At 59.5% G+C, this 115,343-nt stretch carries 89 protein-coding genes and 2 pseudogenes; 57 read left to right on the forward strand and 34 right to left on the reverse strand.

The window, feature by feature from the left end; genetic code table 11:
• Nucleotides 1-53: 53 nt before the first annotated feature.
• From J3D54_RS04805 to J3D54_RS04815, 3 genes are all read left to right on the forward strand, one after another.
• Nucleotides 54-1,136, forward strand: a complete 1,083-nt coding sequence (locus tag J3D54_RS04805) for a BMP family ABC transporter substrate-binding protein (protein ID WP_253416904.1) — start codon at nucleotides 54-56, stop codon at nucleotides 1,134-1,136.
• A 155-nt stretch (nucleotides 1,137-1,291) separates the two neighbouring features.
• Nucleotides 1,292-2,257, forward strand: coding sequence for a 2-oxoglutarate and iron-dependent oxygenase domain-containing protein (locus tag J3D54_RS04810; protein WP_253416905.1), 966 nt, complete (start codon nucleotides 1,292-1,294; stop codon nucleotides 2,255-2,257).
• An 81-nt stretch (nucleotides 2,258-2,338) separates the two neighbouring features.
• Nucleotides 2,339-3,292: an adenosine deaminase gene (locus J3D54_RS04815; RefSeq protein WP_253416906.1), complete on the forward strand. Its 954-nt coding sequence runs from the start codon at nucleotides 2,339-2,341 to the stop codon at nucleotides 3,290-3,292.
• A gap of 99 nt (nucleotides 3,293-3,391) precedes the next feature.
• Here J3D54_RS04815 and J3D54_RS04820 read toward each other — a convergent pair whose 3' ends face one another.
• The 3 genes from J3D54_RS04820 to J3D54_RS04830 all read right to left on the reverse strand — a co-directional run bounded on the left by J3D54_RS04820 (nucleotide 3,392) and on the right by J3D54_RS04830 (nucleotide 6,892).
• Nucleotides 3,392-4,774 carry an MFS transporter gene (locus J3D54_RS04820; protein ID WP_253416907.1) on the reverse strand — a complete coding sequence of 461 codons (1,383 nt, stop codon included), beginning with the start codon at nucleotides 4,772-4,774 and terminating at the stop codon, nucleotides 3,392-3,394.
• A gap of 137 nt (nucleotides 4,775-4,911) precedes the next feature.
• Nucleotides 4,912-5,646: a helix-turn-helix transcriptional regulator gene (locus tag J3D54_RS04825; protein ID WP_253416908.1), complete on the reverse strand. Its 735-nt coding sequence runs from the start codon at nucleotides 5,644-5,646 to the stop codon at nucleotides 4,912-4,914.
• A 316-nt stretch (nucleotides 5,647-5,962) separates the two neighbouring features.
• Nucleotides 5,963-6,892 carry a LysR family transcriptional regulator gene (locus tag J3D54_RS04830; protein WP_253416909.1) on the reverse strand — a complete coding sequence of 310 codons (930 nt, stop codon included), beginning with the start codon at nucleotides 6,890-6,892 and terminating at the stop codon, nucleotides 5,963-5,965.
• 120 nt (nucleotides 6,893-7,012) lie between these two features.
• Between J3D54_RS04830 and J3D54_RS04835 the strand changes: the two genes are divergently transcribed.
• Complete coding sequence (locus tag J3D54_RS04835) at nucleotides 7,013-8,026, forward strand: zinc-binding alcohol dehydrogenase family protein (protein ID WP_253416910.1); 1,014 nt, start codon at nucleotides 7,013-7,015, stop codon at nucleotides 8,024-8,026.
• 199 nt (nucleotides 8,027-8,225) lie between these two features.
• On the forward strand, nucleotides 8,226-8,396 hold the full coding sequence (locus J3D54_RS04840; RefSeq protein WP_181150629.1) for a hypothetical protein: 171 nt from the start codon (nucleotides 8,226-8,228) through the stop codon (nucleotides 8,394-8,396).
• An 8-nt stretch (nucleotides 8,397-8,404) separates the two neighbouring features.
• On the opposite strand, the gene J3D54_RS04845 is transcribed toward J3D54_RS04840, so the two are convergent.
• Entirely contained in the window at nucleotides 8,405-9,601 is a 1,197-nt protein-coding gene (locus J3D54_RS04845) for a multidrug effflux MFS transporter (RefSeq protein WP_253416911.1), read from the reverse strand.
• Nucleotides 9,602-9,707: 106 nt separating this feature from the next.
• Entirely contained in the window at nucleotides 9,708-9,905 is a 198-nt protein-coding gene (locus J3D54_RS04850; protein ID WP_253416912.1) for a heavy-metal-associated domain-containing protein, read from the reverse strand.
• A gap of 161 nt (nucleotides 9,906-10,066) precedes the next feature.
• On the opposite strand from J3D54_RS04850, the gene J3D54_RS04855 reads away from it, so the two are divergent.
• The 3 genes from J3D54_RS04855 to cueR all read left to right on the forward strand — a co-directional run bounded on the left by J3D54_RS04855 (nucleotide 10,067) and on the right by cueR (nucleotide 13,348).
• A complete protein-coding gene (locus tag J3D54_RS04855; RefSeq protein WP_253416913.1) occupies nucleotides 10,067-10,450 on the forward strand; it encodes a hypothetical protein in 384 nt (127 codons plus the stop codon).
• Between the two features lie 94 nt (nucleotides 10,451-10,544).
• On the forward strand, nucleotides 10,545-12,938 hold the full coding sequence (locus J3D54_RS04860) for a heavy metal translocating P-type ATPase (protein ID WP_253416914.1): 2,394 nt from the start codon (nucleotides 10,545-10,547) through the stop codon (nucleotides 12,936-12,938).
• The gene (cueR, locus tag J3D54_RS04865; RefSeq protein WP_007907120.1) at nucleotides 12,935-13,348 is read left to right on the forward strand and encodes a Cu(I)-responsive transcriptional regulator; all 414 of its coding nucleotides are present in this window, start codon (nucleotides 12,935-12,937) and stop codon (nucleotides 13,346-13,348) included. The genes J3D54_RS04860 and cueR overlap by 4 nt, the downstream gene beginning before the upstream one ends.
• On the opposite strand, the gene J3D54_RS04870 is transcribed toward cueR, so the two are convergent.
• Complete coding sequence (locus tag J3D54_RS04870) at nucleotides 13,302-14,525, reverse strand: MFS transporter (protein WP_253416915.1); 1,224 nt, start codon at nucleotides 14,523-14,525, stop codon at nucleotides 13,302-13,304. The genes cueR and J3D54_RS04870 overlap by 47 nt on opposite strands.
• Before the next feature lie 214 nt (nucleotides 14,526-14,739).
• Nucleotides 14,740-15,633, reverse strand: coding sequence for a PA4780 family RIO1-like protein kinase (locus J3D54_RS04875; protein ID WP_014336406.1), 894 nt, complete (start codon nucleotides 15,631-15,633; stop codon nucleotides 14,740-14,742).
• Nucleotides 15,634-16,075: 442 nt separating this feature from the next.
• Between J3D54_RS04875 and J3D54_RS04880 the strand changes: the two genes are divergently transcribed.
• On the forward strand, nucleotides 16,076-18,022 hold the full coding sequence (locus J3D54_RS04880; RefSeq protein ID WP_253416916.1) for a methyl-accepting chemotaxis protein: 1,947 nt from the start codon (nucleotides 16,076-16,078) through the stop codon (nucleotides 18,020-18,022).
• A gap of 114 nt (nucleotides 18,023-18,136) precedes the next feature.
• Here J3D54_RS04880 and J3D54_RS04885 read toward each other — a convergent pair whose 3' ends face one another.
• A complete protein-coding gene (locus J3D54_RS04885; protein WP_253416917.1) occupies nucleotides 18,137-18,928 on the reverse strand; it encodes a helix-turn-helix transcriptional regulator in 792 nt (263 codons plus the stop codon).
• A gap of 84 nt (nucleotides 18,929-19,012) precedes the next feature.
• Between J3D54_RS04885 and J3D54_RS04890 the strand changes: the two genes are divergently transcribed.
• On the forward strand, nucleotides 19,013-20,041 hold the full coding sequence (locus J3D54_RS04890; RefSeq protein WP_253416918.1) for a bile acid:sodium symporter family protein: 1,029 nt from the start codon (nucleotides 19,013-19,015) through the stop codon (nucleotides 20,039-20,041).
• Here J3D54_RS04890 and J3D54_RS04895 read toward each other — a convergent pair whose 3' ends face one another.
• Entirely contained in the window at nucleotides 20,042-21,319 is a 1,278-nt protein-coding gene (locus J3D54_RS04895) for an acetyl-CoA C-acetyltransferase (RefSeq protein ID WP_253416919.1), read from the reverse strand.
• 192 nt (nucleotides 21,320-21,511) lie between these two features.
• On the opposite strand from J3D54_RS04895, the gene J3D54_RS04900 reads away from it, so the two are divergent.
• Both J3D54_RS04900 and J3D54_RS04905 read left to right on the forward strand, forming a co-directional pair.
• A complete protein-coding gene (locus J3D54_RS04900; RefSeq protein WP_253416920.1) occupies nucleotides 21,512-22,864 on the forward strand; it encodes a 3-oxoacyl-ACP reductase in 1,353 nt (450 codons plus the stop codon).
• Nucleotides 22,865-22,866: 2 nt separating this feature from the next.
• Complete coding sequence (locus tag J3D54_RS04905; protein WP_253416921.1) at nucleotides 22,867-23,721, forward strand: MaoC/PaaZ C-terminal domain-containing protein; 855 nt, start codon at nucleotides 22,867-22,869, stop codon at nucleotides 23,719-23,721.
• Between the two features lie 159 nt (nucleotides 23,722-23,880).
• Here the strand turns inward: J3D54_RS04905 and J3D54_RS04910 are convergent, their stop codons facing one another.
• Together J3D54_RS04910 and J3D54_RS04915 are read right to left on the reverse strand one after the other, a co-directional pair.
• The gene (locus J3D54_RS04910) at nucleotides 23,881-24,291 is read right to left on the reverse strand and encodes a response regulator (protein WP_253416922.1); all 411 of its coding nucleotides are present in this window, start codon (nucleotides 24,289-24,291) and stop codon (nucleotides 23,881-23,883) included.
• 85 nt (nucleotides 24,292-24,376) lie between these two features.
• Nucleotides 24,377-24,574 carry a Flp family type IVb pilin gene (locus J3D54_RS04915; RefSeq protein WP_253416923.1) on the reverse strand — a complete coding sequence of 66 codons (198 nt, stop codon included), beginning with the start codon at nucleotides 24,572-24,574 and terminating at the stop codon, nucleotides 24,377-24,379.
• A gap of 326 nt (nucleotides 24,575-24,900) precedes the next feature.
• Between J3D54_RS04915 and cpaB the strand changes: the two genes are divergently transcribed.
• The 5 genes from cpaB to J3D54_RS04940 all read left to right on the forward strand — a co-directional run bounded on the left by cpaB (nucleotide 24,901) and on the right by J3D54_RS04940 (nucleotide 30,183).
• Nucleotides 24,901-25,833 (forward strand): Flp pilus assembly protein CpaB, encoded by a 933-nt coding sequence (cpaB, locus tag J3D54_RS04920; protein ID WP_253416924.1) that lies wholly within the window; start codon nucleotides 24,901-24,903, stop codon nucleotides 25,831-25,833.
• Nucleotides 25,834-25,918: 85 nt separating this feature from the next.
• Nucleotides 25,919-27,124, forward strand: coding sequence for a pilus assembly protein (locus J3D54_RS04925; RefSeq protein WP_253416925.1), 1,206 nt, complete (start codon nucleotides 25,919-25,921; stop codon nucleotides 27,122-27,124).
• On the forward strand, nucleotides 27,121-28,401 hold the full coding sequence (locus tag J3D54_RS04930; RefSeq protein WP_253416926.1) for a CpaF family protein: 1,281 nt from the start codon (nucleotides 27,121-27,123) through the stop codon (nucleotides 28,399-28,401). The genes J3D54_RS04925 and J3D54_RS04930 overlap by 4 nt, the downstream gene beginning before the upstream one ends.
• A gap of 10 nt (nucleotides 28,402-28,411) precedes the next feature.
• Nucleotides 28,412-29,296: a type II secretion system F family protein gene (locus J3D54_RS04935; protein ID WP_253416927.1), complete on the forward strand. Its 885-nt coding sequence runs from the start codon at nucleotides 28,412-28,414 to the stop codon at nucleotides 29,294-29,296.
• Nucleotides 29,293-30,183: a type II secretion system F family protein gene (locus J3D54_RS04940; RefSeq protein WP_253416928.1), complete on the forward strand. Its 891-nt coding sequence runs from the start codon at nucleotides 29,293-29,295 to the stop codon at nucleotides 30,181-30,183. Before J3D54_RS04935 ends, J3D54_RS04940 begins: the two co-directional genes overlap by 4 nt.
• A gap of 159 nt (nucleotides 30,184-30,342) precedes the next feature.
• Here the strand turns inward: J3D54_RS04940 and J3D54_RS04945 are convergent, their stop codons facing one another.
• The 3 genes from J3D54_RS04945 to J3D54_RS04955 all read right to left on the reverse strand — a co-directional run bounded on the left by J3D54_RS04945 (nucleotide 30,343) and on the right by J3D54_RS04955 (nucleotide 32,866).
• Nucleotides 30,343-30,717 (reverse strand): DUF6124 family protein, encoded by a 375-nt coding sequence (locus J3D54_RS04945; protein WP_253416929.1) that lies wholly within the window; start codon nucleotides 30,715-30,717, stop codon nucleotides 30,343-30,345.
• Nucleotides 30,718-31,482: 765 nt separating this feature from the next.
• On the reverse strand, nucleotides 31,483-32,274 hold the full coding sequence (locus J3D54_RS04950) for a response regulator (protein WP_367399605.1): 792 nt from the start codon (nucleotides 32,272-32,274) through the stop codon (nucleotides 31,483-31,485).
• A gap of 121 nt (nucleotides 32,275-32,395) precedes the next feature.
• Nucleotides 32,396-32,866, reverse strand: coding sequence for a prepilin peptidase (locus J3D54_RS04955; protein ID WP_253416931.1), 471 nt, complete (start codon nucleotides 32,864-32,866; stop codon nucleotides 32,396-32,398).
• Nucleotides 32,867-32,941: 75 nt separating this feature from the next.
• Here J3D54_RS04955 and J3D54_RS04960 point away from each other — a divergent pair, with 75 nt between their 5' ends.
• Together J3D54_RS04960 and J3D54_RS04965 are read left to right on the forward strand one after the other, a co-directional pair.
• Nucleotides 32,942-33,382 (forward strand): TadE/TadG family type IV pilus assembly protein, encoded by a 441-nt coding sequence (locus tag J3D54_RS04960; RefSeq protein ID WP_253416932.1) that lies wholly within the window; start codon nucleotides 32,942-32,944, stop codon nucleotides 33,380-33,382.
• A complete protein-coding gene (locus J3D54_RS04965; RefSeq protein WP_253416933.1) occupies nucleotides 33,379-36,147 on the forward strand; it encodes an ATP-binding protein in 2,769 nt (922 codons plus the stop codon). The genes J3D54_RS04960 and J3D54_RS04965 overlap by 4 nt, the downstream gene beginning before the upstream one ends.
• Here J3D54_RS04965 and J3D54_RS04970 read toward each other — a convergent pair.
• The 5 genes from J3D54_RS04970 to J3D54_RS04990 all read right to left on the reverse strand — a co-directional run bounded on the left by J3D54_RS04970 (nucleotide 36,117) and on the right by J3D54_RS04990 (nucleotide 40,723).
• Nucleotides 36,117-38,099: a pilus assembly protein TadG-related protein gene (locus J3D54_RS04970; protein WP_253416934.1), complete on the reverse strand. Its 1,983-nt coding sequence runs from the start codon at nucleotides 38,097-38,099 to the stop codon at nucleotides 36,117-36,119. The two genes, J3D54_RS04965 and J3D54_RS04970, sit on opposite strands and share 31 nt — an antisense overlap.
• Nucleotides 38,100-38,418: 319 nt before the next feature.
• On the reverse strand, nucleotides 38,419-38,976 hold the full coding sequence (locus tag J3D54_RS04975; RefSeq protein WP_007937238.1) for a DUF4136 domain-containing protein: 558 nt from the start codon (nucleotides 38,974-38,976) through the stop codon (nucleotides 38,419-38,421).
• A 53-nt stretch (nucleotides 38,977-39,029) separates the two neighbouring features.
• On the reverse strand, nucleotides 39,030-39,659 hold the full coding sequence (locus J3D54_RS04980) for a DUF4136 domain-containing protein (RefSeq protein ID WP_253416935.1): 630 nt from the start codon (nucleotides 39,657-39,659) through the stop codon (nucleotides 39,030-39,032).
• A 12-nt stretch (nucleotides 39,660-39,671) separates the two neighbouring features.
• Complete coding sequence (locus tag J3D54_RS04985) at nucleotides 39,672-40,421, reverse strand: methyltransferase domain-containing protein (RefSeq protein ID WP_253416936.1); 750 nt, start codon at nucleotides 40,419-40,421, stop codon at nucleotides 39,672-39,674.
• Complete coding sequence (locus tag J3D54_RS04990) at nucleotides 40,421-40,723, reverse strand: MazG-like family protein (RefSeq protein WP_253416937.1); 303 nt, start codon at nucleotides 40,721-40,723, stop codon at nucleotides 40,421-40,423. Before J3D54_RS04990 ends, J3D54_RS04985 begins: the two co-directional genes overlap by 1 nt.
• Nucleotides 40,724-41,071: 348 nt before the next feature.
• Here J3D54_RS04990 and J3D54_RS04995 point away from each other — a divergent pair, with 348 nt between their 5' ends.
• Both J3D54_RS04995 and J3D54_RS05000 read left to right on the forward strand, forming a co-directional pair.
• Nucleotides 41,072-41,365, forward strand: a complete 294-nt coding sequence (locus tag J3D54_RS04995; RefSeq protein ID WP_253426498.1) for a hypothetical protein — start codon at nucleotides 41,072-41,074, stop codon at nucleotides 41,363-41,365.
• Nucleotides 41,366-41,466: 101 nt separating this feature from the next.
• Entirely contained in the window at nucleotides 41,467-42,807 is a 1,341-nt protein-coding gene (locus J3D54_RS05000) for an MATE family efflux transporter (protein ID WP_253416938.1), read from the forward strand.
• Between the two features lie 25 nt (nucleotides 42,808-42,832).
• Here J3D54_RS05000 and J3D54_RS05005 read toward each other — a convergent pair whose 3' ends face one another.
• From J3D54_RS05005 to J3D54_RS05030, 6 genes are all read right to left on the reverse strand, one after another.
• Complete coding sequence (locus tag J3D54_RS05005; RefSeq protein ID WP_253416939.1) at nucleotides 42,833-43,630, reverse strand: DUF4123 domain-containing protein; 798 nt, start codon at nucleotides 43,628-43,630, stop codon at nucleotides 42,833-42,835.
• Nucleotides 43,627-44,949, reverse strand: a complete 1,323-nt coding sequence (locus J3D54_RS05010; RefSeq protein WP_253416940.1) for a contractile injection system protein, VgrG/Pvc8 family — start codon at nucleotides 44,947-44,949, stop codon at nucleotides 43,627-43,629. The genes J3D54_RS05005 and J3D54_RS05010 overlap by 4 nt, the downstream gene beginning before the upstream one ends.
• Before the next feature lie 233 nt (nucleotides 44,950-45,182).
• The gene (speA, locus tag J3D54_RS05015; RefSeq protein WP_253416941.1) at nucleotides 45,183-47,096 is read right to left on the reverse strand and encodes an arginine decarboxylase; all 1,914 of its coding nucleotides are present in this window, start codon (nucleotides 47,094-47,096) and stop codon (nucleotides 45,183-45,185) included.
• Between the two features lie 220 nt (nucleotides 47,097-47,316).
• The gene (locus tag J3D54_RS05020; RefSeq protein ID WP_007914613.1) at nucleotides 47,317-47,688 is read right to left on the reverse strand and encodes a translation initiation factor Sui1; all 372 of its coding nucleotides are present in this window, start codon (nucleotides 47,686-47,688) and stop codon (nucleotides 47,317-47,319) included.
• A gap of 175 nt (nucleotides 47,689-47,863) precedes the next feature.
• Nucleotides 47,864-48,421 carry an NUDIX hydrolase gene (locus tag J3D54_RS05025; RefSeq protein ID WP_253416942.1) on the reverse strand — a complete coding sequence of 186 codons (558 nt, stop codon included), beginning with the start codon at nucleotides 48,419-48,421 and terminating at the stop codon, nucleotides 47,864-47,866.
• Nucleotides 48,422-48,424: 3 nt separating this feature from the next.
• Complete coding sequence (locus J3D54_RS05030) at nucleotides 48,425-49,492, reverse strand: DUF2333 family protein (protein ID WP_253416943.1); 1,068 nt, start codon at nucleotides 49,490-49,492, stop codon at nucleotides 48,425-48,427.
• Nucleotides 49,493-49,780: 288 nt separating this feature from the next.
• On the opposite strand from J3D54_RS05030, the gene gcbA reads away from it, so the two are divergent.
• The 20 genes from gcbA to J3D54_RS05130 all read left to right on the forward strand — a co-directional run bounded on the left by gcbA (nucleotide 49,781) and on the right by J3D54_RS05130 (nucleotide 78,259).
• Nucleotides 49,781-51,451: a diguanylate cyclase GcbA gene (gene gcbA, locus J3D54_RS05035; protein ID WP_253416944.1), complete on the forward strand. Its 1,671-nt coding sequence runs from the start codon at nucleotides 49,781-49,783 to the stop codon at nucleotides 51,449-51,451.
• A 51-nt stretch (nucleotides 51,452-51,502) separates the two neighbouring features.
• On the forward strand, nucleotides 51,503-53,449 hold the full coding sequence (locus J3D54_RS05040; protein ID WP_253416945.1) for a methyl-accepting chemotaxis protein: 1,947 nt from the start codon (nucleotides 51,503-51,505) through the stop codon (nucleotides 53,447-53,449).
• Nucleotides 53,450-53,645: 196 nt separating this feature from the next.
• Nucleotides 53,646-53,984 carry a polymorphic toxin type 44 domain-containing protein gene (locus J3D54_RS05045; RefSeq protein ID WP_086944042.1) on the forward strand — a complete coding sequence of 113 codons (339 nt, stop codon included), beginning with the start codon at nucleotides 53,646-53,648 and terminating at the stop codon, nucleotides 53,982-53,984.
• Nucleotides 53,962-54,426 (forward strand): hypothetical protein, encoded by a 465-nt coding sequence (locus J3D54_RS05050; protein WP_086944043.1) that lies wholly within the window; start codon nucleotides 53,962-53,964, stop codon nucleotides 54,424-54,426. Before J3D54_RS05045 ends, J3D54_RS05050 begins: the two co-directional genes overlap by 23 nt.
• Before the next feature lie 200 nt (nucleotides 54,427-54,626).
• Nucleotides 54,627-56,390 carry a protein-disulfide reductase DsbD gene (locus tag J3D54_RS05055; protein WP_253416946.1) on the forward strand — a complete coding sequence of 588 codons (1,764 nt, stop codon included), beginning with the start codon at nucleotides 54,627-54,629 and terminating at the stop codon, nucleotides 56,388-56,390.
• Nucleotides 56,391-56,522: 132 nt separating this feature from the next.
• The gene (aroQ, locus tag J3D54_RS05060) at nucleotides 56,523-56,975 is read left to right on the forward strand and encodes a type II 3-dehydroquinate dehydratase (protein WP_007937215.1); all 453 of its coding nucleotides are present in this window, start codon (nucleotides 56,523-56,525) and stop codon (nucleotides 56,973-56,975) included.
• 48 nt (nucleotides 56,976-57,023) lie between these two features.
• Nucleotides 57,024-57,479: an acetyl-CoA carboxylase biotin carboxyl carrier protein gene (gene accB, locus J3D54_RS05065; protein WP_253416947.1), complete on the forward strand. Its 456-nt coding sequence runs from the start codon at nucleotides 57,024-57,026 to the stop codon at nucleotides 57,477-57,479.
• Nucleotides 57,480-57,496: 17 nt separating this feature from the next.
• Nucleotides 57,497-58,855 (forward strand): acetyl-CoA carboxylase biotin carboxylase subunit, encoded by a 1,359-nt coding sequence (gene accC / locus J3D54_RS05070; protein ID WP_018928422.1) that lies wholly within the window; start codon nucleotides 57,497-57,499, stop codon nucleotides 58,853-58,855.
• A gap of 230 nt (nucleotides 58,856-59,085) precedes the next feature.
• Nucleotides 59,086-61,716: a class I SAM-dependent DNA methyltransferase gene (locus J3D54_RS05075; protein ID WP_253416948.1), complete on the forward strand. Its 2,631-nt coding sequence runs from the start codon at nucleotides 59,086-59,088 to the stop codon at nucleotides 61,714-61,716.
• Nucleotides 61,709-62,956 carry a restriction endonuclease subunit S gene (locus J3D54_RS05080; RefSeq protein WP_253416949.1) on the forward strand — a complete coding sequence of 416 codons (1,248 nt, stop codon included), beginning with the start codon at nucleotides 61,709-61,711 and terminating at the stop codon, nucleotides 62,954-62,956. The genes J3D54_RS05075 and J3D54_RS05080 overlap by 8 nt, the downstream gene beginning before the upstream one ends.
• Nucleotides 62,949-64,508 carry a Fic family protein gene (locus J3D54_RS05085; RefSeq protein ID WP_253416950.1) on the forward strand — a complete coding sequence of 520 codons (1,560 nt, stop codon included), beginning with the start codon at nucleotides 62,949-62,951 and terminating at the stop codon, nucleotides 64,506-64,508. The genes J3D54_RS05080 and J3D54_RS05085 overlap by 8 nt, the downstream gene beginning before the upstream one ends.
• On the forward strand, nucleotides 64,505-67,768 hold the full coding sequence (locus J3D54_RS05090; protein WP_253416951.1) for a type I restriction endonuclease subunit R: 3,264 nt from the start codon (nucleotides 64,505-64,507) through the stop codon (nucleotides 67,766-67,768). The genes J3D54_RS05085 and J3D54_RS05090 overlap by 4 nt, the downstream gene beginning before the upstream one ends.
• On the forward strand, nucleotides 67,769-68,476 hold the full coding sequence (locus J3D54_RS05095; RefSeq protein WP_253416952.1) for a M48 family metallopeptidase: 708 nt from the start codon (nucleotides 67,769-67,771) through the stop codon (nucleotides 68,474-68,476).
• 105 nt (nucleotides 68,477-68,581) lie between these two features.
• Complete coding sequence (prmA, locus tag J3D54_RS05100) at nucleotides 68,582-69,460, forward strand: 50S ribosomal protein L11 methyltransferase (RefSeq protein WP_253416953.1); 879 nt, start codon at nucleotides 68,582-68,584, stop codon at nucleotides 69,458-69,460.
• Nucleotides 69,461-69,490: 30 nt separating this feature from the next.
• On the forward strand, nucleotides 69,491-70,729 hold the full coding sequence (locus J3D54_RS05105; protein ID WP_253416954.1) for a DUF3426 domain-containing protein: 1,239 nt from the start codon (nucleotides 69,491-69,493) through the stop codon (nucleotides 70,727-70,729).
• Between the two features lie 185 nt (nucleotides 70,730-70,914).
• The gene (gene dusB, locus J3D54_RS05110; protein WP_253416955.1) at nucleotides 70,915-71,925 is read left to right on the forward strand and encodes a tRNA dihydrouridine synthase DusB; all 1,011 of its coding nucleotides are present in this window, start codon (nucleotides 70,915-70,917) and stop codon (nucleotides 71,923-71,925) included.
• Nucleotides 71,922-72,242, forward strand: coding sequence for a DNA-binding transcriptional regulator Fis (fis, locus tag J3D54_RS05115; RefSeq protein ID WP_007907419.1), 321 nt, complete (start codon nucleotides 71,922-71,924; stop codon nucleotides 72,240-72,242). The genes dusB and fis overlap by 4 nt, the downstream gene beginning before the upstream one ends.
• A gap of 81 nt (nucleotides 72,243-72,323) precedes the next feature.
• Complete coding sequence (gene purH, locus J3D54_RS05120) at nucleotides 72,324-73,931, forward strand: bifunctional phosphoribosylaminoimidazolecarboxamide formyltransferase/IMP cyclohydrolase (RefSeq protein ID WP_253416956.1); 1,608 nt, start codon at nucleotides 72,324-72,326, stop codon at nucleotides 73,929-73,931.
• Between the two features lie 155 nt (nucleotides 73,932-74,086).
• Nucleotides 74,087-75,382: a phosphoribosylamine--glycine ligase gene (gene purD, locus J3D54_RS05125; RefSeq protein WP_253416957.1), complete on the forward strand. Its 1,296-nt coding sequence runs from the start codon at nucleotides 74,087-74,089 to the stop codon at nucleotides 75,380-75,382.
• A gap of 99 nt (nucleotides 75,383-75,481) precedes the next feature.
• On the forward strand, nucleotides 75,482-78,259 hold the full coding sequence (locus J3D54_RS05130; RefSeq protein ID WP_253416958.1) for a hybrid sensor histidine kinase/response regulator: 2,778 nt from the start codon (nucleotides 75,482-75,484) through the stop codon (nucleotides 78,257-78,259).
• Here J3D54_RS05130 and J3D54_RS05135 read toward each other — a convergent pair.
• Together J3D54_RS05135 and J3D54_RS05140 are read right to left on the reverse strand one after the other, a co-directional pair.
• Complete coding sequence (locus J3D54_RS05135; RefSeq protein ID WP_253416959.1) at nucleotides 78,247-78,984, reverse strand: hypothetical protein; 738 nt, start codon at nucleotides 78,982-78,984, stop codon at nucleotides 78,247-78,249. The two genes, J3D54_RS05130 and J3D54_RS05135, sit on opposite strands and share 13 nt — an antisense overlap.
• A gap of 58 nt (nucleotides 78,985-79,042) precedes the next feature.
• On the reverse strand, nucleotides 79,043-79,828 hold the full coding sequence (locus tag J3D54_RS05140) for a hypothetical protein (RefSeq protein WP_253416960.1): 786 nt from the start codon (nucleotides 79,826-79,828) through the stop codon (nucleotides 79,043-79,045).
• Between the two features lie 252 nt (nucleotides 79,829-80,080).
• Between J3D54_RS05140 and J3D54_RS05145 the strand changes: the two genes are divergently transcribed.
• Nucleotides 80,081-80,677: a MarC family protein gene (locus J3D54_RS05145; RefSeq protein WP_007937197.1), complete on the forward strand. Its 597-nt coding sequence runs from the start codon at nucleotides 80,081-80,083 to the stop codon at nucleotides 80,675-80,677.
• Nucleotides 80,678-80,691: 14 nt separating this feature from the next.
• On the opposite strand, the gene J3D54_RS05150 is transcribed toward J3D54_RS05145, so the two are convergent.
• The 7 genes from J3D54_RS05150 to J3D54_RS05180 form a co-directional block, all read right to left on the reverse strand.
• Nucleotides 80,692-87,615: a TcdA/TcdB pore-forming domain-containing protein gene (locus J3D54_RS05150; protein ID WP_253426500.1), complete on the reverse strand. Its 6,924-nt coding sequence runs from the start codon at nucleotides 87,613-87,615 to the stop codon at nucleotides 80,692-80,694.
• A gap of 295 nt (nucleotides 87,616-87,910) precedes the next feature.
• Nucleotides 87,911-95,011 (reverse strand): TcdA/TcdB pore-forming domain-containing protein, encoded by a 7,101-nt coding sequence (locus J3D54_RS05155; RefSeq protein ID WP_253416961.1) that lies wholly within the window; start codon nucleotides 95,009-95,011, stop codon nucleotides 87,911-87,913.
• Between the two features lie 478 nt (nucleotides 95,012-95,489).
• Nucleotides 95,490-97,193 carry a precorrin-3B C(17)-methyltransferase gene (cobJ, locus tag J3D54_RS05160; protein ID WP_253416962.1) on the reverse strand — a complete coding sequence of 568 codons (1,704 nt, stop codon included), beginning with the start codon at nucleotides 97,191-97,193 and terminating at the stop codon, nucleotides 95,490-95,492.
• Nucleotides 97,193-97,924 carry a precorrin-2 C(20)-methyltransferase gene (locus J3D54_RS05165; RefSeq protein WP_253426502.1) on the reverse strand — a complete coding sequence of 244 codons (732 nt, stop codon included), beginning with the start codon at nucleotides 97,922-97,924 and terminating at the stop codon, nucleotides 97,193-97,195. The genes cobJ and J3D54_RS05165 overlap by 1 nt, the downstream gene beginning before the upstream one ends.
• The gene (locus J3D54_RS05170; protein ID WP_253416963.1) at nucleotides 97,924-98,550 is read right to left on the reverse strand and encodes a precorrin-8X methylmutase; all 627 of its coding nucleotides are present in this window, start codon (nucleotides 98,548-98,550) and stop codon (nucleotides 97,924-97,926) included. The genes J3D54_RS05165 and J3D54_RS05170 overlap by 1 nt, the downstream gene beginning before the upstream one ends.
• A complete protein-coding gene (gene cobG / locus J3D54_RS05175; RefSeq protein ID WP_253416964.1) occupies nucleotides 98,543-99,850 on the reverse strand; it encodes a precorrin-3B synthase in 1,308 nt (435 codons plus the stop codon). Before cobG ends, J3D54_RS05170 begins: the two co-directional genes overlap by 8 nt.
• Nucleotides 99,851-100,006: 156 nt before the next feature.
• Nucleotides 100,007-100,660: a hypothetical protein gene (locus J3D54_RS05180; protein WP_253416965.1), complete on the reverse strand. Its 654-nt coding sequence runs from the start codon at nucleotides 100,658-100,660 to the stop codon at nucleotides 100,007-100,009.
• A 249-nt stretch (nucleotides 100,661-100,909) separates the two neighbouring features.
• Here J3D54_RS05180 and cbiE point away from each other — a divergent pair, with 249 nt between their 5' ends.
• The 15 genes and pseudogenes from cbiE to urtA all read left to right on the forward strand — a co-directional run bounded on the left by cbiE (nucleotide 100,910) and on the right by urtA (nucleotide 115,198).
• On the forward strand, nucleotides 100,910-102,121 hold the full coding sequence (gene cbiE / locus J3D54_RS05185; protein WP_253416966.1) for a precorrin-6y C5,15-methyltransferase (decarboxylating) subunit CbiE: 1,212 nt from the start codon (nucleotides 100,910-100,912) through the stop codon (nucleotides 102,119-102,121).
• Entirely contained in the window at nucleotides 102,114-103,211 is a 1,098-nt protein-coding gene (locus J3D54_RS05190; RefSeq protein ID WP_253416967.1) for a cobalt-precorrin-5B (C(1))-methyltransferase, read from the forward strand. Before cbiE ends, J3D54_RS05190 begins: the two co-directional genes overlap by 8 nt.
• The gene (locus J3D54_RS05195; protein WP_253416968.1) at nucleotides 103,208-103,936 is read left to right on the forward strand and encodes a cobalt-precorrin-6A reductase; all 729 of its coding nucleotides are present in this window, start codon (nucleotides 103,208-103,210) and stop codon (nucleotides 103,934-103,936) included. The genes J3D54_RS05190 and J3D54_RS05195 overlap by 4 nt, the downstream gene beginning before the upstream one ends.
• A gap of 139 nt (nucleotides 103,937-104,075) precedes the next feature.
• Nucleotides 104,076-104,240 (forward strand): annotated as a pseudogene (locus J3D54_RS05200) (type II toxin-antitoxin system RelE/ParE family toxin); the annotation flags it as partial.
• A 3-nt stretch (nucleotides 104,241-104,243) separates the two neighbouring features.
• The gene (locus J3D54_RS05205; RefSeq protein ID WP_253416969.1) at nucleotides 104,244-104,534 is read left to right on the forward strand and encodes an addiction module antidote protein; all 291 of its coding nucleotides are present in this window, start codon (nucleotides 104,244-104,246) and stop codon (nucleotides 104,532-104,534) included.
• A 99-nt stretch (nucleotides 104,535-104,633) separates the two neighbouring features.
• Complete coding sequence (locus J3D54_RS05210) at nucleotides 104,634-105,032, forward strand: DUF2946 domain-containing protein (protein WP_253416970.1); 399 nt, start codon at nucleotides 104,634-104,636, stop codon at nucleotides 105,030-105,032.
• A gap of 48 nt (nucleotides 105,033-105,080) precedes the next feature.
• Nucleotides 105,081-105,560, forward strand: coding sequence for a copper chaperone PCu(A)C (locus J3D54_RS05215; RefSeq protein ID WP_253416971.1), 480 nt, complete (start codon nucleotides 105,081-105,083; stop codon nucleotides 105,558-105,560).
• Between the two features lie 21 nt (nucleotides 105,561-105,581).
• Nucleotides 105,582-106,049, forward strand: a complete 468-nt coding sequence (locus J3D54_RS05220; RefSeq protein WP_253416972.1) for a DUF2946 domain-containing protein — start codon at nucleotides 105,582-105,584, stop codon at nucleotides 106,047-106,049.
• Nucleotides 106,050-106,133: 84 nt separating this feature from the next.
• Entirely contained in the window at nucleotides 106,134-108,251 is a 2,118-nt protein-coding gene (locus J3D54_RS05225; protein WP_253416973.1) for a TonB-dependent copper receptor, read from the forward strand.
• A gap of 125 nt (nucleotides 108,252-108,376) precedes the next feature.
• Nucleotides 108,377-109,756 carry a PepSY domain-containing protein gene (locus tag J3D54_RS05230; RefSeq protein WP_253416974.1) on the forward strand — a complete coding sequence of 460 codons (1,380 nt, stop codon included), beginning with the start codon at nucleotides 108,377-108,379 and terminating at the stop codon, nucleotides 109,754-109,756.
• 231 nt (nucleotides 109,757-109,987) lie between these two features.
• Nucleotides 109,988-110,776 (forward strand): ABC transporter ATP-binding protein, encoded by a 789-nt coding sequence (locus tag J3D54_RS05235; protein ID WP_253416975.1) that lies wholly within the window; start codon nucleotides 109,988-109,990, stop codon nucleotides 110,774-110,776.
• On the forward strand, nucleotides 110,773-111,720 hold the full coding sequence (locus tag J3D54_RS05240) for an ABC transporter substrate-binding protein (protein WP_253416976.1): 948 nt from the start codon (nucleotides 110,773-110,775) through the stop codon (nucleotides 111,718-111,720). Before J3D54_RS05235 ends, J3D54_RS05240 begins: the two co-directional genes overlap by 4 nt.
• The gene (locus tag J3D54_RS05245; protein ID WP_253416977.1) at nucleotides 111,717-112,727 is read left to right on the forward strand and encodes an iron ABC transporter permease; all 1,011 of its coding nucleotides are present in this window, start codon (nucleotides 111,717-111,719) and stop codon (nucleotides 112,725-112,727) included. The genes J3D54_RS05240 and J3D54_RS05245 overlap by 4 nt, the downstream gene beginning before the upstream one ends.
• Before the next feature lie 409 nt (nucleotides 112,728-113,136).
• Nucleotides 113,137-113,510 (forward strand): annotated as a pseudogene (locus tag J3D54_RS05250) (DUF6124 family protein).
• A 422-nt stretch (nucleotides 113,511-113,932) separates the two neighbouring features.
• A complete protein-coding gene (gene urtA / locus J3D54_RS05255; protein ID WP_253416978.1) occupies nucleotides 113,933-115,198 on the forward strand; it encodes an urea ABC transporter substrate-binding protein in 1,266 nt (421 codons plus the stop codon).
• The last annotated feature ends 145 nt before the right edge of the window (nucleotides 115,199-115,343 follow it).

The following is a 115,343-nucleotide window of genomic DNA, read 5'->3' on the forward strand; positions in this document are numbered from 1 at the left end:
CAGCAATTTGCATTAACCCTGGCACACCTCACAACAAAATGGAGTTCCCGTTCATGCATAAACGTCCGCTGAAGCAGCTACTTTGCGCTGTCGCCGCAGCCATCGGTCTGAGCGCCAGCTTGACCGCCAGCGCTGCCGCCCCGCTGAAGGTCGGCTTCGTTTACATCGGCCCGATCGGTGACCACGGCTGGACGTATCAGCATGAACAGGGACGCAAGGCACTGGCGGAGAAGTTCGGTGACCAGATCACCACCAACTACGTAGAGAACGTCGCCGAAGGCGCCGATGCCGAGCGGGTAATCCGCAACATGGCCAAGGACCAGTACGACCTGATCTTCACCACGTCTTTCGGCTACATGAACCCGACCCTGAAAGTCGCCAAACAATTTCCCAAGGTGACCTTCGAACACGCCACCGGCTACAAGCAGGACAAGAACCTCGGCACTTACCTGGCGCGCACTTACGAGGGCCGCTACGTCGGTGGTTTCCTCGCGGCGAAGATGACCAAGACCAAGAAAATCGGCTATGTCGCCTCGTTCCCTATCCCGGAAGTGATCCGCGACATCAACGCCATCCAATTGGCCCTGAACAAATACAACCCAGGCACCGAGATCAAAGTGGTGTGGGTCAACTCCTGGTTCGACCCAGGTAAAGAAGCCGACGCCGCCAACGCGCTGATCGATCAGGGCGTAGACGTGGTGTTCCAGCACACCGACAGCCCGGCACCGATCCAGGCCGCCGAACGTCGCGGCGTGTATGCCGTCGGCTATGCGTCAGACATGGCGCACTTCGGGCCAAAAGCGGTGCTGACGTCTATCGTCAACGACTGGGGCCCGCACTACATTCAGGCGACTCAAAGCGTGCTCGACCATACATGGAGATCCCAGGATTACTGGGGCGGTTTGCAGGAAGGCACGGTTGAGCTGCCGATCAGCGATCTGGTGCCGGCCGCGGTGAAAACCGAAGCCGAGCAGATCATCGCCGACATCAAGAGCGGTGCGCTGCATCCGTTCACCGGACCGATCAAGGACCAGGCAGGCGTGGAGAAAATCCCGGCGGGCATGAGCGCGACCAACGCGCAACTGGCGTCGATGAACTACTACGTGGAAGGCATGAAGGCCGAGATGCCGAAGTGACTTAGGCCGACACAAAACCCTGTGGGAGCGGGCTTGCCCGCGATGAGGCCAGCACATTCAGCATCACTGTTGACTGTCAGTTCGCTATCGCGGGCAAGCCCGCTCCCACAAGGTTCTCCCGTGTTTTCCAGTCTGCGTACTCTTCAGGAAATCCCATGAACAGCCTTCCCATCATCGACATCGCCCCCCTCTACAGCGATGACGCTCAAGCCTGGCAATCAGTCGCCACAGACATCGACCGCGCCTGTCGCGAATGGGGCTTTTTCTATATCAAGGGCCACCCGATCGACCCGTCGCGCATTGAAGCCGTGCTCGACCATGCCCAACGCTTCTTCGCCCTGCCCAACGCCGAAAAACTCACCATCGACATCACCCAGACCCGCCACCACCGCGGCTATGGCGCCATCGCCACCGAACAACTCGACCCGAGCAAACCCAGCGACCTGAAAGAAACCTTCGACATGGGCCTGCACCTGCCCGTCGATCACCCCGAGGTGCTGGCGAAAAAACCCTTGCGCGGGCCCAACCGTCATCCGTCGATGCCCGGTTGGGAAGCGCTGATGGAGCAACACTACGTCGACATGCAAGCACTCGCCCAAACCCTGCTGCGGGCCATGACCCTGGCATTGGGCATCGAGCGTGACTTCTTTGATAGCCGCTTCAAAGAACCGGTCAGCGTGCTGCGGATGATTCATTACCCGCCGCGCCATACGGCCAGCGCCTTCGATCAGCAAGGCGCCGGCGCCCATACCGATTACGGCTGCATCACCCTGCTCTACCAGGACGCCGCTGGCGGTTTGCAAGTGCGCAACGTAAAAGGCGAATGGATTGATGCACCGCCGATTGAAGGCACGTTCGTGGTCAACCTCGGCGACATGATGGCGCGCTGGAGTAACGACCGTTACCTGTCAACGCCGCATCGGGTGATCAGCCCGCTGGAGGTGGATCGGTACTCGATGCCGTTCTTTGCCGAACCGCATCCCGACACCGCCATTGAATGCCTGCCCGGCTGTCAGGACGAACAGCATCCGGCGAAGTATCCGCCCACCACCTGCGCCGAATTCCTGCTCTCGCGCTTTGCTGATACTTATGCCTATCGACGGGAACAGGAAGCCGTGTAATGAACCGGCTGGTCAGGTTTTACTCATTGTTTCTGCGGGCATCTGTAGAATGCCCTCATTGCACCTGATGAGATTTCAAAAATGTACGACTGGCTGAACGCTCTGCCCAAGGCAGAATTGCACTTGCACCTGGAAGGTTCGCTGGAGCCTGAGCTGCTGTTCGCCCTGGCCGAACGCAACAAGATCGCCCTGCCGTGGAGCGACGTCGATACCCTGCGCAAGGCTTACGCCTTCAACAACCTGCAAGAGTTTCTCGACTTGTATTACCAGGGCGCCGATGTGCTGCGCACCTCCCAGGATTTCTACGACCTGACCTGGGCCTACCTGTTGCGCTGCAAGGCACAGAACGTGATTCACACCGAACCGTTCTTCGACCCGCAAACCCACACCGACCGTGGCATCCCGTTCGAAGTGGTGCTCAACGGCATCGCCGCCGCGTTGAAGGATGGCGAACAGCAACTGGGGATCACCAGCGGTTTGATCCTCAGCTTCCTGCGCCACTTGAGCGAAGACCAAGCGCAGAAAACCCTCGACCAGGCGCTGCCATTCCGCAATGCGTTTGTCGCCGTAGGCTTGGACAGTTCGGAGATGGGCCACCCGCCGAGCAAGTTCCAGCGCGTGTTTGACCGTGCCCGCCACGAAGGCTTCCTGACCGTCGCCCACGCCGGTGAAGAAGGCCCGCCCGAGTACATCTGGGAAGCCCTCGACCTGCTGAAAATCCAGCGTATCGACCACGGCGTGCGCGCCATCGAAGACGAGCGCTTGATGCAGCGGATCATCGACGAGCAGATCCCGCTGACGGTGTGCCCGTTGTCGAACACCAAGCTCTGCGTGTTCGATCACATGTCCCAGCACAACATCCTCGACATGCTCGAGCGCGGAGTGAAGGTCACGGTGAACTCCGATGACCCGGCGTACTTCGGTGGCTATGTCACCGAGAACTTCCACGCGCTGTACACCGATCTGGGCATGACCCAGGATCAGGCCAAGCGTTTGGCGCAGAACAGCCTGGATGCCAGATTGGTCAAACCTTAAAAGCTACCGAATAACCTGTGGGAGCGGGCTTGCCCGCGATAGCGGACTGTCAGGCAGTTGGCCTCATCGCGGGCAAGCCCGCTCCCACAGAGACTGTGTTCAGCCGACGATCTCTACTTCGCTCAATTCTTCCAATGTCTTGCCCCGGGTCTCCATCCCGAACATCCACACCACCCCCGCCGCAATCGCAAAGCACATCGCCCCCAGCGCAAACACCCCGCCCTGCCCCGTCATCGGGAACACCAGCCCGGTCACCATTGGCCCGAGCAGCGACCCCACGCGGCCGATGGCCGAAGCGAACCCCGAGCCCGTGGCCCGTGCCAACGTCGGGTACAACTCCGGGGTGTAGGTGTAGAGCACCGCCCACATGCCGAACAGGAAGAACTGCATCAGCAGCCCCGAGGCTATCAATAGGCTGACGTTGCCGCCGAACACTGCGCTCTGGCCATAAAGAAACGCCATCACCCCGCCGCCGAGCATGGTCACGACGCACACCGGCTTACGCCCCCAACGCTCCACCAGCCAGGCGGCCATGAGGAAACCGGGAATCCCGCCGAGGGAAATCAGCACCGTGTAATACACCGACTGGGTCACGGCGAAGCCCGACTGTTGCAGCAGCGCACTGAGCCAGGACGTCAGGCCATAGAAACCCAGCAAGGCGAAGAACCACACGCTCCAGATCATCATCGTGCGCTGGCGATACTGTGCCGACCAGATTTCCCGCAGCGCGGAGAAGAAGTTGCCCGGTTGACTCGCCACCCGTGGCAGGCGAATCGGCTCTGGCAGATCCGAACGGCCCAATGACGCCCGAACCCGTTCTTCGATGCGGCGCAAAACCGTGTCCGCCACATCATGATGCCCGGCCTGTTCCAGCCAGCGCGGCGACTCGGGAATGAAAAAACGAATCGCCAGGACGAACACCGCCGGCACCGCCAACACCAGAAAAATGTCGCGCCAGCCAATCACCGGCAACAGGAAGTACGACAGCACCCCGGCCGCCACAAAACCGAGCGGCCAAAAACCGTCCATCAACGCGATGTAACGCCCACGCCGCTTGGCCGGAATCAGCTCCGACAGCATCGACTGCGCAATCGGAAACTCCATGCCCATGCCGATTCCCAAAAGGATTCGGAACAGCGTCAGCGTTTCAACGTTCTGCGCCGTGGAGCACAGATAGCTGGCGATGCCCCACAACACAATGCTCCACTGGAACACCGGCTTGCGCCCGAAGCGGTCGGCCAGCATGCCGGACAGCGAGGCGCCCACCACCATGCCGAAGAAACTCGAACTGGCCAGCAACCCGGCCTGCGCCGTGCTCAGGCCGAACTCGGTTTTGATCGAACCGAGCAGGAAGGTCATCATCGCCAGGTCCATGGAGTCAAAGAAAAACGCCAGGGCAATGATGATGAAAATGATGCGGTGATAACCACTGATGGGCAGCCGTTCCAGTCGTTCCGCCGCGCTGAAGCTTCGTGTTTCCATGCCACATTCCCCCAATCCGAAAGTCCCCGGATCGAGTGTGCGTGATAGTGGCTGGGGGTTATTGCTGGATGCGACCTGCCCAGAGCTCTGAACGACGCCTGAAGCCCAGAATCCCGGACGTCGCCCCCCCAATGGCTCTAAAGCGCCATTTCCAGCTCGGTTTCCTTGGCGAAACGATGGATTTCACGTTGCCCCGTGGCCGTGATCTGCAAGGCTCGCGAATCGCTGGGCAGGCTCAACCAACCGGACTGCATGAACAGTTGCAACAAGGCCGCGCCCAAAGAACCGCCCATGTGCGGGCGTCTTTCGCTCCAGTCCGGGCACGCGCAGGCGACTCTGCCGTTGCGATGGGCCAGCGCCTGGATAAACACACCGCGAGCGGCCAATTGCATGGAACCCTTGTGAGTGATCATGACCCGCTGATCAAGCTGCTCGATCCAGCCGGCATCCAGCAGACGCTGGTAAAGATCGGCGGCCAGGGTGCCTCCCAGATGGTCGTCGCAGAGTCGGGCCCGCAACAGTGACGAAGGCGCCGTCTGAGGTTTGGCAATAGGGCTCGTGCGTTTGAACACCTCTGGAATGTCCCGAGGCGCGCTGGCCAGGGTAGCACTGGCCAGGGCTTCTATCGCGGCGCCGACTTCGGGCGCGGCAAGCCGGAAAAACCGTTTGCGCCCGCGGGTTTCGACTTTCAACAGACCGCCGGTGGACAAGCGCCCCAAATGCGCACTGGCCGAAGACGGCGACAGGCCCGCCAGCAACGCCAGCTCCTCGGTATGCCGCGCCGAGCCGTCCATCAAGGCCCACATCATTGCGCTGCGCTTTGGGTCAGCCAGCAACGTGGCGATCTGGCTGATGCAAGGTGCATGTTCCATGTATTCACTCCCTGTTGAATCGTTTCGTCTACTGCTCAGAGACATCTTGACCAGTAATGTGTCTTCGGCCAAGACGCGAAAACCGCCATAAGCCGGGCAAAGCCACCCACTCACCCAAGCCATTGCTTCGCGGGTGCAACGAAGGTCCGGTGATGACCGTAGGGTCTGACCGACTCGAACGTGGACTCGCCATTGCGAGATCGACGGTGCGTACATGAGGCGGGCGCTAGTATAAGCGGGTTAACCGCCGGTTCCTGCCCTCGGGAATCCATTGGTGGTGATAGTTCCTGACAGAAATTTCGCTATTTGCCTGCGACTAATGATCGACACCCGATATCCTCGGAAATTGACTGCTTATCCGAGCGCATCGGCTGGCAAGCATTTCCCGCAAAAGGTTCACCGGCTTACTCAATTGTGCGCGATGGGCGCACAGCAAATTCAGCGGTGCGCGCTCACAGAGCAGCTCCGGCATCAGCACTTTCAAGCGGCCGGCGAGCACATCGGCGGCGACATCGAGCCAGGACTTGTACGCAATCCCCGCTCCCGCCACGGCCCACAGCCGCACCACATCGGCATCATCACTGAAACGATCGCCACTGACGGTCAGGCTCACTTCGCGTTTACCGTCGTGAAAACTCCAGTGATCGTGGACCCGACTGCCAAGCATGAACAACAGGCAATTGTGCTGCGCCAGTTGTTCCAGATGCTGCGGTTCGCCATGCCGGGCCAGATAGCTCGGCGCCGCACAGAGCACGCGGCGGTTCTGCGCTGCGATGGGCAGTGCTACCAGGCTCGAGTCTTCCGGCTCGCCGTAACGCAGGGCGATGTCCACCGGTTGACGGAACAGATCGGCAATGCGGTCGCCCAGCAGCAACCGTACCGTTAGCTTCGGATGCTCACGCTGAAACTCGTCGAGCCATGGCAACAACAGGTTGCGACCGAAATCCGAAGGCGCCGACAGCTGCAAAACCCCGCTGACCTGATCCTGCCCGCTGGCCAGCAAGCGGCGGCCTTCATCGAGATTGCTCAAGGCGGCCCGGGCGTATTCCAGAAAGCCCTCGCCTTCAGCCGTCAGGCGCAGGCTGCGGGTAGAGCGGGTGAGCAAGCGCGCGCCGAGTTGCTGTTCGATGCGCTTCAACGCGGCACTGGCCACTGCCGCCGACATATCCATCACCCGCGCCGCCGCCGACAAACTGCCCAGGTCCGCTGCCCGAACGAACACCTGCAAGTCATCGAAACGCAACATCCTCAGCCCCGATTATCAAAAAAATATTGAAAGAGACTGCTCTTTTAGCCGGTTTTATCTTGCAGAGAAATCACTAATCATCGGTGCCATCAAAATCATCCCTCTCTCAGGCCCCTATATATGAAAGCCATTGCCTACTACGCCTCCCTGCCGATCAGCGATGAAAAGGCCCTGCAAGACATCGAACTGCCAGAACCGGTCGCCGGCCCGCGCGACCTGTTGGTGGAGGTCAAAGCCATTTCGGTCAACCCGGTGGACACCAAAGTCCGCCAGAACGTCCAGCCTGAAGGTGGCGCGGCCAAAGTGCTGGGCTGGGACGTGGCCGGTGTGGTCAAGGCTGTTGGTAGCGAAGTGACGCTGTTCAAGGCCGGCGACAAGGTGTTCTACGCCGGCTCCATCGCCCGTGCCGGCGGCAACAGCGAGCGGCATGTGGTGGATGAGCGCATCGTCGGCCATATGCCGAAAACCCTCGGTTTCGCCGAAGCCGCCGCGCTGCCGCTGACTGCCATTACCGCGTGGGAACTGTTGTTTGAACGCCTGCAAGTGCGCGAAGGCAAAACCGATGAAGGCCAGAGTCTGCTGATTGTCGGTGCCGCTGGCGGTGTGGGCTCGATCCTCACGCAGCTGGCCAGCCAGCTCACCGGGTTGAAAGTCATCGGCACCGCGTCCCGTGCCCAAACCCAGAGTTGGGTGCGTGACCTGGGCGCTGATCTGGTGATCGATCACAGCCAGCCGCTGAGTGAAGCCCTCAAACGTGCCGGGGTCGAGCAGGTGACCCACGTCGCCAGCCTGACCCAGACCGACCAACACCTGGATCAATTGGTAGAGGCGTTGGCGCCGCAAGGCAAACTGGCGCTGATCGATGACCCGAAGGCGCTGGACGTGACCAAGCTCAAGCGCAAGAGCCTGTCGCTGCACTGGGAATTCATGTACACCCGCTCGCTGTTTGAAACCGCCGACATGATCGAGCAGCACAAACTGCTCAACCGCGTCGCCGGGCTGATCGATGCGGGCACGCTGAAAACCACGGTCGGCGAGCACTTCGGCACCATCAACGCAGCCAACCTGCGTCGTGCCCATGAACTGCTGGAGAGCGGCAAGTCCAAGGGCAAGATTGTGCTTGAAGGGTTCTGACCGGGACACGGCAAAATCAAAAGATCGCAGGCGTCGCCAGCGCCTGCGCGTCCGTGGGCGCCGGCGATCTTTTGCCGTCAGTCAGAGAGTTGACCTCCGTCATAATTTCGATCTTATTCAGGTCTACAATCGAAAACTCTGCGAATAGTCTTTTACGTGATGTCTTATACGAGACGTCTTTTACGAGAGGAGCTGCGCAATGAAGATCCTGATAAAAGAACTGGCAACATCCCGCTGGCAGGTTCGCCTGGATCAACACGCTGTGACGTTCCGCAGTGAAGCCGAAGCCTTGGCCTTCACTAAAACGCTTGAAGCGCGCTTGCACGCGCCCCATCAGATTCCCGATCGTCAGCAGCGCGCTGTTGGCTGAGTCCGTGCTCAGGCCTGGGCTTGCGTCAGCGCCCGGGCATTCTGCAAACGCCGGGTGAGCATCGCTACGCTCACGACAATAATTGCGCATAGGCTGATGACCATGGCCATCGGCATGGCACTGCCGTCGTGCAAAACACCTACCAATGCTGCGGCCCCGGCGGCGACGCTAAATTGCAGGCAACCGAGCATCGCCGAGGCGCTGCCCGCTCGTGCGCCCTGTCCGCTCATCGCACAGGCTGAGGCGTTGGGCACGATACAACCCAGGCTGGCGATGCAGACAAAAAGTGGAATCAGCAGCGGCCACAAGTGCGCAGTGTGCAGCGAGCTGACCGCCAACAGGGCCAAACCGCCCGCCAGGTAGAGCCAGACGGTACGCGCCAGTAAGAAGGCCGGACCGCGCCTTGCCAGCAACCGGGCATTGACCTGGGCCACCAGAATGAACCCCGCCGCGTTAATCCCGAACAGCCAGCCGAAATGCTCTGCCGGCACGCCATAAAGTTTGATGAAGACGAATGGCGAACCCGCGATGTAGGCAAACATACCGGCGATGGCAACGCCACCGGTCAGGGCGTGGCCGAGGAATATCGGGTCTGCCAGCAACCGACCGTACTGGCGTAGCGCGCCCGACAACGGTTGGCGCGGTACATGGGCCGGCAGACTTTCCGGCAGCCCGAGAGCCACGGCCACCCCGGCCAATGCACTGAAACCGGTCAGCGCGAGAAAGATCGACTGCCAACCCGACGTGTTGACCAACAACCCGCCCAGCATCGGCGCAAGAATTGGCGCCAGGCCCATCACCAGCATCAGTTGCGAAAAGACCTTCGCCGAACCTACCGCATCGCATTTATCGCTGACCACCGCCCGGGCGATCACCATGCCCGCGCATCCGCCCAGCGCCTGGACGAAACGTGCGCCAATCAGCCACTCCAGACTCGGCGCATAAGTACAGGCCAATGACGCAGCAGTGAACAAGCCGACACCGGTCAGCAAGGGAATCCGTCGCCCAAAGCGATCCGCCACGGGTCCGTATGCCAGTTGGCCGATGGACAGCCCGAGAAAATAGGCCGCCAGGGTCAGTTGAACGTGTTTTTCGTCGGTGCCAAAAGCGAGCGCCATTGCCGGGAATGCCGGCAGGTAGAAATCGATCGCCAGCGGACCGAAAGCGCTCAAGGCGCCGAGAATCAGGATTGTGCGGAGGTTCATCAGGCGTCCAGGTTGGGCAGACAGGTTAGCCATGGATCGGCAGGCCAACAGTCTAGCCGGGCGCGGACGCCTTGAACATTCCGTTAGGTCACTAACTATTAAAAACTCAGGCCAATTTGACCCCATAACCCTCTTCGCTGATCGCTGCGATCACCTGATCGGCTGTCAGCGCACTTTCAACGCCGACTTCTTTTGCCGCCAGATCGATACGCACATTCGCCGCGGGATCCTTGGCTCGCAGCGCCTGAGTGATGGCCTTGACGCAATGACCGCAGGACATACCTTCAACGTTGAACACTTGCATGGGACATCTCCTTTAGTGAAGCCCTTATATGAGGGTTGCGCGCAGTCTCGAGCTTGCCACCATGGCAAGGTCAAGTTCTGAAACAAGCTGCCGGGCTGGCAATCGGCGTCGCGCTCGGCCAAGCTGCGCCCATCAATGACTCGACATCAGGAGATTCAGCCATGCGCTGGTCAGCTCTCAGCCTGTTTGGCTTCCTCAGCCTCTTTGCCGCGACACCTTCGGCTCAAGCCGCCGGGGAGGACTACGGCGTGCTGATCATTTCCCGCGAGCGCCTGGAAGTGTCGACTTCCTGCGAGATCGGCGTGTACATCCAGGATCAGTTGGCCGGGCGGCTGTTCCAGGAACAGAGCACCTCGTTCAACCTGCCGCCGGGCAATGTGTCCCTGCGCCTGAAACTGCTGCCAGGCCAGGCGCCGGGCTGCAACCCGGGCATGCTCGCGCCGGGGTCGCAGGACATCAAACTCAAGGCTGGAGATGTGTTGAAGTACCGGCTTGCGATGACGCAGGAAGGGATGTACCTCAAGCCTGCGGCTTTGGAATACTGAGTCGGCTGCGATCTTTTGATCTGAGACATGGCACTTGACCTTGCCAGCATGGCAAGGTTGATCCTGTAGGCAATTTCTACAGGGAGCGTGACCGATGTCCGAATCCACCACTTTCGATCTGCCGATCGCCGGCATGACCTGCGCCAGTTGTGCCGGGCGTGTCGAGCGTGCCTTGAGCAAAGTCATCGGCGCCACGGCCGTCAGCGTCAACCTGGCCACCGAACAGGCCCGTGTGCAAGCGCCCAGTGACAGCCTGCCGGCCTTGATGGACGCCGTGCAGCGGGCCGGTTACAGCGTGCCGCAGCAGACCCTCGAATTGAGCATCGACGGCATGACCTGCGCGTCTTGCGTCGGCCGCGTCGAACGGGCATTGACCAAAGTACCGGGGGTGAAGAGTGTCAGCGTCAATCTGGCCAACGAACGGGCGCACCTTGAGCTGCTCGGCCAGGTCGATCCGCAAACCTTGATCGGCGCCGTGACCAAGGCCGGTTATTCCGCCCGCGTCTGGGAAGTCGAACACCCGCAAACCGATAATCAGCAACAACGCCTGCAGCGCGAACGCTGGGCCTTGCTGGCGGCCATTGCCCTCGCCTTGCCGCTGGTGCTGCCGATGCTGCTGCAACCTTTCGGTGTGCACTGGATGCTCCCGGCGTGGGTGCAGTTCGCGCTGGCAACGCCGGTGCAATTCGTCTTCGGCGCCCGTTTCTATGTCGCTGCGTGGAAAGCCGTGCGCGCCGGTGCCGGTAATATGGATTTGCTGGTGGCTCTGGGCACCAGCGCCGGCTACGGCTTGAGCATTTACGAATGGGCCACCGCTGCCGGGCGCATGCCGCACCTGTATTTCGAAGCCTCGGCGGTGGTGATTGCCTTGGTGTTGCTGGGCAAATACCTGGAAAGCCGCGCCAAGCGCCAGACCGCCAGCGCCATCCGCGCCCTCGAAGCCTTGCGTCCGGAGCGAGCCATTCAAGTGATCGACGGCCGCGAGCAGGAGGTTGCGATCAGCGCTTTGCGCCTCAACGATCTGGTCATGGTCAAACCCGGTGAGCGCTTCCCGGTGGACGGCGAAGTGGTGGAAGGCCAGAGCCACGCCGATGAAGCGTTGATCAGCGGTGAAAGCCTGCCGGTGCCCAAAGCTCCGGGCGACAAGGTCACCGGCGGTGCGATCAATGGCGAAGGTCGGTTGCTGGTGCGGACCGTGGCCCTCGGCGCAGAAACCGTGCTGGCGCGGATCATCCGCCTGGTCGAAGACGCGCAGGCAGCGAAAGCGCCGATCCAGAAACTGGTGGATAAAGTCAGCCAGGTGTTCGTGCCGGTGGTGCTGCTGATCGCGCTGGCGACCCTGATCGGCTGGTGGCTATATGGCTCGCCGCTGGAAACCGCATTGATCAACGCCGTCGCGGTGCTGGTGATCGCCTGTCCTTGTGCGCTCGGGTTGGCCACACCGACGGCAATCATGGCGGGCACCGGTGTGGCGGCGCACCACGGGATTCTGATCAAGGACGCCGAAGCCCTGGAGCACGCCCACGAAGTCAGCGCCGTGGTGTTCGACAAGACGGGCACACTGACCTCGGGCACGCCGCGCATCGCGCATTTGAGTGCCATCGAGGGTGACGAAGGCGCCTTGCTGCAAATGGCCGGCGCGCTGCAACGTGGCAGTGAGCACCCGCTGGCCAAGGCTGTATTGGATGCCTGCGTTGAACGCGGTTTGACCGTGGCCGATGTCAGCGACAGTCAATCGCTGACCGGGCGCGGCATCGCCGGCAGCCTCGATGGTCGGCGATTGGCCCTGGGCAATCGGCGTTTGCTGGAAGAAAGTGGCTTGAATGCCGGGCCATTGGCCGACTGTGCAAGCGCCTGGGAAACCGAAGGCCGGACGCTGTCCTGGCTGATCGAACAAAACCCTGAGCCTCGGGTGCTGGGTCTGTTCGCTTTCGGTGACACGCTCAAACCCGGCGCCTTGCAAGCGGTGCAACGCTTAAGCGCACGCAACATCAGCAGCCACCTGCTGACCGGCGATAACCGTGGCAGCGCCAACGTGGTCGCCAACGCGCTGGGCATCAAGGATGTGCACGCCGAAGTCCTGCCGGCGGACAAAGCCGCCACCGTCGCCGCCCTGAAAAAAACCGGTGTGGTGGCGATGGTCGGCGACGGCATCAACGACGCCCCGGCCCTGGCCGCTGCTGACATCGGCATCGCCATGGGCGGCGGCACCGATGTTGCCATGCACGCTGCCGGCATCACTCTGATGCGCGGTGACCCACGGCTGGTGCCGGCGGCACTGGAGATCAGCCGCAAGACCTACGCAAAGATTCGGCAGAACCTGTTCTGGGCCTTCGTCTATAACCTGATCGGCCTGCCACTGGCGGCGTTCGGCTTCCTCAACCCGGTGCTGGCCGGCGCCGCCATGGCGCTGTCGAGCGTCAGCGTGGTGAGCAATGCGTTACTGTTGAAAACCTGGAAACCCAAAGACCCGGAGGACAACCGATGAACATTGGCCAAGCGGCTCGCCAGAGCGGTCTGAGCGCGAAGATGATCCGTTATTACGAATCCATCGGCCTGCTCAAGGCGGCCCATCGCACCGACAGTGGCTACCGGGTCTATGGTGACGACGACCTGCACACCCTGGCGTTCATCAAGCGTTCTCGGGATTTGGGATTTTCACTGGAAGAGGTCGGCAAACTGCTGACCCTCTGGCAGGACCGCCAGCGCGCCAGTGCCGATGTGAAGGCCCTGGCCCGTCAGCACATCGACGAGCTGAATCAGAAGATTCGCGAACTTGGTCAGTTGCGCGACACCCTGCAAGACCTTGTAGAACACTGCCACGGCGACCACCGCCCGGACTGCCCAATCCTCAAGGAGCTGGCCTCGGGCTGCTGCGCCGAACCCGCTCACTCTTGAGCGCCAGCCCCTTCACCACCAGCAACAAGGTGAGGGGGATGCCGTGGAACAACAGCACCACCGCGCCGGGCGTCCACCAGGAATAAAACGGCGCGGCGATCAACATACCGACGCCGAACCCGGTCATTTGCAGCAGCGTCAGAAAGCTGAAAATCGGCAAACGCAGGCTGTCCGGTTCACGTTGCAGACGCGACATCAGGCCGACTTCCGAGAACCCGTCGCCCAAGCCTGCGGGCAACGAAAACAGCAGCAAACCGTACAGGGTCTGCTGCTGAAACGTCAGGATGAAGCCGCAGGACATCAGCAACACGCCAAAGAAAAATCGCCGCTCAAGGTGCGCGTTGTCCGTGCCTTTCAGGCGACTGGCGATTCGCGCACCGATGAACTTGCCGCAGGCCCACACCGCCAGCATCAGGCCCAGGGTGGTGCTGGCCGACTCGGGTGTGAGCAGTTTTGAAATGATCGGAAGACCGACGTTGTGCGCGGCGCTGCCCAAGGTGTCGGCCATGGCGACGGCCAACATCGCCGCCAGTACCGGCGCCGTGCGCAAACCCTGGCGCAGGGCCTGCCATTCGCCCTGTTTGTGAAGAGGTTCATCACCGCTGGGGGCCGGTCCGCAAAACCGCAGTGGCACAATCAGCAGCGCCGCCAGCAGGTACGTGACCACGTTCAGCGCAAATACTGTTTCAAAGCCAAACCCCGCCACCAACAGCCCCGACACCAGACTCCCGCTGACCATCGCCGCAGACGACGCCGAGGTTATCCAGGCGTTGGTCTTGAGTAATTGCGCCTCTTCGATCAGGTGCGGCAATTGGCTGTTGAGGCCGATGGCAAACATCGAATTACCCAACCCCAGGCCGAACGCGATCAGCGGTAACAGCAGCGCTTGCTGGGCCACTGGCAGCATCAACAGCAGACCCAGCAAACCGGCGCGCAGCAGATCGAAGGCAATCAGCGGCAGGCGCCCGGCCCAGCGGCGATAGAACCGGGTGCCGATCAGGCTGGCCAGGATCCCCCCGGTGACACGGCTGGCGAGGAAGATACCGACACTCATGGCGCTATTGCTGAGCAGGTAGACGTAGGTAGCCAGGGCGACCATGTTGAGGAAAGCGCCGAAGTCCGAAATCAGCCGGGCGGCGATGATCAGTTGGGCATTGCGGGTGAATGGCGTGTTCACAATCAATCCTTGAATGTGGGGAGTGTGGCCGTTGTGGATTGTCTGGTCTGACCCCATCGCGGGCAAGCCACGCTCCCACAGGTCAGGTGTCGATCATGGAATCAGGGGGCGACACAAAACCTGTGGGAGCGGGCTTGCCCGCGATGCAGACAACGTGGTCCCGAAAAAAACATCGACAAAAAACCCGGCCAAAGCCGGGTTTTGGGTCAACCGGTCACTGCATCCACGGTGGAGGCGGTTCTTCGGTTTTGCCCGGTGGCGCATCGTCTGCCGCCCGAACTGCCTGGCGACGCTCTTCGTCGAGACGGGCCGCCTCGATCTCGCGCATGATCCCGCCCACGTCCGCCAGCTCTTCCGGCTCGTCGAACTCGCCAGTCAACACACTGGCCGGGTGCAAGGTGCCGGCTTCGTACAACGCCCACATTTCCTTGGCGTACTTGGTGCGTTTCAACTCCGGTGCAAAGCGACCGAAGTACGACGCCATGTTGCCCACGTCCCGTTCCAGCATGCTGAACGCGTGGTTGTTGCCCGCCGCATCCACTGCTTGCGGCAGGTCGATGATGACCGGGCCGGTCGGTGTCAGCAGCACGTTGAACTCGGACAGGTCACCGTGCACCAGACCGGTACACAACATCAGCACGATTTGCGAGATCAGATACGCGTGATATTCGCGTGCCTGGTCCGGCTCCAGCACCACATCGTTCAGGCGCGGCGCGGCATCGCCGTACTCGTCGGCTACCAGCTCCATCAGCAGCACGCCTTCGAGGAAGTCATACGGCTTGGGCACCCGCACGCCCGCGCTGGCCAGACGGAACAGCGCCGCCACTTCAGCGTTCTGCCAGGCGTCTTCGGTTTCCTTGCGGCCAAACTTGGAGCCCTTGGCCATCGCGCGAGCCTGCCGGCTGTTGCGCACCTTGCGGCCTTCCTGATACTCGGCCGCCTGACGAAAACTGCGTTTGTTCGCCTCCTTGTAGACCTTGGCACAACGCAGCTCGTTGCCGCAGCGCACCACATAAACAGCTGCTTCTTTACCACTCATGAGTGGGCGCAGCACCTCGTCGACCAGACCGTCCTCGATCAGGGGTTCAATGCGTTTTGGAGTCTTCATCAGCTTTTATTGTGGGTCCTTTATTACCAAACACGCGAAAGTCATTCGTTATACGGCAATCCTCTCATTCGCGGGAGGGGTTGCCGACCTATGAACGTTCCCATGAACATCAAGAAGCACACAATGTGCCGGATTAATCAGGCAAAACTCATCGACCGCCCCGATCATAGCTGAGCGAGAACCACTTGTTGACGACGGAGTGCCAAGGTATTTGCGACAGAATCTAACCTCGATCCCTGGCGTTCGCAGGATTTTTCTCAAAAGACCTCAATTTCCCCGCGCCTCAGCCGAAGCCATTAGAGAGAAAAGGAATTGTCTGACAATCGCCTCGACAACCATCAAGAAGGCGCGCTCAAGGATCGGGGCATATCAAACGTTTCGGCTGCCAATAATCCGCGAGTCATCAGTACTGCGTGGGCCTACAAGAAAAACTGGAGCGCGGATGAACATCAAACAGAAGTTGACCTGGGCGTTTGCAATCATCGCCTGCTTGCCCGTGGTGCTGGTCGCCACCCTCGTTGTGCTGAACTTGCGCAGCGATGCCAAGGACAATTTTGTCGACGGCAGTGGCCGCGAGATTCGTCAGGTCAGCAATGCCATGCAACTGTTCTTTGATGGCATCAGCCAGAACGTTGACTACCTGGCGACCCAACCGCTGATCAAGAACTCCGACGACAGCCTCAAAACCTACATGAGCGCCAACGCCGAGAGCATTCCCCAAGGCGAGATGGACAAGAAGGTCTTCGCCCTTCTCCAGGACCTGGGCAACACTCACCCAGCCTACGCTTATGCGATTCTCGGGACGGCGGCGGGCGGTTACGTGTCCTGGCCGGACGATGCGAAGCTGAGCAATTACGACCCGCGCCAGCGCCCGTGGTACAAGGCGGCCCAGGCCAAGCCAGGCAAGCCGTTTCGCACCGAGGCCTATTATTGGGCTCAGGATGACGCGACCTACGTCAGCACCGTGCGCACCATCGATAACAAACTCGGCAGCAATGGCGGCGTGGTCAGCATCGACGTAACGCTCAAGCAGCTCACCGAAATCGTCAAACAGATCAAACTCGGCGAAACCGGCTACCTGATGCTGGTGGAAAACACCGGCACGGTGCTGGTCGATCCGAAGCAACCGGAACACAACTTCAAAGCCCTGAGCAGCCTCGGTGACGGCTACGCGCAACTCGGCAAGGCCGGCAAAGGGCTGGTAGAGGTTGAGCTCAATGGCGAGCGCTACATGGCCAACGTCTGGCCGTCGGAGCAACTGGGCTGGACCTTTATCGGCCTGATCAAGCAGACCGACGTGATGAGTGCGGCCACTCAACTGACCTGGCTGATCGCGATCATCGCGGCAGTACTGGCGGTGTTCTTCGCCATCGTCGGCGCCAGTTTCGCCAGCCTGATCGTGCGGCCGATCCGCAGCGTGGCCAGCGGCCTGGAAGGCATCGCCCAGGGTGAAGGCGACCTGACCAAGAACCTGCACATCCGTGGCAACGACGAAACCGCGCAACTGGCCAACTGGTTCAACCAGTTTCTGGCGGCGATCCGCAATCTGATTCAAAACATCGGCGGCGCCGCGACCAGGATCCTCGCCACCTCCAAGAGCTCGACCCAGGTGTCCAGCGACATGGCCGAAGCCGCCGGGCGTCAGCGTGAAGCGGTGGACATGGTGTCCACGGCGTTCCACGAAATGGTCGCCACCGCCAACGAAGTCGCGCGCTCTTGCAGCCAGGCCGCCGAGTCGGCCGACAGCGGTCAGCGCCAGGCGCGTGAAGGTCAGCAGCAGATTGATGCCGCGGTGAGCAGTGTCGATCGCTTGAGCCAGGAAATCGAACAATCGGCGCAATCGATGCAACAGCTTGAGCGCGATAGCAACGACATTCAGTCGATCCTCGGGACCATTCGCTCTATCGCCGAACAGACCAACCTGCTGGCGCTGAACGCCGCCATCGAAGCAGCCCGGGCCGGTGAACAGGGTCGTGGCTTTGCGGTGGTAGCGGATGAAGTTCGCGCCCTGGCCAAACGAACTGCCGATTCCACGGCGGAAATCGACGGCCTGCTGGGCAACTTGGCCAAGCGCACCAGCCAGGTGACGCAGCAGATGCATGCGAGCCTGGAGGTGTCTCAGCAATCGGTGACCCGCATCGGTGAAGCACGCAGCAGCTTTGGGCAGATCCGTGAGTCGGTGGATGTGATTCGCGACATGAACACGCAGATCGCCACGGCGGCTGAAGAACAGCATCAGGTGGCGGAAGACATCAACCGGCATATCAGCCAGATTCATGGCGATGCGCAGTTGGTGGCGGAACTGGCGAACTCGGCGCGGCTGGACTCTCAGAGCCTGGCGGGATTGTCGAATGAGCTGGATGGGTTGGTTCGCCGCTTCAGAACCTGACCAGATACCGGTGGCCGCTACGCGGCCAATCGCGGGCAAGCCCGCTCCCACAGGGTTTGCGTTGTCCTTGTGGGAGCGGCGGTGCGGCGATCCGACTTGCTCGCGATGGGGCCGTTATTGCCTGAACAACTCCCCCGGGGTAAACCCGAACAACCCCTTGAACGCCGCAATAAACGCCGACGTCGAGTCATACCCGCAAGACAGCGCGGCATTGGTCACGCTGTCCCCCTCCTCCAGCAAACTCAACGACGACAACAACCGCATGCGCTGCCGCCAACCGCGAAAGCTCAACCCGGTCTCGCGCTGAAACAGCCGCATCAGGGTTTTCTCCGACATGCCCAAACGCTCGGCCCATTCCTGCAACGTCACCGTGCACTCGGGACTTTCGATCAGTTCGTTGCACAAACCCAGCAATCGCTCATGCCGGGGCAACGGCAAGGAAAACCCCACCTCCGGCAGACTCGCCAACTGATCGAGCAGCACGCCCACCAATCGCGCCTCCTGACTGTCGCCCTGTGGATACTCCACCGGCAACTGGCAAAAGCGCTTGATCAGCTCCCGGGCCAATGGCGTAACTTCCAGTACCCGGCAACGCCCGTCCGCCCATTGGCAGTCCTCGCGGCGCACATACAGGCTGCGCATTTCGGCACGCATCGAGGTCACGACCTGATGTTCGAGATCCGCCGGAATCCAGATGCCCCACTGCGGCGGCGCAAAGAAACTGCCCTCGGCGGTGTGCACGCCGAGAACACCGCTGATGGCGTAGGAAAACTGCACCCAATCGTGACGATGAGGCGGCGTCCACGAACCGGCGTTCAGGCTTTCCGCCCGCGCATACAACGGACGCGGCAACGCCGTCAGCGTCGGGATGGTCCGCTCGAGGGAACGTTGTCCGTTAGTCGGCATTGATTGGCCTTATGTCGCAAGACGGCTGACAGGGCCGACGTTAGGCTAAGTCTTCAATTCTTACAAATGTATTCGGTGCCGGTCATGCATGCCTTCAAACACCTCAAACACGTGGTCACCGACTGGTTCTTGTGCGGCATGCTGATCGCCACGCTGCTGGCGTATTTTTTCCCGACGTTTGGCGCCACCGGCGGCGGAATGCACGCTGAGTATGTGATCAACATCGGTGTGTTCCTGGTGTTCTTCCTGCACGGGGTCAACCTTTCCAGCGAGCAGATCCGCCACGGGCTGAAAAACTGGAAGCTGCACGTGATGGTTCAAACCTTCACCTTTGCGGTGTTTCCGTTGATCTGGCTACTGAGCGACAAACTGCTGGGCTCACACATCCCATCGTTGCTGATGCTCGGTTTCCTCTACCTCTGCGCCCTGCCCTCGACCATTTCCTCATCCGTGGCCCTCACCGGTAGCGCGGGCGGCAACGTACCGGCGGCGATTCTCAACGCGAGCCTGTCCAGCGTATTGGGGATTTTCCTGACACCGTTGCTGGTGAGTTTTGTGGTCGGCAGCGGCGCTGGTGGCATCGACCTGGGTTCAACCCTGCTCGATCTGTGCGCCATGCTGTTGTTGCCGCTGGTGCTCGGGCAATTGCTGCGGCCGTGGCTGGGCAAGTTTTTCGCCCGGCACAAGCGCTACACCAACATCGCCGACAAACTGGTGATCCTGCTGCTGGTGTACTCGGCGTTCTGTAACTCGATGGTCTCGGGGATGTGGCAGCAACAGGGCAACAGCGTGATTCTCACGGCGTTGATTGGCAGTGCGATTCTGCTGGCGATCATTCTGTGGATGACCACCCGCACCGCCCGCGCGCTGAAGCTCAGCCCCGCCGATGAGATTGCCGCGGTGTTCTGCGCCAGCAAGAAGTCCCTGGCGGCCGGGGCGCCGATGGCGGCGTTGATCTTCGGCGCCAACCCAGGCCTTGGGTTGATCCTGCTGCCGATCATGATCTACCACCCGTTACAGTTGATCGTGTGCTCGGTGATGGCCGAGGGTTACGCCAACCGCAACCGGCAACTGGCCGCCCAGCAAAACGCGGCAGTGCTTAGCCCTCAATAATCAACGCTCGATAATCGCCGTCACGCCCTGACCGCCAGCGGCGCAGATCGAAATCAACCCTCGGCCCTTGCCCGCCGCATCCAGCAGCTTTGCCAGGTTGGCGACGATGCGCGCACCGGTGGCGGCAAACGGATGTCCGACGGCCAGTGAACTGCCTTTGACGTTGAGGCGACTGCGGTCGATGGAACCCAGCGCCGCGTCGAGGCCGAGGCGGGTTTTGCAGTACTCCGGATCTTCCCAGGCCTTCAACGTGCACAGCACCTGCGCGGCAAACGCTTCGTGGATTTCGTAGTAATCGAAGTCCTGCAAGGTCAAGCCGTTGCGCGCCAGCAATCGCGGCACCGCATACACCGGCGCCATCAGCAGCCCTTCGGCACCGTTGACGAAATCCACCGCCGCCGCCTCGCCATCGCGCCAATAGGCAAGCACCGGCAAACCGCGCGCCTTCGCCCACTCCTCACTGCCCAGCAGCACCACCGACGCACCATCGGTGAGTGGCGTGGAATTGCCTGCTGTCAGGGTGCCCTTGGCACTTTTCTCGAAGGCCGGTTTCAGTGAGGCAAGTTTTTCCTGGGTCAGCTCCGGGCGCAGGTTGTTGTCGCGGGTCAGGCCGAGGTACGGCGTCATCAGATCGTTGTGCCAGCCTTCGGCGTAGGACGCCGCCAGTTTCTGATGGCTTTCGAGGGTCAGTCGATCCTGCTCGTCACGCGGGATGCCCCAGGTCTGGGCCATTAACTCACAGTGTTCGCCCATTGAGCGGCCGGTGCGCGGCTCGCCGATGCTTGGAAAGTCAGGGATCAGGTGTCGGGGACGCAGTTGCAGGAAGGTTTTCAGTTTGTCGGCGGTGCTTTTGGCGCGGTTGGCTTGCAAGAGGATCTTGCGCAGGCTTTCGTTGACCCCGATCGGCACGTCCGAGGCCGTGTCGACGCCGCCGGCAATGCCACATTCGATTTGCCCCAGGGCGATTTTGTTCGCCACCAACAACGTCGCCTCCAGCCCCGTGCCGCAGGCTTGCTGGATGTCGTAGGCCGGCGTCGTCGGCGACAACCGCGAGCCCAATACGCATTCGCGGGTCAGGCCGTAATCGCGCAAATACTTGAGCAACGCCCCCGCCGCCACTTCGCCCATGCGCACACCGTGCAGGTTATAGCGCTCGATCAAGCCTTCCAGCGCTGCGGTGAACATCGCCTGGTTACTGGCAGTGGCGTACGGCCCGTTGGACCGGGCAAAGGGGATACGGTTACCACCGATAATCGCGACGCGGCGCAGCTGAGTCATGAAAAAAGCTCCTTCTGATAGTCAATGGTGAACACACATCCCTGTGGGAGCGGGCTGCAATTCCTGAAAGACCTGCTAAACCCAAGCTCAAACCTACCTGCAATGTTCAAGCGTAGGCCTTATCTCGCGGATCGAACGACTAATTGCCATTCATGGTCCACACTTTTAACCCCGGCTTCTGGAGCGTGATTCATGTCTGACCGCTATATCGACTTCGCCAATTCGTCCATCGGCCATCGTGTGGTCGGTGCCCTGGGTCTGCCGTCGCCGGTACGGCTGGAACGCTGGCAAGCAGGCCGACTGCGGCCTGTCGAGGGGGCGCTGTTGATTGGCGGTGGCCCGCTGACAGAAAAAGTCAGCACCCTCGCCAACCGCCTGACCGACACCATTTACAGCTACGGCACCGACCCGACCCTGGCCACCGCGTGGATTCCCGGCCACGGCCAGAAACTCAAAGCCGTGGTGTTCGACGCCAGTGACCTGGTGCAGGTCGATCAGCTGAAACAGCTGCGCGAATTCTTCCAGCCATTGATGAAAAACCTCGATCACCATGCGCACCTGGTGATTCTTGGTCGGGCGCCGGAGACGTTGAGCGACCCGTTCGCCGCCAGCACCCAACGTGCGCTGGAAGGCTTCAGCCGTTCGCTGGCCAAGGAACTGCGCAGCGGCGGCACCTTGCAGCTGATCTATGTCGGCGAAGGGGCTGAAGATCAACTGGAAGGCCCGCTGCGGTTTTTCCTCTCGCCCAAAAGTGCCTTCATTTCCGGACAAGTCATACGCTTGAAGGCCTGTGCGACGCAGGTGATGGACTGGACTCGCCCGTTGTCAGGACGCAAGGCATTGGTAACGGGAGCGGCCCGCGGCATCGGCGCCTCGATTGCCGAAACCCTGGCCCGGGACGGCGCCGAGGTGATCCTGCTCGACGTGGCGCCGGCCAAAACCGATCTCGACGCCCTGGCCGCGCGCCTCGGCGGACGCAGCATCACCCTGGACATCTGCGCCGAAGACGCTGCCACGCAACTGATCGAACACTTGCCGGACGGCGTCGATATCGTGGTGCACAACGCGGGCATCACCCGGGATAAAACCCTGGCCAACATGACCCCGGAATTCTGGGACGCGGTGCTGGCAGTCAACCTCAACGCGCCGCAAGTGCTGACCAAGGCACTGCTCGACAGCGGCACCTTGCGCGACAACGGCCGAGTGATTCTGCTGGCGTCCATCAGCGGCATCGCCGGCAATCGCGGGCAAACCAATTATGCCGCGAGCAAGGCCGGGCTGATCGGCCTGGCCCAGGCCTGGGCGCCGTTGCTGGCTGAACGCGGCATCAGCATCAACGCGGTGGCACCTGGGTTTATCGAAACCCAGATGACCGCGCACCTGCCCTTCGGCGTGCGTGAAGCCGGGCGGCGCTTGAGTTCGTTGGGCCAGGGCGGCCTGCCGCAAGACGTCGCCGAAGCCGTGGCCTGGATGGCACAACCGGGCACCGGAGCGTTTACCGGGCAAGCGCTGCGCGTGTGCGGGCAAAGCGTGTTGGGAGCCTGACCATGACCACCGACTGGCACACACTCAATAGCGAACCGGGCCTGCAAACGCTGTATTTGAGAGCGGCGACGCGACGCAAAATCACCGGCACCGCACTGCCTGAGCTGGGTTATCACTGTTGGGTCAATGTCGATCCGAAACGCCTGGAGGCTTATCGCAAAGTGTGTGGCTTCGCCGACAACGGGCTGCTGCCACCGACGTATCCACACATCCTGGCGTTTGCCTTGCAGATGCAGCTGCTCACCGCCAAGGCGTTTCCCTTCCCGCTGCTGGGGCTGATTCACTTGAGCAACCGCATCCGAGTCATGCGCCCCATGGGCGGCGTGAGCCGCGTGCGGGTCAGCGTGAAGGTGCAGAACCTGCAACCCCATGCCAAGGGCGCCACCTTCGAGTTAGTGACGACGCTCGATGACCAGTTGGGGCTGCTGTGGGAAGCGGAAAGCCAGATGCTCTGTCGCGGGGTCAAACTGGCAGGTGAGCCCGTCGAAGATGCCTTTGCACCAAGACTGTCGCTGACCGAGGTGGCCCACTGGAAAGCGCCGGCGGACATTGGCCGCCGGTACGCCAAAGTGTCTGGAGACTACAACCCGATTCACCTGAGTGCGATCAGCGCCAGACTCTTCGGTTTTCCCAGCGCCATCGCCCATGGCCTGTGGAACAAGGCGCGCACGCTGGCAGCCCTGAGCGATCATTTACCGACGGCAAACGTCGAGATTGCGGTGCAGTTCAGAAAACCGGTGCGCTTGCCCAGCGAGGTGACGCTGATGTCCAGCGCGGCAGGGTCCAGTGGGGATTTCCAGTTGTTGGGTGCCGGGGAGATCGAGCATATGGTGGGGCAGTGGCGGCCGGTTGCCTGATTGTTCGACATTGCGTTTTGTGGCGAGGGGGCTTGCCCCCGTTGGGCTGCGCAGCGGCCCTGAAGCCTGAGTATGCGGTGTGTCAGACAATGCGCTTGGCGGCTGCTGCGCACCCGAACGGGGGCAAGCCCCCTCGCCACAGTTCAGCGCGATACACGCTCAGGAACCCACCAAATCCCGAGGCTGCGGAAACAAATTATTCAACGTCTCCAACAACCGCACGTGATAAATCGGCTTGCGAAACAGATCCAGCACCTGCAACCGCAACATGTCACTCACATCCTCCATATCCGCATGCCCCGACGTCACAATCACCGGCAAATGCTGACGAGCCGTGTGCTCACGCAGACGCTTGATCAACGACATGCCACTCTCCTCCGGCATCCGCAGGTCAGTAATTACCAGCGCAATATCAGGATGACGAGTCAAATGATGCAGGGCGAGCTTGACCGACGTTGCCGTAAAACACGTAAAACCCTCGCCCTCCAGCAACTCCGCCAGTTCCAGTAACGCATCCTCCTCATCATCGACCAGAAGAAGCTGTTGCCGAGGGAGCGCTGGAGCGTTCATGGGGTAACACCTGCAATGGACTAAGCCTTGACGTTAGAAGCCCTTTGCAGGATTGGCAAATGACTGCCCATTGCCAGTCTTCAAATCAAAGCGCGGCTGAAATTGTGTTGAACATTGCGGTGACCGCCGTGGAGATGGGTGACACAAACGTTGCCAGCACCACGGCCACCATGCCTGCAATGATCGCGTACTCAATACCCGAAGCGCCTTCGGTATCTTTGGCAAGGTCTTTGTAAAACGCGATGTGGGATTTGATCTTCTGAACCGTTTTAGAGAAGGACATGACGCGTCTCCTGAATGACAGCGGATGTTGCACGACCGCAACATGATTCCCATATGCCAGCATCAGCATTGTCGGCAAACCCATGACCAGCAACTGTAAGAACGCATTAATACTTAAGCAGTAACCGGTTCATCAACGTCACAAAACAGTACTTTGGGCATCAGCCCGTTACTTTTGTCAGATATTTACCGCCCAGTGATGGCATTTTGCTTTACCTGCGCTACCGTCAAATAGCGAAATAGTCCCACGCTCATAACTGCCTGATTGCGAAGTCATCTCGTTAGAGCTCTTGGGGGCGTTACGCGCAGGAAAGGGGGAGTGCCTTCATGAACAGCCGCGTCACTCTGTGCCTGGCCGGGCTGTTTCTGGCAGGCGCGATCATTGCCGGTTACTGGGGGCTGGCGCTGAGTCGTCAACCGGCTCCCGAGCCTGTCGCGCAAACCGGCACATCAACGCCCTCGATACTGGCTTCGGTGGACGACCCGACCCGCCAACCGGTGGTGGTGCTGCTGCGTGATATCGCGCCGTTCGAGCAGATCACCGCCGCCGACGTGACCCTGGAAAAACTGCGTACCGCGCCGGCCGGCAGCCTGACCCGTCTCGATCAAGCCATTGGCCGTACACCCTGGCGCGCGCTCACCGCCGGCAGCTGGCTCAATGACCAAAGTTTCGAAGCCGGCGGTACGCTGGCGCTGATGATCCGCGCCGATGAACGCGCCCTCGCCGTGGCGGCGGATGATGTGATCAATGTCGGCGGCCAGCTGAGCCCCGGCGATTATGTCGATGTGCTGCTGTTTCTGCGCATGGACACCAACAACCTCCAACAGTCAGCCCAGGTCGTGGTCCCGGCGTTGCGCGTACTCGGGGTCGGCGAGCAGTTGGGGCTGATGAACGATGGCAAGCCTGCCAACCCGGCACTCAGCCATGAAGAGAAACTCAAGCAGGAACAACTGCGCACCAGCGCCCGCACCGTGTTGCTCGCCGTCCCTGAATCCCTCTTGAGCCGCCTGATGCTCGCGGCGCAGGTCGGGGTTTTGCGCCTGGCCGTGCGCAGCGCCGAGGAACAACGCCTGAGCCAATACTGGGCCGGCCAACGCGACTCATCGGCGAGCCTGGCCAACGCCAACCGCGAGCTGGTGCAGTTCAGTCAACTGGCCCTGGCCGGCACACCACAATCCCCCGCCCCCAGAGGCGCAGCACCGCGCAAGCCGAGCGTGGAAGTCATTCGCGGCAATGCCGTCACCCAACAAACGCCCTGAATCGAGCGAGGACGCCCATGCGCAGATGTTTCACGCAGCACTTCCTCGAAAACGGCCACGTCGATAAACACGGCGGATTATCGCAATGAGCCAGAGCCAGAACCTGAGTCAGACCTTCCTCGCGATCACGCGCAACAACACCGACTTCGAGTGGCTGCAAGGGGCGCTCGCCCCTTTGGGCCGAGTGATCAGCGCCGGTGGCGGCAACCTCGACGAGCTCTTGACGCTGGTGGACGTGACCTTCGCCAGCCTGGTGTTCGTGGGCCTGGACCATGAGCATGTGGTGGCCCAGAGCGCGTTGATCGAGGGAGCCCTGGAAGCCAAACCGATGCTGGCGATCGTGGCCCTGGGCGATGGCATGGACAACCAACTGGTGCTCAATGCCATGCGCGCCGGAGCGCGGGATTTTGTCTCTTACGGCTCGCGGTCCAGTGAAGTCGCCGGCCTGGTGCGACGTCTGAGTAAACGCCTGCCGACCGTGGCACCGAACACACAACAGATTCCACAAGGTGGCCTGACCGTACTTTACGGCGCACAGAACAATGCCGACGGCGCGTTGCTCGCCAACCACCTGGCGCATGTGGTGCAAAAGAGCGGCCAGCAAACGCTGTTACTGGATCTGGGACTGCCCCGTGGCGACAGCCTGGCGCTGCTGGGACTGGAGAGTTCGTTTCATTTCGGCGATGCCTTGCGCCACCTCAGGCGCCTCGACGCAACGCTGATCGACAGCGCCTTCACCACCTGCGACGCCGGGCTGCGGATCCTCGCCTACGCCAGCAACGATGAACCGCTCGAACAGACCAGCGCCGCCGAGCTGTACATGCTGCTCAGTGCCTTGCGCCAACATTTCCAGCACATCGTGGTGAACCTCACCGGCCAGTCGGACAGTGAAGCATTGCGCACCTTCGTCAGCCATTGCGACAAGTTGCTGTGGTACACCGATCAGAACGTACTCGACTGCCGACGCAACCTTGAAGTGCTCAGCCGCTGGCGCGAAAAAGGCCTGAAGCTCGACCACGCCAGATTGCTGGTGGACCGCTACCTGCGCAGCGCCGCGCCGGACTCCGACACCTTGGGCAAAAGCTTCGGCATGGAGGTGATCGCGGTGTTTGCCTACAGCCCGGAAGTACGGCTCAACGCCAAGAATCAGGGGCTGAGCCTGTTCGAACTGGCCCCACGCGAAGGCCTGACCCAAAGCCTGCGCGCCCTCGGTGAACGGCTGGCCAAGCGCTCCGAAGGCCTGGATAAACCCAAGGCTGGCTGGTTCAACCGGTTGAGGGGCGTGCAGTGAGCGGGGAAAAACTCTTCGGCGCCCCCTCGCACGGGCCGATCGGCAATACCGACCACGAAGGCCTGAAACTGGTGCTGCACCGCTACATCATCGACGCCATCGAAGAGTCCGGAAAAAACCTGCTGGAAGGGTCGCAGCCCATGCTGTCGCAGTTCGTCACCGACAAAGTCGCCGAATACATCGCCCGTCTGCACCTGGCGATTTCCCGGTATGAGATGGAACGGTTGGCGGAAGAAATCGTCGACGAACTCACCGGCTTCGGTCCGCTGGAAGTGCTGCTGCGCGACTCAGCGGTGACCGAGATATTGGTCAACGGCCCGCACCGGGTGTTCGTCGAACGCGAGGGAGTGTTGCACCTCAGTGACCTGCGGTTCATCGACGACCACCATGTCGAGCGGGTCATGCAACGGATTCTCGCGCCCCTGGGCCGACGGCTCGACGAGTCTTCGCCGATGGTCGATGCGCGCCTGCCCGATGGCAGCCGGGTCAACGCGATCATTCCACCGATTGCCCTCGACGGCCCGTGCCTGTCGATTCGAAAATTCCGCAAGGACATGCTCAAAAGCACCGACCTGATGGCGATGCAAACCATCGACCAGGCGATCTTCGAGTTCATTCAGGAGGCCGTGGGCAAGCGTTGCAATATCCTGGTCAGCGGCGGTACCGGCACCGGCAAGACCACACTGCTGAACATTCTCAGCCAATTGATCGCCCCTCACGAACGGCTGGTCACCATCGAAGACGTCGCCGAACTGCAACTCGGCCATCCTCACGTGGTACGCCTGGAAACCCGGCCGCCGAATGCCGAAGGCCATGGCGAAGTGAAGGCCAGCGACCTGATTCGCAACGCGCTGCGGATGCGCCCGGACCGGATCATCCTCGGCGAGATTCGCGGCGTCGAAGTGGTCGACGTACTCACGGCAATGAACACCGGGCACGATGGCTCCATGAGCACCGTGCACGCCAACAATGCCCAGGATGCGCTGTTGCGTCTGGAGACGCTGGTGGGCCTGACCGGACGGCTCATTGCCGAACGCACCCTGCGGCAAATGATTTGCGCGGCGCTGGACGTGGTGATCCAACTGACTCGCTTGCCCGATGGCCGCCGTTGCGTCAGCGAAGTGGTGGAGGTCGTCGGTATTCGTGATGACGTCTACGTGACCAACACCCTGTTCCGCTTCGACCGACACACCGGCCGCGGTTTTCTGCGCGAGGCAGTCAACCCCGCCGGCGACAAACTGCGTCGCGAGTCGGCGCTCTCTCCCTTGGCGTATTGAGGGTCACGGCATGCTCAAACCGGCGCTGCTCATCCTGCTTTGCCTGACGCTGTTGGGGGTGTCGATCCGTTTGTTCTACAACAGTCTGCGCCAGGCCGGCATCGACCGAACCCTCGGCCGCCTGACCCAGGGGCAACCGCAACTGACCGTGGCGAAATCATCCTGGTCGGGCCTGGAGCGGGCCTTTCTACGTGCCGGCCTCGGGCGCCCCACCGAGCGTATCGGGTCGTGGCTGCTGCTCTGGGCCTTGGGCGTTTTGCTGGGCTTTGCCCTTGCGGGCTGGTTCGGTTTTTTGATGTTGTTGCTGGCGCCACCCCTGGCTCTGCGGCTGTACATCAGTTGGCGCTATCAGCGCCGGCTCAAGCGCATGATCGAACAACTGCCGACGCTGCTCGATCACACCGTGCGCAGCCTGAAGTCCGGACGCACCCTGGCCGATGCAGTGCTGGGCGCCATCAACGCCGCCGAAGCGCCACTGAAAGACGCCATGGGTCGGGTTCAGCGCAACGTGCACTTGGGCGTCAGCCTGCCGGACGCCGTCTCGGACCTCGCCGAGCTGTATGAGAAAGATGAGTTTCGCCTGTTCGCGCTGGGTCTGAAGGTCAATCACCGCTACGGCGGCAATGCCAGTGAGCTGTTTGAGAACCTGATCAAAATGATCCGCGAACGAGACCAGGCGGCGCGCCAACTGCGCGCCATGACCGGCGAAACCCGCGTCACGGCCGTGGTGCTGGGGCTGATGCCAGTGGGGCTTGCCGGCTATTTTTTGGTGTCCAATCCGAAATACCTGCTGGCCATGTGGAACAGCGGCTCGGGACAAATGATGCTGGCGACCGCGTTCGGTTTACAGGTCGTGGGCTGCCTGGCGCTGTGGCGCATGTTGCGAAGCGTATGAAAATAGCCCTGCTGATGAGCGCACTGCTGTTTCTGGCGGCCACGCTGTTGCTGCTCATCGGCCTGCTGGACCAGCACCGGCGTGCGCGCCAGGTGGCCCAACGGCTGGACGGCAAACCGCCAAGCGACCCTCGCGTCAGTCACTGGCTCCACATGCTGGGCGACAGCCGCATCGGTCAGCGTTCGATCCAACTGGACAACGAAACCCAAACGCTGCTCAACCGCCTCGGCTGGCGTAGCGCCCGACAACGCTCGCTGTTCGCAGCCTGCCAGATCGGCACGCCGGTACTTGCGTTGGCCCTGAGCCTGTTGATCCAAGGCCTGTTCTTCCCGCAGGTGACCAACCACTGGATCACCCCGACCTTCGCCACCGCCCTCGGCTACCTGCTGCCCAAACGCTTGCTGGCCGCCGCCGCGCAGCAGCGGCAAAAACAATTGGCGATCGAGATATCGACCTTCATTCCACTGCTGCGCATCCTGTTCGAATCCGGCATGGCGGTGGAACAATCACTGCGAGTGTTGAGCGTCGAAGGCAAACAACTGCTACCGTCCCTGACCCACGAACTGCGCCTGATACTGGCGCGGGTCGACTCCGGCCTGGAACTGGGCGAAGAACTGAACAAGGCCACCCAATTGCTCGCGGTGGACGAATTCACCGACACCTGCGTGATCCTTCAACAGTTGATCCACCAGGGCGGCGGCGCGATGAAATCATTGCTGGCGCTCAAGCTGCTGCTCGATGACCGACGCCTGACTCGCTTGCAGGAATACATCTCCAAGATGTCCGCCAAAATGTCCGTGGTGATGATGTTGTTCCTCTTCCCGGCATTGCTGATCGTGCTGGCCGGACCGAGCTTCACCGCTCTGGCGCGGGCTTTTGGTTCTTGAAAGACTGACGATCCTGTAGGAGCGAGCCTGTGGCGAGGGGGCTTGCCCCCGTTGGGCTGCGAAGCTGCCCCAAAATCTCTGGTGGTCCAAAGATCTTGTGAGTGCTACGCACTCAAACGGGGGCAAGCCCCCTCGCCACAGGTCGCTCCTACAAGGGGGTTAGCAGTGTGGCGCGGGTTTTGGTACGTCGACGTTATCCAGCACCCGATTCACCGCCAGCTCGGCCAGCATGATCACCTGCTGAATCGCCAGGAGCGTATGCCGCTGCGGAGCGTCGACATAGGCGGCGATGTCGCTGGTCATGACGCTGGCCGAGGCCAGTGATTCGCAGACATGGGCCAGCAGGCTTTCGTTGTCCATGTCCGGGGCGACCTGAAACATCCTGCTTGGTTTGCGGCCTTCGGGTTGTTTGGGTGGTGGCTTGAGGTAGTGGTCGAGCGCGCGTTCGGCGGCTTCGTTGAGTTTTTTGGAATCGGGGGATTCGTAGGGGGAAACGTCGTCGGTTTCAGGGGGATTCGGTGTGGCTTTGAACATAGTGAAATCTCTCGGTTTATGAAATGGAGCCACTTCCAATTGCCGCGACGCAATTTGGAGGTGGCAGCTGTACGCGGGTTCGCGGACCGAGAACCGAGAACTCGGCATACCCGAGGGTATCCCGCGCACAGTCGCCATGACACGAAACGACAGACACCAGAAAGTGCTGTTGTTAGGTGGTGCGATTATGCATCAGTTCGGCGGACCGCGAAGCCCGATCGCTGAATTGTCAGCGACGGACAAAGGCTAGAGATTCCACTTCCGACGGACAACCTGAAAAACATGTGGGAAGGTTCTGACGTTTTTACCGACCAATAAACATCGTTGCCTGTAAGGCCACCATCGCGAGCAAGCCCGCTCCCACAATGGAGCGGCATACACCCGCCAAACTACAGGCGGAGCGTTAGCTCGCCTCGCCAGCTTTTGATCTTGATTCACCCGCCCCTTCGGGAGGCCTCGTTCCGGTGTTCATCTGGGGATTGGCGCGCAGCGCCGTTCGACGCAGTCGAACGCATCGCATGTAGGTTGAAGCGAAGCCAACCGTAGGGCGATGCCCCCAGATGGATACCGGAGCGAAGGAACGCCGAGCCTTAGCGAGGGGCCGTACGTTCAGGGCGAGACCTTTTGGTTCCTTTTGGGGCGTTTGCCAAAAGGGACTCGCTGTAAGAGCGAAACCATAGGTGGTCGTTACCGCAGAAATGGATATGTACCCGATCAACAAGAACCTGGTCGGCTACCAGGCCGCCAAGATCAAGAGACAGAAACTCAGTGCGCAGAAACCCGCCGTCCCCCAGCATTCCCGGGCGACAACGCCAACGCCACCTGCGTACGATTATGCATATGCGTCAACCGCAACACCTGCGACACATAAAGCTTCACCGTGTTCTCGGTAATCCCCAACTCACAGGCAATCTGATAATTGGTCTGCCCCTTGCCCACCAACTGCGCCACCTCCAACTGCCGCGGCGACAGCTGATTGAACACCGCCGGCATCCCCACCACCCGCTCCGTTTCACTGCGCGCACCGTCAACCGAACCTGACGCAGGCTCCGGGGACGCTCCCCGACGAACCTTGTCCAGATCCTGATAAAGCTCATCGATCGATTCACAAAGGTACTGCAGCTTCTGACTCAAATGCCCCAACTGCAGGTTTTTCTGCCGCTCTTGCAAGGCCACTTCCTGGCGCTGCAAACCTTCAAGCAACTCAGCCAGATCAAACGGCTTCTGATAGTAATCGGCGAACCCGGTACGCAAAGCCTTGATCACATCCTGCTTGTTCGCATGCCCGGTGAGCATGATCGCCTCGAACGCCCGGTGCTTGCCGGACAACCGTTGCAGCGCCTGGACAAGCTGGATGCCATCCATGTCAGGCATCTGCAAATCACACAACACCAGACCGATATTCACGTCTTCGCTGAAACGCTCGATCGCCTGATGGCCAGACTGACAAGGCACACAGCGATAACCATTGCGCTCGATGAACTCGCAAAGTTCTTCGACAATCAACGGCTCATCATCAACCACAAGAACTTTTACTGCCGAGGTAAGCTTGTTCACGTGCCACTCCATGCCAAGTCTGGCTTGGCCGCTCCTGCACCGACACCACGGGCCGTACAACAACTGTTTTGAAAGTAGACGCACTTTCCAACTATGTACATAGAACAGGTGCCCCCCCCGACTAATGCATCCAGGCCAGTGTGAGCAACACACCCACCAGCACGAATGGTGCAAAGGGCTGTTTTTTTGACATGCCAGGCTGCAGGTAACGAAGACGCGCCCTAAGCCTCTGCCCCATATGCAGCCAGAGTCTTGGCGCCAGCAGCAGCCAGAACGCACTGGCCAACCCGGCCCCCATAAAACCGCCGAGCAGGTGCATACCGTCCGTCGCAAGGCCCAGCGTCGCCATCAGCTTCACGTCACCGGCCCCCAAATGTCGCACTGCATAACCGGGCAAGGTGAAGGCCAATGCCAACAACAAAGCCCAGCCGCCCTGCACCGCTTCGGCCCCCAGCCATGTGGTACCCGTCCACAACAGATAAGCCAGCGCCAACACACCTGCGCCAACGGTCAGGCCATTGGCGATGTGGCGCTCTCGGGCATCCTGTGCCGCGCAAAGCGTCAGCCAGATGAGTAGGACAAGGCTCTGCATCGGGTAAAAATCGTCCGTTTTGGCTGAATGATTCTATGCTGACACTACGCAGTAATTGTCAGGGTAGACGCACTCATGAAAACAGGCCTCCCCCGCAAACAAAAAGGTGCCGTGGCGATTGAGTTCGCTCTGGTGTTCGTGATTTTTTTCGCCGTGTTTTATGGGTTGGTCAGTTACAGCCTACCGCTGTTACTGATGCAATCGTTCAATAAATCCACGGCCGAAGCGGTGCGCCGCAGTGTGGCGCTGGACCCAAGCACCGCCAATTACGACAGCGCCGTACGGACCGTTGCCACCACCGAACTGACCCGGCAGCTGGCCTGGATTCCCGCTGCGCTGAACTTCAACGTGGCCACCGACGCCAGTGCCACCTACACCGGTGGCGTGCTGACGGTCACCATCAACTACCCCACCAGTAAACTGAATCAAGTGCTGCCGTTCCTGGTGCTGCCGGGGATCGGCTCGGTGCCCAATCTGCCGCCGACCCTCACGGCCCAATCGAGCCTGCAGTTTTGAGCTCCGGGGACAAACTCTTCGGGCGTCTGCTCAATCGTCACCCGCCACAGACCCCGCACACGCCAGACCCTGCGAGCGTGCAACGTGTCGGCTTGCAACTGCATCTGAATGATGAAGGTCGAGTGATTCGGCTGAGCGGTCCGTTGCGGCATCTGCTGGCGCAACAAATACCCGACGCGCAATCACCGCACCTGCTCGATTACCTCATGCCCCATAGCGCCCTGTCGGTCGAAGGCACACCGGCCGAGTGGCAAGGACAAAACCTGGACCTGGACTTTTTCAGCCTCGCCGGGCAACCGCTGCACCTGCGCGGCTGGGTGCAGCCGTTGGGCGAAGAATGGTTGTTGCAGTTGATCGACATCGGCGACCTGTTGCTCGAACGTCGACAAGCGCGCAGCCGCGAGCAATGCCAGTTGCTCGCCGCGCAGGTCAGCGAACAGTTGCGCCTGTGCAGCCTGACGCGCCTGCCCGAGGTGCTGGCGGAACAACTGCAAGGTCTGGCCCTACGCTTTCAGATCCCGTGCATGGCCATGGCCTTGCTCGACGAACAGGCCGAGGGCTGGCTGATTCACCAGCATTACACAGCCTTCGACGCGCCCCGGCTGTGGGACATCAATCAACGCCTGGGCACCGGCCTCGACAGTTTGAATGGCTCAGTCCCCCAACAGCTGACACCCAGCGAGCACCCTCGCCTGCAAAGCATTTTCGGCAATGCCGAAGGCTTCGCGGTGCCTTATCACAACGCCCGGGGCGTGGTCGCCTGGTTGCTGTGTGGTTTTTACCCGGTGCAAGAGCGTGCCCCCGACCTGAGCGAGCGCGACTGGTTGCAACTTACCGCCGCCCTGGCCGGGCCGCTGCTGGAGCGCTTGCGTGAACATCAACACCATCTGCAACTGGAGCGGCTGGAGTCTCTGCAAGCCTTGCTCGGTACCGGTTGGTGGGAGGTCTTTAGTGACCATGCCGAGGTGCAATTGGCGCCGTCGCTCGCCAATACGCTGAACCTTACGAGCGCTCGTTTGCCGCTGCACGACTGGCTCGAACAGATTCACCCCGCCGACCGTGAAGAACTGACGATTCGCTTGCAAGCCTTGCAGGACGAAGGCGCGCCGTTGCTGTTGTGCGTACGTCTGCATCGCCCCGACATTGCGCAAACGCCGATCTGGTATCGACTGCAAGGCCAGGCATTGGGCATCGGTAAAAACCGCCGTCTGGTGGGCTTCATGCTCGACATCAGCGACATCAAAAACCAGCAGCAGAACGCCGCTGCCGCCCATGCCCGGCTAGACAATCTGATCGCCAGCTCACCGGCGGTGATCTACGTGCAGCGCTATGTCGAAGGTGCGTTGCAACCGACGTTTTTCAGCGACAGCCTGTTGCCATTGCTCGGCTGGTCGCTCGACGATTGCGCCGCCGGTGCGCTGGTGGAGCGGGTCCATCCCGAAGACCGCGACGGCTATTTCGAGCGCACCCGACAACTGTTGCGCGAGGGTTCGGTGCGCGCCCGATATCGACTGCGCGACAGTCACGGCGATTACCACTGGCTGCTCGACGAAGCCAAACTGCTGCGCGATGACCTCGGGTTGCCGGTGGAAGCCGTGGGCCTGTGGCTGGATGTCACCGAGGCGACCCTGGCCGCCGAACAGGTGAAACAGAGTGAAGAGCGCTATCGGATTCTGGTGGAAGATTCCCCGGCGATGATCTGCCGCTATCGTCCCGACCTGACGCTGACCTTCGGCAACCGGCCATTGGCAACCTATCTGGAATGTGCGCCCGAGCAGTTGCCGGGGGTGAATCTGGGAAACTGGATGTCGCCGGAACAGCGCGAAGCGTTCCTCCAGCGCCTCAGTCGACTGAGCCCGGAGTTCCCGGTCAGCACCGCGGAAATCAACCTGCAACTGCCGGGACGGGAACACGCCTGGTGGGTCTGGTCGGATCGCGGTGTGTTCGACGATCAGGGTCGCTTGCTGGAGATTCAAGCCGTGGGTCGCGACAACACTGAGGTCCGGCGCGCCCAGCAACAGCTCACCCAGAGCGCGAAAATGGCCACCCTCGGCGAAATGGCCACCGGGCTGGCCCATGAAATCAATCAGCCGCTGAACGTGATGCGCATGGCCATCGTCAATGTGCTCAAGCGTCTGAGCAATGGCGATGCACAAATCGATTACCTGACCGACAAGCTCAATCGCATCGACGCACAAGTCCAGCGCGCCGCGAAGGTGGTGGATCACATGCGGGTGTTCGGCCGGCGTTCGGAGATCGAGCAACAGCCGTTCAATCCGGTTCAGGCCATCGAGGGCACGCTGGCGCTGCTGTCCGAAGGCCTGCGCGGCAAAGGCGTCGAGCTGCGGGTCAGCGAGAGCGGTTTTGATGTGCAGGTACGCGGTTATGTCGATCAGCTGGAACAGGTGCTGATCAACCTGATGGTCAATGCACGGGACGCATTGCTCAGCAAACGCGAAACCGACCCGGCGTTCAAACCGTGGATTTCGTTGTACGCCGAACGCGATGAACACGCGGTACGGCTATGGGTCGAGGACAACGGCGGCGGCATCGACCCGCGGTTGCTGGAGCGGATTTTCGAACCGTTCTTCACCACCAAACCGGTGGGCGTCGGCACCGGGCTCGGGTTGTCGGTGAGTTACGGCATCGTCGAGAACATGGGCGGACGGTTGAGCGTAAGAAACTCGGCCGAGGGCGCGCGGTACTGTATTGAGTTGCCGATTGTCCCGGGCGATCAGATCACCAGCGTCGCGCGCCCCGAGTGACAGCTGAGGTTGGCGCCGACGTCGACCTTGTTCAGGTCAATCCCCAGACTGACCAGCAAGGTGTTGATCAAGCTGTCGAGCAACGGGTTGAGCACGCCGTTGATTGCGCTGACCAGCACACTGGTCACGCTGCTCAGGATCGCCCCCAGACCGCCGACGAGACTGCCCGACGGGCCATACATATCCACATGAAGGTTGACCGGGGTGTTGAGTAAGTTGCTGACAATGCTGCTGGTGGAAAATGAGTAGTAAAACGGCGGCTGGTTGATGTTCGGCAGGCTGTTGGCCGGTGGTGCGGAGTAGACATGGGGCATGTTGGTGTTCGCCGCCACACTGGTGTCGGCAACGACATCGAGGCCACCACCGACGCCGGGTACACGCGGATCGCAGGTGATGGGCAAGAACAGCAATCTGCGACAGGTTTTAATGCCGATATCGATCAGCTTCAACGGCTGCACCGAGACCGCCGGCGGTGCGGTGTTGCTGCCGAACAGGCTGGCCGCATCGATCCGGCCGATTTTCAGGTTCGCCAACGACGTACTGGTGCTGGTGGTCAGGGTTTTGTTGGTGTTGCTGACGCAGCTGTAAGCCGTGACGTAACTATCGGCACTGGCGACGTCCAGCGCCACGTCGAGCCGTATCGGCCCCGGTAGCACGATGATGTCGGGCGTCTGGCAGGGCACGCCTATGGCACAGGTCAGTGAGTTGAGCAGCGCCACCAGGTTGAGATTGAGCAAGGCGTTGAGGGTGTTGGTCAGCGGTCCTGCCAGATCCGCCGCCGCATTGACCAGCGCCGCGATGGCGTCCAGCGCCGGCAAATCGATCGACAGCAATGTGCGAAGCTGTGCGGTTCTCACATAGATCCGATTGGGCCCCAGCGGATCCAGCGCGGCGTTTTTCGGATTGCCGATCGCGGAGAGTTGCGGCGGCTCCAGTACCTGCACCCGGGCGGTGATTTGCGCCAGCCCCGCCAGATTGATCGGCACCGTTGCTACCAGACCGTTTTTCTTGTTGGCCAGTTGCACGACGCCTTCGATCAGGTTGAACACACTCACCGTCGTCGCGAACGTTGAGATGTCGCTACCGCTCTCGACGTGCAGCAGATTGCTCAACACTACAGTCGTGGAGCCAGCGGCTACCTTGAGTGCTTGCAGACCGACAATGGTCGCCGTCGCACCGAGAGTGCCGCCGGGGTCCAGCACATTGACAGCGGTCTGGATCAACTGGCTGACGGCCACCGAAGCGCCCAATACCTGATTATACCCGGCGGCGCTGAGACCGAGGTCGAGCTTCAGTCGATCAAGGTAACCCAGCAGGCTGATGTTGGTGTTCACCAACCCATCCCACCCTGCCACGGACACGTTCAGACTGCCGCCGAGCAAACCGCCGAACAGCGCATTGAGGGTGGCCGACTTGCTGCTATCGATGCTCAGCGCCGTGGTGCGCAGGGTCAGCGATGCCAGCGGTGGCGGCAGCGCCGCGACGGCGGTCGCCGTCAGGTTGAGGGTCGCCCCGACCGGCGCACCACCGAACAGGGCGCCAACGCCACCGGCGAAACTCTGCAGCACCGAATGACTGACGATCACCCGAATGGCTTCACTGCTGCTTGGGTTAGCCGCAAAAACCCGAAGATTGTTGGCGTCCAGGCTCAAGGTGCCACAGGCTACCGTCAGGTTGCGTGTGGGGTCAGGAAGGTTGAAGCCGTTGCGGTTTACGCTGGCAGTGGCATAAGCAGTGGCGGTGGCACCCACGGCGCAATCACCGTTGCGCGTGGCAGCCTCCAGTGCGGCCATGTCGGCTATCCGCTGCAAGCTGCGTTTTTCCAGGTACAAGCGGCCACTGTCGACCACGATCAGCAGGAACACCAGGGCCATGCCGAGGGTCAGCACCGCCATCAAACCGATCGCTCCCCGTTGCCGGGCCGGGCTACGAAACTGCAAGCAGGGAGACATGGCGCACTCCTTTGCCGGCGCACTTGCGAGGGCTACCTTCGTTGATGAACAGCAGTGTAGACAAGGCTTTGCCGGATTGCTGGCAACTCGCCACCCCAGCCAACAAAAACCCAATGTGGACATGGACTTATTGTGGGGCTTGTGTGGCGAGGGGGCTTGCCCCCGTTCGGCTGCGAAGCAGTCGTAAAACCAGTCACCACTTTCTAAGTTCAAGATTGTGGTTGCTGGTTTTAGGGGCGCTTCGCGCCCCAACGGGGGCAAGCCCCCTCGCCACAGGCCCGCTCCTACAAGGGCTGTGGTGTGTTGGTTAGTTCAGTGTTTAGCGCGGTGGATAGTTGGCCAATATGCGCCCGACCGTCTGGCGTATCGTATTGCTGCGGTCCTCTGGCTTGGGTGTGCGGCTGAGGGTCTGCTCGTCGCTGCCGCGCCACACCAGTTTGCCGTCCTTGCCATCGAGCAGGTCGATCTGGATGGTCGCCACCTTGTAGCTGACGTTGCGGGTTTCGTTGTACATCGGCCCGCCCCAATAGCCGTTCCATGGGCCACCATAACCGCCACCATAGGAGGTGGTCACTTGTTGCTGGCGATCTTCAACGATCAGGTAGGTCTGCACCTTCAGGTCTGCCTTGGCGCCGGCGGCGGCCGGACGCAAGCCACGCTGATCCAGTTGATCGGCAACGGCTTGGCGGATGCGCTGCTCGGTCAGGTCACTTTTGATCCGGGGGTCATCGGGACGGTATTGCACAGCGGGCTCTTTCCAGCTCCAGCTGCGATAGGCGGCAAAGTCGCGACTGGCATCGAAGTCATGATTGACCTGATTGGCGGCGCAGGCAGTGAGCAACGCGGCCATGGCCAGTAAAACGAGACGGCGGAACATGATTTTTCTCCGATAGAAGACATGCGCCTGCGGGGTGCTTCCTGACCAGGAAGCTAACTGGGAGGATACGCCGACATAGCCTTTTCGACAGCTACACGCAGGGCATCTGCACGTTCGCTCTCGTTGCCCTGACTGCTGGTTTCGGCACTGGCACTCCACACGGGTTGACCGGTACTCGCGTCGAACAGATCGACCCGCACCACCACAACCTGTACCTGATAAGTACGGACGACCGGCACTGTGTTGTACATGCCGTAACCCGTGCCGTAGCGGTTGTAACCACCGCCGTAATACCCGCCGCCATAGCCGCCACCGTAACCAGAGCCGTCCTGCACCTGACGCAAGCGGGTTTCCAGCCGCAGGTCAGCGCTGACCAACAGGTCCGCCGGGCGGTTGTCGTGCAACGGGCGCAAGCCGCGTTGATCGAGAGCATTGCTGACGACTTCGGCCACCTGTGCCGAGTCGGCCCAGGCCGTGCCCGCTGGCAGGCGCCCGTTGAGCCAGGCCCAGCTGCGGTAGCGACCGTAATCCCGCGGCGGCGCCGGGTAGGCGCTGCGGTCGAAAGTGCCGGCGGCCTGGGGCGGTGCCGGTGGCAAGGGATTGGACGTCGCGATGTAAGGGTTGCTGCCCTGACAGGCCGCCAACCCGAGACAGATCACCAGTAAACCTGAACGACTATTCATTGCGCACTCCGGTCAGATCGGCCGACAGATCCAGTGCAAGTAGCGCCCAAGCCCGGCGAAGCTTGGGTGACGGCGGTGAGCCAGTTCCATTTCCAGCAAGTCGAGCAGTTCGGCGCGGGCCTGGAATTCCACCGGCATGTAGTCATGAAAAACCCGCACTCCACTCTGGGTTTCGACCCGCCACAGCCCCTCAAGTTGCGCTGCCAGCTCCCGTGGATCAAGCGGCTGTTGCGGCGTCAGGCTCTGCTTCTCGCCGGCCATGTCGTTCTTGCGCATCTTGCGGAAATGGCCCTTGAGCAGGTTGCGGTAGATCAGCGCATCGCGGTTATAGAACGCCAGGGACAACCAGCCGTCCGGCTTCGTCAATTGATGCAGTACCGGCAAAATCGCATGGGGTTCGGCCAGCCATTCCAGCACCGCGTGGCACAGCACCAGGTCGTAGGGTTCGGTGAGCTGACCGAGCAAATCCTGCCATGGCGCCTGAATGAACGTCGCCGTCTGCCCGGCTTCAGCGAAACGCTGGCGAGCGCCTTCAAGCATCGGCTCGGCGGGTTCGGCCAGGGTCACCTGATGCCCGCGCTGGGCCAGCCACAACGACATGTGGCCCAGGCCGGCGCCGATGTCCAGTACGCGCAACGGGCGATCCGGCAGGGTTTCGGCCAGGTCGGCCTGCAGCACCGCGAGCCGGATCGCACCTTTGGCGCCACCGTAGATTTTTTCGGCAAAGCGCGTCGCCAACTGATCGAAATGACGGTCGCTCATCAGCTGAACCGCCGTTCGCTGTCCGCGAGCTTACTGCGTACCACTTCATTCATGTCCAGCCCCAACTCGCTGCACAGCAGCAGTAGATACAGCACGATGTCGCCGATTTCCTGCCCGGCATGGGTGAGTTTGTCCGCCGGCAACTGGCGTGACTGGTCTTCGCTCAGCCACTGGAAGATTTCCACCAGCTCGGACATTTCCACACTCGCGGCCATGGCCAGGTTTTTCGGGCTGTGAAATTGCCGCCAGTCATTGCGGTCACGAATGGCGTGCAGGCGTTCGGTCAGTTCAACAAGGTTCATCGGGCTCTCCTGAAGGCGTATAGCTTCAGGGGGATGGCGGGTGAAGGCAAGTAGCAGTGGCTGAGCGACGGGAACGATTCTTTGTGGGTGCGAGCCTATGTGGCGAGGGGGCTTGCCCCCGTTCGGCTGCGAAGCAGTCGTAAAACCTGTCACCGCTTTCTATTTCGAGATCGCGGTGACTGGTTTTAGGTGCGCTTCGCGCCCCAACGGGGGCAAGCCCCCTCGCCACACAGGCTCGCTCCCACAGGAATAGTGCAACCCTCTATGCTTGTGGGGAACCCGGGAGCACGATCAATGGCCCAAGGCTCGGATCCGGCAACCACGCCACCACTCCATCAGGACGTACACATGCAGGTAGAAAGCTTTTTCGAATGGCTCGGCCAGGCAATCGGTTCGGTCATCCGCTTTATCATCGATACGCTCAGTGGTCTGTTCAACCTGTTGAGCAACGCCGGCAGCCATTTTGTCGAAGGGCTGGCCCAGGCATTGGGCATGGAAACCTCGATCATCAGCATCATCACGTTGATCCTCGGGCTGATGCTGCTGTGGTCGGCAATCCGCGCCTTCATGAACGCGTCGATCATCATGGGGATTATCTGGTTGCTGCTGGGGTTGTGGTTGCTGAGCTGGATTATTCACTAACACCACAAGCGGGCTTATGTGGCGAGGGGGCTCGCCCCCACAACGGTTCGATGCAGATTCCGAGTTCGTCGCTACAATGCAGGCGCCCCCAAGGAGCCTGCATGTCCAACCTGATTGCCGACTGGCGCGACCGTCCGACCCATCGCCGCGTCTGGGCGCTCGCCGCCCCGATGATTCTCTCGAACATTTCCGTACCGCTGGTGGCGCTGGTCGACAGTACCGTCATCGGTCACCTGCCCTATGCTCATCAGCTCGGCGCCGTCGCGGTGGGCGCCAGTCTGTATACCTTTCTCGCCTGGGCCATGGGCTTTCTACGCATGGGCTCCACCGGGTTCGCCGCCCAGGCTGCCGGGCGCGGGGATGGCGCAGCGTTGCGGCAGATATTGCTGCAAGGTTTGTTGTTGGCCGTGGGCCTGGCCATTCTGTTGGGGGCGTTGGGCGTGCCGTTGAGCGGAGTTGCCTTGCACTTCATGCAACCGTCGGCGGAGCTGGATCAACTGACCCGAGAGTTCTTTCACACGCGGTTGTTCGGTCTGCCAGCGGCGCTGGCCAGTTATGCGCTGGTCGGCTGGTTCCTCGGCACCCAGAATGCCCGGGCTCCGCTGGCAATTCTGCTGAGCACCAACCTGGTCAACATCGCCCTCAACCTGTGGTTTGTGCTCGGCCTGGAGTGGGGCGTGATCGGCGCGGCGCGGGCCTCGGTGATCGCCGAGTGGACCGGCGCGCTGATCGGCCTGTTCATGACCCGCAAAGCCCTGCTCGCTTATCCCGGCCACATCGCCTGGGCTGCGCTGGCGCTGTGGCAGAACTGGCGCCCGCTAATGGCGGTCAACCGCGACATCTTCATCCGCAGCCTGGCGTTGCAATCTGTATTTTTTCTGATCACCGTGCAGGGTGCGCGACTGGGTGATGCCACGGTCGCCGCCAATGCGTTGCTGCTTAACGGTCTGCTGCTGACCGCCCACGCGCTGGACGGTCTGGCCCACGCCGTGGAGGCCCTGTGCGGACATGCCATCGGCGCTCGCGATCGAGAAGCCCTGCGCCGTTCACTGGTGGTGGCGTGTGGTTGGTCGCTGCTGGCAAGCCTGGGGTTTGCCTTGCTGTTTCTGTTCGCCGGGCACCTGTTCATCCAGATGCAGACCAACATCCAGAGCGTGCGCGATACCGCCTTCATCTACCTGCCGTACCTCGCCGCCCTGCCGCTGATTGCCGTCTGGAGCTACGTGCTCGACGGCCTGTTCATCGGCGCCACCCGCGCCCGGGAAATGCGCAACGGCATGCTGTTGACGGTGATCCTGCTGCTGCCCTTCGCCTGGATGATGAAAGGCTTGGGCAACCATGGGCTGTGGATAACCTTCCTGTTGTTCATGTGGCTGCGCAGCCTGACCCTTGGCACATTCGCCTGGTACTTGCGCAAGAACGACGGCTGGTTAAAAGGATGACGAGCGGCCCCCTCAACTCGTTCGTTCAGGGTTGATCGTTCTGCCACAGGTTGCGCAGGCTATCGAGGCGCTCCTGCTGGGTGATTCCCGGCAATGGCTGCCCCGGCACGGCGTCGGGGTGCTGCAAGCGCAGCCATAACCAGCCATCGAGCACCGGGCGTTCGCTGAAACCCAGTTCCAGCCCTTCCTGCAGGTGAGCCCACAAGCTGTTGTAATCGGTCCCGGTGGACCGGCTCCAGCGCCAGGCGTGCTGTTCCAGCAGGCAGGTTTGCAAGGCGTCTCGCTGACGCGGGCTGAGGTTTTCTTCGATGACCAGCGGCCTGACGGCAAGCCGCGGATTGAACAACTGCTGCCAGCCCTGACAGCCAATGGCCCGGTCGGCCCAGGTACCGCCGAACCAGCGCAACTGATTGATCGGACCGAGCCAGCAACTCAGCTCCCGGGCATCGCAGGCATCGAAAAAATAACTCGCCGTTTGAGGGTTGTAGTAACTCAACAAGGCCCGGTGATGCAGGCTGAAGGTGACGGTGAGCATGCGGCGCAAATGCTCCAGCAACTGCGATGAAGAGGCGTCACTGACCAGCAGCAACCCGCTCCAGGTGTGCGGCTCACTTGAGTACCGCTCGGCGAGTGTCGGGCATTCGCGAAGGTCGACCAACACCGGCCCGCGCTCACGCAACGGATGAAACTCGGTGCCTTCGAACAGCCAGAACCATCGGGCATGAGCAAACTGTTGCCGCAGCATCGCACCGGCCTGAGGTACGCCCGGTACATCGAGCAACAGCCACTGCGGGGTCGAGTCGGGCGCCTGAACGGCAATCATGCCGCACCGCTCTGGCCAAGCTGCATCGCTGCCCGGCAAGTACATAAGGATTGCGCGCAATGACTGAAACTGCCCCCGCCAGGCAACAGGCACAGGAGCACCAAGGGTTCGCTGGATTGCAGCAAACCCAATAAACCATCAACTGCGCGGCCGGCTTCAGTGGTCGAGGCGGATAGCAGGTCGGTCATGGCTGACTCTGCGCTGGACAGTGGTCCGGGAAGAAATCCGCTGATCAAGGGTTGGTCGGGATCACCTTCGACAAAGCTCACCAGCACTTGCGCGCCCTCACTCAAAGGTATGACACCTGCACCTTCCAGCTCGCCAGACAACGGCAACCAACAGTGGCTGGGGGCTGCGCCTTCGCCCTGATAAATCCAGTCAAACTGCACGGCAACCGGTCGGGAGGGATCGGGGCGAGACTCACCGACGTCGACTACCCATCCCCGTTGCAGGCTGTACATCCTGGGTTTCACGACCGGTTGAGTCGCGATGAACGGCGCCTCCTGCGTAACGACGCGCAGCTGGTTGCGATACAAAAAACCTGGCTGCTGTCCTCCCTGATGCTCGATATGGGTCAATAGCCAGAGACGATTCCAGTCCGCACACGGATGGCCGGACAGCGGCATCAGTTGACCGCTACGCAGCGTTGGCAGGTTCGTCTGCCCCTCGGCAATCTGCCCGCAGCCATGAAGCGTGAACTGATGCACTCCCGGTCGTTCGCTCTCATCCTTGAAACCCCTCTCTTCGCCACGGTAAAACTGCCCCAGACCGTCGCCCAAGACCAGACAATGCCCGCGCGCGCGGTGCTCAAAGTAGTAATGAAGCCGCTCCTGGGCGCATAGACGCTGGAGAAACTGCAGGTCCGATTCCCGATACTGCGTGCAGAAATCACGGAGCGGGTAATCGCCGCTCAGGTCGAAACGACGATCCTTGCCGGCAATCCCATGCTCCTTGAGCACCTGAGCAAGAATCTCCGGCACCGAGCGATCGCTGAAAATTCGCTGATTGAAGCGCTGGGCCAGGCAAGCAAGCCTGGGGCCCAGACGTACACGACAAAGCCTGGGTTCATCGCCATGGCCGGGTTGGACGAGGCCAAGCAACTGTCCGTGAATACCCTCCCCTTGCGGCCCGAAGTGCAAAAAGGCCGAGCGGTACAGCAGGCTTGCAAGGTCCAGCGTCGGGTCATCGTTCAGCAGATCCACGTCGAACGCAAAAGGCTCGCTGATGGCTTCACTACCGGTAAAGGCCAAGACCTCAAAGGGGTCGGGAAGACCCGCTATATCCAGACGAAATGACGGCTCGTTGACTGAATCGAACATCGGCGATTCTCTACAGGAGGGGCGGCCGGGGATTCTCGCTGAGAGACATGGCCGAGTAGAGTGCCGAAGTACAACTTAGGAAATGACCTACGTGAAAAGAAGACCACATCGCTTGGATTGCTAGGAATGTGGGTCATTTCGCGTGAAAAAAGAGAAGCTCCGCACCAGGTCATCTGAAATTTCCGCAACGTACGGAGAATTTTCAGACAACCCGAGGGGCGCGGCGCCTTACCTCAAGAAGACAGGTAAGACGAACGGGTCAGGCCCAGACGCAAGGCATCGAGGAACTGGGTGCGCTCGCTGGCGCTGATGCGGGCACTGGCGCACTTGTCGCGGTAGTGGGTCATCAGCTCTTCCGGCGACAAGTGCACGTAACGCAGCATGTCTTCGATGGTGTCGTGGGTTTCGATACCGGCGTGGTACACGCTGCCGTCGGCATTCTGATAGATGTTCACCGAGTCGGTGTCACCGAACAGGTTGTGCATGTCGCCCAGAATTTCCTGGTAGGCACCCACCAGGAAAATGCCCAGCAGATAGTCTTCACCTTCGTTCAAACCGTGTACCGGCAGGCTGGTCTCGATGCTTTGCTCGTCGACGTACTGCTTGATCTTGCCATCGGAGTCGCAGGTCAAGTCTTGCAGCACCGCACGGCGCAGTGGCTCTTCGTCGAGACGGTGCAGCGGCAGGATCGGCAGGACCTGGCCGATGGCCCAGGTGTCTGGCAGGCTCTGGAATACCGAGAAGTTGCAGATGTACTTGTCGGCCAGTTTGTCGTTGAGCTCATCGAGCACCTGACGGTGCGAACGCTGACGGGCCTTCAACGAGTTGTGCAGGCGACGGCACACGGCGAAATAGCATTGCTCGGCCAGGGCTTTTTCGGCCAGGGTCAATTTGCCATCGGCGTACTGGGTTGCGATGTCGCTCATGTAGTGCGTGGCGCGCCAGTAGGTTTCAGTGACCATTTCGATGTCGGTCGGGCCCAGCAGGTCAACCAGCCATTGCACGGTTTCCGGCAGCTCTTCCTTGTTGTCGATCTGCGGCACGTCATCGTTGTGTTTCTCGACGTCGGTCACCTGAACCACCAGCATCGCGTGGTGAGCGGTCAGGGAGCGGCCGCTTTCAGAGAAGATATTCGGGTGCGGCAGGCTCTGCGCGTCGCAGAATTCCTTGAGCATCCCGACCACGACACCGGCGTAATCGTCCATGTCGTAGTTGATCGAACTGGCGTTACGCGAGTGAGTACCGTCGTAGTCCACGCCCAAACCGCCGCCGACGTCGATGTGATCGACCGGCAGGCCAAGATTGCGCAGTTCGCCGTAGTAACGAATCGCTTCCTTGAAGCCGTGCTGGTAGTCCGCCAGGTTGGCGATCTGCGACCCCATGTGGAAGTGCAGCAGGCGGATGCCCTGGTCCAGGCCAGCAGCACGGAAACGCTCGACCACCGACAGCAGTTGCGCCGCCGACAGGCCGAACTTGGATTTTTCGCCACCGGTGTCAGCCCACTTGCTCGACGCCAGGGACGACAGACGCACGCGCAGGCCGACCTGTGGCTTGACCTTGAGCGACGCCGCTTCTTCGATCACCAGACCGACTTCGGATTCTTTCTCGATCACGATGAACACGTTGTGGCCCAGCTTCTGGCCCATCAGCGCCAGACGGATGAACTCGCGGTCCTTGTAACCGTTGCAGACAATGGTGCCGCCCTTCGGCGCCAGTGCCAGTACCGCCAGCAGCTCAGGCTTGGAGCCGGCTTCAAGGCCGATCGATACGTTCTGGGTGGCGATGATGTTTTCGATCACCGCTTCCTGCTGGTTAACCTTGATCGGGTACAGCGCGGTGTACTTGCTCTGGTATTCCAGGCGCTCGATGTTGGCATCGAACGCACCGGTCAGCTGACGCACGCGGTCTTGCAGGATGTCTGGGAAACGCACCAGCAGCGGCAAGGACAAACCGCTTTTGCGCAGTTGGTCGACTTGCTCGAACAGGTCGATAGGCGAACTGGTCGGGCCGTTCGGACGAACTTCGACGCGACCGGCGTCATTGATCGCGAAATACCCGGCCCCCCAATGGCGAATCCCGTAAACACTGCGGCTGTCCGCAACTGTCCATTGGCTGCCATCATCTTTGCGTGTGCGTCTTACGGACATCGAAGTCCCCTATAAAGAAGTCATAGAGCGTCGCCTTGAGTTCAGGCCGGCGCAGTCTAAAGAATGAAAATGACGGTTCGTCAACGAGGGGGTAGACCTCGCTGACCGCAGTGAGTTTAGAAACCGGTCATGAACAGGCTCTGTGAAAACCATGGAGACGACGCCAGACCAAAATGAAGTCAGGACTGGATCAAGCCGCGGGTGGTTTTCACAGAGGCTGCTAGCCGCCGGACTTCTTCGCTTTGAAACCGTGTTTGATCAGCTCAGCCAAGAGTAGCTCGACATGATCGCCCTGGATTTCGATGATCCCGTCTTTCAACGCCCCACCGGTCCCGCAACGTTTCTTCAACGTGGTGGCCAGTTCCTTGAGCGCGTCTTCGGCCAACGGCACGCCGGTGATGGTCGTCACCGTCTTGCCGCCACGACCCTTGCTTTCGCGACGCACGCGAGCGATGCCGTCGCCGGCCGGGATAACGGTTTGTTTGCAGATGCAGGCGTCCACCGGTTTACTGCATTCCGGGCAATGACGACCTGCGTCGGTGGAAAATACCAGGCCACCTAGGGCGGCGAAGGATGCGGCTTTTTTGGCCACCGGCAATCCTCTTGGGAGGACAAAGACTGATCGCAACCTTGGGCAAGGTTATCGACCGCGAAGCCCCACTCAGGCAGGGGCAGCGCTACTGAGCCGGGCACTGCCGGTTCAGCTTGAAAAGGTCGCGCAGTGTAACGGCAAAAAGCCGACTTGCTAAGAGCCAATCGGCGCCAATTTACAGCTCTTTTGCGACGTCATCCCCTTGGGCGCGAAGATAGCGCTTCAGGGCTGCCAAAGAGTCCGGGCAGTACGGCTTTTGCTGGATATCCAGCAGGACCTGATCAATCGGGATAAAGCGCGCCTCCAGCACCTCTTCGGGCTGCAGGATCAATGGGCCGTCCCACACCGCCGAAAACGCCGAACACCAGAGCCGGTTGCCGGTGTCCTCGAAGAAAAAGTGATCATGAGCAGTCAGTTCCACACCGCTCACCCCCAACTCTTCTTCCAGCTCACGGGCCGCCGATTCGGCATAGGTCTCGGTGGCCAACACCATGCCGCCGGCCGCCACGTCCCAGTAACCGGGGTATATCGCTTTGCTCAGGGTGCGCCGATGTACGCACAACTCGCCGGCAGAATTGAACAGCATGATGTAGGTGCCGCGCCCGATCAGCCCGCGCTCGCGCAGGTCGGAGCGGACCCGAGCGCCGAGCAGGTTATCCTGCTCGTCGACCCAGGCGATCTGTTCGGCATCGGAGGCCGCGCGGTGGGCGGCCTCTTTAGCGCTATCTACCATGACTCAGCCCTGATTGAGCAGTTGACGCAAGTCGATCACCGCGGCGTTGGCCCGGGAGATGTAATTGGCCATGACCAGCGAGTGGTTGGCCAGCACACCGAAGCCGCTACCGTTGAGGATCATCGGGCTCCAGACCGGCTCTTGCGAGGCCTCCAGCTCACGGATGATCTGGCGCACGCTGACCGTGGCGTTTTTCTTCGCCAACACATCGGCGAAGTCGACTTCGATGGCGCGCAGCAGATGGGACAGTGCCCAAGCCTGACCGCGGGCTTCGTAGAACACGTTATCGATCTGCATCCACGGGGTTTCAACCACTTCTTCGTCAACCTGCGGCACCTGACCGAGCGCCGTGACTTCGGTTTTCAGCGCAGTGTTGAGCTTGACCCGGCCAACGCTGGCCGACAGCCGTTGCGACAGGGAGCCCAGACGGGTCCCCACATCACCCAGCCAGTTGTTCAGGTTGTCGGCGCGGGCATAGAACAGCGCGCTTTTCTGGTCAGGACCCGACAGACGTGCCTGATAACGGCTCAGGGAATTGATGCCTTCCTGATACTCGGACTCACTGGATGGCAGCACCCAGCTCTTGTTGTCGAAGTTGAAGCGCGGCTCGGCCTTGGCCAGGTCGGCGTCTTCAGCGGACTGCGATTGGGAACGGGCAAAGTCTTTACGCAGCGCACGGCTCAGATCGCGGACCTGGACCAGCACGCCATATTCCCAGCTCGGCATGTTGTCCATCCATAAGCCCGGCGGGAAACGGTCGTTGGAAATATAGCCACCCGGTTTAGTCAGCAAGGTACCGGCGACGGTCTTGAGGGTTTCCACCGTGGTGTACCCGACCACCATCTGCTTGCCTTCTTTCTCGGCCGCCATCTGGGCATTCTGCTGAACCGGGAACAACGCGGGTTCCTGGCTCCAGTACCAGCCCAGCGCGATAGCCACCAACAAGTAAAGGCAAATCAGAGTGGCCAGCGCCCGACTGAACAACAGGCCACCAAAATAACTACGGGTGGCCGATTTCGGTTCAGCGGCACGCTCAGGCGCACTGCCTGTGCGGTTCTTCCAGTCCAGCATGGCGATATCCTTTCAATCACTTGAGTTCATCGGTTCGACTACAACCCTACGCCATCGTGCCTTTATTTGCCGCGCATTAAATCCTGCGGGACACAGCGAGCCATACAATGACTGCAATCGAAGCCATCACTATAAATGAAGCACAGCGTTGAGCCTATGCGACCAGTCGGTCGGAAACTGAATGATGTCGCTTTGCAGATTATTGACGTACTACACTCATGCAATCGAAAAGAGGTGCTAGCATAGAGCCACCAGTCGACCTCAGCATGCACCCTAACTAGTCAGGATATGACCGAGCCAGAAGACCCCAGCCGTGAGCGCCTCAAGCACCACTTTGCCCAGCGGGTAATTCATCAGGCACGTCAGATTCTTGAGATATGGCAACGCCTGCAGCGCAATGAATGGTCCACCACCGACTTGTCGGAGCTGAGCGAGGCCAATCTGCGCCTGCTGCGCTTTGCCGAACGTTTCGAACAACCGGAACACACCCTGCTGGCCCGTCATATCGGCCAGTCGCTGGAGGCCGTCGACGCCAATCGCGGACGCCTGAGCAGCGGATTGATCACTGACCTCAACCGCTTGATGCAGCGCTTGTCCCGCACCGGCCTACGCCATGGTGATCAGCTCGAGCACACGTTCCTGCCGCCGCTGCGCAAACCGATCTACGTGATGCTGCAGGATCACGACCGGGCCGAACGGCTGGCCAAGCAACTCGAATTCTTCGGGCTCAGTGCTCAAGCCCTCGACAGTGTCGCCGCGTTCCGCGCTTCGATGATCGAGCGGTTACCGGCGGCGATTGTCATGGACGTCGACTTCAGCGGTGCCGGCATTGGCCTGAAACTGGCGGCCGAAGCCCAGCAAGGCCTGGAGCAGCCCTTGCCGCTGTTGTTTTTCAGCCTGCACGAAACCGACACCCCGACCCGCCTCGCCGCCGTGCGCGCCGGTGGCCAGGAGTTTCTCACCGGCACCCTCGAAGCCTCGAGCCTGCTGGAAAAGATCGAAGTGCTGACCTGCGTCGCCCAGTACGAACCTTATAAAGTGCTGATCATCGACGACTCCCGCGCGCAGGCCTTGCACACCGAGCGCCTGCTCAACAGCGCCGGGATCGTCACACGGACCTTGATCGAACCGATCCAGGCCATGGCCGAACTGGCGGATTTCCAGCCTGACCTGATCATCCTCGACATGTACATGCCGGCCTGCACCGGTACGGAACTGGCCAAGGTGATCCGCCATAACGACCGCTATGTCAGCGTGCCGATCATTTATCTGTCGGCCGAAGACGATCTGGACAAGCAGCTCGACGCCATGAGTGAGGGCGGCGACGACTTCCTGACCAAGCCGATCAAGCCGCGACACCTGATCACCACCGTGCGCAACCGTGCGGCGCGGGCGCGCAATCTGAAAGCGCGGATGGTGCGCGACAGCCTGACCGGTTTGTACAACCACACCCACATTCTGCAATTGCTCGAAGACTGTTCATTCCGCGCCCGTCGCGAAAACAAGCCGCTGAGCTTTGCGATGCTCGACATCGACCACTTCAAACGGGTCAACGACAGCCACGGTCACCCCATGGGCGACCGGGTGATCAAGAGCCTGGCGCTGTTCCTCAAGCAACGGTTGCGCAAGACCGACTTCATCGGCCGTTACGGCGGTGAAGAGTTCGCCATCGTCATGCCGGACACCGATATTGAATCGGCCTACAAGGTGCTCGACGAAATCCGTCAACGCTTTGCTGAAATCCACTACCCCGCTCAACCCCAAGACCTCTGGTGCACCTTCAGTGCCGGCGTCGTCGAACTACACGAAAACTCCGACAGCCTGATGATGGCCACACAGGCAGACGAGGCGCTGTACCGCGCCAAAGACGGCGGACGCAACCGCGTGCAAGCCGCGCGGGAGTCAAAGCAAAGTGCCACTTTTTCATCGGAATCGACCGATTCGGTCATAACCCTGTAACGGAAACGCAATAACTTCAGGCACTTACCATTCTGCCGTTGGTAGTCCGCAATGCGCCTGAAGCTGTTGACCAATCTCAATACCCTCCTTCTGGTCGCCGTCTGCGTGGCCCTCGGCGCTACCCTCTGGTGGTCGCAAAAAGCCCTGGAACGCCCCTACCTGTTGGTGGAGCGTTACCTGGGCCTGTCTCAGCAGTTTCATAATGAAGTGGCGCGCAACGTCGAGGATTACCTGGCCAGCGGCGATGCCCTGCGCCTGAGCAGCGCCAGCCAGGCCATCGACGGCCTGCAAAAGGAGCTCGGCGAATTGCCGCCGCCCCTGGCCGACACCTTGCGCCCCAGCCTGTCGAACCTGGAGGAGTTCAGCAAGACGGACCTGCTGGCCGCCGGCAAACTCGCGGGCGATCCACAAGCACTGCTGCTGCAAGCTGAACGCGAGCTCGGCGCCAGCCTCGATCAGCTCAGTCAGTACGCCAGCGGCAACGCGGCGTACCTGACGCCTTTGCTCGCGGCCTCCCTGCATCTGGGCAAGCTGTCTCTGGCCCGGGATAAACTGGTCAGCAGCGGGCGCAGCGAACTGGCCGCCGATGTCGAGCGCGAAGTCGCTAACATCCGCGTTCAAGCTGAACAATTGAACACCTTGCCGCTGCTGGGGGTGACTGCCAGCAGCGAATCGAACACCGATGACTTCTCCGCCATGATGGGCCTGGAGAACACCGAGAAAGCCGTCGCCGAAGACGCCGGCGTCAGCCTCAAGCGTGAACTCAACAGCCTGCTCACCCGCTACCCGACTGAACTGGCACGCACGCGCGAACAGATCCAGAAACGCGCCGACCTCAGCACCGCGACTCACTTGAAAATCACCGCCGTGCAGCAGGCCATCGCCGGGCTGGAACCGGTAGTGCGCGCCCAGCACGGGCAAATCCAGGGCGAAGTGCGGCTGATGCAGGGCGTGATGATCGGGCTGATTCTGCTGATCGCCTTGCTCATCGATACCTTGCAGCGACGCCTGGCCCGAACCCTGACCAATCTGGCACCAGCCCTTTCGATCTGGGCCGAGGGCGACTTCAGTCGCGACATTCAACTGGGTGCGACCAACCGCGAACTGCATGACATTCAAGCTTCGCTCAATCGCTTGCGCGCCTATCTGGTCGAGCTGGTGGGGACCATTCGCCTCAATGCCGAGCAAGTCGCCGGCAGCAGCCGGACGCTCGCCGAATTGAGCAACGACCTGCACAGCGGTGCCGAGCATCAGGCCGGCGACACCGCGTTGATCCGCGACTCTCTCGGCGAACTCGAGGCGACGATTCAACAAGTCGCCGGTGACGCCAGCCAGGCCGCGGACGCCAGTCGTCATGCAGGGCTTGCAGTGGAACACGGTCAGAAAGTCATCGGCCTGAGCCTCACGGGTCTGCATGCGCTGGTGGGTGAAGTGCAAGGCAACGCACAGATGATCGAACATCTGGCCGAAGAGTCGGCGACCATCGGCGGCGTGCTGACGGTGATTCGCTCGATTGCCGACCAGACCAACCTGCTGGCCCTGAACGCCGCCATCGAAGCGGCCCGCGCCGGGGAGATGGGCCGGGGATTTGCAGTGGTGGCCGAAGAGGTTCGCTCACTGGCACAACGCACCGCCGGTGCCACGGCCGAGATTCAGACGCTGATCGCCGGCCTGCAAACCGCCGCGCGGCAGTCGGTCGAAGGCATGCGCGCCCAGGTCGAACACGCCGAAGCCACGGCCAATCAGGCCCAGGCGGCCGACGGTGCACTGGATAAAATCGTCGGGGCGATCCAGACCATTGCCGACACCGCCGTGCGCATCGCCGATGTCACCGCCCAGCAGAGCGGCGCTGTCAGCGAAATCCGCGATCACAGTGAACGGATTCATCAATTGGGTGGGGATAACTTGCTGAGGATTGGTGAAGGGCGCAGCCAAGGCGAACATTTACTGACATTGGGTGGGCAGTTGCATACAGCGGTGCAGGCATTTCGGGTTTAAGGGCTCGGGTCTGAACGCTACCAACGAGCAAGATTATCGACACCTGAGTTCTTGTATGAAAACTCCTGTTTATCTATACGGTGCTTTTTAGTCATCGTTTTGATGCTAGAGTTTAGCGCTTCAATCAATCGAGCGTGCACAGGAGTGCCCCGTGATAGTTCCAACGTCGCCCCCAGGCGTATCTGTGGAGGAAAACATGGCCATTGCCTTCCACAAGAAAAAAGTTTTGAAAGAGGGATCCGCATTCATTTACTCCTGGTTCTATAGCCAAGTCAGAAATCGCGGCCCTTGGGACTACAAAAAGCTATCCCCTGACTATGAAGCCTTTGGCAATTTCAATTACGGCGCGACCGGGATTGCTGCGGGGTTTTCCGAGAATGTTCTGTTACGTGCCGCCGGCCTTGCCCAGACACAGGCAAAAACGACAAAAGTAGAATTTGGAAGCTGGTGGAGCGAGGCTCCTTTTGGCGATGATCCTGCGGATCAGGAATGGATCAAGAAGGGAGTCAGGTATGCCCGTTTCAGGAACTACTAAAAACACTGCATACACAATCGTCGCCTCCTCCCTGCTAGCTGTATGCTTGGCTTACATCGGCTGGACATGGCTCATGTCTTCCGGCAACCCAGTGCTGACCGATGTAGTACTTAAACTACCCCTTGGCGAAAACGGCTTCATCTACGGCGTCAAAGATGATCGAGGCGGAGCAACAGTACCGTTCAGCTATCGATACTATGTCTATCGCGAACTGACATCCAACGAGCAAATAGCGTCTGAACTCAAGACCGCTGGTCCGTTTTTAGTCACCCGAGATCCAGCCATAAAGGTCGATATCCAAGGTTCAACTATCAATGTATCGACCAACCAGGAAGTCTATGAGTATCACAGCAGCACGCTGTTTCGACATACCAACAGTAACCACTACACCCCTGTAACAATCAACTTGTGTAAACACTCCAGCGATCAACCAACAAAGTAAGCCCGAAGCCTGACTGAAACACCTCCCTGCAGGAGCTGCCGAAGGCTGCGATCATTTGATGTTGATCCTGGCGGCGGATCGAGCGTTGAAGATCAAAGTCAAAATATCGCAGCCTTTGGCAGCGCCTACGGGAGATCGGCGTAGTCGCATACATTGCACACTCAGCTATCATGCCCGCACCTCCAATACGCGAGATTGTCATGCGCCGTTTGCTCTGCCTGCTGTTTTTAGTGCTCGCCCTGCCGGCCTCCGCCGCCGGATTGCTGGACAGTCGCCCCAGTTCCACGCTGGGTTCGATCAACAACAGTGCCGACTTCCTGCCGGTGCGCGAAGCCTTTCAGTTGAGCCTGGTAGACAGCACACCGCAATCGGTCAAGCTGCGCTTCGTCGCCACGGAGGGTTACTACCTCTACCGCCATCGCTTCCAGTTTCGCGCCGACCCGGCCGACGTTGGTCTCGGCGCGGCTCAATTGCCCAAGGGCGAACAAAAGCATGATGAATACTTCGGCGATGTCGAGGTTTACCACGGCATTCTCGATGTAGAACTGCCACGCACCGACTCCCGCGCCTTTACGCTGGCCGTGACCTATCAAGGCTGCGCCGACAAAGGCCTGTGCTACCCGCCCGAGACCGAGCGCCTGAGCATTGATGGCAGCGGCAGCGCTATTTCGGGTAACACCCCCACCAAGGCTAACTGGAGCTGGAGCGAACTGGCATTGTTTTTTCTCGCTGGCGTGGGCCTGACCTTCACCCCATGTGTATGGCCCATGCTGCCGATTCTGTCCGGTGTGGTGCTGCGCGATCAGGTGGGTGGATTGCGTGGTTTCAAACTGTCCCTGGCGTATGTTCTGCCAATGGCGGCGTGCTTCGCCTCGCTCGGTGCGCTAATGGGTCTATTTGGCGCCCAGCTCAATCTTCAGGCCCGACTGCAATCGGCCTGGGTATTGGTGCCGTTCGCAATGTTTTTCGCCCTTTTCGCCCTGGCCATGTTCGGCGTCTTCGAGCTGAAACTGCCCTACGCCATCAGCAGCCGCCTGAACCGAATTGCCGGCCGCACTCAAGGTGGCTCGTTGTGGGGAGCCGCGGTGCTGGGCGTGGTCTCGAGCTTGCTGGTCTCTCCGTGCGTTACCGCGCCACTGGTCGGTGCCTTGCTCTATATCAGCGCCAGCGGCGATGCAGTAGGGGGTGCGCTGAAACTGCTCATGATCGGCCTTGGCATGGGGCTGCCGCTGATACTGGTGGCTACCGGCGGGGCGGCATGGCTTCCCAAAAGCGGTCCCTGGCTGCTCTTGGTCAAAAACATCATTGGCATCATGTTGCTGAGCGTCGCCCTCGGCCTGCTGAGTCGTGTGCTGCCAGGCCCGGTAACGCTGCTACTGATCGGACTGTTATGGGGCGGCGTAGGCTTGTTTCTCGGGGCACTGGAGTTTGTTTACAAACCACCCAGAAAGCGCCTGGCACAATTGCTCGGGCTGTTCTTGCTGTTTTACGCATTGGCCTGTTGGTACGGAGCGTTGAGCGGTCATAGCAATCCACTTAACCCCATTGGCCAGCCGCGCATCGTCGCCAGCAACGAGCAGCAACCGCAAATCGCCAGCACGTGGCAAACCATCACCACGCCAGCCGAACTGGATCGCGCCCTCGCCGAAGCCAAATCCTCCGGCACGCCACTGCTGCTCGACTGGTACGCCGACTGGTGCATCAGTTGCAAAGTCATCGAACACGAAGTGCTCAACGATGCCAACGTCGTCGAACGTCTCAAAGGCTATCGACTGATCCGTTTCGACATCACCGCCAGCAACAGCGAACAGCGCGCCCTGCTCGACCGCTACAAGTTGTTCGGCCCTCCGTCGCTGATGTTTTTCGGCAAGGACGGCGTCGAACGCACCGATGTGCGAGTGATCGGCGAGATAAACGCCACCAACTTCGCCAAACGCGTTGCGAAAGCAAATGACCGGATTTAATCACCCGGTCACATATTTCGCGCAAACATCGGCCATCGTGCTGGCTATTGCACAGAACTGGACAGTCACAAAGGCTTTGCGGCATAGTCGCCGGGTTCTGACGATTGCACACAGATAACAAAGGAGCAGCAGATGGCGACCCTATTGGTTTTGCACGGCCCTAACCTGAACCTGCTCGGCACCCGGGAACCGGGCGTCTACGGTGCAACCACCCTGGCGCAAATCAACCAGGATCTGGAACAGCGCGCGCGCAATGCCGGCCACCATTTGCTTTACCTGCAAAGCAACGCCGAGTACGAATTGATCGACCGCATCCACGCTGCTCGCGGCGAAGGTGTGGACTTCATTCTGATCAATCCAGCAGCTTTTACGCATACAAGTGTCGCATTACGTGACGCGCTGCTGGCAGTGAGCATCCCATTCATCGAAGTGCATTTGTCTAACGTGCACAAACGCGAACCTTTCCGCCATCACTCTTACTTCTCCGATGTAGCGGTGGGAGTGATCTGCGGCCTTGGCGCCAGCGGTTATCGACTGGCCCTGGAGGCCGCACTAGAGCAGCTTGAAAGACAGGCAACGGCTTGAACCACAAGCGTTAAACGCCCCTGACCGACCCTTGGGAGTTGATGATTCATGGATATCCGTAAAGTTAAGAAACTGATCGAATTGCTGGAAGAGTCCGGCATCGACGAGCTTGAGATCAAGGAAGGCGAAGAGTCCGTACGCATCAGCCGTCACAGCAAGACGCCGGCTCAGCAGTACTACGCACCGGCTCCGATGCATGCACCGGCACCGGCGCCAGTTGCTGCCGCCGCTCCGGTTGCTGCCGCTGCTCCAGCGGCTCCAACGCTGAACGGCAATGTTGCCCGCTCGCCGATGGTCGGCACGTTCTATCGCAAATCTTCGCCAAGCTCGCCATCCTTCGTTGAAGTCGGCCAGACCGTGAAGAAAGGCGACACTCTGTGCATCGTCGAAGCCATGAAGATGATGAACCACATCGAGGCTGACCACAGCGGTGTGATCGAATCCATCCTCGTCGAAGACGGCCAGCCGGTTGAGTTCGACCAACCGCTGTTCACCATCGTTTGAATCGCGGAGAGCCTTTGATGACTGCGAAGTTGGAAAAAGTTCTGATCGCCAACCGCGGTGAGATCGCCCTGCGGATTCTGCGTGCCTGCAAGGAAATGGGCATCAAGACCGTCGCCGTTTACTCCAAGGCCGACAAAGAGCTGATGCACCTGGGCCTGGCAGACGAATCCGTCTGCATCGGTCCGGCCTCCGCGGCTCACTCCTACCTGCACATTCCGGCCATTATCGCCGCCGCTGAAGTGACTGGCGCCACCGCCATTCACCCAGGCTACGGTTTCCTTGCGGAAAATGCCGACTTTGCCGAACAGGTCGAGAACTCCGGTTTCGCGTTCATTGGCCCGAAAGCCGATACCATCCGCCTGATGGGCGACAAGGTATCGGCCAAGCACGCCATGATCGCCGCTGGCGTTCCAACCGTTCCAGGCTCCGACGGCCCACTGCCTGAAGACGAAGAAACCGCTCTGCGCATTGGTCGCGAAGTCGGTTACCCGGTGATCATCAAAGCCGCTGGCGGCGGCGGTGGTCGTGGCATGCGGGTGGTGCACAAAGAAGAAGACCTGATCTCCTCGGCGAAACTGACCCGCTCCGAAGCGGGCGCAGCGTTCGGCAACCCGATGGTCTATCTGGAAAAATTCCTGACCAACCCACGTCACGTGGAAGTTCAGGTGCTTTCCGACGGCCAAGGCCACGCCATCCATCTGGGTGACCGCGACTGCTCGCTGCAACGTCGTCACCAGAAGGTTCTCGAAGAAGCACCGGCACCGGGCATCGACGAGAACGCACGCGAGGAAGTCCTCGCCCGCTGCGTCAAGGCGTGCATCGATATCGGCTACCGTGGCGCCGGCACTTTCGAGTTCCTGTACGAGAACGGCCGCTTCTACTTCATCGAGATGAACACTCGTGTCCAGGTAGAGCACCCGGTATCGGAAATGGTCACCGGCATCGACATCGTCAAGGAGATGCTCAGCATCGCCGCCGGCAACAAGCTGTCGTTCACCCAGGATGACGTGGTCATCCGCGGTCACGCGCTGGAATGCCGGATCAACGCCGAAGACCCGAAAACGTTCATGCCGAGCCCAGGCACGGTCAAGCATTTCCACGCCCCAGGCGGCAACGGCGTTCGCGTCGATTCGCACCTGTACAGTGGCTATGCCGTTCCGCCGAACTACGACTCGTTGATCGGCAAGCTGATCACCTACGGCGCAACCCGTGACGAAGCCATGGCGCGCATGCGCAATGCGCTGGACGAGATCGTTGTCGACGGGATCAAGACCAACATCCCGCTGCACCGTGATCTGACCCGCGATGAAGGCTTCTGCAAAGGGGGAGTGAACATTCACTACCTCGAGCACAAGCTGGCTGGCGAGAAGCACTAAGCTTCAGCCGGAACATGACAAGGCCGCTTTCGAGCGGCTTTGTTGTTTCTGAAGATTGACGCAACATGACCATCCGACACGCTACACCCCATCCGGTAAAGACTCCCCCTCGCTCGCTGACTATAATCGCCCGCACAAACGAGATATGCGGGTTTCTGCCTATAGTCTGACAGTCCTCCAAGACAGTCTGCTCTGAAGAAGGCATCATCCCCCCTCTAATCATCGCGCCCTTGAGCACACTTGCTCGGACGTGCATTCTTTTGTGTTTTGCAGGGCCTGAATGGCTCTCGACACCCGGTAGTGACCAGGAACTGAAATTTATGGCAAGCGCCAAACTGACTCTTGCACGGCTTGAAACCCTGCTGCTCGCCGCCTGCGACGACCTTCGTGGCAACATGGATGCCAGTGAGTACAAGGAATACATCTTCGGCATGCTGTTTCTGAAGCGCGCCAGTGATCTGTTCGATCAACGCTGGGAAGAAATAGAGAAAGAAGGCAAGGTTGCAGGCCTGAGCGAAGAGGACATTAAGGCGAATCTAGAGGATCCAGACCAATACTCAGGAAAATACTTTTTCGTGCCAGAGCCGGCCCGCTGGAACAAACCATGGGTCGACGACAAATGGAACCTGCGCCCGGCCTTGAAACACATCAAGGAAAACGTCGGAACCACACTCAACAAGGCGCTTTCGGCCTTGGAAGAATCAAACTCTGAAGCGCTGCAGGACGTGCTCAAACACATCAGCTTCAACAAAAAAATTGGCCAGCATTCTCTGGATGACGACACTTTGGTCAATTTCATCCAGAACTTCGACAAAATCCCGTTGCGCGATAAGGACTTCGAGTTCCCGGATCTGCTGGGCACCGCCTACGAGTGGTTGATCAAGCACTTCGCCGACTCCGCAGGAAAAAAAGCGGGTGAATTCTACACCCCGGCTGAGGTGGTGCGCATCTGTGTCGAGATCTGCGACCCGAAGGAAGGCATGAGCATCTATGATCCGACGGTTGGGTCGGGCGGCATGCTGATCCAAGCCCATGACTATCTTCGCGAGCACGGCGCCAAAGCATCCGAACTGGAGCTTTATGGCCAGGAAAAGATGGGCACCACTTGGTCTATCTGCAAAATGAACATGCTGCTGCATGGCATTCCCCATGCAGTGATTCGGAACGAAGACACCCTGCGTGAGCCGCAGCATGTGGCTGTCGATGGCCAGCTGCAACGCTTCGACCGAGTATTGGCGAACCCTCCCTTCAGCCAAAATTACATCAAGAAGGACATCAAGCATCCTGGCCGTTTCCCAGTGTGGATGCCCGAAAAGGGCAAAAAGGCTGACTTGATGTTCGTGCAACACATGCTGTCAGTGCTTAAAAATGACGGTCGTATGGCGACAGTGATGCCTCATGGCGTGCTGTTCCGTGGCGGCGAAGAGCGCGAGGCCCGCAAGTACTTCATCGAAAAAGGTTATTTGGAGGCCGTGATCGGTCTGCCGAGCAATCTGTTTTACGGTACCGGTATCCCGGCATGCATTCTGGTGCTCAACAAGGACGGGGCCACCACCCGCGACCATGTGTTATTCATCAACGCTGACCGTGAGTATCGGGAAGGCAAGGCACAGAATCATCTGCGCCCTGAAGACATTGACAAGATCGTGCACGCCTACCGGGCGGGGCAGAACATTCCAGCCTACGCGCGACTCGTCCCGATCAACGAAATTGCTGACGAAGACTTCAACTGCAACATCCGCCGTTATGTAGACAACGCCCCACCACCGGAACCGCACGATGTCCGCGCGCACCTGCACGGTGGAGTGCCTGTCAGCGAGATCGATGCGCTGGAACACTTCTGGCAAAACTATCCACAACTGCGTGAAAGCTGCTTTGTGCCTCGCCCGGCCGCGGCTAACGGCGTGCCATATGCCGACTTCTCATCCGCACTGCAAGACAAGCGCGCGATTGCCGAGTACATAAACACCCACCCCGGCGTCACTGAACGCCAGGCACAATTCATGGCGCAACTGCAAGGCTGGTGGCAACAACACCTGCCTATCATCGAAGCACTCGCACCAGATGCTACTAACCAGCAGGCTCGTGCAAACAATGTCTACCAAATGCGCGCCACACTGCTGAACAGTATCGAACGAACTTTTGCGCAGCAGGACTTGCTCAATAGCTTTCAAGTACGTGGCGCCTTCGCCAATTACTACAAATCACTCGCCTCCGACTTCAAATCTATCGCCGCCAGCGGTTGGGGCGCGGAGCTGATTCCGGACGAAGAGATTTTGCAAAGCCAGTTCCCTGAAGTACTGGCCGAACTGGAGCAACAACACAGCCGCTTGGCTGAGTTGCAGGCGCTGTTCGCCGCAGCAGGGGAAGAAGACTTTGAAGACACCGATGACAGCGGTGTTCTGCCGGCTGATGAGGTAAAAACCCTCAAGTCCAGCCTGAAAGAAGCCCGCGGTCTCACGAAACTGGCCAAGCGCGATACCAGTTTTGGGGACTGGAAGAGCCACCAACGTGAAGTTGAGCGTATCGAAGCGCAGCTGGCCCGGCACAAGGCACTGGAAGACGAAGCTAAGAACCTCAAGGTGCTGATCAGATCGACCGAGAAAAACCGCGATGCTTTGGTGGAAAAAGCCCGCGAGAACATCAACAATGATGAAGCTAGTGTGGTAATTGTCGAGCGCTTGGGCAAGGTGCTGTTTGATAGTTACCGTCAATATTTGCGGGCTGATCAGCGAGCATGTATCGCGGTGATCGAAAACCTTTGGGGCAAGTATGCGGTAACGGCCAAACAAATCGAGGCCGAGCGCTATGAAGCGGCGCAAGCTCTGCAAGCTTTTTTGGTGGAGCTGGGGTATGAGTAGGTTCAAGGAAGTAGCAATTGGCGAACATATAAAGCTTACCAGTGGCTTTCCATTTCCATCGTCAAAATTCTCTAGCGAAGGCTTCCCGCTCATTCGAATTCGCGACATTCTAACCTCGCAAACTGAAACTTATTTTCAGGGTTCTTTTCTACCCAGCTACATAATCAAGAAAAACAACATCCTTATTGGCATGGATGGAGATTTCCATGTCGCCCGATGGAATGGCCGTGACGCGCTACTGAATCAACGAGTACTTAAAGTTGACGTACATAGCGAGTCCACCATTGTTCTTGATTACTTATTTCACTGGCTAGGACCATTTGTTAAGAAAATCAACGAAACAACGGCCGCAACCACGGTAAAACACCTTTCAACAAAAGATATCATTAAAGCAAAGGCAAACTTCCCCGATGTAAAAATCCAACAAAAAATCGCCACTATCCTTACCGCTATCGACACTACAATTCAAAAGACGGAAGTTTTAATTGCCAAATTCCATCAACTCAAAGCTGGCTTGATGCATGACCTGTTCACCCGAGGTGTGCTGCCCAACGGCCAACTGCGCCCAACACGCGAGCAAGCGCCGGAGCTCTATCAGAAAATAGAGGGTGAGTGGATCCCGAGAGATTGGCAATACGATCTACTTGATCGGCTTGCTTCGAGAGGAAGTGGCCACACCCCCAATAAAAACCATCCCGAATACTGGAATGGTGGAGTCAAGTGGGTCTCACTGGCAGACTCCCACAAGCTGGATCAGCTTTACATCGCTGACACCGAACTAAAAATTAGCCATAAAGGCATTCAGAACTCCTCTGCTGTTCTGCATCCTGCGGGAGTTGTCGTCCTTTCTCGAGATGCTGGTGTCGGGAAGAGTGCTATCACCACTGAGCCAATGGCAGTCAGCCAGCACTTTATGTGCTGGAAGTGCGACAAAAAAATGAATAATCACTTTCTGTATTACTGGCTCCAATTCCAGAAACGCGCATTCGAAAATATTGCAATGGGCAGTACCATCCTGACTATCGGGCTACCGTACTTCAAGCGTTTGAAAATTGCTTGCCCGATCGATATTGGTGAACAAGTTGCGATTGCTGAAAGGCTGAAATCCGTAGACTCGCAACTGTTCTCTTTACAGAATGATCTGTTTAAAAAGAAACAACAAAAGCTCGGCCTAATGCAAGACCTCCTGACCGGCAAAGTCCAAGTCAAAGTCGACGAACCAGAGCCTGCCCATGCCTGAAAAACTGCCCATCAACCTCAACGACCTCCTGCGCCAGCGGACTGTCGAGGGCGAGCGAATCGAATATAAAACGGGTTGGAATCCCGACCCAATCATTCGCACGCTCTGCGCCTTCGCCAACGATTTTGAAAACCTAGGCGGCGGTTATGTGGTGATTGGGCAGGATTGTGATACCAACGGTCAGCCGATATTTCCTCCTGTGGGCCTTGCCGACAACATTCTGGACAAAATCCAGCTTGAATTGCTGGCTGCCTGCCAGTCGATTCAACCGGCCTACTTCCCCGTGTTAAGTGTCGAAGAAGTCGAAGGCCGCAAGCTGATCGTATTGTGGGCACCAGGCGGGCAAAACCGCCCCTACAAAGCGCCGGCGGCAATCACTGCGAAACACCGCAGCCTGCACTACTACATTCGCCGCTATAGCAGCACGGTGGAAGCAAAAGGCGAAACCGAACAGGAGCTTTTAAGTCTTGCTGCCAAGGTGCCTTTTGATGACCGCTTCCATCTGGGTGCTCGCGTCGAAAATCTGTCCAAACCTTTGATGCAAAGCTTTCTCGAGGAAGTCGGCAGCGCACTCGCTGATGACGCAGACAATTTATCTATCGAAGACCTGGGCCGACAAATGAATGTTGTGGGAGGCCCGCCCGAATCGCCATGGCCCAAAAATGTAGGCTTGATGTTCTTCAGCCCTGCCCCCAAGCAGTTCTTCCCTGGTACACAGATTGATGTGGTGTGGTTTCCTGAAGGTGCCGGCGGCGACCGATTTGACGAGAAGATTTTCTCGGGGCCACTAGCAACCATGACTCGTGAAGCGTTGGCCTATATCCAGCGCAATTACCTACACGAAACAGTGATCAAACACCCGGATCGCGCTGAGGCTACTCGGGTCTGGAACTTCCCTTTCGCCGCGATTGAAGAGGCGTTGGTCAACGCCGTGTATCACCGCTCCTATGAGGTGCGCGAACCGATCGAGGTTCGTATCAGCCAGGAAGAGTTAGTGATTTTGAGTTTTCCAGGGCCAGACCGCTCGATTCGAATGGAAGACCTGCGCAAAGGCCGTGCTGTGAGCCGTCGCTACCGCAACCGGCGCATTGGCGAGTTTCTGAAAGAACTGGATCTGACCGAAGGCCGTTCAACAGGAATTCCCAAGATCCTCAAGGTCATGGCCGCCAATGGTTCACCAGCCCCACTGTTCGAAACTGACGATGACCGGACCTCTTACGTCGTACGGCTACCCGCACACCCACAGTCGCAAAACAGCGAAACAACGGAAGTCACCATGGAAGTCACCATGGAAGTCACCATGGAAGTCGCCACGGAAGTCGCGGCCTTGCTCAGCGTCGTAGATAACGACATGAGCCGGCAAGAGCTCCAAACGGCGATGGGTTTAAAGAACGCTGAGCACTTTCGCAAGGCATACATTCTTCCGGCCATCGCCGCCGGGGTACTTGAAATGACCCTACCCGAGCAACCCAAGAGCCGACTGCAACGCTATCGCTTGACGAGCAAAGGCGAGAAATGGCTGAAAAACAGTAACGCAAGGAATGCAAATTGAGTGAGTACAGCGAAGTCGAACGCCCCTTCCTGCAGCAACTCGCCGCACAAGGCTGGACGATCATCGATCAGGGTTCAGGCGTCCCGCAGGATGCGCAGATCAGCTTGCGCAACAACTTTCGCGAATGGCTACTTCCCGACGTCTTCGACCATACCGTGCGAAAAAACAACTGCGCGGAAGATGGGCAGCCATGGCTGACGGATCGGCAGTTGGAAGATCTACGTAGCCAGATCCTTAGCCAACCCAATCGCACGCTGCTGGAAGCCAACGAAACCATCCAGGCTTTGCTGTTCAAGGCACAGGTTGATGTTAATGAATTGACCGGCGAACTCGACCCGGTCGTGCGTTTGATTGACTTCAAATCACCAGAGAACAATCAGTTCCATGCCATTAACCAGTTTCGCGTAGATACTCCCGGTTGCGTCAGAGACTTCATCATTCCGGACATCGTACTGTTTGTGAATGGCATCCCGATTGGCGTCGTCGAGTGCAAAAAAGCTTCACAGACTTGCGCCAACCCGATGCAGGAAGCCTATGTGCAACTGCAGCGCTATATGCGCAAGCGCATGGATAAAGACAGCGTTGGGCTGAAAGAAGGTGAGCCTCGCCTGTTTCACTGCAACCTACTACTAATCCGCAGCAGCGGTCTGGAAGCCGACTACGGCACCATTTCCTCAGAGGCCGAACACTTTCATACTTGGAAGACGCTCTACCCACAGGATGATCGCGCTCTAAAAGGAATGAATCCGCAACAGCAGTTGATTGCCGGCATGCTCGGCCGAGCCAATATTTTGCAGATACTTCGTACCAGTTCGGTGTTCATGGACACCAGCGGTGGACACCGCGTGAAAGTGGTGTGCCGATATCAGCAATTTCGCGCAGCCAACAAAGTCCTCGAACGATTACGCCATGGAAAGACTGCGATCGAACGTAGCGGTGTCGTGTGGCACACCCAAGGTTCAGGCAAGTCGCTAACCATGGTATTTCTGGCGCGAATGCTACGCGCTAACGTTGACCTCTCAGACTACAAAATCGTATTGGTCAATGATCGGCAAGACCTTGAAGAGCAGTTAGGCAAAACAGCCACACTGATCGGAGGTCGCGTAAACGTAATCGAGAGTCGGCAGGACCTGCGCCAGCACCTGGGCACCGACAGCTCAGACATCAACATGGTGATGGTGCACAAGTTTCAGGAGCAGAAACAGACACTCAGCAATACCGTGGCCGAGGCGTTGGGAACTTACCAAGCCATGCCTTCGGGTAAGTTGTTTGGGGTTGTGAACTCCTCAGAGCGCATCATCCTGATGATCGATGAGGCACATCGCACTCAAGGCTCAGATCTGGGCGACAACCTGTTCGGAGCCTTCCCACACGCAACCCGTGTAGCATTCACGGGCACACCGCTGCTGACCGAACGGCACGGAGAAAAGAAAACCCACAAGCGCTTTGGTGAATACATCGACACCTATCGGCTGATGGATGCAGTCAACGACGGCGCCACCCTACAGATACTCTATGAGGGTAAGACAGCCGACAGTGCACTGAATGAGAAACACGCATTTGATCAGGCCTTCGAGGACCTGTTCCGTGACCGTAGTGAAGAAGAACTGCAAGCGATCAAGAAAAAGTACGGCGCCACCGGTGACATTCTGGAGGCTGAAAATCGCATCAATGCAATTTCTCGCGATCTGGTAAATCACTACATCGAGAACATCTTGCCCAATGGGTTCAAAGCTCAGGTGGTGTGCCACTCCAAACTGGCCTGTGTGCGTTACCAAAAAGGGATTGAGTCGGCGCTTGCCGAGTGCATTGAACAAGAGCAAATCAAAGCTGAGCCCGACAATGACTTGATCAAGCGGCTGCGGTTTCTGAAGACTGCAGTGGTGATCTCTTCAGACGGTACCAATGAGGCGGCCTATATCACGCAAGCTCGTAAACAAGGCGCGAGGATGAAAGCGGTCGAAAATTTCTGCCTCGGGTTCAACTTCGACGATCCGGAAAAGGCAAACACCGGCATCGCGTTCCTGATTGTCTGCGACATGTTGCTGACAGGTTTCGATGCGCCGATTGAACAAGTGATGTACATCGACAAGAGATTGCGCGAGCACACGCTGCTACAGGCAATTGCGCGTACCAATCGAGTAAAAAAAGGCAAGCAACGTGGCTATATCGTCGACTACATCGGCCTCGCCAACCATCTGACTGACGCGCTTTCGCTTTACGCTGCAAATGATGAAATACAAGAGCTGCATGACGGAATGCAAAACATTACGTCTGAGCTGCCTGTACTGGAGGAGCGGTATCAACGCCTGCTACAGCATTTCGTGGCTTTGGGGGTGAAAAACATCAAGGCTTTCGTGACCGGCACGCTGCCTAATCTGAATGCAGACGCTGCCGTGGTGCATGAGGCTGTAAAAGCATTGAAGGATGAGAAACAACGCGCGGACTTCGAGGTTTATCTCAAGAAATTCCTGATGAGCATGGACATCATCCTGCCTCACGCCTCAGCACAGCCTTATCGTATCCCTGCAAAACGCTTTGGTTACATTCTGCAAATCACCAAGGAGCGCTACAAAGACACCAGCCTTGACTTAGGTGATGCGGGTGCCAAGGTAAAAGAGCTGATCAACGAGCACCTGATTAGCCTGGGCATCAATCCCAAGATTGAGCCAGTAGAGCTTTTATCCGAGGATTTTCTGGAGAAACTGGCAGCGCACGCAGGCAATAACAACGAGGCAAAAGCCAGTGAAATGGAACATGCCATCCGTAAGCATTGCACCGTCCATCACGACGAGGACCCCGCCTTCTACAAGAGCCTGTCAGAAAAAGTCGATGCACTGATCGAGCAACATGAAGACGAGTGGGATCTGTTGGTCAAAAAACTCACGGAACTCAGAAGCGCAGCCATCGTTGGTCGAGAAAAAGGCGAAGAGGGCATGAGCAAAGAAGTCACCACTTTCTATGAGCACATCGTTCAAATCGGTTTCAACGGCGGAACAGTTGCCGAGGCTGACAAACCTAAATTCAAGGCATTGATGGGAACGACCGTAGGCATCCTTCAGGAAACCATCGCCAGCATCGATTTTTGGCAAAACCCGGACAAGCAAAAGCGCGTTCGCGGCCTGATCAAGACTGAAATAACTAAAGCCGGAATCGAAGAACTCAAACTGAATCGCGAACGCGTGGCGATTGAAATCATGAAGCTGGCAAAAAATCGCCATAACGCATTGATCCGGTCAATACCTACTGCAGAGGTGTAAATGCAATTCCGTCAGGTTCAAGACATCGAGTATCAGTTGCTACCCGGCTCGGAACGCCGAACGACCGATATCGTGATTGAGCGCGATGGCTTGATCACGGTACGCCCGCCCAAGGAGATGTCTGCCGAGCAGGTGGATGAGACTGTTTTCAGCAAGCGGATGTGGATATATCGCAACCTGGCACAATGGCGCGACCTCAATGCAACCCGTGTATCGCGTGAATGGGTAAGCGGAGAGTCGTTTCTTTACCTCGGCTCCAGCTATCGCCTGCAATTGGTTCAGGAACAAGATGAGCCACTTAAACTGAAAGACGGTAGGTTTTGTCTGTTGCGCACCATAGTAGATACCGGTGGAGATGAAGCAGCGCAAAGAATTTTCGAGGCGTTCTATAAGGAAAAAGGTCTCGCAAGAATCAGCAAGCGAGTAGCGTACTTCGCCAATAAAGTGGGGGTAAAACCTAGCGACGTCCATATTAAGGAGCTCGGCTATCGCTGGGCATCATGCCTGAAAAACGGCACGCTCCATTTTCACTGGAAATGCCTCATGGCTCCGTTGACGATCATCGACTACATAGTGGTTCACGAGCTGTGTCACTTACATCATCGAGATCACTCAGACGCGTTCTGGAATGAGGTCGACAAGGTGTTGCCGGATTACCGGGATAGAAAGGAATGGTTGCGAATGCGAGGAGCAGAGCTGGACCTGTAGCCCCTGCGCTTATACCCGCTCCCACAAAACCTCCGCGCTCGCGTAAACTTGCGCGCTTCTCGCAGCCCGCTAGGCTGCAATCTATATTTTTCAAAGGTGCCCGCCATGCCTTGGCTGCAAGTCCGTCTCGCCATCAGCCCAGAACAAGCCGAAACCTACGAAGACGCTTTCCTTGAAGTGGGCGCCGTGTCGGTGACCTTCATGGACGCCGAAGATCAGCCAATCTTCGAACCGGAACTCAACACCACGCCACTGTGGTCGCACACGCACCTGCTGGCCCTGTTCGAAGGCGGCACCGACGCGGCCAGTGTGCTGGCCCACCTCGAGTTGCTGACCGGGAGCCCGCTGCCCGAGCATCACAGCGAAGTGATCGAAGACCAGGACTGGGAACGCAGCTGGATGGACAACTTCCAGCCAATGCGCTTCGGCCAGCGCCTGTGGATTGTCCCGAGCTGGCACGCCGCCCCCGAGCCGGACGCGGTGAACCTGCTGCTGGATCCGGGCCTGGCGTTCGGCACCGGCACTCACCCGACCACCGCACTGTGCCTGGAATGGCTCGACGGCCAGGACCTGAAAGACTGCAACGTGCTGGATTTCGGCTGCGGCTCGGGGATTCTGGCGATTGCCGCCCTACTACTGGGCGCCAAGCAAGCCGTCGGTACCGATATCGACGTGCAAGCCCTGGAGGCCTCCCGCGACAATGCCGGACGCAACAACATCGCCGAAGAGCTGTTCCCGCTCTATCTGCCGGAAGATTTGCCGCAGGTTCAAGCCGACGTGCTGGTGGCCAACATTCTTGCCGGCCCGCTGGTTTCCCTCGCTCCGCAACTGTCCAGCCTGGTCAAGCCAGGTGGTCGCCTGGCGCTGTCGGGCATCCTTGCCGAACAAGGTGAAGAAGTCGCCGCCGCCTACGCTCGCGATTTCGATCTGGACCCAATCGCCAATCGCGACGGCTGGGTACGCATCACTGGCCGTCGGCGCTAGAATGAGCGCCTGCATAAACCGGATTGCCGCATGACCGATAGCTTCGTCACCCAGTGCCCGCATTGCCAAACCAGCTTCCGCGTCAGCCATGCACAGTTGAGCGTGGCCCGTGGGGTGGTTCGTTGCGGCTCGTGCTTGCAGGTGTTCAACGCCGCCAGGCAGCTGCTTGAGCAGCGTGCCGGCAAGGAAGCGGTAAAACCGGTTGCATCGGCGCCCGTAGAACCGCCGGTACAGCGGGCCATCAGCCAAAAGCAATGGACCGCTGCCGAAATGGATCTGGACAGCCTGGACCTGGACGAAGAACTCGCCCGGCTCGAACAGCGGGAAATCCAGCCGACGACGGAATTCGGTCGCCCCCGCGAAGACAGCCTCAGCGCTCGCCGCGACAGTGCCGAGCACGACGAACCCCCTTGGTCCGACAGCCTTTTTAGTGAATCGGCCGCCGATCGCGCACAAATCGCCGACGTGCAGACGCCAGAACCGATGATCGAACCGACGATCGAGCCAAGCAAACACTCGCGCACCGAGCCTTCGCTGTCCATGGAGCCCATGCCACTGGACGATGAGCCCGAGATACAGCAGCTGCGCCTGCACGACCCGCTCGACGCCCCGATCCCTTTTGGCAGCCTGTCGGCGAAAACCGATGACGATGAGATCGACGATGACCTGCCTTCGGTCGAGCCTCTGCGCCAGCGCCGTGAACGCAGCGAACCGGCCCTGCGCGCTGAAGTGCTGCAGGACCTGACCGACGACCCGTTGCAACTGGATTGGCAAAGACGTCGCTCCCCCTGGGGTCGGCGCTTTTTCTGGTTGCTGCTGATCCTGCTCGGCGCCGCCGGCCTCGTCGGCCAATACGTCGCCTACCACTTCGACGAACTGGCGCGCCAGGACCAGTACCGTCCGTGGTTCCAGCAACTGTGCCCGCACATCGGCTGCACAGTGCCGTCCAAGGTCGACATCGCGAAAGTCAAAAGCAGCAATCTGGTGGTCCGCAGCCACCCGGACTTCAACGGTGCGCTGGTGGTCGACGCCATCATTTACAATCGTGCACCCTTCTCCCAGCCGTTCCCGCTGCTGGAGCTGCGCTTTGCCGACCTCAACGGCCACCTGATCGCCAGCCGTCGCTTCAAGCCCGGCGAATACCTCAACGGCGATCTCGAAGGCCTGGCGGAAATGCCGCCGCAAACGCCGATCCACATCGCGCTGGACATTCTCGACCCAGGCCCCAAAGCGGTGAACTACAGCCTGAGCTTCCATTCGCCGGAGTGAAACCCTCAAGCGTTGCAGGCTTGACGGCAGTTTCCTGACTCAGGCCGCTCAAACCAAACCTCTGGCGATAACGAATTAGCTGTTCAGATTTTGTTCAATTCAGCCTTTATCCAGTCATCGAGAGCGGGTATCATGCCAACCCTTTTTCGAACTCTCATGATCCGGCCCCACAACAGGGAAGTCCTATGTCGGCGGTACGCATCGGTCCATATACATTGCACAACGGCTTGATCCTCGCCCCCATGGCGGGTGTCACCGACCAGCCCTTTCGTCAGCTGTGCAAACGATTGGGCGCAGGACTTGTAGTCTCGGAAATGGTCACCAGCGACATGAGCTTGTGGAACACCCGCAAATCGCGGATGCGCATGATCCATGAAGGCGATCCCGAGCCCTGCTCGGTACAGATCGCCGGCGGAGATGCGCAGATGCTGGCGGATGCGGCCCGGGCCAACGTCGAACTGGGTGCACAGATTATTGACATCAACATGGGCTGTCCGGCGAAGAAGGTCTGTAACAAGGCCGCCGGTTCCGCACTGTTGAAGGATGAAGCATTGGTGACCGAGATCCTTCAGGCCGTGGTGGCGGCAGTCGATGTGCCGGTCACCCTGAAGATCCGCACCGGCTGGGACCGGGCGAACAAGAACGGTCTGACGGTGGCGAAGATCGCCGAACAGGCAGGCATTACGGCGTTGGCGGTGCATGGCCGCACCCGTGCCGACCTGTACACCGGCGAAGCTGAGTACGACACCATTGCCGCGATCAAGCAGGCGGTGTCGATTCCGGTCTTCGCCAATGGCGATATCGATTCGCCCGAGAAAGCCCGGTACGTGCTCGACGCGACGGGTGCCGATGGCCTGTTGGTGGGCCGGGCTGCCCAGGGGCAGCCATGGATTTTTCGTGAAATCGACCATTATCTGCGTACCGGTGAAAAACTCCCGGCACCGGAACTGATCGAGGTGGAATGTATTCTGCTTGAGCATCTGGCCGCGCTGCATGCCTTCTATGGCGACGTCATGGGCGTGCGCATAGCTCGCAAGCATGTGGGCTGGTATCTCGCAACCTTGCCGGGCGCCAGGGAGTTTCGCGCCCACTTCAATCGTTTGGAAGATACGGAAGCACAATGCGCCTACGTTCGGGGCTTCTTCGCCGAGCGTTACAAGAGCCTGATAGGGGACGGAGAAGGGGTGGCCGCATGACGATGATGACCGAGACTTTAGTGAGTGGAACAACACCCGTGAGCGACAACGTGAATTTGAAACAGCACCTCAATACACCGAGCGAAGAAGGTCAGACCCTTCGCGGGAGTGTCGAGAAGGCGCTGCACAATTATTTCGCCCACCTTGAGGGCGCTGCCGTCACGGATGTGTACAACCTGGTGCTCTCCGAAGTCGAGGCTCCCCTGCTCGAATGCGTGATGAACTACGTCAAGGGCAACCAGACCAAGGCCAGTGAGCTGCTCGGGCTGAACCGGGGCACCCTGCGCAAGAAACTCAAGCAGTACGATTTGCTGTAAGCATTCAATCAAACCAGAAAGGCGCCCGCGTAAAACCGGCCGCCTTTTTTGCTGACTCCTTTGCTTTTGATGGAAATTGAGATGACCGACCAGACCACCCGCCTGCCGATCCGCCGCGCCTTGATCAGCGTTTCCGACAAGACCGGGATCCTTGAATTCGCCAAAGAGCTCGAAGCCCTGGGCGTAGAGATCCTCTCCACCGGCGGGACGTTCAAGCTGCTGCGCGACAACGGCGTTGCCGCAGTGGAAGTCGCGGACTACACCGGTTTCGCAGAAATGATGGACGGCCGGGTGAAAACCCTGCACCCGAAAATCCACGGCGGGATCCTCGGTCGTCGCGGTATCGACGACGCCATCATGAACGAACACGGCATCAAACCGATCGATCTGGTAGCGGTCAACCTGTACCCGTTCGAAGCCACCATCAACAAGCCAGGCTGCGACCTGCCGACCGCCATCGAGAACATCGATATCGGCGGCCCGACCATGGTTCGTTCGGCGGCAAAAAACCACAAAGACGTGGCCATCGTGGTGAATGCCAGCGATTACGCCAACGTTCTGGAAAGCCTCAAGGCCGGCGGCCTGACCTACGCTCAGCGTTTCGACCTGATGCTCAAGGCCTTCGAACACACCGCCGCCTACGACGGCATGATCGCCAACTACATGGGCACCGTGAACCAGGCGGCTGAAACCCTCTCGACCTCCGGCCGCAGCGAATTCCCGCGCACCTTCAACAGCCAGTTCATCAAGGCCCAGGAAATGCGCTACGGCGAGAACCCGCACCAGAGCGCAGCGTTCTACGTTGAAGCCAAACCTGCCGAAGTCGGTATCGCCACCGCGACCCAACTGCAGGGCAAAGAGCTGTCGTACAACAACGTGGCCGACACCGACGCCGCACTGGAATGCGTGAAGAGCTTCGTCAAACCGGCCTGCGTGATCGTCAAGCACGCCAACCCGTGCGGCGTGGCCGTGAGCCCGGACGCCGAAGGCGGCATCCGTCAGGCCTACGAACTGGCCTACGCTACCGACACCGAGTCGGCGTTCGGCGGCATCATCGCGTTCAACCGCGAGCTGGATGCTGAAACCGCCAAGGCTATCGTCGAACGTCAGTTCGTCGAAGTGATCATCGCCCCATCCGTCAGCGCAGAAGCTCGCGCCATCGTGGCAGCCAAAGCCAACGTACGCCTGCTGGCCTGCGGCGAGTGGTCGGCTGACCGCGTTCCGGCCTGGGACTACAAACGCGTTAACGGCGGTTTGCTGGTACAGAGCCGCGACATCGGCATGATCAGCAGCGAAGACCTGAAAGTGGTGACCAAGCGCGCCCCGACCGAGCAGGAAATCAACGACCTGATCTTTGCCTGGAAAGTCGCCAAGTACGTCAAGTCCAACGCCATCGTCTACGCCAAGAACCGTCAGACCATCGGTGTCGGCGCCGGCCAGATGAGCCGCGTGAACTCGGCGCGCATCGCCGCGATCAAGGCTGAACACGCAGGCTTGCAGGTGCAGGGCGCTGTCATGGCGTCGGATGCCTTCTTCCCGTTCCGCGACGGTATCGACAACGCGGCCAAGGTTGGTATCACTGCGGTGATCCAGCCAGGCGGCTCGATGCGTGATGCTGAAGTGATTGCTGCGGCCGACGAAGCCGGCATCGCGATGGTCTTTACGGGCATGCGGCACTTCCGTCACTAAGTACCCGATCCACTGTAGGAGTGAGACTGCTCGCGATAGCGTCCTTTCAGACACATTGAATCTGACTGTAACGCCGTCATCGCGAGCAGGCTCACTCCCACAGAAAAGCATCTCTGCGGTGCTCCCCAGAATTAGCGTCATCCGAGGTTTTTGAAATGAATGTTTTGATCATTGGCAGCGGTGGCCGTGAACACGCCCTGGCCTGGAAAGTGGCTCAGGATCCGCGCGTGCAGAAAGTGTTCGTTGCCCCGGGCAACGCCGGCACCGCCATAGAAGCCAAGTGCGAGAACGTCGCCATCGACGTGCTGGCCCTTGAGCAACTGGCTGATTTTGCCGAGAAGAACGTTTCCCTGACCATCGTCGGCCCGGAAGTGCCGCTGGTTGCAGGCGTTGTCGATCTGTTCCGCTCCCGCGGCCTGGATTGCTTCGGCCCGACCGCCGGTGCCGCGCAACTGGAAGGCTCGAAAGCCTTCACCAAAGACTTCCTCGCGCGCCACAAGATCCCGACCGCCGACTACCAGAACTTCACCGAGATCGAGCCAGCCCTGGCTTATCTGCGTGAAAAAGGCGCACCGATCGTGATCAAGGCCGATGGCCTGGCCGCCGGCAAAGGCGTGATCGTGGCCATGACATTGACCGAAGCTGAAGACGCGGTGCGCGACATGCTCGCTGGCAACGCGTTTGGCGATGCCGGTTCCCGCGTGGTCATCGAGGAGTTCCTGGACGGCGAAGAAGCCAGCTTCATCGTCATGGTCGACGGCAAGAACGTGCTGCCGATGGCCACCAGCCAGGACCACAAACGCGTCGGCGACGGCGATACCGGTCCGAACACCGGCGGCATGGGCGCTTACTCCCCGGCACCGGTCGTCACGGCCGAAGTCCATCAGCGAGTCATGGACCTGGTGATCTGGCCAACCGTGCGCGGCATGGCCGAGGAAGGCAACATCTACACTGGTTTCCTCTATGCCGGCTTGATGATCGACAAGGCTGGTAACCCAAAAGTTATCGAGTTCAACTGCCGTTTCGGCGATCCTGAGACCCAACCGGTGATGCTGCGTTTGCAATCGAGCCTGGTGTTGCTGGTCGAAGCGGCCCTGGCGCAAGCGCTGGACAAGGTCGAAGCACAGTGGGATCCACGTCCGAGCGTCGGTATCGTATTGGCCGCTGGCGGTTACCCGGGTGACTACGCCAAAGGCGTAGCCATCAACGGTCTGGATGCAGCCGCGGTACTGGAAGGCAAAGTCTTCCACGCCGGCACTGCACTCAAGGACGGTCAGGTGGTGACGGCCGGTGGTCGGGTGCTGTGCGCAACCGCCATGGGCACCAGCGTCGACGCAGCCCAGCAGCAGGCTTACAAACTGGCGGCTAAAATCGACTGGGAAGGCTGCTTCTATCGTAAGGACATTGGCTACCGCGCCATTGCCCGCGAGCGTGGCGAAAATCAGGAATAAGCCATCCATTCGGCCAGGCAAGGGCTTGCAGCCCTTGCCGGACTATTCCGGCGCCGCGCATAGTTATATTCTGGCATCAACCTACGAAGGGATTTCGCCGTGCGCTGGCTCAGGATTGCCATAGGCTTCACTGTCACTCTGCTGACCTTGCTCTGCATGCTCCCGGCCCAGGCCACGCAAGGCAGTGGCTGGGCGGTATTGCTCGACGAACAGGGCGACCTGCAGCTGAGCGACATCCGCTCCAGCCGCTACACCAATCAATTCAGCCCCATCGAACTCGACCGCCTCACCGCGGCCGGGCCCGAGGGTGCGCTTTGGGTGCGTTTCAGGCTGGCGCCCGGCAAACACGAACAGTTGCTGAGGGTGTTCGCACCAGACCTGTCGCACCTCAATCTGTATGTGCTCGACGGCGATCAGCTGATCGATCAATTGAATACCGGCACCGGGCAGCCTCAGGATGAGCGCCCCCTGCCCAGCAGCGACTTCATGTTGCCGCTGCCACAAAGCGACAAAACCCTCGACATTTATATGCGACTGGTCTCAGAACACCAGTTGCGGCCTTACATCACCCTGCAATCGGCGGTCATGAGCGCAGCCACTCAGAACCAGACGCTGATCTACGGTCTGCTCTTTGGCTGTCTCGGGATGCTGATCCTGCATAACCTGACCCGCTACACCTACACCCGCTCGCGCAGTAGCCTCTGGCTGGCAGCGTGTGAAGGGTTGCTGCTGCTCAGCCTGGTGCTACTGCTGAACCTGGCCCGACCATGGTTGCCGAACGGGTCCGTCGTACAAACACCCGGCGCCTATCTCGCCTTGCTGCTGACCGCGCCTTGCGGCCTGATGTTCGCCTACCGCTTCTTCGCCCCGCTCGGCCCACATCCGCTGAACAAACTGCTGCTGGGGGACATCCTGTTCATCGTGGTCTGCGGCCTGCTGTTGTTGTTCGTCAACACGTTGCCGCTGAACCTGATCACGTACGCACTGGTTGCCCTGGCCGGCCTGAGCATGTTGTTCGTCAGTGCCCATCACTGGCAAAAAGGTTATCGCCCGGCGCGCCTGTTCGTGGCGGCCATGGTGGTGTTCAACCTCGGCACGTTGATTATCCTGCCGGCGCTGCAGGGGCTGACCCTTGTCGCCCCGCAAGGCCTGATCATCACCTTGCTGGTGTTTATCTGCATCAGTGGCCTGTTGATGAGTGTGGCCCTGGGCGAGCGACAGCGGAGCATCACCGAAGACCGCTTCAGCGTCAGTCGCGACCTGGCTGCCAGCAATGCCGAAATCAACGCCAAGGCCGAATTCCTGGCGAAAATCAGCCATGAAATCCGCACCCCGATGAATGGCGTGCTGGGCATGACCGAACTGCTGCTGGGCACACCGCTGTCGGTCAAGCAGCGCGACTATGTGCAGACCATCCATAGCGCCGGCAACGAACTGCTGACGCTGATCAACGAAATTCTCGACATCTCCAAGCTCGAGTCCGGGCAGATCGAGCTGGACGACGTGCAGTTCGACCTCAATGCCCTGATCGAGGACTGCCTGAGCATCTTCCGCGCCAAGGCCGAACAACAGAACATCGAGCTGATCAGCTTTATCCAGCCACAGGTACCGCGCGTCATCAGCGGTGATCCGACGCGCCTGCGCCAGACCCTGCTGAGCCTGCTGGAAAATGCTCTGAAAAAAACCGATGAAGGCGAGATTCTGATCGTTGTCGCCCTGGATGAACGCAGCGCCAAACCACGGCTGCGCATCGCCGTGCAGGACAGCGGCCAGCCGATGGAGGCTGAAGAACGCGACGCACTGATGCACGCCGAGCTGCACAGCAAGCATTTCCTTTCGGCTACCAGCCTGGGGGGCAATCTGGGGCTGGTGATTGCCCGTCAGCTGATCCGTTTGATGCAGGGCGAATTCGGCATCAAGAGCGGCGCCAACCAGGGCAGCACATTGTGGTTGACCCTGCCACTGGACCCAGACCGTCTCGAACATCCGACCTCGGACCTGGACAGCCCGTTGCAAGGCGCACGCGTACTGGTCGTGGACGACAACGACACCTGTCGCAAGGTGCTTGTGCAGCAGTGCAGCGCCTGGGGCCTGAACGTCAGCGCCGTACCGTCCGGCAAGGAGGCGCTGGCGCTGCTGCGTACCAAGGCCCACCTGCGCGATTATTTCGACGTGGTCCTGCTGGACCAGAACATGCCCGGCATGACCGGCATGCAACTGGCCGCCAAGATCAAGGAAGACCCAAGCCTGAACCACGATATTCTGCTGATCATGCTCACCGGCATCAGCAATGCGCCGAGCAAGATCATCGCGCGCAACTCCGGGATCAAGCGCATCCTCGCCAAGCCTGTGGCCGGCTACACCCTCAAGACCACCCTGGCGGACGAACTGAACCAGCGCAACAACGGCCCGGCCACCTCGCAGCACCTGCCCACAGGCCCTACCCTTCCGGTCAAGGTGCCCAGCGATTTCCGCATCCTGGTCGCTGAAGACAACAGCATTTCGACCAAGGTCATCCGCGGCATGCTGGGCAAGCTCAACCTGCAACCGGATACCGCCAGCAATGGCGAAGAAGCCTTGGTGGCAATGAAGGCCCAGCGTTACGACCTGGTGCTGATGGACTGCGAAATGCCGATCCTTGACGGCTTCTCCGCCACCCAGCAATTGCGTGCCTGGGAAGTCGGCAACCAGCGGATTCGCACCCCCGTGGTAGCGTTAACCGCGCACATCCTCGCCGAGCACAAAGAGCGCGCGCGTCAGGCCGGCATGGACGGGCACATGGCCAAACCGGTCGAGCTGTCGCAGTTGCGCGACCTGATCGAGCATTGGGTTGCGCAACGTGACCAGCAGAATCGAGCGACGGCTCAAACCTCCTGAGCAGCCTTGTGGTGCGATTCGATCAGACCCGAAGCGTCGTCGGTCAGACTCTGCATCGCAACCTGGCCCTCAAGCTTTTCCCTGATCTTGAAGGCGACAGCCTCACGCGCAGGACCGTAGAGGACTTCGGACAGATTGGCCCGAGCATAACGCATGCTGACAGTGCCTTGCACATCCTCGGCCCGATACAGCTGCGCCAAAGGATTGGGGCTAATCTCCAGGGGAGTCCTGAACTCCAGGTACACGCTTGTGACCGAGGTCGGCGTTCTCGCCAGAATCACCAGCAGACGCACAACCTTGGGTGGCGCAGTCACTTCAGTCGATTCATCTGCGGACGCTTTTTGCATGTGACTGCGCAGCAAGTTCATTGCAGGTTCAGTGCCCGAGACACTCGCCACCCGTGCCAATGTCGCGGCAGCCACTCGCCCTTCGCCCGGAGCACCTTTTGCCATCGCTGCGGCAACCCAGTCGATCGCAGACTCGCCACTGTGTTCGGTGATAAGCCTTTCCTCTCGTGCCTTTATCTGCCGCAGCCAGAAATCATCCAAAACGTTTACATAGACGTTGTACCAATCAGCCGTCGGGTCTTTCTCAACCTGTTTATTGGCAACCAATTGCGCCAGGAATACTGAGTTGACCAAATCATCATGACCTGCCAACCCATCAGATACAGGAACAATCACGATAGCAGCCCCAACAACCGCCACTGAATAATCACAACTCATAGTATTCCCTCGTTAATAAAAAAGGGCAGCCAATAATCGGTTGCCCTTCCTCATTCAATTAGATGTCATAGTCAGTAATTTTGCCGGCATGTTCGATAAGTCTGGTCGCAATAACTTCACGAGTGGCTTTGGCGAGCAGATCATTTTTTTCAAATACTGCCTCACCGCGATACAGTTTCACATCACGAGTATCCACATCCACAAACAGCACTTTGGTCGACGTGTTCCTGCGTAAAAACCGCACCGCACCGAGGGCCATCGTGGCGACGCCATTATTTTCGGTGCACGCACCGGCCGCGATTCCGCCTACGCCATGTGCCAACAAATTTCGCTCATAAGCAGTCAGTGCCGTATCGCGCTTTTGCAGGGCGGAAATTGCATCCCCCGCCACTTTCAGCATCAATGCAGTCGTCGGACCAGGCAGCGCAACGCCAGCGACCACCGAGCCCAGAATCTCCAACACCAGTTTGTCCATGCGAACACTGGTCCCGCTGACATTCAAGTCGTTGTAGTAAAGGCTGGTGCTCGACCAACCCGCTCTGCTCATGACTTCCTTAAACAGCGCATACCACTCTTTGCCCTGGAAGTCCTGCGGAAATGCCTTGTTCGCTGCAAGGGTCGCATACAGATAGGCATTCTGCGCATCCGACCGGTTCTCCCCACTGAGGCCGGCGCTAAAGGACAACACGCCTTCGCCCACAATAGAGGCTTTCGACGGTTCGTCAACGTTGTCACCCACCGAAAACATACTACGAGGGTGAATAGTCATATCACCAATATCATATTCCCGCAAAGATTGAATACATTCAGAAATATAGCGCTCACTAACGACTTGGTTATTCACAACAGATTCCTTTCAAATACATAAGCAAGTTCCCCATGAACTTGCGAAAGAAACAATAACCAATAAAGCCAACATCGACAAATGCAAACATGTAACAACATATCCAACTACCCTATTAAATCAAGACCACACTCTTAGTTCAGGGCAACGCCAACGAAGACAAAAACAATAAAGTCTTTAAAACCGGATACCCACCCGCAATTGTCGACTGATAGACTTCGCCTCACCACTCTCTTGCTGCGAGCCGAAACCATGCTCCATGTGTTATTCAGCGTTTACCTGAAAATGCTAGTGCTCTACAGCCCGTTCTTCGTGTTGTCCTGCTTCATCAGCCTGACCCGGGGTTATTCACGCAAGGAACAACGACGTCTGGCCTGGAAGGTGGCCACTGCCACGCTGGTGTCCAGTGTCTTGTTGTACCTGTTCGGGCGAGTGATTTTCAGCGTCTTCGGCATCACTGTGGACGCGTTCCGCATCGGCGCCGGCAGCGTGCTGTTCATTTCGGCGCTGGGCATGGCCCAGGGTAAATCGGCGGTGCAGACCGACAACGTGCAGCAGGACGTGACCATCGTCCCGCTGACCATTCCCTTGACCGTTGGCCCCGGCACCATCGGTGCCCTGCTGGTGATGGGCGTGAGCCAGCCGCATTGGGACGACAAGCTCACGGCCATTCTCAGTATTGCCCTGGCCAGTTTTACGGTCGGCGTAGTGTTGTATCTGTCGAACCGCATCGAGCGGATTCTGGGTGACCAGGGGTTGCAGATTGTCAGCCGGTTGATGGGATTGTTCGTGTGCGCTCTGGCGGCACAGATTATCTTCACCGGGGTGAAAGGTTACCTAGTGCCGTAAACAGCCAAGGCGCTCTAAAAAGCCGGTTCTGCGCGCGCCTCGATCTGATAATTCACCATCAGCTCCGTTAACGTTGCGCTGCCGGAAACACCTTGTTGCCTCAGCAATTGGGTCACTATTTCCGACACTGCACGCAATCGATAGCCGCTGAGTGCAAGGATCACGTCACCACGCAACGTCACATCCGATGAGTAAACACCGCGAAAAATCAGGCTGTGCCCGCTGTCCAGGCCGTTCATCACCAAGTGCTCATCGACCAGGCTGACCGATAACTGATCCATGATTGAGGCGTCCAGAATCAGCTTTCCCGGAATCAAGGGCGGTTGCTCAAGCGGATAACGACAATCGACGATGACCGATTCAAGTTTCAACCATGCCGCTCGGGTCAGTCGGCCAGTCGTTGTCCCTTGCCCCATTTTGAGCACCAGGATGCTGACATCATCGGCAATCAACGGCAGTAGGTCATTTCCCGTCTTCGGCCCCTCGACCACCAGGACTTCGGCGTTTCGCTGAACATACTCGAGCGGCCCGACCGAGCTTTGCTGCGGATAGGTGTGCAACAGACCATCCCCGTGTTCGTGCAGCATCACATTGGTTTGATGCCGGGTGCCCACCAGCGTGTAGGGCGCAGTAATGGTGGCTTTCGGAATTCGGATCAATCGTCCGGTCCGGACCACATACCATTGAAGGTTGTCAGGGTCTTTGACGGACAGAAAATCGGCGCATCGATGTTCGTTCGCCAGCGCCGCCAGCCCCTCACTCAATGGACCTTTCAGTGCAGCGACCCAGAGGCTGTCCACACCCGTAATCCGTACCGGTTCGTTGTGCTGTAAATCCACCTCGACGCCCTCGAAAGTCGTGGCCCTCAGGCCCGCGCCTTCCACCGTCACGTCGGTAAAGATCCAGGGCGCCCACTCCTGCATCGGGGTCGGCAATGCCTCTGCCTGCAAAAGGCTGGTTCCTTGGGCAAATGCCGTACTCAAATGTTTCGTATCGATAAAGCGCTGGCTGAAAATCCTGCCCGTTGAAAGATCAAATAACCAGGCAGCCTGATTGTCTGGAGCGATACTCAGCAACCGCACTTCTTTGCCATGGCCAAGATCCGCGAGCAACAGCCGATCGTCCAGGTACCAGGCACACAAACCGGCGCTCCCCGTGTAGCTGGTCAACCCGAGGAGGGCGAAACTCGACACCGGATATTGCACCGACACCGCCGGCAGTGCAGACCACCACTGGGGTCGATCCTTGAACCAGGTTTCGCTCAGCCCTCCCAGGCGTAGCGTGCCATCCGGCGTTACATTGAAGAACAGGCCGGAGTCGGTCAGGGCGAGGTAGCCCTGCTCAACCGCGACAACATTGGTCAGGCCCAAGGGGGTAATCTCTCTGGAAGACCAGTGCACGCGGCCATCGACCATCGACTTTTGCTGTCGTACGAGGCGTCGGTCGGGCTGGTCGCACGTCACAAACACCTCGCCCTCTGCCCCTGCAGGCGCAATCAGCAGAAGGTCATTCCGGATCGAACTCTTCCATCCCCGCTCACTGTGACGCCGGGCAGGCGGACGGATGATCAACCCGTCAACCTCGCGGACCCAGACCAGATCGTGCCACTTGTCTTCGAGCTGCCAACAAATCGAAACCAGTGCACCGGGACGCCAGTTCACGGTATTGACGGTCTCTGCCGGCAACACATATCTGCCCAGTACCTGCTTCCAGTCCTTGAGCGTGTCAGCCTGCAAAACGGTCTGCAGTGCAGGATCCCGACCCCGAGTGATCGAGCCGAGCAATGCTGCCCGGTCATGGATCAGGTAGGTCAGTTCATCGTGCGGGCCGTCCTTTCGCGTGAACTGCTGAACGATCTGGACGCCGCCATTGGCGACGGCTTCACAACGGACAATCGCCAAGTCATCGCCGACAAGCAAACGATAGTGTTGAGCCAGCGTTCCCGTCGTTGCATCTACCTGCCAGACTTCAAAACTCTCGGGATGATAGAAATACGCCGAGCCCTCGACCACTGCGCCCAACACAGCTTCATCGGCCAACAGCACATCCGGATCGCGTATGTATAGAAAACGATCCTGAGCCGAGTCGTAGTACGCGGCCACCTTCCTGGGTTCGTCCGGATTTTCGAATGGAACGACAAACTCATGAACCGGGGTATAAGGCATGGCCAGGCGATGTTCACGGGCCAATGACTTGAAGTGATCCAGCAATGCCTGTTCCCCGAGCGCCGGTTCGGCGTCCTCTTCGACCACCGCCAGGCGACGGGCAACAAGATCGATGCGCACGATCAAGTTACCCGCCAGTTTGAGCAACACATCGTGAACGCCGCCCCCCGTGAACTTCACCGCCAACGCGCCCAACACGAGGCTACCCGCGGGTTCTATCCGGACGTCTGTCTCCGCCAGCCAGGGAGCCAGCAGCACCCAGCGCATGGCCGTGTGACCCGGCGCATCCAGTGCAAGGCTCACCCCGGAATTGAGCAGCACGGAACATTGGGCGCCGGCACCTTCAATCCGGTAGGAAACCAGACCGTGCCATGCCTTGGGCAGTGCAGGCACCACCAGCGAGCGCTCAACGTTATCGAGACGGACGTTGAAAACCGTGGGTTTGTAGACAGGATTCAGCCGGTTGACCACATACTCGCCGGGAAACGAGTAGAACGAAAACAGGAACTGCCATTGCCCCTGTTCGTTTTTTTTCTCGAGCCGACGCGCCGTATCGAATCCACCGGCATGACGAAACGTGACAAACGGCAGCAACTTGTACTCATAGCCGTACCAGGTCTTGGGGGTGCAGGGCAAAACGATCGTCTGCCCGAGCAGTGGCGTAAAACGCGCCGAGTCCGGCAACTCAAGGCCCTGACGGATATCAAGGGCGCGGTTGTAATCCACATCGAAATCGGGAACCCCGAGATGGTCACGAAGCGGGAACAGCCTGGGGCTGTCGAAACGGACGCTGGAGGCGCGCAAATCAAGATCGGCGAATACCAGCAAGGGATGCGCAATCCAGGCATTCGAGGCCTTGTCCAGATGATAGCCACCCTGTAGATAGGCCTTTTCCAGCCCCTCAAAAAACAGGGCAACCTCTTTGGCTTCCTTGGCAATGGTGGCAAATCCCTCAGCCAGTGCAGCCACGCCCACCGCCAACCCGCCCAGAATCACCCCGGCCCCACCCAGCACCGCCGCCACGGTACCGGCGCCGGCCAATGCCGCCCCCAGCCCGGCGGCCGCCAACACGGCGCTTGCGGAGTCGAACGCCAACTGCGTCCCGAATTGCGCCTTCTCAATGTCATTGGTGGCATGGCTCAACTGGTAAATATCAAACCCGACATTCACCATCCCCAACACCGTGCCTACGCCTTCATTGACCACGTGCCCCAAAGCCTTCTGCACCAACGGTGCACTGGTGCGGGCGATGAGCTTTTCATCGTCCAGTGCCTGACGCACCAGTGTCACAACGCCAATCACATCCACCACGTTGCCATGAACCAATTGGGCGTAGTTGACGTAGGCATGCAGGCGAATCGCAGTGGTCAGTGCCTTGTCACCACCGCTGGCCGCGCCTTCATGATGACGCAGCGCATTCATCAAGGCCTGCACGGTGAAACCGGCATTGAGCGTATGGACGCTGCTCGCCTCCGTAAGCTCAGGCGAGCTCGCCGCTTCATGCGGTTGCGCTGCCAAGGTATGGAAGGTGTCCGAAAGGTAGTTCTTGATCCTCAGGAATCGAGGATCATCGGTGGTGACGCGCACAATGGTCTGCGCCGGATCGGTATCGACCAGACTGATTTTGTATTCGCCTGCCGGGGTGATCTCCAGGGTCTCGAACAACACAACGGCGCTCGACGACAGCCCGTGCCGCTCCTGCAACTGCCGTGTCGCCTGCGCGATCTGTCCACCCCACCCGTGGGCGTCCAGTTCCAGCAACGAGCTGCCCAGCACCCCATTGTTGACCAGCGACTGCCCTCGCGCGCTGGCCAGCTGCTGTCTTACCCGGAGCGCCTGTTCTGGCAGGCTGCCCGAGTCGGAAAGACTTGATACCAGAGCACCCGACGGCAGTACCTTTGCATTGAGCCGAGCGGCGTCGAGTTCAATCAAATCAAAGGCCGGACGAGCGAGCTCTCCATAAGCAGCGTAGGGCCGCGCCATCTCCTGGCTAACGAAAAAATGGCTCAATGCCGTGCTGAGCGCTTCAGCCGTATCAAATTCGAAAACACCAAAATTCGGATCGTAGAAATGATAGGTACTGCGCTCGCCAGCGAAACTTTTGGCCAACAGCATCGAGTGGTTATCCGAGTTGAGCATCAACGTGCCGCCGCCGGTTTTCTCTTCAAGCGTCGCGATCACCTGTGCCAGATCGGCGCGCACTACCGGCCCGCCGAGGTCATGCACGTCGACATCGCGAAGCTCTTCAATAAGGCTCACGAATGCATTCGATTCGCTGGTACCGGGCTCAATGACCGCCAGGTAAAACCGCCCACGAAGGATATTGCCCGCGTCGCTGCCCTTGCTGATCGCTGCCGCCATGGCCAATGCCAACGGGTAGCAACGCCCTGCGATCCGGTCACCGGCGCCCTGAAGCAACAAGTCCTGCGGCACCAGTTTAAAACTGCCTTGATCGAAGCTTTCCAGCACATCGGTCATGCGCTCGCTGATGCGGTCACGGAATTCGAGTTTTGCTACTTGCTGAATCCGGGCGACCTGGCGCCCCCATTGCAGCAAGGTTAGCGACTGCTCCAGCGCCTGCTTCTTCAGCTCAATGCTGGTCTCGGACAACGCTACGGATGGGGTCGAGGCACTGGCCAGACCCTCAACGAACGCAGGATGATTGGCTTTGAACAACTCCCGCTCAATAGCCCCGTAACGGTGAGACACGCCCAATTCAGACACACTGTTGGCGAGGTTCTCCAGCCGCGCGCGGACCTGATCAAAGTTGCGTTGATCCATGGCTCGCGCCCCCAGTATCGAGCCGATCAGCAACCGTTGCCGGGGGTCAAGCTGTTCAACCTGCAAAGTGCCTCGGCCGATTCGGTGAAGCAACTCATCCAGCGGCAAATCCCCGGTTACCGGTTCACCGACCAAGGACGGCGGTAGCGCGATCTCCTGCGCAAGGATGGATTGACGCTCGTCAAAACTTAGCGACAACGGCTTGTCGAAAGTCACCTCACCCGTGGTCCGCTGATTCATCGCTCGCCAAAAGGGTTCGCCAAGGTGGTGCGCCAGGGATTGCAGCAATTCGGTTGACAACACATGTCGACCTTCGATGATTGGCCAGCCCTGGTCGAAATGGATCGTCTGACTCTTTAACAACTGATCCACTTTACCCACATAACGCGCCTTGAATTGCCCGGCCTCCCAACGTTTTTTTTCGTTTTTTAGCCATTCGACGGTGTCACTTTCGTTTTCTTTCCAGGAGTGGTCCAGCTCCTCCTCGGTGGCCCGGTTCACCGTTACGCGGGGGTCAATAACCACATCCTGTTGCCAGGCCCCCGCGGCACGAGGGGTGAAATGCATTTTTGCGTAATCCGCCAGTGCATCGCGAATCGCAGCGGGCCCGGTCAGATAGATGGTCACTTCGCTTTGCGGGCGAATGCCGTCGCTGTAGTAAAAGGCTGCAGCTTTTGCCAGAAAATGCAGGGCGAACTCTTCTTCCGCTGGCAGAGCGTGAAAAGGACCGAACTGTTGTTCGACGACCTGCGACGCAATACGACTTATCGCCTCAACGTCCTTAGAGGCGACTTGGTTCTCCATGGCCAAGCGTGCTGTGGCATCAACGATCTCGTAGTTGAGCTTGAAACGATCCATCACGGCGCTCACCATCGCCGATCCGGGATGAGCCATTAGAAACGCATTGTTCAGGCTGCTCCGTTCGGCAACCGCTCGAAGTCCGTCCGGCCGAACGAGGCGTTCTTCGGGTGCGCGAAAAACACTATTCAACTGCGGTCGACTTTTAGCGAACCATTCCAGCGCCGGGCGATGTTCTACAGGGATACGCTCAAAGTAATTGGTGTACTTGCCTCTTAATGCCTCACGACCAGGCATCCATTGCGGGTTGTGATCCAGCAACAACTGCAAAATGCCCAGACGCTCATCGGTGCCGAATTGACTGATGTCTACATCGCCCAACATTTCATGAAGAGGTGGCAGGTTATCGACATCCGCATAACGTCCGCCTTCAGCCATCAAGGCCTCAATGCGCACCACATCGGAGGCCGCGGCAAAGTTGCCTCGTAGACTGATTTCCCGTTGGTAAATGGCCTGCATGTGCAACGGTGTTCCATTCGCGGCAAGATCACGCAGCTCCACGCCGCCTTCGCCCATTGCCGAGATACTCTGGCTATTCTTTTCCCGCAAGGCTTTCAAGGTCGATTCATTCTGGCCATATCCACGTACCAGAAGATCCATTCGTGCATCATCCGCGTTAACACCGCGCGCTACCGCTTTGTTGATATGTGCGAACATTTGTTGTTTGAGGACAATGGCCCGCTCCTCATATTTATCAACAAGATCAAGATACGATTCGCTGCGATGCCCGCCATTAAGCATCGCATCAGCCTTGGCGGCCTCGACAATGATCCGGTTGGTTTCATAGGCCAGTAAGGCGTCGCTGTCGTACCAGAGTTTTACGGCATAGCCCTGCCCGGCCAACACCTTGCTCCAGACATTAATGTAGTCGCACTGGATAGCTCCCAGGCCACCGCCAAGCCAGACAAAGTGTAGATTTTTCGGCACTTCGGTGGCCGCGGCACTCAGCTGTTCAATGCTGTTGGACAGGCGTACCTGAAAGCCTTCGACCCTGTTGCGGATCTCAGTCAGACCCGGAGCGGCGTCGCCCTGCTGTGCAGCTGGCCGTTCCATTCCCGCTGCGCGTCGACGCCGGCGCCCGGGTTCAACAAAAGACCCGAGGGCCTCGCGCAGCAAACCCAGCGGCGCAAACATTCTCGGGAAATCGAGCACAGCGATACACGCGAAGTAATATCGAAATACCGCGTCGTATTCGTCTGTGCCTTTATGCTCCTGTAACGCCTGTTCAAGATCGGAGAGTTTAAATAGATCAATAAAATTGACGTAGCCGTTCGCATGACGAGCTGCTTGCTCACCCATAAAGATACTTCCCTGTAAAAATAGAAATAACAGACCGTTATAAAAGCGGCCTCAGGACGAGGCCGCCGACACCCATGAAGCGGGCTTGTCGCTTATTAACGAGTGTCTTTACCCATTTGCCGCCCTCGGTTTAGACCGAGTTCAACTTCTCGACGAGCACCTTGAACTCAAGGCTGTTTTCGCCCTGATCGACCAGGGTTTGCCACAGTTCATGGATGCTGACCTCAAGCGTACCGCCAAGGACTTGCACACTCAGGTTCAACGACTGGGTCAATGCCCAATCCGCAGATTGCGCCGAACGAAAAACAAGGCTGTTGCCGTTGTCGGGGTCGGTGAACAGCAGGTGTTTGTCCGCCCTGTCGACACGCCAGTTATCCTGCGCTCCGGTTGCCAGTATCAGTTGCGTGGGCATTGCGCCAACGTCCGGCCAGTCAGTGCAATCGACCACGATGCAATCGAGGTGCTGCCAGTCGTTGTCCGATACGTGATAAGTCGACCCCGTTTCAGCGCCTCCCAGAATCACTGTGCTGACACCGTCGGGCACCAGGGCCAGAAGGTCTTTCACCTCTCCGGCCACCTCCAGTGTCATGACGTCCCCCTCACGGCTGGCCTTGTTCGCCGCGACCCACAGAACCTCTCGGGTATTGCGGTTGAAGATCAAGCCGTCCACAGGATCGAACAACAGCGGAACACTCCCTCGCTTGGTCCCGAGAAAGTTCGCCCACTGCCCGTCAGCCCTGCCGGAAAATTCAAATACACGATTGAGTTCGGGTACGTAATAAGCGTAACGGTCGTTCGAGTGCCCGACCGGCAGGTAAGGCGCATGGCGCTGACCGGACACCAAATCTTTCAGGCGTTCTGTGAAAGCTTCAGTCGACTCCATGTAACGATAGGACCAGGCATTCTCGACGCTGATAATCCGGGCCGGCTCGTCTTCAATCAGTTCGAGATTGACCCCGTCACGGGTACGGCCACGCAAACCGGTGCCGTAGGGCAGCACTTCAGAAAATGTCCAGGGTGCCCACACCTTTTCCGGTCGCGGGAGCGCGTCGACATTGATCAGTCGCCTGCCGCTGCCGAATGCGTTGCTCAACTGCTCTGGCTCGATAAACGCCTGACGATAGAGGTGGCCGGTGCTCAGGCCAAGTAACCAGGCGTGCTTGCCATCCCGGGTGACGGATAGCAGACGGCAACCTTTTTCAGCTATCAGATCGGCTATCAACAGCTTGTTGTTCAGGTAACGTGCGTAGACAGGCAACTGGCCGGTGACGTCCGACAGTCCGGAGAGCGAAATCAGCGAAACCGCATATTGCTTGCCAAGGGTTTGCAGATCGCTCATCCACATTGGATGAGCATCCAGCCATTGCCCCGTCACGCCATTAAGGGAAAAGCTCGCGTCCTGGCGAACGTCAAACATCAATCCAAACTCGTTGACGACCAGGTACCCGCCGTCGCTGATCCTGAGCATGACGCTACCTGGAATTGGAACCCGTTGCGCTTCATTGCCGGTAAAGGCTTGGTGATAGAGGTTTTGACTGAGCGCGTCGTGAAACAGGAACGCTGTAGCGTCCGGATCATTCGGTGGCAGCAGGCTTAATTGGTGCTGCGCCGCAGCGGATTCGCTGACGGGAAGGTGTGGCGTCAGGATCTGGTGGCTCTGCCCGTTGATCCATCTCGGCAGCGACGGCTTGTCAAGGTCGCCTGACGTCACCGTAACAAAGGAAGCCGGTTTCCAGGACGTTTGCCCTTCGGAGCCGTCGACATCAGCGACGGCCGGAATATCGAACTGCTGTAACAGGGCAACGACATCTTTCAAAGTATCAAAATAGTCAGGAGGTTCGCTCGACACCGATACCAACGAGATTTCCAGGCCGTGAATCAGATAAGCCACCAGGTAGCGCTGCGTTTTGCTCAGGCGCACCCGCTGGGTCACTTGCACGACGCCAGCCCCCCGATCAAGGCAGCCGATGATCTGCGCTTCTTCACTTCCCCGGTTGAAAACGCTGTAGCGCCATGTGGTCAAACCCGTGATGGCATTGACGCGCCATATCATGGATTGGTCCGGGTGATAGAAGTAAGCGTGATCTTCTTGCACTGCTGCCAGTTGGAGTTTTTCGCTGACCGGCCCCATGAATTGACGGCCATAAACGAACCGTTCTTTTGCCACTTCGTACCAACCCACGGTGTATTGCGGTTTTCCCGGATTGCCAAAAGGCAGCAAATACTTGCCCGCAGGTATTAAAGCACCACCCAGGCGCTGCTCCTGGTGAAGCACTTTCAAACGGTCGAGTTCCGCCTGCGAGTAACGTCCGTCGGCCGCCTGAAGTGAAGCCAGGCTCAGTTGTCGGTGTTCGCGGTCAACGCGGTAGGTTTCGAGGTTTTTTGTTCGAACATACACGTCGGTGCCGGTATCGATGCTCAGCTCGATACCGTCGATGCTCAACCCCGCGTCGACGACACTGACTTGTTGTGGTGTGATCCAGTCGGCGATCAAAACCCAGCTCACCGGCCCGTCACCAGGGCGTGCACTGAGGTGGACTGCTACGAGTCCTGGCTTCAGGGCAAGAGAGTAAGCCCCTCTCATCGTGTCGATGCGGTAAGAGAGCTTGCCCCTCATCTCTCGCGGTAACTCAGGAACGTAGAGCGCCCGCGTTTCAATGCCTACACGCACGTGAATGGTCGTGGACTCATAGACCGGATTGAGCTTATAGAGGATGTGTGGGAAAGGTCTGGCGTGGGTGAAGTAAAAACCTTCTTCCCTGGCTTCAAGATCACGCAAGACATCATATTGTGGATATGACTTGCGAGGCAGGAGGGTCGAGACTCCGACAACGTTCAAGAGTAGATCACTCCACTCAAAGACCTCCGGATCGGATCCCAGCTGATACTCATAGCCGTAATAGCACTTGGGTGTACCCGGCAGCAGCAAAGCCGAATCTGCCGGGACAGTGTTGAATCGACCATGAACACGCGGGCCGGGAATCGCGATCTGTTTTGGCAGCCCCATGCTTTCGCGAACAATAATGGCGTTCTGTTTGTTGCCATCGGGCCGCGGGAGCCCTGAGCCGCCCAAAGAGCGAAAGAGCCCCTGACTGCCGAACACCATCACCCCTTCGCGAAGATCAAGCGTGTCCACCACCGACTCGGGCATGATCGATACAACCCCTTCCTTGACCGAAAACGCCTGCGGGCTATACGCCGTTTTGAACCGGGTGAACAGTTCGGCCACTTTCTCGGCCTTGTCCATGATTTGCCCGAGATTGCCGGCAATCGCCGTGACGCCGATGCCGATACCCAGCAACGGCACCGACAAGAACCCTGCGACCGCACCCGCAGTCCCGCCGACCACCAGCGCGACGCCATCGAGCACAACCGCACTGACATCGAACAACAGCTGAGTGCCGAAACGCGCCTTTTGTTCGTGGTTTTCTGCGTTGTAGAGTTCGTAAATGTCAAAACCGATATTGACCACGCCCAATACCTGCCCCACCCCCGGGCCGGCGACGCGCGCCAGCAGCCGCCCGCCCGCCGAAGCAGTCCTGACGGCGATCGCTCGCTCTGCGTTCACCAGCTGGCGAACCAGGTTGGCCATTTGCAGCGTGTCGAGAGCGATACCGTGGGCTAGCTGCGCGTAACCCAGGTAGCCATGAAGACGAACGGCGACGGCCAGGTTCGACTCTGTTCCAGGCTGCGCAATTTGATCGCGATTTCGAAGCTCGGTGATCAACGCCTGGAAACCAAACGCAAAACTCAGCCGGCTACCCTCGAAAACATCCGTTGGGTCGACAGGTTTATGTCCATCGCCGGGGCCTGCCAGGTACTCGATACTCTTGTCCAGAAACGACTTGATCTGCTTGAGAAACGGCTCTTTGGTTGTCACCTCGCGGATTCGTTGCGTTTTGACGTCCATGAACGACAGTGTGTAGCCGTCATCCGGTTGAGCCAGCAGGGTGGCGAAGACGGGAACGTACTCACTCCCCAGCTCATTCGCCGCTCTCACCCTCTTTGTGACCTGATCCATCTTCGTCGCCCAGACGCTGGCATCCCTTTCGGACAGGCCTCGTCCCAATCGAGCGTTTTCAGAAAGCGCCCGTGTGCGCAATTGGGCGTGATGGGACCAGGGTGTGACGCTTTTTCCCGAGCTCAAGGATTCATTGCCCAACAGCGCCGACACTTGCAGTTTCGACGTTAACCGCTTGCTGGCGAGGCGCTTGCCATCAAGCTCAATCACATTGAAGGGGGAGCGATTCGTCGACTCGATCGCATACTGCCTGGCCAAGTCGGACGTGCTGAACAGTGTCTTCATGCCAAGCTTGAGGTTGTCGATCCGGTCAAAACCGAAGACACCAAAATTGGGATCGTAGAAAGACCAGCTGCTGTGTTCGGCTGTCCCGGTCCTGGCCACCATCATTGAGTGGTTTTCGGTATTGAGCATCAACGTGCAAGGTGCGGGTTTAGCCGCCAACGCCTCAAAGACGCCGTCGAAACTCAACGCGCCGAGCTTGTCGGCAAAATCGGCCTGGGGAATGGCGCGTAAATCGTCGAGCGCCTGAAGAAATGCATGGGTATCACTTTCACTGGGTGAGAAATGCGCGTTGGCCAATCTGCCGCTCAGTGCCTGTACGGCTTCGCGACCCTGATGAGTCGCCGCCGCCATCAACAGCGCCAGTGGATAACAGCGCCTGCCGGGGTCGCCGTCGCCCCTGACCAGCAACCCCTGTGGCATCAACCTGGCCATTGACGCGCCTGCCTCCAGAAGCGTTTTACGCACCGAGGCACTGCGCTGAAGAATGTAGGTGCGCAGCTCGTACTCCGTCTGGTGTCTGATGCGAGCCACGCTCTCGCCCCATTGCCGAAGCGTCAGCGGTTTATCGAATGAGAGAATCTTGAGCACCTGGGCGCTCTCCCGGGAGGGTTCAAACGGCGCTTTGAAAGCGGCAAACGCTGCTTCGAACTCGGGGCTTTTGTGCGTGAGCAGCACCTGCTCGATAGCCATGTAACGCTCGGATAGACCGCGGTCAGACGTACTTTGCGCGAGCGCGCCAAGCTGCTGCCAGGCGGTGGCGAAACCGGCATTGTCCAGCGTCGGAGCGCCGAACAGGCCGCCGAGCACCACCCGATGAACCGGACTCAAGTGATCGAGCGGCAGAGCCCCATGGCCGATGCGAACGATCATTTCATTCAGATTGCCAATCGGATCGAAGCCAAGGGAAACCGGAAGTTCTGTAAGGGGCTGGTTCAGAATCCGTTGACGTTCATCGAAGTCCAGGGAAAAAGCTTTGTCGAAGCTCAGTTTACCGCTGAGCTTTTCATTCATCGCACGGATGAAGGGCTCCCCCAATTCATCCATCAACCGCTGCAGGATTCCAGTCAGCAAAACGGGTCGCCCCTCGATGATCGGCCAGCCCTTTTCGAAGCTTAGGGTCTGCCCTTTCAACAGCTCGGAAAAATTGCCCTGGTAGCGTGTTTTCAGTTTCCCTTCGGCCCAGTTTGCTTGCTCCTTTTGCAGCCACTCTTCCGGTGTTGCGTTGATTGTCCAGCCAGAAACCTTCTCTTCTTCGGTGTTCACATTGTAGCCATCGGCCAACTCCAACCGCTCTCGAATCTCCTTAGCGCCATCAAACAGCAGATGCTTCTCTACGTACTCCTCAAGCCCTGTAATAGCCGCCCCAGGCCCGGTCAACACAATGGTCCCTCGGGATTCATTGCGAATACCGTCACTGTAGTAATTACGAATGGCATTCGCTAGTCTGTGTAGATACTCGCGGCGTGTGTGTGACAGCGCAGGCACCTCGGCAGTTTTTTCATTCACCATTGCCACGAGAACCTCTTGTACGACAGTGTTGTTGCTCCAATCCGCACCCGCCGTATTCAATCGAGATTCAAACGTTGCCAGAAAATCGTAGTTGAACCTGATCAACTCGATAATGGCCTGGATCGAGCCAGCGCCGGCATGCGCCACGATATGTGAATTCATTTCACCGTTGTTCTGAATCGCCATGCGAATACCGTCCATGGGCGTTTCACTATTTACCGGTACCGAGAATATGTCGTTAACACCCGGACGCTGCTGCGCAAACTCGGTTAATGCTTTCCTGTGTTGTTCAGGAATAATCATCGTGCGGTCAGGGTATCGACCGGGGTCGCGACCGGGCATCAACGACTCATTGTGATTGAGCAGGAGTTGCAATACGCCAATCTGCGCGCTTTCGCCGAAGGACGTGATATCGACTCCGCCCAGGCGGCTCTTCAATTGCGGCAAGTAATCCACATCACTGTAGCGGCCACCCTCAAGCGCTTCGACCTGCAGACGCACCACATCGCTGGCCGCGGCAAAGTTCCCTCGTCCTGCTACCTCGCGCTCATAGACGTCCCATAAAAGATGCTCTTTGAACACCTCACGAACGTCACGCAACCGCAGATGCTCATCCACCATGGCCAAGTGACTGTCCAGGCATTTTTGTCTGAAAGCAATGAGGGTGGCCTCGTCCTTGCCATAGGCACGGACCATCAGATCAATACGCGCCTCATCCGCCTTGCCCGCCCAGCGTTCCTGGCCGAGATGGGCCGACATCTGCACCTTCAGCACCCGGGCCCGATGCTCGATCATCCGGGCCAGTTCCAGGGGCGTGGCGATTGTCGCTCCCCCCGACTCCATGGCATGCGCCCTGGCACTTTCCAGGATCACCCGATTCATCTCGAACGCCAGCACTGCATCACTGTCGTACCACAGGTTGAACGTATGGCCTTCCTTGACCATGACCTCCTTCCAGATGTTGATGTAGTCCCGCTGAATTGCGCCTACTGCGCTCCCGCCCACCCAAACGAAGTGCATTATTTTCGGCACTTGCGGTGCAACCGGATTCAACATCCGAACCGTCTGGACGAGTCGATTTGAATAGTTCTCGAGCCGCGCAGAGAGGTCGGCCAGCGCTGGCGATATCGGCGCGGTTCGCTGGTCAATCAGTGAGTCCAGCGTGTCTTTGAGCAACAGCAACGGCGCCATCTGCTCACTCCATCGCTGATCCTTTTTGCACGCTGTGTAATAGCCAATCAACGCGTCATATTCAGGCGCGGTGTGAAACTCTCTGGCGAGTGTTTGAATATCATCTGATTTGAAATGCTGGAGAAACGACTTACCCGCAGTAGTCGACACCTGATATTGATTCATCACATCCACACCCTTGTAACAAACTTGGAAATACACACAGACAGCAACGTCGAGCACCATTCATCCGTCGACGCTTGCGTATCCGAACTAATACTTAAAGCCAGCACTGAAGACTCTAACTTTGAAGATCCAAACCCACTTGCACAGCTGTTCTAATGCTGCAATTTTTCGAGCAACAGACAAAACAAAGACTATTTAAGCTGCGACATCGAAAAAATACTAAGCGATAAAAATAACAACCTCAATCTAACAACCAGCCAATTAATTAATTACACTTAAACCCCACGAACAAGTGTAACTTTTGTTTTGGGCAGAAACGCTTATTAACAAACGGCTCGCGGCCGCAAGCCAAACGGCCTGCGTCGGTTGTTTCAGAACATGAAGAGACAGATCTGGAATTGTCTGATGCGCCCGCAGGCACTTTCCAGACATGTCCGGTCAATGTTCAGTGGGTATTCGAGCGTTTTTCTGTGGGTGCGTGATGAAAAATCTTACGCACCGGAAGGGGACTGCGGCCAGCAGATCTGGCCGCGATGGCTTACACGGCAGGTTTGTCGCCGTACCAGCGTGGCGTATATACCCACTGGCCACCCTCGGCACGAGGGAAGGTGCAGGTCGTGGAAGAACCGATCAGCACCATGGTGCGCATGTCCACCTGATCCGGGGTCAACTGCCCCAAAGTGATAATGCGCAGGGTCTGCCCCGGACGACCGATGTCCCGCCCCAACACCACCGGCGTTTCAGCGGTGCGGTGCTGCGCGACAATCTCCAGCGCCCGCCCCAGTTGCCAGGGACGAGAACGCGAGATCGGGTTGTAGAAAGCCAGCGCCAGGTCGGCCTGAGACGCCAGATCCAGTCGTTTCTCGATGATTGCCCAAGGCTTGAGGTTGTCCGACAGGGACATCACGCAGAAGTCGTGGCCCAGTGGTGCGCCAGCCTGAGCAGCCGTTGCCAGGGACGCGGAGACCCCCGGAAGAATTTCCAGATCAACGCTATGCCAACTCTGCTCACTCGACTCGTGCAACGCTTCGAGTACTGCCGCCGCCATGGCAAAAACGCCTGGGTCGCCGGACGACACCACCACCACCGACCGCCCTTGGGCCGCCAGTTCAAAGGCGTGGCGAGCGCGCTGCATTTCCTCGCGATTGTCGGTGCAATGCAGCACTTGATCCTCGCGAAATGGCCCGGCCATGCGCACGTAGGTTTCATAACCCAGCACGTCGTTGGCGCGCGCCAGTTCGGCCTTGACCGCCGGCACCATCAGTTCGGCGGCGCCAGGGCCCAGGCCGATCACAGCCAAACGACCGCGCGCACGACCAATCCGTGCAACCTCCAATGGCTGACCGGCCATCGCGATGGCAACGCCGGCATCTGCCGACACGATGGTAGCGTTCGGCACGGTGTGGCGGGCCAACTCGCTGACGTCGCCGCTGACCGAGGCAAACCGCAGCGCCACGCCCAGCTCAAGCGCCGCTTCGCGCAACGCCGGATTGGTCATGTGCAGATCGCTGGCCAGCAGGCACGCCAGCGATTGCACGGCAATGTTTGCCTCATGCAGCGCCCCGCGAATCGCGACTGGCAAATCCACCACCTCGGCGTTCACCGCCACCAGCACGCTGCGCGGGTAGATCATCAATTCATTGGCCGCCGGCGTGCGCTCGGCACTGCCGACATGGATTGACAACCGAGCCTGCGGATCCTCGGGCAATTGCGCTTGCGCCAGCCACGGCGCGGCGCCTTCGATGCGCACGCTTTGGCCGGCGAGCAAATCCGAAACAAAGCGTTTACCCAGTTCCAGATCACCGAGGGCGTAACCACTGGGAGGATTGAGCAGACAGGTGCCGAAGCGCAATTCACCGCTGGTGGTGATCGCCGCTGCCACGTCGAGACTGCCAGCAATCTCCCGTGCCATGACGTTCACACCACCGAGGCCGCCCAGCAGCGGCACCACGGCGCTGCCGTCTTCGGCCACGGCCAGCACCGGTGGTTCGGCGCCCTTTTCCAACAGCAACGGCGCCAGGGTGCGGATCACGATACCCGCCGCGCACAAGGCGATGATCGGCGTGTCCAGCTGATAGAACTCGCGCAGCGTCGCGCCAAACTCGTGATAGGTCCGGTCCGCGCCGTCAACCCGTTCGGCCAGGCCATGGATCAATGCGCCGGGGTAGATCTGCTGGATCTTGCGCGCAGTGGCGAGGCTGCCGTTGCCAAGAATGACAATCGCCGGAGCTGGACGGGCCATCAGCCTTGCCACCTTTCACCAGGAACAATGATCAACGAGAAATACGGCGAGGACATCGGCTCGACCTGATCCAGCGGGACGATTTTCTGATTGGCCATGGTCGCGCGCTCGACGTACAGCGCACGCTCCGCCAGGCCGAGTTCTTCGAGCACCTGACGAACCTTGGGGAAATTGCGCCCCAATTTCATGATCACCGCCGCGTCGGCATCGGCCAGGCGACGCTTGAGGTCCTCGTGCGGCAACACGCCCGACAACACTGACAGGCTCTGATTGCGATACACCAGCGGTGCTCCGAGTACCGACGCACCGCCGAGCATTGAGCAGACACCCGGCACCACTTCGGCTTCATAACGCTCGGCCAGTCGATCGTGCAGGTACATGTAGGAGCCGTAGAAGAACGGATCGCCTTCGCAGATCACCGCCACGTCACGACCGGCATTCAGATGCGCGGCGAGTTGTTCGCCGGCCGCATCGTAGAAATCGCTGATCACTTGTTCGTACGACAACGGTGCCGGCAGCGCTTCGGTGGTCACCGGATACACCAGCGGCAGCAGCGTTTGCGCATCCTGCAAATGCGCTTCGATGATGCCGAAGGCATTGCCCTTTTTGCCCTTGGCGACGAAATACGCCACCACCGGCGATTCGCGCAGCAGGCGCAGGGCTTTGACGGTAATCAGCTCCGGATCACCGGGGCCGACGCCCAGGCCGATCAAGCGTCCAGGTAGCTGCATCATTCGATCTCCGTGGCGAGGGCGTTGACGGCGGCGGCGGCCATGGCGCTACCGCCCAGCCGGCCTTGCATGATGACAAACGGCACGCCGCGACTGTCTGCCGCCAGCGCTGCTTTCGATTCGGCGGCCCCCACGAAACCCACCGGGAAGCCGAGGATCAGCGCCGGCTTCGGCGCGCCTGCGTCGAGCATTTCCAGAAGATAGAACAGCGCGGTCGGCGCGTTGCCGATCACCACCACGCTGCCTTCCAGATGCGGGCGCCACAACTCCAGCGCGGTGGCGGAACGGGTGTTGCCCAGCTCACGGGCCAACTCCGGAACGCTTTCATCGCGCAGGGTGCAGATCACCGGGTTGTTGGCCGGCAACCGTGTGCGGGTCACGCCTTCGCTGACCATCCGCGCGTCGCATAGAATCGGTGCACCGGCGGCCAGCGCCTCACGTCCGGCCTTGCCGGCGCCTTCGGAAAATTGCAGGCCGTCGATGGCCTCGACCATGCCGCAGGCGTGGATCACCCGCACCGCGAGTTTTTCCAGATCGGCCGGAATGCGCGCAAGGTTGGCCTCGGCACGAATGATCGCGAAGGAGTTGCGATAGATCTCCTGACCGTCGCGGATGTAATCAAGCATCTAAAGGGCTCCGTGAGCGGGCGTCGAGCAAAGCCGCGACCGCTTCAATAGTAAGGTTGCGAGCGTGCAGCGCACCGAAACCCGGCTTCGCTGCATCGCGAAAATAGAGGTCGTAGTGACCAGGAGAAACAGCCAGCAAGGTCACTTGAGCAGTGTGCGCGGCCGCGCAGGAACGCGGGCAGCCGGACAGGTGCACGTTCAGCGTCTGGCGGTGACGTTGCAACAGCGCCGCCAGCTGTCGGGCATCGCCCTTGGTGTCGGCCAGGCCTTTGCCGCAGCCGGTCGAGCCGGTGCAGGCAATGAGATGCGCCAGGGCATCATCGGCAGAGCAACGCAGGCCGAGGTGTTCGAGGTTGTGGATAACATGACGCGCGTCGTCACCATGGACACCGGGCACTATCAGGTTTTGCCAAGGCGTAAAACGCAAGGAGCCGTCCCCCTGTTCGCGGGCCAGTCGTGCGGCGCCTCTGAGCATCGCCGGATTCAGGCGGCCCAGCGGCGGCACCGCACCGATGTACACACGCCCGGCTTCACGCTGTGGATGAACGCCGATGTGCAAGGCATTTGGACTGGCCTCGCGCTGCGCCCCCTCAATGGACATCAACGGCACACGTTCGCAGAGACGCGCGACAAACCCGTCGAGCGTGCATTCGGCGAGCAGATGTCGCATGCGGGTCTGCTCGGGGCGCGCCCATTCAAGGAACAACTCCAGCACCGCGACCACCAGCACATACCCCTGCTCCAGCGACACTGCACCTACGGGCGGGTCGACAAGGCAACCCGCCAGGCCGAACACAAATACTCGTTCACCATCTCGTTCAGCAGCCGACAGCCATAGATCATGAGGGTGTTCGAGCATTGCCAGACCTTCGCCGCCATCCAGTTGCACCGCGAACTTGGCGCTGAGGTCGTGGAAGCGTTCATCGCTTTGCAGCGTGGCGAGGATCTGCTCGGCCAGCGGGCGCGTATCGATCAGCATCTGCTGATCAATGCCGGCGCCGGGGCTGAGCATCAGATTGCGCACGTCATCGCCCGCCGCGCTGGTCGGGCCGAGCCCGGCCGCCATCAGGCTGTCGATCAAGGCGCCGTGCTCACTGCTGATCCCGCGAATCTGCAGGTTGGCACGGTTGGTTGCCTCGATCACCCCACCAGCGAAACGCTCGGCGGCATCGGCCACCGCTTCGGCCTGATCGGCCGAGATCGAACCCCCATTGAGTTTGATCCGGCAGATGCCGCCGTCCAGCGCCTGGACAATACGCAGCAACCCCGGACAGGCCGAGGGGCGTAAAGCGGAGGACATCGGGCGTTCGTTCAATGAGTGACCGGCTGACTGGATGCACGTGGAGGGCGAAGGGCTGCCATTATGCCTGCTTTGCTCGATCGCATGAAAAGTCTGCCGGTCGGAAACGCTGCCGAAATATCAATCAGGCAAAAGAAGGCTTCGGCCTGCGCGGAATCAGAGTTCGTACTCGCTGAACTCGAGCGCAAGGGCCAGGGCTTCTTTTTCCACGGTGTGTCGAATGGCGTCCATGTCTCGACGCTTGATCTCCAGCCGCCGAATCCGGATATCCAGTTGAGACAGACTCTGATCTATTGTCCAGAACAGGTAGGGTGTCGTGATACCCAGCTTGATCAACCTGACATGACTGACCACCATCTCCAGATCGCCGTTAGGCTTATAACTGACCGGGACGATGTTGAATCCAAATATTTTCCCGCTCAAACCCGCGATCTTCGTCAGCAATTCGGCGTCACTCTCCAGCTTTCCGAGTACTGACTCAATCTGTGCTATTTGAGCGCTCGAGAGGTAGGGACGTGCCACTTTCAACCAGGCCTGTTTCAAACTCCCCGAGAACTGCGGCTTGATGTACTCGACCGGCTCGGCAAGCGTCCAGTCCATTGACCAGAACATACCGGCGTAATGGTCGAACCAGGGCCCCGGCTGCGTCTCGCTCCTTGCGACTTTATCCGCGCCATGCTGGGCCAGAAAAATGCAGTTTTTGACAAAGCCATTGTCGGCGACGGTCTGGCCAGCCGTGCCGATCAGCAGCACATTATTTATCATCAGTGCATCATGTTCGATGACACCTTTAGCTAACACGTTATCCATATAAGTTTCTTTTCATCCTTGATAGTGTCGCGACCAACTTTAACCATTGGCCAAATATTTAATACATATAAGATTGCGCAAACTGAACAAAAACCAAACTACCAAAACAATCATTACAACGGACAGCTTTTCGTCAACATTAAGTGTCTGCAACCTGAAGTACGCTTTCCCGGCCATGGACCAGCGTCAGATGACAGAAGCCGCGCTATCATGTCGCCTTTGACGATGAACATTGGATTAAGGAACAACATGGCCTCCTGGCTGACAGTAGTGGGAATCGGCGAAGACGGCTTCAAGGGTCTGGGCAAAAATGCCCGACACGCCCTGTTGCGCGCTACGCGGATCGTTGGCGGCCAGCGACAACTGGATTTGCTGCCGGCCTGCATCCGTGGCGAGCGGCAGCTATGGCCCAGCCCTTTCGCCCTTGAACCCGTTCTGGCGCTGCGTGGCGAATCGGTCTGTGTGCTGGCCAGCGGTGATCCGATGTTCTTTGGTGTCGGCGCCAGCCTTGCCCGGCAAGTGCCCAACGCTGAAATGCTGGTCCTGCCAGCGCCCTCCTCCTGCTCGCTTGCTGCGGCGCGAATGGGCTGGCCGTTGCAGGAGGTGGTGACGCTTTCAGTGGTTGCCCGGCCCCTCGCCGCACTCAACGCGCAGTTGTTCAGCGGCGTGCGTTTGCTGGTGCTGAGCAATGACGGTCAGAGTCCGGCGGCTATCGCGGCGCTGCTGCGTGAACGCGGTTTCGGGCCGAGTCGCCTCACCGTGCTGGAACATCTGGGCGGCAACGCCGAACGCCGCATCGAGGGCGTAGCCAACGACTGGAGCGACCCAGCGATTGCCGATCTGAACCTGATCGCCATTGAATGTATTGCTGAAACAAACACACCGCGCCTGTCGCGCCTGGCCGGCCTGCCAGACTCGGCCTTTCAGCACGACGGCCAACTGACCAAGCGCGACGTGCGCGCCATCACCCTCGCCCGCCTTGCACCGACACCCGGCGAACTGCTGTGGGACGTTGGCGCCGGCAGCGGTTCGATCGGCATCGAATGGATGCGCGCTCACCCGAGTTGCCGGGCGCTGGCCATCGAAGCGGATGAAGGGCGGCAGTTGTTGATCGAACATAACCGCGACGCCTTGGGCGTTCCCGGCCTGCAACTGATTCGCGGCAACGCGCCGCAAGCCCTGAGCGGGCTCGAACGCCCGGACGCAATTTTCATCGGTGGCGGGGTCACCCGTGAGGGCGTGCTCGACACTTGCTGGACGCAACTCAAACCCGGCGGCCGGCTGATCGCCAACGCCGTGACCCTGCAAAGCGAAGTGACCTTGATGGCTTGGCGCGAACGGCATGGCGGAGAACTGACCCGCATTCACGTCGCTCAGGCGCAACCGCTGGGCGAGTTCGATACCTGGCGTCAGGCGCTGCCGATTACCTTGCTGGATGTGACGAAACCCCTCGATGCGTGACGAAACCGCCGAACAACCCGCCCCGCTGCGCAGCGGCCTGACCACCGGCAGCTGCGCCACCGCCACCAGCCTCGCAGCGGCCCGCCTGCTGCTCAGCGGCGTGGAAGCGGACGCCGTCGAGATCATTCTGCCCAAGGGTAAACGGGTGCAAATGCGTCTGGAATTCTGTCGACTGACGGACGACGGTGCCGAAGCCGGAACGATCAAGGACGCCGGCGACGACCCGGACGTGACCCATGGCGCCCTGCTGTTTTCCCAGGTGCGCCTGCACAGCGAACCGGGCATCCGCTTCAGCGCCGGCCGTGGCGTGGGCACCGTCACCCGGCCCGGTCTGGTGCTGAACGTCGGCGAGCCGGCAATCAACCCGGTGCCGCGCAAGATGATCACCGACCACCTGACGTTGCTGGCCGAGGAGCTGGATTACCAGGGCGGCTTCGAGGTCACGGTGAACGTCGAAGACGGCGAAGCCCTGGCGCTGAAAACCATGAACCCGCGACTGGGCATTCTCGGCGGCCTGTCGATCCTCGGCACCAGCGGCATCGTCCGGCCATTCTCCTGCGCGGCCTACATCGCCTCGATCCACCAAGGCATCGACGTCGCCAAAACCAACGGTTACCTGCACATCGCCGCGTGCACCGGCAACGCCAGCGAAGACACCATGCGTCGGGTCTACGACTTGCCGGAAATCGCCCTGATCGAAATGGGCGACTTCGTCGGCGCGGTGCTCAAGCACCTGCGCAAAGTGCCTGTGGATAAACTCAGCCTGTGCGGCGGCTTCGGCAAGATCAGCAAACTGGCGGCCGGGCACATGGATTTGCACAGTCGGCATTCAAGCATCGACCTGCCGCAACTGGCTGAATGGGCCGCAGCAGTCGGTGCCGATGCGGCGTTGCAACAGGCGATCCGCGAAGCCAATACCAGTCAGCAAGCCTTGGCCATGGCCAGCGCCGCCGGGATCGCCCTCGGCGACGCGGTGTGTCAGCACGCCCTGGACTTTGCCCGCAGCGTGGTGCCGGCGCAGGTTCAGGTCGAAGTGTTCGCCATCGATCGCCAGGGCGGGATTGTCGGCCATGCGGGAGTATTTCAATGAAGCGCGTGTTGTTGCTCGGCGGCGTCACTGAGGCATTGGCCATCGCCCGAACCCTCGGGCCGGAGCACATCTACAGCCTGGCTGGCGTCGGTCGTGTGCCGACGGATCTGAACTGTCAGGTCCGCGTTGGCGGCTATGGCGGCGCTGAAGGTCTGGCGCAGTTCATTCGTGACGAAGGCATTGACCTGCTGCTGGATGCGACCCATCCCTACGCAGCCCAAATCAGCCACAACGCCGCTATTGCCGCGAAGTCGAGCGGCATTGCCTGCTGGGCCCTGCGTCGTCCGGCCTGGCAGCCACAAGCCGGAGATGACTGGCGCGAAGTCAGCGACTGGGCCGAGCTGATCGACGCGCTGAAACCCTTTCGCCGACCGCTGTTCACCCTCGGTCGCGAACCGCTGCAACACCTGCACGAAATCCCGCCGGAGCAATTCTGGACGTTGCGGGCACTGGACGTTTATCCGGGCAACGAGCGCTGCGAAGTGATCGGCGCGCGTGGGCCGTTTCTGATCGAGGACGAACGCAAGCTGTTCGAACGCCGGCAGATCGACGTGCTGATCAGCAAAAACAGCGGCAGCACCGCCACCGAACCGAAACTGGAAGTGGCGCGGGAGCGTGGAGTGCCGGTGCTGGTGTTGAAGCGGCCGGTATTACCGGAGGTTGAGCGGGAGTTTGGGGCAGTGGATGAAGTCTTGCTAGCTTTGTCAGCGTCAGACATTTCCTGAACCTGAACGACCTCGCGATTTTGCCGACAACTTTCCAGGAGCGGGCCGACTGTTCCCGGCAAGCGCTTCAACTCTATATTCAATTCCCCTGATCCTAGCTTGCAACACCACCCATGCCACTCATGGGTAAGGCCCCCAGGCTGTTTATGAAATGCGTGTTCATTACGGCCCCGGCTACAGGATGTATTTCACTCGTCGAGGGGCAGTGGTCTATCTGCTGCTGGTGGGCGGTGACAAGTCGACTCAAAAACGAGATATCAAACGCGCTCTTCAAATGGCGCAAAACATCGGAAATGAGGAGTAAATCATGGCCGAACAATTCACCCGATTCGACGCCGCCGAATTTCTGAAGACGCCGGAAGAAATGGCCGCCTATCTGGATGCCTGCTTTGAAGAAGATGCAGGTGACGGAGTACTCATACGTGCCGCACTCAACGACATCGCTCGGGCAAAAGGCATGACGCAGATTGCCCGTGATGCCGGGTTGGGTCGCGAGAGCCTCTACAAAGCATTGGGCAGCACTGGCAACCCGGAATTCGCGACTATCATGAAGGTGATGAAAGCATTAGGCCTGCGGCTGCATGCCAGCGCTATCTGATTGCACTGCGACACCACACCGCACGCAGCCTTTTTACTTATCATCCCTGATCAGGCTAAATAGCCACGCCTGATCGCCCACTCAACCGGATCTGCCCTCATGTCCCGACAACGGCTCGCATTTGCCTGGATCGCCTGCTTTGCAGTGCTGTTCAACATGCTCGCCATGCCGATGTCCGGAGCGATGGCGCAGACGACGAAATCGCCTGCCGAACAGTTGCTGTGGGGCAGCTTCTGCTCGTCCAGCGGCACGAAGCTGGTGGCGATTTCCCTGGGTGACATCGAGCAGAAAGCCCCGCAGAACGACGATCATTCCAACATGCAGCATTGTTGGTGTTGCTCGGGCTCCGCGCCGTTGGTGGCGTTGCCGGGGCATGCGCCGCAGTTGTATTACGCGCGATTCGACGCCAATCGAAGTGTGCCGCCCGCCACGCTCGACACTCCCACACCGCGCCAGCAATGGCCGAGTCTCAACCCCCGCGCGTCCCCTCTGGTGTGATTCCTTCTCGCAATTGACCTGCGTTTTGAATCGTTCTGGAGAACTGCCATGTTGAACAAACTCATCGTCCTGGCTGTGTTGCTGCTGCCTGCCTGTTTTGCCAATGCCCACGAATACAAGGTTGGCGAACTTGAGATCGCCCATCCGTGGTCGCAGGAATTACCGCCCAACGCGCCCACCGTCGCGGCGTATTTCGTGATTCACAACAGTGGCAAAACCGCTGACCGGCTGCTCAGCGTCGGATCGCCGATATCCGGCAAAGCCGAGCTGCACGAACATGTGATGCAAAACGATCTGATGAAAATGCAGCAAGTGCCCAGCGTCGAGATTCCGGCTGGCGGCGATGTCACCTTCGCGCCGATGGCGTACCACGTGATGCTGCTGGAGTTGAAAGACCGCAGCCTGTTGAGCGACGGCAAGCGCTTCCCGCTGACGATGCACTTCGAGAAGTCCGGCGATGTGACGGTCGAGGTCTCGGTGCAGAAAAAGGCACCGGACGGCATGCAAGAGCATATGCACGCCCAGTAATCGACCCCGTTGAAAACGCCTATGCGCCCGTATAGCGCCAGGCCATCCGTGCGCCGCCGTCAGCCAATGAGCCTGACCCGCGGCAGCTGGATCAGCCTGTTCGCCATGCTGATGATCTTTATCGGCCCGCTGATTTCTCAGTCGATGCCGATGGATTCGCGCGCGGCTGCTTCGAGCATGGCGATGGGCATGTCCATGAACATGTCGATGGACATGAGCATGGACATGTCGGCGATGGAGCACGCCGACCACGACGCACAACCCGCCGCCGAACACTGCGCGCCAAAAGCCGAGCATCACGCGCTGTGGGAAAAGTGCGGCTATTGCAGCCTGCTGTTCAATTGCCCCGCGCTCACCAGTGGCGCTTCATTCACCGCGTTCGACACCCCGCCCGCCACCACCTTCACCACACCCGCCACTCGCCTGGGCCACGCCCGGCAAACCTTCTTCCCCGGCGCCCGCACCCGCGCCCCGCCCATCGTCGCGTAAACACCCACCTCCGATCTCACACGGTTTAGAAGACAGCCGCAGGCTGCCGGCCGTGTCGTTTACGACTGTTCGATGGAAATTGTCATGTCCAGGTTTTCTGCTGACACACGTTTGGGCGCTGCCCAGGCTTCTTTTGCCCTGAACCCATCCCGCGTTCGCTTCAGGCAGGCCACCGCCGCCCTTTGCGGCTTGTTGCTGACACCGTTGGTGCTCGCCGATGAACACGCCGGCCACACCGAAGAACTGAGCCCGACGGTGATCACCGCCATCGCGCCGAGCTCGCCACTGACCGTCGTCACCAACCCCAAGGACCCGCGCCAACCGGTGCCGGCCAGCGACGGTGGTGATTATCTGAAGACCATCCCCGGCTTCGCCCTGGTGCGCAACGGCGGCACCAATGGCGATCCGGTGCTGCGCGGCATGTTCGGCTCGCGCCTGAACATTCTCACCAACGGCAGCATGATGCTCGGCGCCTGCCCCGGCCGGATGGACGCGCCGACCTCGTACATCTCACCGGAAACCTACGACAAACTCACCGTCATCAAAGGCCCGCAAACCGTGCTCTGGGGCCCCGGCGCATCGGCCGGCACCATCCTGTTCGACCGGGAGCCGGAAAGCTTCGGCGAACTTGGCACCCGGGTGAATGCCAGCGTATTGGCCGGCTCCAACGGCCGCTTCGACAAAGTGCTGGACGCCGCTGCCGGCGGGCCGTTGGGTTACGTGCGCGTGATCGGCAATACCGCACATTCCGATGACTACAAGGACGGCAACAACGACACCGTGCCGTCACGCTACGACAAGTGGAACGGCGATGTCGCACTGGGCTGGACGCCGAACGCCGACACCCTGCTGGAATTGACTGCCGGCAAGGGCGACGGGGAGGCCCGTTACGCCGGGCGCGGCATGGACGGTTCACAGTTCTTGCGCGAAAGCCTCGGCCTGCGCTTCGAGCAATCGAACATCGGTGAGGTGCTGGATAAGGTCGAGGCACAGGTCTACTACAACTACGCCGACCACGTGATGGACAACTACACCCTGCGCAGGCCGTCCGGTACCGGGATGATGGCCGGCCCCATGGCTTCCAACGTCGACCGCCGGACCCTCGGCGCGCGGATCAAAGCCACCTGGCGCTGGGCCGATATGCAGTTGATCAGTGGCCTGGACGCGCAGACCAATGAGCACCGCCAACGCAGCGCTATGGGCGTCGACACCTACAAGGATGTACCCCGCAACAAGGACGCCGACTTCCACAACTACGGCGTGTTCAGCGAACTGACCTGGTACGCCGCCGACCGTGATCGGCTGATTACCGGTGCACGCCTGGACCGTGCTTCGGCCAAGGATTATCGGCAGACCATCGGCTCCGGGATGATGGCCCGCCCTAACCCGACCGCCGACGACACCCGCGCTGACACCCTGCCCAGCGGTTTCGTGCGTTATGAGCATGACCTGGCCGACAGCCCGACAACGTTGTATGCAGGCCTCGGTCATGCCCAGCGTTTCCCGGATTATTGGGAGCTGTTTTCGCCCAACTCAGGCCCCGCCGGTTCGGTGAATGCGTTCGACTCGATCAAACCGGAGAAAACCACCCAGCTCGACTTCGGTCTGCAATACAAGACCGCCGACCTCGAAGCCTGGGCCTCGGGTTACGTCGGGCAGGTGCGTGACTACATCCTGTTCAACTACACGCCGGGGATGATGGGCGCCACCTCGCAAGCCGAGAATATCGACGCGCGAATCATGGGCGGTGAACTCGGTGCGGCCTACAAGCTGACCGCCAACTGGAAAGCCGACGCGACCCTGGCCTATGCCTGGGGCAAGAACAGCAGCGACGGCACTGCCCTGCCGCAAATGCCACCGCTGGACGCACGTTTCGGCCTGACCTACAGCGAAGAAAACTGGAGCGCCGGCGCCTTGTGGCGGGTGGTCGCGGCGCAAAACCGCATCGACCAGAACAAGGGCAACGTGGTCGGCAAAGACTTCGACAAAAGCTCGGGGTTTGGCGTGTTCTCGCTCAACGGCGCATACCGGATCAATAAGAACTGGAAGGTCAGCAGCGGCGTCGACAACTTGTTTGGCAAGGCCTACGCCGAACACCTGAACCTGGCCGGCAATGCCGGTTTCGGCTTCCCGGCCAATGATCCGCAAGCCATCAACGAACCGGGGCGCACGCTCTGGACCAAGGTCGACATGAGTTTTTAAGAGCATCGCGGGCAAGCCCGCTCCCACATGGGCGACGTTGAACCTGTGGGAGCGGGCTTGCCCGCGATCGGTTGCGCAGCAACCGCACTAAACAAGAATGAACCACGCCTAGCGGAGCACACCTGATGAAACACCCCAAACCGAATTTCTACAACCTGGCCTGGCGTTGGCACTTCTACGCCGGCCTGTTCGTCGCGCCATTCATGGTGATGCTGGCCCTGACCGGCATCGTCTACCTGTTCAAACCGCAACTCGATCCATTGATGTACGGCAGCCTGCTGAACATCCCGGCCGGTCATCACGCCGTGGCCGCCGATGACCTGCTCAAACGGGTGAAAGAGGCCTATCCCCAAGGCCGGATCAAACAATATTTACCGCCAGTGAATGCCGAACGCAGCGCGCAATTTGTGGTGATCAATGAAGGTCATGAACTGAACGTGTTCATCGATCCATACCACGGCGACATCCTCGGCGAGCAAGACGCCAAGAAGAATCTGCAAGCGGTTGCGCGCTCGATTCACGGTGAGTTGATGATCGGCACCGTCGGTGATCGGCTGGTGGAACTGGCCGCCGGTTGGGGTGTGGTGTTGGTGGTCTCCGGGGTATTTTTGTGGTGGCCGCGTGGTCAGTACGCCGGCGTGCTGTGGCCGCGCCTCAGCCGTCGCGGACGTGTGCTGTGGCGTGACTTGCACGCAGTGACCGGGTTCTGGGGCGCGGCGTTTTTGCTGGTGATGCTGCTCAGCGGCATGACCTGGACCGGGTTCTGGGGCAAGCAATACGCCGACCTCTGGAACCGCTTCCCGGTCGCCATGTGGAATGACGTGCCCAAATCCGACGTTGAGGCCCGCAGCCTCAACAGCGCCACGCGCCAGACTGTGCCGTGGGCCATGGAAAACACGCCGATGCCAATGTCTGGCGACCACGCCGAACACATGGCTCACGCCAGCACCCAAACCGGCCCGGCGGTGCCGACCATCAGCCTGCAAGACGTGCAAAATATCGCCGTGCAGCGCAAGGTCGAGCCCGGCTACAGCATCACTTTCCCGACCACCGCCACCGGCGTGTTCACCCTCGCAGTGTTCGCCGACGACCCGCGCAACGACGCCACCCTGCATGTCGACCAATACACCGGCAACGTCCTCGCCGACGTGCGCTGGCAGCATTACAGCAACGTCGCCCGCGCCACGGAAGTCGGCGTGATGCTGCACGAAGGCAAAATGTTCGGCCCGTTCAATCAGATCATCGTGCTGCTGATCTGCCTGATGATTTTGCTCAGCGCCGTCAGCGGCGTGGTGATCTGGTGGAAGCGCCGGCCACAGGGCAAGTTCGGTGTGCCGCCGTTGCGTCACGACCTGCCGAAATGGAAAACCGCTATGGTCATCATGTTCGCCCTGGCGGTGATGTTTCCGTTGGTAGGGGCTTCGCTGGTGGTCGTGTGGCTATTGGATTGGGGGCTGCTATCGCGCTTGGGCCGGCATACTGAGTCCACTTCAGTTTCATCATGAAGCAGACGAGATGCGCGTACGCGTAAAGCCAATACAATGCGGGCCAGCATTGAATCCTTGGCGTGGCGAGGGGGCTTGCCCCCGTTCGGCTGCGCAGCAGTCGTAATACCCGACAACGCGGTAAACCCGGAGAAACTGCGGTGTCAGGTTTGGGGTCGCTGCGCAACCCAACGGGGGCAAGCCCCCTCGCCACAGTTCTGTATGCAGGCTTGAACGATCATCAGGAATGAAATGACTTCGCTGAACATCACCAACCTCGCCTGGACACCCCTGGGTCACGGCCATTGCCATCACCAGTTCCAGCTGCGTGACGCATCGCTGCACGTGGCCGCCGGTGAGTTCGTCGGGTTGATCGGACCCAACGGCAGCGGCAAGACCAGCCTGTTGCGGTGCGCTTATCGCTTCAGCAAACCCGAGAGCGGTGAGGTAAAACTCGAGCATCACAACGTCTGGAAGCAATCCTCACGCTGGTGCGCGCAACGCATCGCCGTGGTGCTGCAGGAATTCCCCGACGCCTTCGGCCTGACCGTCGATGAAGTGGTCGCCATGGGCCGCACACCGCACAAAGGTCTGTTCGATGGCGACACTCTCGAAGACCGAAAGCTCGCGACCCAAGCCCTCGAATCGGTCGGCCTCAAGGGCTTCGAAGACCACGCCTTCGCCACCCTGTCCGGCGGTGAAAAGCAGCGCGTAATCCTCGCCCGCGCCCTGGCCCAGCAACCGCAATTGCTGATCCTCGACGAACCGACCAACCACCTCGACCCGCGCTTTCAACTGGAACTGCTGCAGCTGGTCAAACGCCTGCAGATCGGCACGCTGGCGAGCATTCACGACCTCAATCTGGCGGCGGCCTTCTGCGATCGGCTGTACGTGATCCATCACGGTCGCATCGTGGCCAGCGGCACCCCCAAAGAAGTCCTGACCACACACCTTTTGCACAACGTGTTCGGCGTCGACGCCCTGATCGATGACCATCCCTTGCACGGCTACCCACGAATCACCTGGATAACCCAACCATGACTTTGCGTTCCCTGCTTTGCGTCGCGCTGTTGCTGGGCAGTGCCCATGCCTTCGCCGAGGCCACGAAATACCCGCTGACTGTCCAGAGCTGCAACCGCGCAGTCACCTTCAAGCAAGCGCCAAAACACGCGGTCAGCCACGACATCAACATGACCCAGATGATGCTCGCCCTCGGCCTCAAGCCCAGGATGGCCGGCTACAGCGGCGTGACCGGCTGGAAATCGGTGACGCCCCAGATGCAGACCCTCCTCGACGGTTTACCGGAACTGGCGGCCAAGTACCCGTCAGTGGAAACCCTGCTCAACGCCAACGTCGATTTCTTCTTCGCCGGTTGGGACTACGGCATGCGCGTGGGCGGTGACCTCACGCCGCAAACCCTGCAACCGCTGGGCATCAACGTCTATGAGTTGACCGAGTCCTGCGCGTTCGTGATGAAGCGTCCACCGGCCAGCCTGGAAGACACCTACAACGACCTGCGCAACCTCGGCAAAATCTTCGACGTGCAGGATCGCGCCAACACCGTGATCGCCCAGATGCAGGCGCAAGTCGTCGAAGTGCGCAAGGATCTGCCGACCGACAAGCCTCGGGTATTTCTGTACGACAGCGGTGAAGACCGGGCCATGACCTCCGGACGCCTGGGCATGCCGCAGGCGCTGATCGACGCGGCCGGCGGGCGCAACATTCTCGATGACGTCGAGGCGAGCTGGACCCGGGTCAACTGGGAGAACGTGGTCGAGCGCAATCCGCAGGTGATCGTGATCGTCGATTACGGCGAAGTCACCGCCGAACAGAAGGAGCAGTTTTTGCTGAACAACCAGGCCCTGCAATCGGTGGACGCGATCAAGAACCAGCGCTTTATCGTCATTCCGTACGTGCAGGCCACGCCGGGGATCGATAACGTGCTGGCGGTCGAAACCCTGGCCAAGGGTTTCCACGGCGAATGATCGATCGTCGCTATGCCTTGTTGCTGATGGCCCTCGGCGCGCTGTTGCTGGTGTCGTGCGTGGTGTCGCTGGGCTTTGGTCCGGCGCGGGTGCCGGTGGAGGTGGTCTGGCGGATTCTGCTGTACAAGGCCTTCGGTTTTGGCGAGCAGAGCTGGGCCGCCGGCCAGGAACACATCGTCTGGCTGATCCGCGTGCCGCGCATGTTGCTCGGCGCGCTGGTGGGCGCCGGCCTGGCGCTGATCGGCGCGGTGCTGCAAGCGGTGACGCGCAATCCATTGGCTGATCCGCACCTGCTCGGTGTGACCTCCGGCGCGACCCTCGGCGCGGTGATCGTGGTGTTGCATGTCGGTGAAATCGTCGGCCTGCTGACCTTACCGATTGCGGCGTTTATCGGCGCGCTGCTGAGCATGCTGATCGTGCTGATGATCGCCAATCGTCATGGGCGGCTGGACAGTGATCGGCTGCTGTTGTGCGGCGTGGCGGTGTCATTCGTGATGATGGCGATCGCCAATCTACTGTTGTTTCTCGGTGATCACCGCGCCAGTTCGGCGGTGATGTTCTGGATGCTCGGCGGGCTTGGGTTGGCGCGCTGGGAATTGCTCGCGGTGCCGGCTGCCAGTGTGTTGTTGGGGTTGGTGTTGCTACTGGGCATGGCCCGGCCGTTGAATGCGTTGATGGCGGGTGAACAGACTGCCGTGACCCTCGGCCTCAATGCCCGTACCGTGCGGCTGCGGGTGTTTTTGATTGCCTCGTTGATGACTGGGGTGCTGGTGTCCATCAGCGGCTCGATTGGTTTTGTCGGGTTAATGGTGCCGCACATTGCGCGGCGGTTGGTAGGTGCCGAGCATCGTCGGTTGTTGCCGGTCTGTGTCTTGCTGGGCAGCCTGTTCCTGGTCTGGGTCGATGTGGCCGCACGAACGTTGATCGCCCCGGAAGACTTGCCCATCGGCGTCGCCACCGCTGCGATTGGCGGGCTGTTCTTCATCGGTCTGATGCGCCGGCGCTGACTCGCCGCTCCCACAGGGTGATCATTCCCACGCTCCGCGTGGGAATGCCGCCAGGGACGCTCCGCGTTCCGCTTTTGAATGTTTAACGGATGTGTCAAAACACGGAACTTTCCCACGCCTTTTTCAGGTTGTTCGTCGGACGGGAGCCCTCTAGTCTTGGGCTGTCGCTGAACACTCAGCGATCGGGTGTGAGAACCCGGGAAACATTAGCCATGCAGCACTCGTATCAGCATAATTGCCGTCAGCTTATCCGCTGCCTGCAAATGCGTTATGGCGGCTGTGTGTGGGCGGGCTTCGGTCCGGCCGGTTTCTTGGTTTCCCGGTTTCTCACCCCGCACACAGCTGCCTCCCTCTTTGCCGCGTGAGAAACGGCAAGTGGTGGCTCCCATTTGAAAACCAAGGTAGTCACATGAATAAGAAACTCATACCAGATCCACCCGCCGACGACACCAGCACTCCCGACCCCGAAACCTTGCGCGCTGAAGACCTGCTCAAAGACCGCGAAGCCATAAAACGCGCCCTCGACTACTATCTCGATCCCCCGGCGCCCTACACCGAAAAAACCCGCCGCCCAGCACCATGTTCATCGTCGCCCCGAACATGGATACCGAAAGCCTGCTGGCCCACGCCTGTGAATCGTTAGCCACGGCGAGTGTCCTGACCAGCGACTTCGCCAACGACCTGACCGCCCCGCAGCGCTACACGGCGCTGGCGATTCAACAGAGCATCATGCTGGCGGAGCTGGCGGTGAACCGGGCGCTGGATAACGTCGACCCAGCGTAATCCCCCGCTCTTTGGGAAAGAGCCTTTGTGGCGAGGGGGCTTGTCGGAACGCCGCATCGCCCCGTTGGGTCGCGAAGCGGCCCCAAAACCTGCAACTGCGGTGTATCAGGTACACCGCGTGCAATGGTTTTACGACTGCTTCGCAGCCGAACGGGGGCAAGCCCCCTCGCCACAGGTTTTGTATTCACAGCGCCTTTACCTTAACTGACCGGCATTGGGGCAATCCTTCGCCCCAATGTGGCGCATCTTCTCGCACCAACGCGCCAGCCCCGTCCCTTCATGGTGCGTCACTCAACCCCCGCAACCGCTCTAATACGACATTTCCTTGCCCGTCCCCGACCGGGCACAGCCCTTGCAAAACAGCCTTCAGTCGTCCGCATCTGCCAACCATAAAAAACTTTAACGTTCATGGAGATCGCACAATGAAGCGTCGCAGTTTGATCAAGGCTTTCACACTCACGGCAAGCATTGCCGCGATGGGCATGACCTGGACTGTCCAGGCCGCCGAGACCATCAAAGTCGGTATTCTGCATTCGTTGTCCGGGACCATGGCGATCTCCGAAACTTCGCTTAAAGACATGGCGTTGATGACCATCGACGAAATCAACGCCAAGGGCGGCGTGAACGGCAAGATGCTGGAGCCTGTCGTCGTGGACCCGGCATCGAACTGGCCGCTGTTCGCCGAAAAGGGCCGGCAGTTGCTGACTCAGGACAAGGTAGCAGTGGTGTTCGGTTGCTGGACCTCGGTGTCGCGTAAATCGGTGCTGCCGGTGTTCGAAGAACTCAACGGCCTGCTGTTCTACCCGGTGCAATACGAAGGCGAAGAGATGTCGCCGAACGTGTTCTACACCGGCGCGGCACCCAACCAGCAGGCGATTCCGGCGGTGGAATACCTGATGAGCGAAGAAGGCGGCAGCGCCAAGCGTTACTTCCTGCTCGGCACCGACTACGTCTACCCGCGCACCACCAACAAAATCCTGCGCTCGTTCCTGCACTCCAAAGGTGTGGCCGACAAGGACATCGAAGAGGTCTACACCCCGTTCGGCCACAGCGATTACCAGACCATCGTGGCCAACATCAAAAAATTCTCCGCCGGTGGCAAGACAGCAGTCATCTCCACCGTCAACGGCGACTCCAACGTGCCGTTCTATAAAGAGCTGGCCAACCAGGGCCTGAAAGCCACCGACGTTCCGGTCGTGGCGTTCTCCGTGGGCGAAGAAGAATTGCGCGGCATCGACACCAAACCGCTGGTGGGCAACCTCGCGGCGTGGAACTACTTCGAGTCGGTCGAGAACCCGCAGAACAAAAAGTTCGTCGCCGACTGGAAGGCCTACGCCAAGAAACACAACCTGCCGGGCGCCGACAAAGCGGTGACCAACGACCCGATGGAAGCCACCTACGTCGGCATCCACATGTGGGCGCAAGCCGCCGAGAAAGCCAAGTCCGCCGACGTCGACAAAGTCCGCGAAGCCCTGGCCGGCCAGACTTTCGCCGCACCGTCCGGCTACACCCTGACCATGGACAAGACCAACCATCACCTGCACAAGCCAGTGATGATCGGCGAGATTCAGGCCGACGGTCAGTTCAACGTGGTGTGGCAGACCGAAGGGCCGATCCGCGCCCAACCGTGGAGCCCGTTCATTCCGGGTAATGACAAGAAGCCGGAGTATGCGGTGAAGAGCAACTAAGCCATTGGATGTCGGGGCTGGGCACGGAGCTCAGGCCCGACACAACCCCTGTGGGAGCTGGCTTGCCTGCGATGGCATCACCTCGGTGCATCAGATACACCGAGTCGTCTGCATCGCAGGCAAGCCAGCTCCCACAATGTCCGCG

Origin of the sequence: Pseudomonas sp. GGS8 (assembly GCF_024168645.1) — a bacterium.
In the GTDB taxonomy this organism is placed as follows: domain Bacteria; phylum Pseudomonadota; class Gammaproteobacteria; order Pseudomonadales; family Pseudomonadaceae; genus Aquipseudomonas.

Excerpts from the sequence above, each read along its gene's own strand:
- J3D54_RS05000 (WP_253416938.1), top strand. The coding sequence starts at position 41,467 with ATGTCCAACCTGATTGCCGACTGGCGCGACCGTCCGACCCATCGCCGC.
- J3D54_RS05230 (WP_253416974.1), top strand. The coding sequence starts at position 108,377 with ATGAAACACCCCAAACCGAATTTCTACAACCTGGCCTGGCGTTGGCAC.
- cueR (WP_007907120.1), top strand. The coding sequence starts at position 12,935 with ATGAACATTGGCCAAGCGGCTCGCCAGAGCGGTCTGAGCGCGAAGATG.
- J3D54_RS05210 (WP_253416970.1), top strand. The coding sequence starts at position 104,634 with ATGTCCCGACAACGGCTCGCATTTGCCTGGATCGCCTGCTTTGCAGTG.
- J3D54_RS04900 (WP_253416920.1), top strand. The coding sequence starts at position 21,512 with ATGTCTGACCGCTATATCGACTTCGCCAATTCGTCCATCGGCCATCGT.
- J3D54_RS04860 (WP_253416914.1), top strand. The coding sequence starts at position 10,545 with ATGTCCGAATCCACCACTTTCGATCTGCCGATCGCCGGCATGACCTGC.
- J3D54_RS05030 (WP_253416943.1), bottom strand. The coding sequence starts at position 49,492 with ATGCTGGACTGGAAGAACCGCACAGGCAGTGCGCCTGAGCGTGCCGCT.
- J3D54_RS05025 (WP_253416942.1), bottom strand. The coding sequence starts at position 48,421 with ATGGTAGATAGCGCTAAAGAGGCCGCCCACCGCGCGGCCTCCGATGCC.
- J3D54_RS04990 (WP_253416937.1), bottom strand. The coding sequence starts at position 40,723 with ATGAACCTTGTTGAACTGACCGAACGCCTGCACGCCATTCGTGACCGC.
- J3D54_RS04845 (WP_253416911.1), bottom strand. The coding sequence starts at position 9,601 with ATGAACCTCCGCACAATCCTGATTCTCGGCGCCTTGAGCGCTTTCGGT.
- J3D54_RS05190 (WP_253416967.1), top strand. The coding sequence starts at position 102,114 with ATGCGTGACGAAACCGCCGAACAACCCGCCCCGCTGCGCAGCGGCCTG.
- speA (WP_253416941.1), bottom strand. The coding sequence starts at position 47,096 with ATGTCCGTAAGACGCACACGCAAAGATGATGGCAGCCAATGGACAGTT.
- aroQ (WP_007937215.1), top strand. The coding sequence starts at position 56,523 with ATGGCGACCCTATTGGTTTTGCACGGCCCTAACCTGAACCTGCTCGGC.
- J3D54_RS05220 (WP_253416972.1), top strand. The coding sequence starts at position 105,582 with ATGCGCCCGTATAGCGCCAGGCCATCCGTGCGCCGCCGTCAGCCAATG.
- J3D54_RS05055 (WP_253416946.1), top strand. The coding sequence starts at position 54,627 with ATGCGCCGTTTGCTCTGCCTGCTGTTTTTAGTGCTCGCCCTGCCGGCC.
- J3D54_RS05235 (WP_253416975.1), top strand. The coding sequence starts at position 109,988 with ATGACTTCGCTGAACATCACCAACCTCGCCTGGACACCCCTGGGTCAC.
- J3D54_RS05105 (WP_253416954.1), top strand. The coding sequence starts at position 69,491 with ATGACCGATAGCTTCGTCACCCAGTGCCCGCATTGCCAAACCAGCTTC.
- J3D54_RS05045 (WP_086944042.1), top strand. The coding sequence starts at position 53,646 with ATGGCCATTGCCTTCCACAAGAAAAAAGTTTTGAAAGAGGGATCCGCA.
- J3D54_RS04895 (WP_253416919.1), bottom strand. The coding sequence starts at position 21,319 with ATGACTCAGCTGCGCCGCGTCGCGATTATCGGTGGTAACCGTATCCCC.
- J3D54_RS05135 (WP_253416959.1), bottom strand. The coding sequence starts at position 78,984 with ATGAGTTGTGATTATTCAGTGGCGGTTGTTGGGGCTGCTATCGTGATT.
- J3D54_RS04915 (WP_253416923.1), bottom strand. The coding sequence starts at position 24,574 with ATGTCCTTCTCTAAAACGGTTCAGAAGATCAAATCCCACATCGCGTTT.
- J3D54_RS05085 (WP_253416950.1), top strand. The coding sequence starts at position 62,949 with ATGCCTGAAAAACTGCCCATCAACCTCAACGACCTCCTGCGCCAGCGG.
- cobG (WP_253416964.1), bottom strand. The coding sequence starts at position 99,850 with ATGTCCTCCGCTTTACGCCCCTCGGCCTGTCCGGGGTTGCTGCGTATT.
- J3D54_RS04945 (WP_253416929.1), bottom strand. The coding sequence starts at position 30,717 with ATGTTCAAAGCCACACCGAATCCCCCTGAAACCGACGACGTTTCCCCC.
- J3D54_RS04935 (WP_253416927.1), top strand. The coding sequence starts at position 28,412 with ATGCTCAAACCGGCGCTGCTCATCCTGCTTTGCCTGACGCTGTTGGGG.
- J3D54_RS05195 (WP_253416968.1), top strand. The coding sequence starts at position 103,208 with ATGAAGCGCGTGTTGTTGCTCGGCGGCGTCACTGAGGCATTGGCCATC.
- J3D54_RS04890 (WP_253416918.1), top strand. The coding sequence starts at position 19,013 with ATGCATGCCTTCAAACACCTCAAACACGTGGTCACCGACTGGTTCTTG.
- J3D54_RS05170 (WP_253416963.1), bottom strand. The coding sequence starts at position 98,550 with ATGCTTGATTACATCCGCGACGGTCAGGAGATCTATCGCAACTCCTTC.
- J3D54_RS04995 (WP_253426498.1), top strand. The coding sequence starts at position 41,072 with ATGCAGGTAGAAAGCTTTTTCGAATGGCTCGGCCAGGCAATCGGTTCG.
- purD (WP_253416957.1), top strand. The coding sequence starts at position 74,087 with ATGAATGTTTTGATCATTGGCAGCGGTGGCCGTGAACACGCCCTGGCC.
- J3D54_RS05215 (WP_253416971.1), top strand. The coding sequence starts at position 105,081 with ATGTTGAACAAACTCATCGTCCTGGCTGTGTTGCTGCTGCCTGCCTGT.
- fis (WP_007907419.1), top strand. The coding sequence starts at position 71,922 with ATGACGATGATGACCGAGACTTTAGTGAGTGGAACAACACCCGTGAGC.
- J3D54_RS04905 (WP_253416921.1), top strand. The coding sequence starts at position 22,867 with ATGACCACCGACTGGCACACACTCAATAGCGAACCGGGCCTGCAAACG.
- J3D54_RS04805 (WP_253416904.1), top strand. The coding sequence starts at position 54 with ATGCATAAACGTCCGCTGAAGCAGCTACTTTGCGCTGTCGCCGCAGCC.
- accB (WP_253416947.1), top strand. The coding sequence starts at position 57,024 with ATGGATATCCGTAAAGTTAAGAAACTGATCGAATTGCTGGAAGAGTCC.
- J3D54_RS05095 (WP_253416952.1), top strand. The coding sequence starts at position 67,769 with ATGCAATTCCGTCAGGTTCAAGACATCGAGTATCAGTTGCTACCCGGC.
- J3D54_RS05205 (WP_253416969.1), top strand. The coding sequence starts at position 104,244 with ATGGCCGAACAATTCACCCGATTCGACGCCGCCGAATTTCTGAAGACG.
- cpaB (WP_253416924.1), top strand. The coding sequence starts at position 24,901 with ATGAACAGCCGCGTCACTCTGTGCCTGGCCGGGCTGTTTCTGGCAGGC.
- J3D54_RS05225 (WP_253416973.1), top strand. The coding sequence starts at position 106,134 with ATGTCCAGGTTTTCTGCTGACACACGTTTGGGCGCTGCCCAGGCTTCT.
- J3D54_RS04820 (WP_253416907.1), bottom strand. The coding sequence starts at position 4,774 with ATGGAAACACGAAGCTTCAGCGCGGCGGAACGACTGGAACGGCTGCCC.
- J3D54_RS04985 (WP_253416936.1), bottom strand. The coding sequence starts at position 40,421 with ATGAGCGACCGTCATTTCGATCAGTTGGCGACGCGCTTTGCCGAAAAA.
- J3D54_RS04960 (WP_253416932.1), top strand. The coding sequence starts at position 32,942 with ATGAAAACAGGCCTCCCCCGCAAACAAAAAGGTGCCGTGGCGATTGAG.
- J3D54_RS05005 (WP_253416939.1), bottom strand. The coding sequence starts at position 43,630 with ATGATTGCCGTTCAGGCGCCCGACTCGACCCCGCAGTGGCTGTTGCTC.
- accC (WP_018928422.1), top strand. The coding sequence starts at position 57,497 with ATGACTGCGAAGTTGGAAAAAGTTCTGATCGCCAACCGCGGTGAGATC.
- J3D54_RS05180 (WP_253416965.1), bottom strand. The coding sequence starts at position 100,660 with ATGGATAACGTGTTAGCTAAAGGTGTCATCGAACATGATGCACTGATG.
- J3D54_RS04850 (WP_253416912.1), bottom strand. The coding sequence starts at position 9,905 with ATGCAAGTGTTCAACGTTGAAGGTATGTCCTGCGGTCATTGCGTCAAG.
- J3D54_RS04885 (WP_253416917.1), bottom strand. The coding sequence starts at position 18,928 with ATGCCGACTAACGGACAACGTTCCCTCGAGCGGACCATCCCGACGCTG.
- J3D54_RS05080 (WP_253416949.1), top strand. The coding sequence starts at position 61,709 with ATGAGTAGGTTCAAGGAAGTAGCAATTGGCGAACATATAAAGCTTACC.
- cobJ (WP_253416962.1), bottom strand. The coding sequence starts at position 97,193 with ATGGCCCGTCCAGCTCCGGCGATTGTCATTCTTGGCAACGGCAGCCTC.
- J3D54_RS04975 (WP_007937238.1), bottom strand. The coding sequence starts at position 38,976 with ATGTTCCGCCGTCTCGTTTTACTGGCCATGGCCGCGTTGCTCACTGCC.
- urtA (WP_253416978.1), top strand. The coding sequence starts at position 113,933 with ATGAAGCGTCGCAGTTTGATCAAGGCTTTCACACTCACGGCAAGCATT.
- J3D54_RS04815 (WP_253416906.1), top strand. The coding sequence starts at position 2,339 with ATGTACGACTGGCTGAACGCTCTGCCCAAGGCAGAATTGCACTTGCAC.
- J3D54_RS04825 (WP_253416908.1), bottom strand. The coding sequence starts at position 5,646 with ATGGAACATGCACCTTGCATCAGCCAGATCGCCACGTTGCTGGCTGAC.
- J3D54_RS04855 (WP_253416913.1), top strand. The coding sequence starts at position 10,067 with ATGCGCTGGTCAGCTCTCAGCCTGTTTGGCTTCCTCAGCCTCTTTGCC.
- J3D54_RS05240 (WP_253416976.1), top strand. The coding sequence starts at position 110,773 with ATGACTTTGCGTTCCCTGCTTTGCGTCGCGCTGTTGCTGGGCAGTGCC.
- J3D54_RS04830 (WP_253416909.1), bottom strand. The coding sequence starts at position 6,892 with ATGTTGCGTTTCGATGACTTGCAGGTGTTCGTTCGGGCAGCGGACCTG.
- J3D54_RS05245 (WP_253416977.1), top strand. The coding sequence starts at position 111,717 with ATGATCGATCGTCGCTATGCCTTGTTGCTGATGGCCCTCGGCGCGCTG.
- purH (WP_253416956.1), top strand. The coding sequence starts at position 72,324 with ATGACCGACCAGACCACCCGCCTGCCGATCCGCCGCGCCTTGATCAGC.
- J3D54_RS05010 (WP_253416940.1), bottom strand. The coding sequence starts at position 44,949 with ATGTTCGATTCAGTCAACGAGCCGTCATTTCGTCTGGATATAGCGGGT.
- J3D54_RS04910 (WP_253416922.1), bottom strand. The coding sequence starts at position 24,291 with ATGAACGCTCCAGCGCTCCCTCGGCAACAGCTTCTTCTGGTCGATGAT.
- J3D54_RS04840 (WP_181150629.1), top strand. The coding sequence starts at position 8,226 with ATGAAGATCCTGATAAAAGAACTGGCAACATCCCGCTGGCAGGTTCGC.
- J3D54_RS04875 (WP_014336406.1), bottom strand. The coding sequence starts at position 15,633 with ATGAAGACTCCAAAACGCATTGAACCCCTGATCGAGGACGGTCTGGTC.
- J3D54_RS04810 (WP_253416905.1), top strand. The coding sequence starts at position 1,292 with ATGAACAGCCTTCCCATCATCGACATCGCCCCCCTCTACAGCGATGAC.
- dusB (WP_253416955.1), top strand. The coding sequence starts at position 70,915 with ATGTCGGCGGTACGCATCGGTCCATATACATTGCACAACGGCTTGATC.
- J3D54_RS04925 (WP_253416925.1), top strand. The coding sequence starts at position 25,919 with ATGAGCCAGAGCCAGAACCTGAGTCAGACCTTCCTCGCGATCACGCGC.
- J3D54_RS04980 (WP_253416935.1), bottom strand. The coding sequence starts at position 39,659 with ATGAATAGTCGTTCAGGTTTACTGGTGATCTGTCTCGGGTTGGCGGCC.
- J3D54_RS04835 (WP_253416910.1), top strand. The coding sequence starts at position 7,013 with ATGAAAGCCATTGCCTACTACGCCTCCCTGCCGATCAGCGATGAAAAG.
- J3D54_RS05150 (WP_253426500.1), bottom strand. The coding sequence starts at position 87,615 with ATGTTTGCGCCGCTGGGTTTGCTGCGCGAGGCCCTCGGGTCTTTTGTT.
- J3D54_RS04970 (WP_253416934.1), bottom strand. The coding sequence starts at position 38,099 with ATGTCTCCCTGCTTGCAGTTTCGTAGCCCGGCCCGGCAACGGGGAGCG.
- prmA (WP_253416953.1), top strand. The coding sequence starts at position 68,582 with ATGCCTTGGCTGCAAGTCCGTCTCGCCATCAGCCCAGAACAAGCCGAA.
- cbiE (WP_253416966.1), top strand. The coding sequence starts at position 100,910 with ATGGCCTCCTGGCTGACAGTAGTGGGAATCGGCGAAGACGGCTTCAAG.
- J3D54_RS05050 (WP_086944043.1), top strand. The coding sequence starts at position 53,962 with ATGCCCGTTTCAGGAACTACTAAAAACACTGCATACACAATCGTCGCC.
- J3D54_RS05040 (WP_253416945.1), top strand. The coding sequence starts at position 51,503 with ATGCGCCTGAAGCTGTTGACCAATCTCAATACCCTCCTTCTGGTCGCC.
- J3D54_RS04880 (WP_253416916.1), top strand. The coding sequence starts at position 16,076 with ATGAACATCAAACAGAAGTTGACCTGGGCGTTTGCAATCATCGCCTGC.
- J3D54_RS05145 (WP_007937197.1), top strand. The coding sequence starts at position 80,081 with ATGCTCCATGTGTTATTCAGCGTTTACCTGAAAATGCTAGTGCTCTAC.
- J3D54_RS04955 (WP_253416931.1), bottom strand. The coding sequence starts at position 32,866 with ATGCAGAGCCTTGTCCTACTCATCTGGCTGACGCTTTGCGCGGCACAG.
- gcbA (WP_253416944.1), top strand. The coding sequence starts at position 49,781 with ATGACCGAGCCAGAAGACCCCAGCCGTGAGCGCCTCAAGCACCACTTT.
- J3D54_RS05165 (WP_253426502.1), bottom strand. The coding sequence starts at position 97,924 with ATGCAGCTACCTGGACGCTTGATCGGCCTGGGCGTCGGCCCCGGTGAT.
- J3D54_RS05155 (WP_253416961.1), bottom strand. The coding sequence starts at position 95,011 with ATGGTGCTCGACGTTGCTGTCTGTGTGTATTTCCAAGTTTGTTACAAG.
- J3D54_RS04940 (WP_253416928.1), top strand. The coding sequence starts at position 29,293 with ATGAAAATAGCCCTGCTGATGAGCGCACTGCTGTTTCTGGCGGCCACG.